At 72.1% G+C, this 115,343-nt stretch carries 95 protein-coding genes, 1 tRNA gene and 1 pseudogene (2 of these 97 only partly in view); 50 read left to right on the plus strand and 47 right to left on the minus strand.

What is annotated here, in order from left to right; genetic code table 11:
* From DEJ49_RS31055 to DEJ49_RS31145, 19 genes are all read left to right on the plus strand, one after another.
* Window positions 1–387 carry the 3' portion of a beta-ketoacyl-ACP synthase III gene (locus DEJ49_RS31055; RefSeq protein WP_150187179.1) on the plus strand. It extends 561 nt beyond the left edge of the window, so only the last 387 of its 948 coding nucleotides appear in the window; its start codon lies off the left edge, out of view; its stop codon occupies window positions 385–387.
* 97 nt (window positions 388–484) lie between these two features.
* Window positions 485–1,072, plus strand: coding sequence for a GNAT family N-acetyltransferase (locus tag DEJ49_RS31060; RefSeq protein WP_150188589.1), 588 nt, complete (start codon window positions 485–487; stop codon window positions 1,070–1,072).
* 139 nt (window positions 1,073–1,211) lie between these two features.
* Window positions 1,212–2,393, plus strand: coding sequence for an ROK family transcriptional regulator (locus DEJ49_RS31065; RefSeq protein WP_150187180.1), 1,182 nt, complete (start codon window positions 1,212–1,214; stop codon window positions 2,391–2,393).
* A 128-nt stretch (window positions 2,394–2,521) separates the two neighbouring features.
* Window positions 2,522–4,039, plus strand: coding sequence for a sugar ABC transporter ATP-binding protein (locus tag DEJ49_RS31070; protein ID WP_150187181.1), 1,518 nt, complete (start codon window positions 2,522–2,524; stop codon window positions 4,037–4,039).
* A complete protein-coding gene (locus tag DEJ49_RS31075; protein ID WP_150187182.1) occupies window positions 4,036–5,055 on the plus strand; it encodes an ABC transporter permease in 1,020 nt (339 codons plus the stop codon). Before DEJ49_RS31070 ends, DEJ49_RS31075 begins: the two co-directional genes overlap by 4 nt.
* Before the next feature lie 38 nt (window positions 5,056–5,093).
* A complete protein-coding gene (locus tag DEJ49_RS31080) occupies window positions 5,094–6,134 on the plus strand; it encodes a substrate-binding domain-containing protein (RefSeq protein ID WP_150187183.1) in 1,041 nt (346 codons plus the stop codon).
* A 141-nt stretch (window positions 6,135–6,275) separates the two neighbouring features.
* The gene (locus tag DEJ49_RS31085) at window positions 6,276–7,424 is read left to right on the plus strand and encodes a Gfo/Idh/MocA family protein (protein ID WP_411757258.1); all 1,149 of its coding nucleotides are present in this window, start codon (window positions 6,276–6,278) and stop codon (window positions 7,422–7,424) included.
* A gap of 12 nt (window positions 7,425–7,436) precedes the next feature.
* A complete protein-coding gene (locus DEJ49_RS31090) occupies window positions 7,437–8,450 on the plus strand; it encodes a sugar phosphate isomerase/epimerase family protein (protein WP_150187185.1) in 1,014 nt (337 codons plus the stop codon).
* Between the two features lie 206 nt (window positions 8,451–8,656).
* Entirely contained in the window at window positions 8,657–11,119 is a 2,463-nt protein-coding gene (locus tag DEJ49_RS31095) for a PQQ-dependent sugar dehydrogenase (protein ID WP_190329501.1), read from the plus strand.
* A 13-nt stretch (window positions 11,120–11,132) separates the two neighbouring features.
* Window positions 11,133–12,572 (plus strand): ThuA domain-containing protein, encoded by a 1,440-nt coding sequence (locus tag DEJ49_RS31100; RefSeq protein WP_150187187.1) that lies wholly within the window; start codon window positions 11,133–11,135, stop codon window positions 12,570–12,572.
* Between the two features lie 327 nt (window positions 12,573–12,899).
* Window positions 12,900–14,225 (plus strand): inositol-3-phosphate synthase, encoded by a 1,326-nt coding sequence (locus DEJ49_RS31105; protein WP_411757259.1) that lies wholly within the window; start codon window positions 12,900–12,902, stop codon window positions 14,223–14,225.
* Window positions 14,222–15,214 (plus strand): SCO3242 family prenyltransferase, encoded by a 993-nt coding sequence (locus DEJ49_RS31110; RefSeq protein WP_150187189.1) that lies wholly within the window; start codon window positions 14,222–14,224, stop codon window positions 15,212–15,214. Before DEJ49_RS31105 ends, DEJ49_RS31110 begins: the two co-directional genes overlap by 4 nt.
* A gap of 23 nt (window positions 15,215–15,237) precedes the next feature.
* Window positions 15,238–16,164 (plus strand): sugar phosphate isomerase/epimerase family protein, encoded by a 927-nt coding sequence (locus DEJ49_RS31115; protein ID WP_150187190.1) that lies wholly within the window; start codon window positions 15,238–15,240, stop codon window positions 16,162–16,164.
* Window positions 16,161–16,835, plus strand: a complete 675-nt coding sequence (locus DEJ49_RS31120; protein ID WP_150187191.1) for an EboA domain-containing protein — start codon at window positions 16,161–16,163, stop codon at window positions 16,833–16,835. The genes DEJ49_RS31115 and DEJ49_RS31120 overlap by 4 nt, the downstream gene beginning before the upstream one ends.
* Window positions 16,835–17,686 carry a TatD family hydrolase gene (locus DEJ49_RS31125; protein WP_150187192.1) on the plus strand — a complete coding sequence of 284 codons (852 nt, stop codon included), beginning with the start codon at window positions 16,835–16,837 and terminating at the stop codon, window positions 17,684–17,686. The genes DEJ49_RS31120 and DEJ49_RS31125 overlap by 1 nt, the downstream gene beginning before the upstream one ends.
* A gap of 3 nt (window positions 17,687–17,689) precedes the next feature.
* Window positions 17,690–18,859, plus strand: a complete 1,170-nt coding sequence (gene eboE / locus DEJ49_RS31130) for a metabolite traffic protein EboE (protein ID WP_150187193.1) — start codon at window positions 17,690–17,692, stop codon at window positions 18,857–18,859.
* Window positions 18,856–20,232: a nucleotide pyrophosphatase/phosphodiesterase family protein gene (locus DEJ49_RS31135; RefSeq protein ID WP_150187194.1), complete on the plus strand. Its 1,377-nt coding sequence runs from the start codon at window positions 18,856–18,858 to the stop codon at window positions 20,230–20,232. Before eboE ends, DEJ49_RS31135 begins: the two co-directional genes overlap by 4 nt.
* Before the next feature lie 163 nt (window positions 20,233–20,395).
* Window positions 20,396–21,472, plus strand: coding sequence for a sugar phosphate isomerase/epimerase family protein (locus DEJ49_RS31140; RefSeq protein WP_150187195.1), 1,077 nt, complete (start codon window positions 20,396–20,398; stop codon window positions 21,470–21,472).
* A gap of 204 nt (window positions 21,473–21,676) precedes the next feature.
* A tRNA-Leu gene (locus tag DEJ49_RS31145) sits at window positions 21,677–21,761 on the plus strand.
* A 96-nt stretch (window positions 21,762–21,857) separates the two neighbouring features.
* On the opposite strand, the gene DEJ49_RS31150 is transcribed toward DEJ49_RS31145, so the two are convergent.
* The 7 genes from DEJ49_RS31150 to DEJ49_RS31180 form a co-directional block, all read right to left on the minus strand.
* The gene (locus DEJ49_RS31150) at window positions 21,858–22,520 is read right to left on the minus strand and encodes a GntR family transcriptional regulator (protein ID WP_150187196.1); all 663 of its coding nucleotides are present in this window, start codon (window positions 22,518–22,520) and stop codon (window positions 21,858–21,860) included.
* 109 nt (window positions 22,521–22,629) lie between these two features.
* Window positions 22,630–23,634 (minus strand): proline racemase family protein, encoded by a 1,005-nt coding sequence (locus DEJ49_RS31155; protein WP_150187197.1) that lies wholly within the window; start codon window positions 23,632–23,634, stop codon window positions 22,630–22,632.
* Between the two features lie 94 nt (window positions 23,635–23,728).
* Window positions 23,729–24,637, minus strand: coding sequence for a dihydrodipicolinate synthase family protein (locus DEJ49_RS31160; RefSeq protein ID WP_150187198.1), 909 nt, complete (start codon window positions 24,635–24,637; stop codon window positions 23,729–23,731).
* Entirely contained in the window at window positions 24,634–26,619 is a 1,986-nt protein-coding gene (locus DEJ49_RS31165; RefSeq protein ID WP_150187199.1) for an FAD-dependent oxidoreductase, read from the minus strand. The genes DEJ49_RS31160 and DEJ49_RS31165 overlap by 4 nt, the downstream gene beginning before the upstream one ends.
* A complete protein-coding gene (locus tag DEJ49_RS31170) occupies window positions 26,600–26,932 on the minus strand; it encodes a (2Fe-2S)-binding protein (protein WP_223833055.1) in 333 nt (110 codons plus the stop codon). The genes DEJ49_RS31165 and DEJ49_RS31170 overlap by 20 nt, the downstream gene beginning before the upstream one ends.
* Complete coding sequence (locus tag DEJ49_RS31175; protein ID WP_150187200.1) at window positions 26,929–28,101, minus strand: NAD(P)/FAD-dependent oxidoreductase; 1,173 nt, start codon at window positions 28,099–28,101, stop codon at window positions 26,929–26,931. Before DEJ49_RS31175 ends, DEJ49_RS31170 begins: the two co-directional genes overlap by 4 nt.
* Before the next feature lie 76 nt (window positions 28,102–28,177).
* Window positions 28,178–28,960, minus strand: a complete 783-nt coding sequence (locus DEJ49_RS31180; protein ID WP_190329502.1) for an AraC family transcriptional regulator — start codon at window positions 28,958–28,960, stop codon at window positions 28,178–28,180.
* A gap of 120 nt (window positions 28,961–29,080) precedes the next feature.
* Here DEJ49_RS31180 and DEJ49_RS31185 point away from each other — a divergent pair, with 120 nt between their 5' ends.
* Both DEJ49_RS31185 and DEJ49_RS31190 read left to right on the plus strand, forming a co-directional pair.
* Window positions 29,081–30,232: an MFS transporter gene (locus tag DEJ49_RS31185; RefSeq protein WP_150188591.1), complete on the plus strand. Its 1,152-nt coding sequence runs from the start codon at window positions 29,081–29,083 to the stop codon at window positions 30,230–30,232.
* A gap of 115 nt (window positions 30,233–30,347) precedes the next feature.
* Complete coding sequence (locus DEJ49_RS31190) at window positions 30,348–32,696, plus strand: collagenase (RefSeq protein WP_223833056.1); 2,349 nt, start codon at window positions 30,348–30,350, stop codon at window positions 32,694–32,696.
* On the opposite strand, the gene DEJ49_RS31195 is transcribed toward DEJ49_RS31190, so the two are convergent.
* Window positions 32,668–34,212: a glycoside hydrolase family 3 protein gene (locus DEJ49_RS31195; protein WP_150187203.1), complete on the minus strand. Its 1,545-nt coding sequence runs from the start codon at window positions 34,210–34,212 to the stop codon at window positions 32,668–32,670. The two genes, DEJ49_RS31190 and DEJ49_RS31195, sit on opposite strands and share 29 nt — an antisense overlap.
* Before the next feature lie 260 nt (window positions 34,213–34,472).
* Between DEJ49_RS31195 and DEJ49_RS31200 the strand changes: the two genes are divergently transcribed.
* Both DEJ49_RS31200 and DEJ49_RS31205 read left to right on the plus strand, forming a co-directional pair.
* Window positions 34,473–35,474, plus strand: a complete 1,002-nt coding sequence (locus DEJ49_RS31200; RefSeq protein WP_150187204.1) for a zinc-dependent alcohol dehydrogenase — start codon at window positions 34,473–34,475, stop codon at window positions 35,472–35,474.
* Between the two features lie 19 nt (window positions 35,475–35,493).
* A complete protein-coding gene (locus DEJ49_RS31205; RefSeq protein WP_150187205.1) occupies window positions 35,494–36,459 on the plus strand; it encodes a Gfo/Idh/MocA family protein in 966 nt (321 codons plus the stop codon).
* Window positions 36,460–36,483: 24 nt separating this feature from the next.
* Here the strand turns inward: DEJ49_RS31205 and DEJ49_RS31210 are convergent, their stop codons facing one another.
* The 6 genes from DEJ49_RS31210 to DEJ49_RS31235 all read right to left on the minus strand — a co-directional run bounded on the left by DEJ49_RS31210 (window position 36,484) and on the right by DEJ49_RS31235 (window position 44,153).
* Window positions 36,484–37,344 carry a phytanoyl-CoA dioxygenase family protein gene (locus tag DEJ49_RS31210; protein ID WP_150187206.1) on the minus strand — a complete coding sequence of 287 codons (861 nt, stop codon included), beginning with the start codon at window positions 37,342–37,344 and terminating at the stop codon, window positions 36,484–36,486.
* Window positions 37,345–37,393: 49 nt separating this feature from the next.
* Complete coding sequence (locus DEJ49_RS31215) at window positions 37,394–38,509, minus strand: hypothetical protein (RefSeq protein ID WP_150187207.1); 1,116 nt, start codon at window positions 38,507–38,509, stop codon at window positions 37,394–37,396.
* Between the two features lie 8 nt (window positions 38,510–38,517).
* Window positions 38,518–39,729, minus strand: coding sequence for a hypothetical protein (locus tag DEJ49_RS31220; protein ID WP_150187208.1), 1,212 nt, complete (start codon window positions 39,727–39,729; stop codon window positions 38,518–38,520).
* Window positions 39,726–41,843, minus strand: a complete 2,118-nt coding sequence (locus DEJ49_RS31225) for a DegT/DnrJ/EryC1/StrS family aminotransferase (protein WP_150187209.1) — start codon at window positions 41,841–41,843, stop codon at window positions 39,726–39,728. The genes DEJ49_RS31220 and DEJ49_RS31225 overlap by 4 nt, the downstream gene beginning before the upstream one ends.
* Window positions 41,844–41,850: 7 nt before the next feature.
* A complete protein-coding gene (locus DEJ49_RS31230; RefSeq protein WP_223833057.1) occupies window positions 41,851–43,056 on the minus strand; it encodes a radical SAM protein in 1,206 nt (401 codons plus the stop codon).
* A gap of 347 nt (window positions 43,057–43,403) precedes the next feature.
* Window positions 43,404–44,153, minus strand: a complete 750-nt coding sequence (locus tag DEJ49_RS31235; protein WP_150187210.1) for a Clp protease N-terminal domain-containing protein — start codon at window positions 44,151–44,153, stop codon at window positions 43,404–43,406.
* 185 nt (window positions 44,154–44,338) lie between these two features.
* Between DEJ49_RS31235 and DEJ49_RS31240 the strand changes: the two genes are divergently transcribed.
* Together DEJ49_RS31240 and DEJ49_RS31245 are read left to right on the plus strand one after the other, a co-directional pair.
* Entirely contained in the window at window positions 44,339–45,091 is a 753-nt protein-coding gene (locus tag DEJ49_RS31240) for a 3-hydroxybutyrate dehydrogenase (protein ID WP_150187211.1), read from the plus strand.
* Between the two features lie 760 nt (window positions 45,092–45,851).
* Window positions 45,852–46,865, plus strand: a complete 1,014-nt coding sequence (locus DEJ49_RS31245; protein WP_150187212.1) for an ornithine carbamoyltransferase — start codon at window positions 45,852–45,854, stop codon at window positions 46,863–46,865.
* Window positions 46,866–46,879: 14 nt separating this feature from the next.
* Here the strand turns inward: DEJ49_RS31245 and DEJ49_RS31250 are convergent, their stop codons facing one another.
* Window positions 46,880–47,977 carry a polyprenyl synthetase family protein gene (locus DEJ49_RS31250; protein ID WP_150187213.1) on the minus strand — a complete coding sequence of 366 codons (1,098 nt, stop codon included), beginning with the start codon at window positions 47,975–47,977 and terminating at the stop codon, window positions 46,880–46,882.
* 85 nt (window positions 47,978–48,062) lie between these two features.
* On the minus strand, window positions 48,063–50,885 hold the full coding sequence (locus tag DEJ49_RS31255) for a helix-turn-helix transcriptional regulator (RefSeq protein ID WP_150187214.1): 2,823 nt from the start codon (window positions 50,883–50,885) through the stop codon (window positions 48,063–48,065).
* 112 nt (window positions 50,886–50,997) lie between these two features.
* On the opposite strand from DEJ49_RS31255, the gene DEJ49_RS31260 reads away from it, so the two are divergent.
* Both DEJ49_RS31260 and DEJ49_RS31265 read left to right on the plus strand, forming a co-directional pair.
* On the plus strand, window positions 50,998–52,074 hold the full coding sequence (locus DEJ49_RS31260; RefSeq protein WP_150187215.1) for a dihydrodipicolinate reductase: 1,077 nt from the start codon (window positions 50,998–51,000) through the stop codon (window positions 52,072–52,074).
* A 3-nt stretch (window positions 52,075–52,077) separates the two neighbouring features.
* The gene (locus DEJ49_RS31265; RefSeq protein WP_409234350.1) at window positions 52,078–52,569 is read left to right on the plus strand and encodes a carboxymuconolactone decarboxylase family protein; all 492 of its coding nucleotides are present in this window, start codon (window positions 52,078–52,080) and stop codon (window positions 52,567–52,569) included.
* Window positions 52,570–52,606: 37 nt separating this feature from the next.
* On the opposite strand, the gene DEJ49_RS31270 is transcribed toward DEJ49_RS31265, so the two are convergent.
* Complete coding sequence (locus DEJ49_RS31270) at window positions 52,607–54,259, minus strand: GMC oxidoreductase (RefSeq protein WP_150187216.1); 1,653 nt, start codon at window positions 54,257–54,259, stop codon at window positions 52,607–52,609.
* Window positions 54,260–54,487: 228 nt separating this feature from the next.
* Between DEJ49_RS31270 and DEJ49_RS31275 the strand changes: the two genes are divergently transcribed.
* From DEJ49_RS31275 to DEJ49_RS31290, 4 genes are all read left to right on the plus strand, one after another.
* Complete coding sequence (locus tag DEJ49_RS31275) at window positions 54,488–55,897, plus strand: MFS transporter (protein ID WP_150187217.1); 1,410 nt, start codon at window positions 54,488–54,490, stop codon at window positions 55,895–55,897.
* Window positions 55,898–55,967: 70 nt separating this feature from the next.
* Window positions 55,968–57,872 (plus strand): helix-turn-helix domain-containing protein, encoded by a 1,905-nt coding sequence (locus DEJ49_RS31280; protein ID WP_150187218.1) that lies wholly within the window; start codon window positions 55,968–55,970, stop codon window positions 57,870–57,872.
* A gap of 71 nt (window positions 57,873–57,943) precedes the next feature.
* The gene (locus DEJ49_RS31285; RefSeq protein WP_150187219.1) at window positions 57,944–59,590 is read left to right on the plus strand and encodes a cytochrome b; all 1,647 of its coding nucleotides are present in this window, start codon (window positions 57,944–57,946) and stop codon (window positions 59,588–59,590) included.
* A gap of 38 nt (window positions 59,591–59,628) precedes the next feature.
* Window positions 59,629–60,483, plus strand: coding sequence for a metallophosphoesterase family protein (locus DEJ49_RS31290; RefSeq protein WP_150188594.1), 855 nt, complete (start codon window positions 59,629–59,631; stop codon window positions 60,481–60,483).
* An 18-nt stretch (window positions 60,484–60,501) separates the two neighbouring features.
* On the opposite strand, the gene DEJ49_RS31295 is transcribed toward DEJ49_RS31290, so the two are convergent.
* The gene (locus tag DEJ49_RS31295) at window positions 60,502–62,403 is read right to left on the minus strand and encodes a potassium channel family protein (RefSeq protein ID WP_150188595.1); all 1,902 of its coding nucleotides are present in this window, start codon (window positions 62,401–62,403) and stop codon (window positions 60,502–60,504) included.
* Window positions 62,404–62,648: 245 nt separating this feature from the next.
* On the opposite strand from DEJ49_RS31295, the gene DEJ49_RS31300 reads away from it, so the two are divergent.
* The 4 genes from DEJ49_RS31300 to DEJ49_RS31315 all read left to right on the plus strand — a co-directional run bounded on the left by DEJ49_RS31300 (window position 62,649) and on the right by DEJ49_RS31315 (window position 65,973).
* Window positions 62,649–63,509 (plus strand): TetR/AcrR family transcriptional regulator, encoded by an 861-nt coding sequence (locus tag DEJ49_RS31300; RefSeq protein ID WP_150187220.1) that lies wholly within the window; start codon window positions 62,649–62,651, stop codon window positions 63,507–63,509.
* Between the two features lie 82 nt (window positions 63,510–63,591).
* The gene (locus DEJ49_RS31305; RefSeq protein WP_150187221.1) at window positions 63,592–64,488 is read left to right on the plus strand and encodes a 3-keto-5-aminohexanoate cleavage protein; all 897 of its coding nucleotides are present in this window, start codon (window positions 63,592–63,594) and stop codon (window positions 64,486–64,488) included.
* 31 nt (window positions 64,489–64,519) lie between these two features.
* A complete protein-coding gene (locus DEJ49_RS31310) occupies window positions 64,520–65,485 on the plus strand; it encodes a 3-hydroxyacyl-CoA dehydrogenase NAD-binding domain-containing protein (protein ID WP_190329503.1) in 966 nt (321 codons plus the stop codon).
* Window positions 65,482–65,973, plus strand: a complete 492-nt coding sequence (locus tag DEJ49_RS31315) for a thioesterase family protein (RefSeq protein WP_150187222.1) — start codon at window positions 65,482–65,484, stop codon at window positions 65,971–65,973. The genes DEJ49_RS31310 and DEJ49_RS31315 overlap by 4 nt, the downstream gene beginning before the upstream one ends.
* An 8-nt stretch (window positions 65,974–65,981) precedes the next feature.
* Here the strand turns inward: DEJ49_RS31315 and DEJ49_RS31320 are convergent, their stop codons facing one another.
* Complete coding sequence (locus DEJ49_RS31320) at window positions 65,982–66,842, minus strand: hypothetical protein (RefSeq protein WP_150187223.1); 861 nt, start codon at window positions 66,840–66,842, stop codon at window positions 65,982–65,984.
* A gap of 117 nt (window positions 66,843–66,959) precedes the next feature.
* Between DEJ49_RS31320 and DEJ49_RS31325 the strand changes: the two genes are divergently transcribed.
* Together DEJ49_RS31325 and DEJ49_RS31330 are read left to right on the plus strand one after the other, a co-directional pair.
* Window positions 66,960–68,300 carry a 6-phospho-beta-glucosidase gene (locus DEJ49_RS31325; RefSeq protein ID WP_150187224.1) on the plus strand — a complete coding sequence of 447 codons (1,341 nt, stop codon included), beginning with the start codon at window positions 66,960–66,962 and terminating at the stop codon, window positions 68,298–68,300.
* Window positions 68,301–68,307: 7 nt separating this feature from the next.
* Window positions 68,308–68,697: a (2Fe-2S) ferredoxin domain-containing protein gene (locus DEJ49_RS31330; RefSeq protein WP_150187225.1), complete on the plus strand. Its 390-nt coding sequence runs from the start codon at window positions 68,308–68,310 to the stop codon at window positions 68,695–68,697.
* A gap of 15 nt (window positions 68,698–68,712) precedes the next feature.
* Here DEJ49_RS31330 and DEJ49_RS31335 read toward each other — a convergent pair whose 3' ends face one another.
* The 3 genes from DEJ49_RS31335 to DEJ49_RS31345 form a co-directional block, all read right to left on the minus strand.
* On the minus strand, window positions 68,713–69,213 hold the full coding sequence (locus DEJ49_RS31335; RefSeq protein ID WP_150187226.1) for an FBP domain-containing protein: 501 nt from the start codon (window positions 69,211–69,213) through the stop codon (window positions 68,713–68,715).
* A gap of 37 nt (window positions 69,214–69,250) precedes the next feature.
* Window positions 69,251–70,024: a GNAT family N-acetyltransferase gene (locus DEJ49_RS31340; RefSeq protein ID WP_150188597.1), complete on the minus strand. Its 774-nt coding sequence runs from the start codon at window positions 70,022–70,024 to the stop codon at window positions 69,251–69,253.
* A gap of 260 nt (window positions 70,025–70,284) precedes the next feature.
* A complete protein-coding gene (locus tag DEJ49_RS31345) occupies window positions 70,285–71,208 on the minus strand; it encodes an NADP-dependent oxidoreductase (protein WP_150187227.1) in 924 nt (307 codons plus the stop codon).
* Window positions 71,209–71,378: 170 nt separating this feature from the next.
* On the opposite strand from DEJ49_RS31345, the gene ppk2 reads away from it, so the two are divergent.
* Window positions 71,379–72,338, plus strand: a complete 960-nt coding sequence (gene ppk2 / locus DEJ49_RS31350; RefSeq protein WP_150187228.1) for a polyphosphate kinase 2 — start codon at window positions 71,379–71,381, stop codon at window positions 72,336–72,338.
* 27 nt (window positions 72,339–72,365) lie between these two features.
* Here ppk2 and DEJ49_RS31355 read toward each other — a convergent pair whose 3' ends face one another.
* The 3 genes from DEJ49_RS31355 to mgtA all read right to left on the minus strand — a co-directional run bounded on the left by DEJ49_RS31355 (window position 72,366) and on the right by mgtA (window position 76,957).
* Window positions 72,366–72,914 carry a DinB family protein gene (locus DEJ49_RS31355; RefSeq protein ID WP_150187229.1) on the minus strand — a complete coding sequence of 183 codons (549 nt, stop codon included), beginning with the start codon at window positions 72,912–72,914 and terminating at the stop codon, window positions 72,366–72,368.
* Between the two features lie 7 nt (window positions 72,915–72,921).
* The gene (locus DEJ49_RS31360; RefSeq protein ID WP_223833058.1) at window positions 72,922–74,160 is read right to left on the minus strand and encodes a serine hydrolase domain-containing protein; all 1,239 of its coding nucleotides are present in this window, start codon (window positions 74,158–74,160) and stop codon (window positions 72,922–72,924) included.
* Window positions 74,161–74,227: 67 nt separating this feature from the next.
* Entirely contained in the window at window positions 74,228–76,957 is a 2,730-nt protein-coding gene (mgtA, locus tag DEJ49_RS31365; RefSeq protein ID WP_150187231.1) for a magnesium-translocating P-type ATPase, read from the minus strand.
* 567 nt (window positions 76,958–77,524) lie between these two features.
* Here mgtA and DEJ49_RS31370 point away from each other — a divergent pair.
* The 3 genes from DEJ49_RS31370 (at window position 77,525) to DEJ49_RS31380 (ending at window position 83,294) form a co-directional block, all read left to right on the plus strand.
* Window positions 77,525–79,582, plus strand: coding sequence for a phosphocholine-specific phospholipase C (locus tag DEJ49_RS31370; RefSeq protein WP_150187232.1), 2,058 nt, complete (start codon window positions 77,525–77,527; stop codon window positions 79,580–79,582).
* Window positions 79,583–79,655: 73 nt separating this feature from the next.
* On the plus strand, window positions 79,656–82,202 hold the full coding sequence (gene valS / locus DEJ49_RS31375) for a valine--tRNA ligase (RefSeq protein WP_150187233.1): 2,547 nt from the start codon (window positions 79,656–79,658) through the stop codon (window positions 82,200–82,202).
* Between the two features lie 132 nt (window positions 82,203–82,334).
* Window positions 82,335–83,294 (plus strand): phospholipid scramblase-related protein, encoded by a 960-nt coding sequence (locus DEJ49_RS31380; RefSeq protein WP_150187234.1) that lies wholly within the window; start codon window positions 82,335–82,337, stop codon window positions 83,292–83,294.
* A gap of 150 nt (window positions 83,295–83,444) precedes the next feature.
* On the opposite strand, the gene DEJ49_RS31385 is transcribed toward DEJ49_RS31380, so the two are convergent.
* Window positions 83,445–84,356: a DMT family transporter gene (locus DEJ49_RS31385; RefSeq protein WP_150187235.1), complete on the minus strand. Its 912-nt coding sequence runs from the start codon at window positions 84,354–84,356 to the stop codon at window positions 83,445–83,447.
* Window positions 84,353–85,150 carry a phosphatase PAP2 family protein gene (locus DEJ49_RS31390; RefSeq protein ID WP_150187236.1) on the minus strand — a complete coding sequence of 266 codons (798 nt, stop codon included), beginning with the start codon at window positions 85,148–85,150 and terminating at the stop codon, window positions 84,353–84,355. The genes DEJ49_RS31385 and DEJ49_RS31390 overlap by 4 nt, the downstream gene beginning before the upstream one ends.
* Before the next feature lie 160 nt (window positions 85,151–85,310).
* Here DEJ49_RS31390 and DEJ49_RS31395 point away from each other — a divergent pair, with 160 nt between their 5' ends.
* Window positions 85,311–85,895: a TetR/AcrR family transcriptional regulator gene (locus tag DEJ49_RS31395; RefSeq protein WP_150187237.1), complete on the plus strand. Its 585-nt coding sequence runs from the start codon at window positions 85,311–85,313 to the stop codon at window positions 85,893–85,895.
* 177 nt (window positions 85,896–86,072) lie between these two features.
* On the opposite strand, the gene DEJ49_RS31400 is transcribed toward DEJ49_RS31395, so the two are convergent.
* From DEJ49_RS31400 to DEJ49_RS31415, 4 genes are all read right to left on the minus strand, one after another.
* The gene (locus DEJ49_RS31400; protein ID WP_150187238.1) at window positions 86,073–87,053 is read right to left on the minus strand and encodes a DUF2510 domain-containing protein; all 981 of its coding nucleotides are present in this window, start codon (window positions 87,051–87,053) and stop codon (window positions 86,073–86,075) included.
* A 95-nt stretch (window positions 87,054–87,148) separates the two neighbouring features.
* Window positions 87,149–88,333: an anhydro-N-acetylmuramic acid kinase gene (locus DEJ49_RS31405; protein ID WP_150187239.1), complete on the minus strand. Its 1,185-nt coding sequence runs from the start codon at window positions 88,331–88,333 to the stop codon at window positions 87,149–87,151.
* Window positions 88,334–88,549: 216 nt separating this feature from the next.
* Window positions 88,550–89,536, minus strand: coding sequence for an acyl-CoA dehydrogenase (locus tag DEJ49_RS31410; RefSeq protein WP_150187240.1), 987 nt, complete (start codon window positions 89,534–89,536; stop codon window positions 88,550–88,552).
* A complete protein-coding gene (locus DEJ49_RS31415; protein ID WP_150188598.1) occupies window positions 89,536–90,723 on the minus strand; it encodes an acyl-CoA dehydrogenase family protein in 1,188 nt (395 codons plus the stop codon). Before DEJ49_RS31415 ends, DEJ49_RS31410 begins: the two co-directional genes overlap by 1 nt.
* A 112-nt stretch (window positions 90,724–90,835) precedes the next feature.
* Between DEJ49_RS31415 and DEJ49_RS31420 the strand changes: the two genes are divergently transcribed.
* The 4 genes from DEJ49_RS31420 to DEJ49_RS31435 all read left to right on the plus strand — a co-directional run bounded on the left by DEJ49_RS31420 (window position 90,836) and on the right by DEJ49_RS31435 (window position 96,319).
* Window positions 90,836–91,642: an SDR family oxidoreductase gene (locus tag DEJ49_RS31420; protein WP_150187241.1), complete on the plus strand. Its 807-nt coding sequence runs from the start codon at window positions 90,836–90,838 to the stop codon at window positions 91,640–91,642.
* A 15-nt stretch (window positions 91,643–91,657) separates the two neighbouring features.
* Window positions 91,658–92,302 (plus strand): TetR/AcrR family transcriptional regulator, encoded by a 645-nt coding sequence (locus DEJ49_RS31425; RefSeq protein WP_150187242.1) that lies wholly within the window; start codon window positions 91,658–91,660, stop codon window positions 92,300–92,302.
* Between the two features lie 49 nt (window positions 92,303–92,351).
* Complete coding sequence (locus DEJ49_RS31430) at window positions 92,352–93,509, plus strand: acetyl-CoA C-acetyltransferase (protein ID WP_150187243.1); 1,158 nt, start codon at window positions 92,352–92,354, stop codon at window positions 93,507–93,509.
* A 149-nt stretch (window positions 93,510–93,658) separates the two neighbouring features.
* Window positions 93,659–96,319, plus strand: a complete 2,661-nt coding sequence (locus DEJ49_RS31435; protein WP_150187244.1) for an ATP-binding protein — start codon at window positions 93,659–93,661, stop codon at window positions 96,317–96,319.
* Between the two features lie 63 nt (window positions 96,320–96,382).
* On the opposite strand, the gene DEJ49_RS31440 is transcribed toward DEJ49_RS31435, so the two are convergent.
* Genes DEJ49_RS31440 through DEJ49_RS31455 form a run of 4 tightly spaced genes read right to left on the minus strand, consistent with a single transcriptional unit; the run spans window position 96,383 to window position 99,904 of the window.
* Window positions 96,383–97,471 carry an NAD(P)H-dependent flavin oxidoreductase gene (locus DEJ49_RS31440; RefSeq protein WP_150188599.1) on the minus strand — a complete coding sequence of 363 codons (1,089 nt, stop codon included), beginning with the start codon at window positions 97,469–97,471 and terminating at the stop codon, window positions 96,383–96,385.
* Window positions 97,472–97,479: 8 nt separating this feature from the next.
* Entirely contained in the window at window positions 97,480–98,268 is a 789-nt protein-coding gene (locus DEJ49_RS31445) for a CoA-transferase subunit beta (RefSeq protein WP_150187245.1), read from the minus strand.
* Entirely contained in the window at window positions 98,265–99,119 is an 855-nt protein-coding gene (locus DEJ49_RS31450) for a CoA transferase subunit A (protein ID WP_150188600.1), read from the minus strand. The genes DEJ49_RS31445 and DEJ49_RS31450 overlap by 4 nt, the downstream gene beginning before the upstream one ends.
* Window positions 99,120–99,130: 11 nt before the next feature.
* On the minus strand, window positions 99,131–99,904 hold the full coding sequence (locus DEJ49_RS31455; protein ID WP_150187246.1) for an enoyl-CoA hydratase family protein: 774 nt from the start codon (window positions 99,902–99,904) through the stop codon (window positions 99,131–99,133).
* 68 nt (window positions 99,905–99,972) lie between these two features.
* Between DEJ49_RS31455 and DEJ49_RS31460 the strand changes: the two genes are divergently transcribed.
* Both DEJ49_RS31460 and DEJ49_RS31465 read left to right on the plus strand, forming a co-directional pair.
* Entirely contained in the window at window positions 99,973–100,737 is a 765-nt protein-coding gene (locus DEJ49_RS31460) for an SDR family oxidoreductase (protein WP_150187247.1), read from the plus strand.
* A 49-nt stretch (window positions 100,738–100,786) separates the two neighbouring features.
* On the plus strand, window positions 100,787–101,737 hold the full coding sequence (locus DEJ49_RS31465; protein ID WP_150187248.1) for an SDR family oxidoreductase: 951 nt from the start codon (window positions 100,787–100,789) through the stop codon (window positions 101,735–101,737).
* 121 nt (window positions 101,738–101,858) lie between these two features.
* On the opposite strand, the pseudogene pcaD reads toward DEJ49_RS31465, so the two are convergent.
* From pcaD to DEJ49_RS31495, 6 genes and pseudogenes are all read right to left on the minus strand, one after another.
* Window positions 101,859–102,593: pseudogene (pcaD, locus tag DEJ49_RS31470) on the minus strand (3-oxoadipate enol-lactonase); the annotation flags it as partial.
* Between the two features lie 130 nt (window positions 102,594–102,723).
* Window positions 102,724–104,046, minus strand: coding sequence for a 3-carboxy-cis,cis-muconate cycloisomerase (gene pcaB, locus DEJ49_RS31475; RefSeq protein WP_150187250.1), 1,323 nt, complete (start codon window positions 104,044–104,046; stop codon window positions 102,724–102,726).
* The gene (pcaG, locus tag DEJ49_RS31480) at window positions 104,043–104,636 is read right to left on the minus strand and encodes a protocatechuate 3,4-dioxygenase subunit alpha (protein ID WP_150187251.1); all 594 of its coding nucleotides are present in this window, start codon (window positions 104,634–104,636) and stop codon (window positions 104,043–104,045) included. The genes pcaB and pcaG overlap by 4 nt, the downstream gene beginning before the upstream one ends.
* Entirely contained in the window at window positions 104,636–105,346 is a 711-nt protein-coding gene (gene pcaH, locus DEJ49_RS31485; RefSeq protein WP_150187252.1) for a protocatechuate 3,4-dioxygenase subunit beta, read from the minus strand. The genes pcaG and pcaH overlap by 1 nt, the downstream gene beginning before the upstream one ends.
* 123 nt (window positions 105,347–105,469) lie before the next feature.
* Window positions 105,470–106,108, minus strand: coding sequence for a CoA transferase subunit B (locus DEJ49_RS31490; RefSeq protein ID WP_150187253.1), 639 nt, complete (start codon window positions 106,106–106,108; stop codon window positions 105,470–105,472).
* Complete coding sequence (locus DEJ49_RS31495) at window positions 106,108–106,863, minus strand: CoA transferase subunit A (RefSeq protein ID WP_150187254.1); 756 nt, start codon at window positions 106,861–106,863, stop codon at window positions 106,108–106,110. Before DEJ49_RS31495 ends, DEJ49_RS31490 begins: the two co-directional genes overlap by 1 nt.
* A 115-nt stretch (window positions 106,864–106,978) precedes the next feature.
* On the opposite strand from DEJ49_RS31495, the gene DEJ49_RS31500 reads away from it, so the two are divergent.
* Entirely contained in the window at window positions 106,979–107,497 is a 519-nt protein-coding gene (locus DEJ49_RS31500; RefSeq protein ID WP_150187255.1) for a MarR family winged helix-turn-helix transcriptional regulator, read from the plus strand.
* Here DEJ49_RS31500 and DEJ49_RS31505 read toward each other — a convergent pair.
* From DEJ49_RS31505 to DEJ49_RS31525, 5 genes are all read right to left on the minus strand, one after another.
* Window positions 107,427–108,374: a DUF3048 domain-containing protein gene (locus DEJ49_RS31505; RefSeq protein WP_150187256.1), complete on the minus strand. Its 948-nt coding sequence runs from the start codon at window positions 108,372–108,374 to the stop codon at window positions 107,427–107,429. The two genes, DEJ49_RS31500 and DEJ49_RS31505, sit on opposite strands and share 71 nt — an antisense overlap.
* Window positions 108,375–108,428: 54 nt before the next feature.
* A complete protein-coding gene (locus DEJ49_RS31510) occupies window positions 108,429–110,228 on the minus strand; it encodes an FAD-dependent oxidoreductase (protein WP_150187257.1) in 1,800 nt (599 codons plus the stop codon).
* Between the two features lie 144 nt (window positions 110,229–110,372).
* On the minus strand, window positions 110,373–111,446 hold the full coding sequence (locus tag DEJ49_RS31515) for an ATP-dependent DNA ligase (RefSeq protein ID WP_150187258.1): 1,074 nt from the start codon (window positions 111,444–111,446) through the stop codon (window positions 110,373–110,375).
* Window positions 111,447–111,589: 143 nt separating this feature from the next.
* The gene (locus tag DEJ49_RS31520) at window positions 111,590–112,123 is read right to left on the minus strand and encodes a GNAT family N-acetyltransferase (RefSeq protein ID WP_150187259.1); all 534 of its coding nucleotides are present in this window, start codon (window positions 112,121–112,123) and stop codon (window positions 111,590–111,592) included.
* A gap of 182 nt (window positions 112,124–112,305) precedes the next feature.
* Complete coding sequence (locus tag DEJ49_RS31525) at window positions 112,306–112,521, minus strand: hypothetical protein (RefSeq protein ID WP_150187260.1); 216 nt, start codon at window positions 112,519–112,521, stop codon at window positions 112,306–112,308.
* 133 nt (window positions 112,522–112,654) lie between these two features.
* Here DEJ49_RS31525 and ligD point away from each other — a divergent pair, with 133 nt between their 5' ends.
* Window positions 112,655–113,686, plus strand: coding sequence for a non-homologous end-joining DNA ligase (gene ligD / locus DEJ49_RS31530; RefSeq protein WP_150187261.1), 1,032 nt, complete (start codon window positions 112,655–112,657; stop codon window positions 113,684–113,686).
* 57 nt (window positions 113,687–113,743) lie between these two features.
* On the opposite strand, the gene DEJ49_RS31535 is transcribed toward ligD, so the two are convergent.
* Window positions 113,744–115,343: the 3' portion of an OmpL47-type beta-barrel domain-containing protein gene (locus DEJ49_RS31535; RefSeq protein WP_223833252.1), read on the minus strand. The gene runs 629 nt beyond the window's last position; the window shows 1,600 of its 2,229 coding nt (coding positions 630–2,229); its start codon lies beyond the right edge, outside the window; its stop codon occupies window positions 113,744–113,746.

Consider the following 115,343-nt stretch of genomic DNA (forward strand, 5'->3'; position numbering starts at 1 on the left):
GAGATGGGCAACGCCGTGCGCATCGAGGGCACGCCGCCCCGCTTCGCGCAGGAGGGCCAGAGCGTCTACCGCTGGGCGACGACCCAGCTGCCCCCGCTCGCCCGCGCGGCCTGCGAGCGCGCCGGGCTCACCCCCGCCGACCTCGCCGGAGTCGTCCTGCACCAGGCCAACCTCCGCATCATCGAGCCGCTCGCCGAGCGCATCGGCGCGGTCAACGCCGTCGTCGCACGCGACGTCGTCGACTCCGGCAACACGTCGGCGGGCAGCATCCCGATGGCCCTGTCCAAGCTCGTCGAGCGAGGGGAGCTCCGCTCCGGAGACCCGGTCCTGCTCTTCGGCTTCGGCGGCAACCTCTCGTACGCGGGACAGGTCGTGCGCTGCCCGTGAACCCGGAGTCGTGACCCGTCCGTCTCGTACGGTCCTTCGTAGGCCGTAACCGTGCGACGCGACGACCGGGAGAACCGACGTGAGTACGCCCCACCGCATGCCCCACCGCATACGTCCCGTGATCGACGAGGACGTTCCGGTGGCGGTGAACACCCTCGCCAGAGCCTTCGCCGACTATCCCTTCACCCGGCACGTCGTCGCCGCCGACGGCCACCACCGGCGGGTGCGCAGGTTCCAGGAGCTCTTCCTGACGCGCATCGGGATGGTCTACGGACGGGTCTGGGTCGCGGGCGCGGGCCGCGCGGTCGCCGTATGGACCACGCCGGACCGCGACCCGGGGCCCGGCTTCGCCGCGATCGGCCCCCTGATCGAGGAGCTCGCGGGCGACCGCGCGCCCTGGTTCGAGGCGGCGGACCACGCGCTGCGGCCCCACCGGCCGCAGTTCCCCGCCTGGTTCCTCGCCACCGTCGGGGTCGACCCCGACGAACAGGGCAAGGGACTCGGCGGCGCGGTGATCCGACCTGGTCTCGAAGCCGCCGACCGCGCCGGGTACCCCTGTTTCCTGGAGACCTCCACGGAGCAGAACGTGGCGTTCTACGAGCGGCTCGGCTTCGCCGTCACGGCGGACGTCCCGCTCCCGGACAACGGGCCGCGCACCTGGTGCATGCTCAGGAAGCCGGCGTAGCCCCCCTTTGTCCTGTGACTGGAGAAAGTCATGGGTAATTCGCGCTCAACTTCTTCCCAGCCCCGGCAGGCACTGCTACGTTCCCCTCGAAAGCTCGAACCGGGAAGCCCGATGAGGCGGGGAGGGGCGCGTGAGACGTATGACGGCTCGACCCGCCAACACGCACCAGGCACGGCTGCTGCGCCTGTTGCGTGACGGAGGACCCAACTCCCGCGCCCAGCTGGGCGATCAGGTCGACCTCTCACGGTCCAAGCTCGCCGTCGAGGTCGACCGGCTCCTGGAGACCGGACTCGTGGTCGCCGACGGACTCGCCGCCTCGCGCGGCGGCCGCCGCTCCCACAACATCCGCCTGGCCCCCGCCCTCCGCTTCCTCGGCGTGGACATCGGCGCGACCTCGGTCGACGTCGCCGTGACCAACGCCGAGCTGGAGGTCCTCGGCCACATCAACCAGCCCATGGACGTGCGCGAGGGCCCGGTCGCGGTCTTCGAACAGGTCCTCGCCATGGCGGCCAAGCTCAAGGCCTCCGGGCTCGCGGAAGGGTTCGACGGCGCCGGTATCGGCGTCCCCGGCCCCGTCCGCTTCCCCGAGGGCGTGCCGGTCGCCCCGCCGATCATGCCGGGGTGGGACGGCTTCCCCGTCAGGGAGGCCCTCAGCCAGGACCTGGGCTGCCCCGTCATGGTCGACAACGACGTGAACCTCATGGCGATGGGGGAGCAGCACGCGGGCGTCGCACGCTCCGTGGCCGACTTCCTCTGCGTCAAGATCGGCACGGGCATCGGCTGCGGCATCGTCGTCGGCGGTGAGGTCTACCGCGGTACGACGGGCAGCGCCGGCGACATCGGCCACATCCAGTCCGAACCGGACGGACGCCCCTGCGCCTGCGGAAACAAGGGCTGCCTGGAGGCCTATTTCAGCGGCGCGGCGCTCGCCCGCGACGCCGAGGAGGCGGCCAGGGAGGGACGTTCGGCGGAGCTCGCCACGCGGCTCGACGAGGCGGGACGGCTCAGCGCCGTCGACGTCGCGGCGGCCGCCGCCGCGGGTGACGCCACCGCACTCGACCTCATCCGCGAGGGCGGCAACCGCACCGGCCAGGTCATCGCGGGCCTCGTCAGCTTCTTCAACCCCGGACTCGTGGTGATCGGCGGCGGCGTCACCGGCCTCGGCCACACGCTGCTCGCCGCGATCCGCACCCAGGTCTACCGTCAGTCGCTGCCCCTGGCGACCGGCAACCTTCCCATCGTCCTCGGCGAGTTGGGCCCCACCGCCGGAGTCATCGGCGGCGCCCGCCTCATCAGCGACCACCTGTTCTCCCCGGCCTGACAGCCACGTACGGCACGTACAGCACGTACGGCACGTAGCGCCACCTCACCTCATCCGGAACAGCGCCCCGCTCCGCCCTGCCCTGAATCCGCCCTGCCCTGCTGCGATCGCCGCCGAGGGGAACCGTCATGGCACAAGAACCACCGCTGCTCACCATGTCCGGCATCACCAAGTCGTTCCCCGGAGTCCGTGCCCTCGACGGCGTCGACCTCCAGGTGCAGGCCGGGGAAGTGCACTGCCTCCTCGGCCAGAACGGCGCCGGGAAGTCCACCCTCATCAAGGTCCTCGCCGGCGCCCACCAGCCCGACGGCGGCGAGATCACCTGGCGGGGCGAGCGCACCACGCTCCGCTCCCCGATCGCCGCCATGCGGCTCGGCATCGCCACCATCTACCAGGAGCTCGACCTGGTGGAAGGTCTTTCCGTGGCCGAGAACGTCCACCTCGGACACGAGCCGACCGCCGCCGGTTTCGTGGTCCGCGGCCGGGAGGCCAGAGCATCGACGGCCGCGTTGCTGAAGCGACTTGGGCACAGTGAGATCGATCCGGGGCGGCTCGTCGGTGACCTCTCCGCCGCCCAGCAGCAGATCGTGTCGATGGCCCGCGCGCTCTCCCACGAGGTGCGCCTCATCGTCATGGACGAGCCGTCCGCGGCCCTCGACCCCGACGAGGTCGACAACCTGTTCCGCATCGTCGGCGACCTCACGGCGGACGGCGTCGCCGTCGTCTACATCTCCCACCGGCTCGAGGAGATCCGCCGCATCGGCGACCGCGTCACCGTCCTCAAGGACGGGCGGGCCGTCGCGGGCGGACTGCCCGCCGATTCCACCCCCACCAAGGACGTCGTGGCGCTGATGACCGGCCGCAACGTCGAGTACGTCTTCCCGGACCGACCCATCGAACCGCCCGTCGGGGAACCGGTGTTGACGGTACGCGGCCTCGCCCGGCACGACGAGTTCGAACCCTTCGACCTCGATCTGCGGCCCGGCGAGATCGTGGGCCTCGCCGGACTCGTCGGCTCCGGACGCTCCGAGATACTCGAGACGATCTACGGCGCCCGCAAGCCCGGCGCCGGCCACGTGGCGGTGAACGGCAAGGCGTTGCGACCCGGCAGCGTCCGCGCCGCCGTCCGTGCCGGGCTCGGACTCGCCCCTGAGGAACGCAAGGCGCAGGCCCTCCTCATGCTGGAGTCCGTCACCCGTAACGTATCCGTCTCCTCCATGTCCCGTTTCTCACGCGGCGGCTGGCTCGACCGGGGCGCCGAACGCGAGGCCACCCGCGCGGCGACCCGCGAGCTCTCCCTGCGGCCCGACGAACCCTCCGTGCCCGTTCGCACCCTCTCCGGCGGCAACCAGCAGAAGGCCGTCCTGGCCCGCTGGCTGCTGCGCGGCTGCCGCGTGCTGCTGCTCGACGAGCCGACCCGCGGCGTCGACGTCGGCGCCCGCGCGGAGCTGTACGCGGTCATCCGCCGCCTCGCCGACGAAGGCCTCGCCGTACTCCTCGTCTCCAGCGAAGTACCCGAGGTGCTCGGCCTCGCCGACCGCGTCCTGGTGCTCCGCGAAGGCCGCGTCGTCCACGCCGCGCCCGCACGTGAACTCGATGAACACCGCGTACTCGACCTCGTCCTCGAAGGGAGCCCGGCGGCATGACCCAGCCAGCCCCGGCGGCCGAGGCCGCCACCCACAAGAGCACCCCCGCAGACGGCGGCAGCCCGTGGCGCACCGCCTTCGCCCGCGCCGACGTGCGGACGCTCTCCCTGCTCGGCGTGCTCGCCGCACTGATCGTGATCGGCGGCATCACCCAGCCCGACTCGTTCCTCGACTCCGACAACGTCCAGCTGATCCTCACCCAGGCCTCCGTCATCGGTGTGGTCACCGTCGGCATGACCTTCGTGATCATCTCCGGCGGCATCGACCTGTCGGTCGGCGCGATCGTCGCGCTCGCCTCCGTGTGGGCGACGACGGTCGCCACCCAGGAGTACGGCTTCGCCGGCATCCTCTTCACCGCGGTCATCGTCGGCATGGGGTGCGGCCTGGTGAACGGCCTGCTCATCGCGTACGGCGCGATCGTGCCGTTCATCGCCACCCTCGCCATGCTGGCGGCGGGCCGCGGCCTCGCCCTGCAGATCACCGACGGCAAGACGCAGATGGTCACCGTCGACGGGGTCCTGAAGCTCGGCGAGCGCGACTCGTACATCCTCGGCATCCCGCCGCTGGTCCTCGTCTTCGCCGCCGTCACCGTCGCCGGCTGGCTGATCCTGAACCGCACCACCTTCGGACGTCGCTCGGTCGCCGTCGGCGGCAACGCGGAAGCGGCCCGCCTGGCCGGCATCGACGTCCGCAGGCAGCGCCTCTACCTGTACCTGCTCTCCGGGCTCTGCTGCGGCATCGCGGCCTTCCTTCTGATCATCCTCTCCGGTTCGGGCCAGAACACCAACGGCAACCTGTACGAACTCGACGCGATCGCGGCGGTGATCATCGGCGGCACCCTGCTCAGCGGCGGCCGTGGCACCATCACCGGCTCCGTGCTCGGCGTGCTGATCTTCACCACGATCCAGAACATCTTCGCCCTCAACAACCTGGAGACCGCGACCCAGCAGATCGCCAAGGGCGCGATCATCGTCGCCGCGGTGCTCGTCCAGCGACGCTCGGCCACCACCACCTGACCCGCACCTGACCCTCACCTGACCCGAGAGGCTCACCCATGCCATCCCACACGAGCCGCAGAGGACTCCTCTTCGGAGCCGCCGCGCTGTCCACCGGAGCCCTCATCACGGGCTGCACCAGCAACGAGTCCAAGGACGACGACTCCGACGACAAATCGCAGCAGGTCGCCGACGACAGGCCGGGCAAGAAGGTCACCATCGGCTTCGCGGGCCCCCAGGCCGACCACGGCTGGCTCAACGCGATCAACGACAACGCCAAGAAGCGCGCCGAGAAGTACGCGGACGTCACGCTGGAGGCCACCGAGGGCTCCAACGACACCGCCGCGCAGATCGGCCAGGTCGAGACGCTGATCAACAAGAAGGTCGACGTCCTCGTCGTCCTTCCCGCCGACGGCAAGGCGCTCACCCAGGTCGGCCTGAAGGCGATGAGGGCGGGCATCCCCGTCGTCAACCTCGACCGCGTCTTCGCGTCCCCGCAGGCCTACCGCTGCTGGATCGGCGGCGACAACTACGGCATGGGCCTGAGCGCCGGGCACTACATCGGCGAGAAGCTCAAGGACAAGAAGAACGCCCGCGTCGTGGAGCTGGCGGGACTCGACAACCTGGAGCTCACCAAGCAGCGCTCCAAGGGCTTCGACGACGCCCTGAAGAACTACCCGAACATCAAGAAGGTCGCCCGGCAGGCAGCCGACTTCACCGTCGAGTCCGGGCAGTCGAAGATGTCGCAACTCCTCCAGGCGCAGAAGAACTTCGACGCCCTGTGGAACCACGACGACGACCAGGGCGTGGGCGCCCTGCGCGCCATCAAGCAGGCGGGCCGCGACGACTTCCTGATGGTCGGCGGCGCGGGCGCGCTCTCCGCCATGCAGGCCATCGAGGCGGACAACAGCGTCCTGAAGGCCACCGTCCTCTACCCGCCGACCATGGCCGCGTCCGCGATCGACCTCGCGCGCGCCCTCGGCCAGGGCAAGGGCATCAACGGCATGGCGGAGTTCGAGATCCCCTCCTTCGTCACCTGCTACTCGGCCGTGGTCGACAAGGAGAACGTCGGCCAGTACATGTCCACCGGTTTCAAGTGATGCGCACGCCCGCACCCCCCACCGAGCGTCGACGAGGAGGATTACCGCATGCGTGAGACGGAAACCGAGGCCGGCGCGGAGACCGGGGCCGGGTCCGGTGCCGACTCCGTGCCCACCGGGAAGCGCCCCCTGGGCGTGGGCATGGTCGGCTACGCCTTCATGGGCGCCGCCCACTCGCAGGGCTGGCGCACCGTGGGACGGGTCTTCGACCTGCCGGTACGACCGGTGCTCTCGGCCGTCTGTGGCCGTGACGGCGGCGCCGTGCGCGCCGCCGCCGACCGGCTCGGCTGGGCCGCCGCCGAGACCGACTGGCGCGCCCTGATCGCCCGGGACGACGTCGACCTCGTCGACATCTGCACACCCGGCGACAGCCATGCGGAGATCGCCCTCGCCGCCCTGGAGGCGGGCAAGCACGTGCTGTGCGAGAAGCCCCTCGCCAACACCGTCGAGGAGGCCGAGGCGATGGCCGAGGCCGCCGAACGGGCCCGCGCCCGCGGCCAGGTGGCCATGGTCGGCTTCAACTACCGCCGGGTGCCCGCCCTCGCGCTCGCCCGTCGGATGGTCGCCGAGGGGCGGCTCGGGGCGCTGCGCCACGTACGTCTGACGTACCTTCAGGACTGGCTGGTCGACGCGTCGTTCCCGCTCACGTGGCGGCTGCGCAAGGACCGGGCGGGCTCCGGGGCGCTGGGTGACCTGGGGGCGCACATCGTCGACCTCGCGCAGTACCTGGTGGGGGAGCCGGTGGCCGGGGTGTCCGCGCTCACCGAGACGTTCGTACGCGAACGGCCGCTGCTTGAGGGCGCGTCCAGCGGGCTCACCGCGGAGGGCGGCGGCCGGCTCGGAACGGTCACCGTCGACGACGCCGCCGTCTTCACGGCCCGGTTCCCGTCCGGCGCCCTCGCCTCCTTCGAGGCGACCCGCTTCGCCGCGGGCCGCAAGAACGCGCTGCGGCTCGAACTGAACGGCACCGATGGCTCGTTGGCCTTCGACCTGGAGCGCCTGAACGAGCTGTCCTTCCACGACCACACCGAGCCCGCCGCGTCGTCCGGGTTCCGCCGCATCCTGGTGACCGAACCCGACCACCCGTACGTGGACGCCTGGTGGCCGCCGGGCCACGGCCTCGGCTATGAGCACACCTTCGTGCACCAGGCCCGCGACCTGCTGCACGCCATCGCGACCGGGGCGCGGCCCGAACCGTCCTTCGCCGACGGCCTGTCCGTGCAGCGGGTGCTCGCCGCGGTGGAGGAGAGCGCGGCGAAGAACTCCGTGTACACGCTGATCCCCGCCTGAGGAGGCCCTGGCATGCCCCGTAGGTTCACGCTCTTCACCGGCCAGTGGGCCGACCTTCCGCTCGAAGAGGTCTGCTCCCTCGCCCGCGACTTCGGCTACGACGGCCTCGAACTCGCCTGCTGGGGCGACCACTTCGAGGTCGACAAGGCGCTCGCCGACCCGACGTACCTGGACGGGCGGCACGCGCTGCTCGACAAGTACGGGCTCAAGTGCTGGGCGATCTCCAACCACCTCGTCGGCCAGGCCGTCTGCGACGCGATCATCGACGAGCGGCACCGGGCGATCCTGCCCGCCCGCATCTGGGGCGACGGCGAGGCGGAGGGGGTGCGGCAGCGGGCGGCCGCCGAGATCAAGGACACCGCGCGGGCGGCCGCCGCCTTCGGCGTGGACACGGTCGTCGGCTTCACGGGCTCCTCGATCTGGCACCTGGTCGCGATGTTCCCGCCGGCCCCCGAGTCGATGATCGAGCGCGGCTACGAGGACTTCGCCGAGCGCTGGAACCCGATCCTCGACGTCTTCGACGCGGAGGGCGTGCGGTTCGCCCACGAGGTGCACCCCTCCGAGATCGCGTACGACTACTGGACCACGCACAAGGCCCTGGAGGCCGTCGGTCACCGCCCCGCTTTCGGGCTGAACTTCGACCCGTCGCATTTCGTGTGGCAGGACCTCGACCCGGTCGGGTTCCTCTACGACTTCCGCGACCGCATCTACCACGTCGACTGCAAGGAGGCCCGGCGCCGCCTGGACGGCCGCAACGGCCGCCTCGGCTCGCACCTCCCGTGGGGCGACCCGCGGCGCGGCTGGGACTTCGTGTCGGCGGGCCACGGAGACGTTCCCTGGGAGGACGTCTTCCGCATGCTGCGCTCCATCGCGTACGACGGGCCCGTCTCCGTCGAGTGGGAGGACGCGGGCATGGACCGGCTGCAGGGCGCGCCGGAGGCGCTGACGCGTCTGAAGGCGTTCGACTTCGAGGCGCCGAGCGCGTCCTTCGACGCGGCGTTCGGCGGCGCCGACCGTACCGACTGACCAGAGCGGATCCAGCTGGTCCCGCGCCATGTTTGTCCATTGACAGGAAAAAGTTCAACTTCCGTCGCGCACAAGGGCTTTCCGCCCGGGACAAACGTGGCTACCGTCCTTGAGGTGTTCAGGACATGATTCGTCCGGGGTGACGGCGCACCCCGGCGCACGGCGCACACACCCCGTACGACCGTCCCCCCATCCGGAGGAACCCCGTGCACAGGAAACGCCCGAGACTCCGCACCACCCTCGCCCTGCTCACCGGCACCGTACTCACCGGCGCCTCCCTGACCCTCGCCGTGCCGAACGCCGGTGCCGTCCCCGCCGACCCGCCCGCGCAGGCCGCCCCCGTCGCCGAGGACTTCCAGCAGGTCACCCTCGCCAAGGGCGCGCCGGAGACGGGCGAGCCGATGACGCTGGCCGTGCTCCCCGACCGCTCGGTCCTGCACACCTCACGCGACGGCACGCTCCGCCTCACGGACGCGGCGGGCAACACCAAGATCGCCGGAAAGATACCGGTCTACACGCACGACGAAGAGGGCCTCCAGGGCGTCGGCATCGACCCGAAGTTCAAGGACAACCGGGCCATCTACCTCTACTACGCGCCGCCGCTCGACACCCCCGCGGGCGACGCCCCGGAGAACGGCACCGCCGAGGACTTCAAGAAGTTCGACGGCGTGAACCGCCTCTCCCGCTTCGTCCTGAAGGCCGACGGCACCCTCGACAACGCCAGCGAGAAGAAGGTCCTCGACGTCCCCGCGAGCCGCGGCATCTGCTGCCACGTCGGCGGCGACATCGACTTCGACAAGGACGGCAACCTCTACCTGTCGACCGGCGACGACTCGAACCCCTTCGCCTCGGACGGCTTCACGCCCATCGACGAGCGCGCGAACCGCAACCCCGCCTTCGACGCGCGGCGCAGCGCGGGCAACACCAATGACCTGCGCGGCAAGATCCTCCGCGTCAAGGTCGCCGACGACGGCTCGTACACGGTCCCGGACGGCAACCTCTTCGCCAAGGGCACCGAGAAGACGCGCCCCGAGATCTACGCGATGGGCTTCCGCAACCCCTTCCGCATGAGCGTCGACAAGCCGACCGGCATCGTCTACGTCGGTGACTACGGGCCCGACGCCGGCGCGGCCGACCCCAAGCGCGGCCCAGCCGGACAGGTCGAGTTCGCCCGGGTCACCAAGCCCGGCAACTTCGGCTGGCCCTTCTGCACCGGCAAGAACGACGCGTACGTCGACTACGACTTCGCGACCGGCACCTCCGGCGCCGCCTTCGACTGCAAGGCCCCGAAGAACGACTCGCCGCACAACACCGGCCTGACCGAGCTGCCGCCCGCGCAGGAAGCGTGGATCCCGTACGACGGCGGCTCCGTGCCCGAGTTCGGCAGCGGCTCCGAGTCCCCGATGGGCGGCCCCGTCTACCGCTACGACGCGGCCAACACCTCCCCGGTGAAGTTCCCCGAGGCGTACGACGGCGACTTCTTCGCCGGTGAGTTCGGCCGCCGCTGGATCAAGCGCATCGAGCAGGGCACGGACGGCACGGTCTCGAAGATCAACCCGTTCCCGTGGACCGGCACCCAGGTCATGGACATGGAGTTCGGCCCCGACGGCGCCCTCTACGTCCTCGACTACGGCACAGCCTGGTTCGGCGGCGACGAGAACTCGGGCCTCTACCGCATCGAGAACGCCACCGACGGACACTCCCCGGTCGCCGAGGCCACCGCGTCCAAGACCAGCGGACAGGCGCCGCTGCGCACCAAGTTCACCGCCAAGGCCACGGACGCCGACGGCGGGACGCTCACCTACGCCTGGGACTTCGGCGACGGCGGCAAGTCGACACAGCAGAACCCCACGTACACGTACAAGAAGAACGGCGTCTACACCGCCACCGTGACCGTGAAGGACTCCACCGGACGCACCGGCTCGGCCAGCGCGCACATCACCGTCGGCAACACCGCGCCCAAGGTGACCCTGGAGCTCCCCGGTGACGGCCAGCTCTTCACCTTCGGCGACAAGGTGCCCTTCAAGGTGAAGGTGACCGACCCGGAGGACGGCCCGATCGACTGCGCCAAGGTCAAGGTCACGCACATTCTCGGCCACGACAGCCACGGTCACCCCGTCACCTCGGCCAACGGCTGCGAGGGCACCATCCAGACCTCCGCCGACGGCGAGCACGACCCGAACGCGAACATCTTCGGGGTGTTCGACGCCGAGTACACCGACAAGGGCGCGAACGGCCAGCCCGCGCTGACCACCCACGACCAGAACGTCGTCCAGCCCAAGCACCGCCAGGGCGAGCACTTCAACGACTCCAAGGGTGTCTCCGTCGTCAACCACACCCCGGCGCACGGCGGCAAGACCGTCGGCGACATCCACAACGGCGACTGGGTCTCCTTCGAGCCGTACATCCTCGGCAACGCAACCAAGCTGACCGCACGCGTCGCGTCGGCCGGATCCGGGGGCACGCTGGAGGTACGCAGCGGATCCGCCGGCGGCAGGCTCCTCGGCACCGCGAAGGTCGCGCCGACCGGTGGCTGGGAGACGTACGCCGACGTCAGCACAGCGATCAGCAAGCCGCCCACGAAGACCACGAAGCTCTTCCTGGTCTTCGAGGGCAACGGCTCCGGAGCGCTCTACGACGTGGACGACTTCACCTTCACGACGAGCTGAGAAGGGTCAGGACATGCGCGCATCCATCCGGCTTGCCACCGCGACCGCCGCGGCCGCCCTGCTCATCGGCTGTGTGTCGGGCCCCGCGGCCTCCAAGCCCGAACCGCCGAAGAAGGCGGGGGAGAAGGTCCTCGTCTTCTCCAAGACCTCCGGCTTCCGCCACGACTCCATCCCCACCGGCATCGCCGCCGTCAAGGAACTCGGCGCCGCGAACGGCTTCACCGTCGACGCGACCGAGGACGCGGGAGCCTTCACGGCCAAGAACCTGGCCCGGTACGACGCCGTGGTGTGGCTCTCGACGACCGGTGACGTCCTGAACGCCGCCCAGCAGACGGCGTTCGAGCGGTACATCCGCGGCGGCGGCGCCTACGTCGGCGTGCACGCCGCGGCCGACACCGAGTACGACTGGCCCTTCTACGGCGGGCTCGCGGGCGCCTACTTCCAGTCGCACCCCGCGATCCAGCCCGCGAAGGTCCACGCCGAGGACCACGCGCACCCGGCCACCGCCCACCTCGGCACGGGCAGCTGGGACCGCACCGACGAGTGGTACAACTACCGCGCCAACCCCCGCGACCGGGCCCGCGTGCTCGCCTCCCTCGACGAGTCGTCGTACACGGGCGGCACGATGTCCGGCGACCACCCCATCGCCTGGTGCCAGAACTACGAGGACGGCCGCTCCTTCTACACCGGCGGCGGCCACACCAAGGAGTCCTGGGCCGAACCCGCCTTCCGGCAGCACCTGTTGGGCGGCATCCGGTGGGCCGTCGGCGCGGCCCAGGCCGACTGCCGACCGGAGAAGGGCTACACCCCGATCTTCGACGGCACCGCCTCCTCGCTGGAGGGCTGGAAGCAGGCGGGCCCCGGCTCCCTGCGGCTCGACGAGGGCGACGGCACGCTCAAGACCGTCGGCGGCATGGGCATGCTCTGGTACGACCGGCGCGAACTCGGCTCCTACTCCCTCAAGCTCGACTGGCGGATGCGGGGCGACGACAACTCGGGGATCTTCGTGGGCTTCCCGCCCTCCGACGACCCCTGGTCGGCCGTGAACAACGGCTACGAGATCCAGATCGACGCCACGGACGTCCCCGAGAAGACGACGGGCTCCGTCTACGGCTTCCGCTCCGCCGACCTGAAGAAGCGCGACCGCGCGCTGAACCCGCCGGGGGAGTGGAACACGTACGAGATCCGCGTCGAAGGCGAACGCCTTCGCGTCTACCTCAACGGGGTCAAGATCAACGACTTCACCAACGCCGACCCCGCCCGCAGCCTGCGCCAAGGCCACATCGGCATCCAGAACCACGGCGACGCCGACGAGGTCACCTTCCGGAACATCCGCCTCAAGGACCTGGCCGCCAAGGGCCGCCCGGGCAGGGCGGACCCGGGGCAGGTCCCTTCAGGACAGGATGCGGGCCTGGGAGAGGCCCGCCCGGGGAAGGCTGTGACGGATGAGTGAGGTGACGACACACGTGACGACACAAGTAACGGCGCGCGCAACGGCACATGCGCCGACACGCGCGTCGGCACAGGCGTTGGCACATGAGTCGGCACACCACTCCGACCCACCCGCCCCGACGACCGGTTCGGACGCGGGTCGCTAGACGGCGGCGGGCGGAGGACGCCGGACCTCCGCCCGCCGTCTTGCACCGCACTCACGTTCCGCGAGCTCCCGCGTCGCGTCCCGAGCTCTTGAGTCATGCAGGAGGCAGCCGTGTCCACATCCGCGACCTCACCATCTACGCCCTCCACTCCCCCCGGGACCCCGCCCGTCGGTCCCGTCGGCGTGTGGCTGATCGGGGCACGCGGCTCGGTCGCGACCACGGCCGTCGCGGGCTGCGCGGCGATCACCGCCGGCCTCCACGCACCCACCGGCATGGTGACCGAGACCGCCCCCTTCCTGGACCGCGGCCTGCCAACGTTGTCGTCGCTCGTCTTCGGCGGCCACGACACGACCAGCTGCCCCCTGCCCAAACGAGCCGAGGAACTCGCCGCGGGCGGCGTCCTGCCCCACGGCCTCCCCTCGGCGGTGCACGCCGAACTCGCCGCCGCCGACGCGGAGATACGGCCCGGCGGCCCGCAACCCGGCGACACCCGCACCGACGAGGAACTGATCGACGCCTTCACCGCCGACATCCGCGCCTTCATACGCCGCCGGGGCCTCGCCCGCGCCGTGGTGGTCAACGTCGCCTCGACCGAACCGCTCCCCACGGACGGCGCCGAACGGCTCCCCTCCAGCTCCCTCTACGCGGCCGCCGCCCTCCGCGCCGGCTGCCCCTACGTGAACTTCACCCCCTCCACGGGCCTGCACCACCCGCGCCTCGCCGACGCGGCACGCACCTCCGGCCTCCCCTACGCGGGCCGCGACGGCAAGACCGGCCAGACCCTGCTGCGCTCCGTACTCGGCCCGATGTTCGCGCAACGCGCCCTCTCCGTACGCGCCTGGTCCGGCACGAACCTCCTCGGCGGCGGTGACGGCGCAGCCCTTGCCGACCCCGCAGCCGCCGCGGCGAAGAACGCCGGCAAGGAACGCGTCCTCGCCGACACGCTGGGCTCCGCCCCCGAGGGCGAGGTCCACATCGACGACGTCCCCTCCCTCGGCGACTGGAAGACGGCCTGGGACCACATCGCCTTCGACGGCTTCCTCGGCACGCGCATGGTCCTCCAGACCACCTGGCAGGGCTGCGACTCGGCCCTCGCCGCCCCCCTCATCCTGGACCTGGCCCGCCTGACCTCTCGCGCCCACGAACGCTCCCTCTCCGGCCCCCTCCCCGCCCTGGCCTTCTACTTCAAGGACCCGGACGACGGCGCCCCGGCTGCCCTGGGGGAGCAGTACGCCGCCCTGGTGGACTTCGCGCAGCAGTTGGGAGGGGACGCGGCCGGGGTCGGCGACCGTGGCCCTGGGCGGGTGGCTGCCGCCGAGGGGGGCGATGGTGGCCCCGGAGGGGGAGGCTCAGCGGGGCGAGAGGGTCGTCCTTCCGGGCGGGCGGACGTCGCCGGGGGAGGCGGTCGTGGCTCGGGGCGGGGAGAACCCGCCGGGGCAGACGGTCCCGTCACAGGACCGGACGGTCGCGGGGCCGTCGGTGGCGCGGCGGGCGGTGAGGCCTCGTGAGCGCGTTGGGCACCCGGCGCGCCTGGGCTGAACTCCTGCGCCTCCCCGCCCTGTTCACCGTTCCCGGCGACGCCCTCGCCGGAGCGGCCGCGACCGGTCTGCGTCCCAACCACCGCACTCTCCTCGCCATCGGTTCCTCCCTCTGCCTGTACGAGGCCGGTATGGCCCTGAACGACTGGGCCGACCGCGCCGAAGACGCCGTCGAACGCCCCGAACGCCCCCTCCCCTCCGGCCGCATCGCCCCACCCGCGGCCCTCACCGCTGCCACCGCCCTCACCGCCGCCGGCCTCGCCCTCGCCTCCCGCGCGGGCCGCCCCGCCCTCGCCGTGGCGGGCACGCTGGCCGGAACCGTGTGGGCGTACGACCTCGTCCTGAAGCACACCCCCGCCGGTCCGGCAGCCATGGCCACCGCGCGCGGCCTCGACCTGCTCCTCGGCGCGACCGCCACGGCAGGCCCCGACCACACCCCGCGCGCCCGGGCCACCGCAGCCGCCCCCTCGGCGGCGGCCCTCGCCGCCCACACCCTGGCCGTCACCGTCGTCTCCCGCCGCGAAGCCCAGGGCGGCTCCTCGACCGCACCCTTGGCCGCACTGGCGACGACAGCGGCCCTGACCACCCGCCTGATCGGCGCAGCACGCCGCTCCTGCCCAGGCGGGGGTGGCACGTGGCGAGGCCGGGGTGCCCCGCCGGCAACGATGCGCCCTGGCGGCGGCGCTCCGGACCTCCGGAACGCTGTCGACACCGCCCGCCGAGCCCTCCCCGGCGCCCTCGCCCTCGCCTACGCCGCAACCGCCGCCAAGCCCCTCTTCCACGCCGCCCTCAACCCGTCACCTCCCCTCACCCAGCGCGCCGTCGGCGGCGGAATCCGCGCCATGATCCCGCTCCAGGCCGCCCTGGCCGCCCGCACCGGCGCCCCCGCCACCGCCCTCCTGACCGCCGCCCTCGCCCCCGCGGCCCGCCGGTTCGCACGGAAGGTGAGCGTCACATGAGCGGAACGGAAGGTACGCGCCGCATGAGTGGAGCGACCCCGCAGAGCCCCCGCACCGGGCTCCGGTACGGCTACGGGACCAACGGGCTCACCGACCTCCGGCTCGACGACGCCCTCGGACTCCTCGCCGACCTCGGCTATTCCGGTGTCGGTCTGACCCTCGACCACATGCACCTCGACCCCCTCGCCCCCGATCTCGCCGCCCGCACCCGCCACGTGGCCCGCCGGCTCGAGCGGCTCGGGCTGGGCGTCACCGTCGAGACCGGTGCCCGATACGTCCTCGACCCGCGGCGCAAGCACGGCCCCTCCCTCCTCGACCCCGACCCGGAACGGCGTACCGAGCGCGGGCGTCTGTTGATTCGTGCCGTTCAGGTCGCCGCCGACCTCGGCGCCCACGCCGTGCACTGCTTCAGCGGCATCACCCCGTCGGGCACCCCGGACGACCTCGCGTGGCTCCGTCTCACCGACGCGCTCGGCCCCGTACTCGACGCCGCCTCCCGCGCCGGTGTTCCGCTCGCCGTCGAGCCCGAACCCGGCCATCTCCTCTCGTCACTCGCCGACTTCCACCACCTGCGTCGAGAACTCGGTGACCCCGACCCCGGACTCCTCGGCCTCACCCTCGACATCGGCCACTGCCAGTGCCTCGAGCCTCTCCCTCCCGCGGACTGCGTGCGTGCCGCCGCCCCCTGGCTGCGGCACGTCCAGATCGAGGACATGCGCCGCGGAGTCCACGAGCACCTGCCCTTCGGGGACGGAGAGATCGACTTCCCGCCCGTGCTCGAAGCGCTGGCCACCGTCGGCTACCGAGGGCTGACCGTCGTCGAACTGCCCCGCCACTCCCACGCGGGCCCCGACCTTGCCGCCCGCTCCATCGACTTCCTGCGCCGAGCGGAAGCCGCAGTCCCCGCCCCCGCCCTGGCCGCCACCCCCGCCGAAGGAGGTACCCCGTGACCGACACCTCCGAGATCGCCGCCCTCCGTACCCAGCTCGAGAACGACCTCGGCGGAGCCGCCCGCGCCTGGCTCGACCAGGCCACCGCCGAAGCCGCCGCGCACGGACAGCGACCCGAACGGGAGGGGCCGGGACCCACCCCCACGTGGGAACTGCGGTTCGCCGAGGCAGGACGCCGCTGCGGCCCCCCGCACGCCGACGCCGCCCGCATCCTGCTCCTGCAAGCCGCCCACGCGACCCCGGTGACCCTCGCCCGCCTCTACGCCCAGGGCACCGCAGCCGAACGCCGGGCCATCCTGCGGGCACTGCCCCATCTGGTACCGGGACCCGACGCGCTGCCCCTCGTCGAGGACGCCCTGCGCACCAACGACACGAGCCTCGTCGCCGCCGCCGTCGGCCCCTACGCCGCCGCGCACCTCCCTCCGCACGACTGGCGGCACGCCGTCCTCAAGTGCCTGTTCACCGGTGTCCCGCTGGACGCCGTCGCCGACCTGCCGAGGCGTGCCCACGGCGACGCGGAACTCGCCCGGATGCTCGGCGACTACGCGACGGAGCGGTCCGCGGCCGGCCGCCCCGTCCCCGGCGACCTGCACCGGGCCATGGAGCTGACCGTCCTCGAGTCCCCCTCGGCCCCCGCGGGCCCCCTCACCGGCGAGGAGCAGGAGTCCTGATGCGCATCTTCGACCCCCACATCCACATGACGTCCCGCACCACCGACGACTACCAGGCGATGTATGCCGCGGGCGTCCGCGCCGTCGTGGAACCCGCCTTCTGGCTCGGCCAGCCCCGCACGTCGCCCGCCTCCTTCTTCGACTACTTCGACTCCCTCCTCGGCTGGGAACCCTTCCGCGCGGCGCAGTATGGCATCGCCCACCACTGCACGATCGCCCTCAACCCGAAGGAGGCGAACGATCCCCGCTGCACCCCTGTCCTCGACGAACTGCCCCGCTATCTCGTCAAGGACAACGTCGTCGCCGTCGGAGAGATCGGCTACGACTCCATGACGCCCGCCGAGGACACCGCGCTCGCCGCCCAGCTGCAGCTCGCCGCCGACCACGAGCTGCCCGCCCTCGTGCACACCCCGCACCGCGACAAGCTCGCCGGCCTGCGCCGCACCATCGATGTGATCGGCGAGTCCGCCCTGCCCCTCGACCGCGTCCTCATCGACCATCTCAACGAGACCACCGTCAAGGAGGCCAAGGACAGCGGCTGCTGGCTGGGCTTCTCCGTCTATCCCGACACCAAGATGGACGAGGAACGCATGGTCGCGATCCTCCGCGACTTCGGACCCGACCGGGTGCTCATCAACTCCGCGGCCGACTGGGGAAAGAGCGACCCCCTCAAGACCCGCAAGGTCGCCGACGCCATGCTGGCCACCGGGTACGACGAGGACGACGTCGACCTCGTGCTGTGGCGCAACCCCGTGGAGTTCTACGGGCTCAGCGGCCGACTCCAGCTCGACGTGCGCGAACCGGACGCCGCCACCCACGAAGGCAACTCCATCCTGCGCGGCGGGGCGTGACCCATGCGCTTCCGGCACCCCGACGGCTCCACCGTCCACCTCGCCTACTGCACCAACGTCCACCCGGCCGAAACCCTCGACGGAGTGCTCGCCCAGCTCCGCGACCACTGCGAGCCCGTGCGCAGGAAACTCGGCAGGGACCGCCTCGGCATCGGCCTGTGGCTCGCCAAGGACGCCGCCCACTCCCTCGTCACCGACCCCGCGGCGCTGCGGGGCCTGCGCACCGAACTCGACCGGCGCGGACTCGAAGTCGTCACCCTCAACGGCTTCCCCTATGAGGGCTTCGGTGCGGAACAAGTCAAATACCGCGTGTACAAGCCGGACTGGACCGACCCCGAACGCCTCAGCCACACCACCGAACTGGCCAGGCTCCTCGCCGCTCTCCTCCCCGACGACGTCACCGAAGGCACCATCTCCACTCTTCCGCTCGCCTGGCGCACCCCCTTCGACACTCCGCGCGCCGAGGCCGCCCGCACCGCCCTCACCGTGCTGGCCCAGCGCCTCGACGCCCTCACCGAGCTGACCGGACGCTCCATCCGCATCGGCCTCGAACCGGAGCCCGGCTGCACCGTCGAGACGACCGCCGACGCCATCGCCCCGCTCACCGCCGTCGGCCACGACCGCATCGGTGTCTGTGTCGACACCTGCCACCTCGCCACCTCCTTCGAAGACCCGCGGACCGCCCTCGACGCCCTCGGCGCCGCAGGCATCCCCGTCGTCAAATCGCAACTGTCCGCCGCACTGCACGCCGAACACCCCCACCTCCCCGACGTACGCGAAGCCCTCGCGGCCTTCGACGAACCCCGCTTCCTCCACCAGACCCGGACCCTGACCGGCGCCGGCCTGCGCGGCACCGACGACCTCGGCGAAGCACTCGCCACCGACGCGCTGCCCGACACGGCACCCTGGCGCGCCCACTTCCACGTCCCCCTCCACGCGGCTCCCGCCGCGCCCCTCACCTCCACGCTCCCCGTCCTCCAGGACGTCCTGACCCGACTCGTCGGCGGGCCCGCCCCCCTCACCCGGCATCTGGAGGTCGAGACCTACACCTGGCAGGCCCTCCCGCCCGCGCTGCGCCCCCGCGGCCGCCCCCAGCTCGCCGAGGGCATCGCCGCGGAGCTCTCCCTCGCCCGCGACCTCCTGACCGACCTCGGCCTCAAGGAACTCCCATGACCCCGACCCCCTTGCTGGTCCTCGACGTCGTCGGCCTCACCCCGCGCCTCCTCGACCACATGCCGCGTCTCAAAGCGCTCGGCCAGTCCGGGTCCAGGGCGCCGCTCGGCACCGTCCTGCCCGCCGTCACCTGCGCCGCCCAGTCCACCTTCCTGACCGGCACCACCCCCGCCGAGCACGGCATCGTCGGCAACGGCTGGTACTTCCGCGAGCTCGGCGACGTACTCCTGTGGCGTCAGCACAACGGACTCGTGGCCGGCGACAAGCTGTGGGACGCCGCCCGCCGCGCGCACCCCGGCTACACCGTCGCCAACATCTGCTGGTGGTACGCCATGGGCGCCGACACCGACTTCACCATCACCCCCCGTCCCGTCTACTACGCCGACGGACGCAAGGAACCCGACTGCTACACCCGGCCCCCGGCCCTCCACGACGAACTCACCGACAGACTCGGCACGTTCCCCCTCTTCCACTTCTGGGGCCCCGGCGCCGACATCGTGTCCAGTCGCTGGATCGTGGACGCCACCCGGCACATCATCGACACCCGCCACCCCGACCTCGCCCTGTGCTATCTCCCTCACCTCGACTACGACCTGCAGCGCTTCGGCCCCGACGACCCGCGCTCCTTCCGCGCCGCCGCCGAACTCGACGCGACCATGGCGCCGCTCCTGGACGACGCGAAGGCGGAGGGCAGGACCCTCGTCGCCCTGTCCGAGTACGGCATCACCCGGGTGAACCGGCCCGTCGACATCAACCGCGTCCTGCGCCGCGCGGGTCTCCTTGAGGTGCACACCCAGGACGGCATGGAGTACCTCGACCCGATGGCCTCCCGGGCCTTCGCCGTCGCCGACCACCAGATCGCCCACGTCTACGTCCGCCGCCCCGAAGACCTCGAAGCCACCCGGGCCGCCCTGGAAGGCGTCCCCGGCATCGAGCAGCTCCTCGACGACGAGGGCAAGAAGGACCACCAGCTGGACCACCCGCGCTCCGGGGAACTCGTCGCCGTCGCGGAGCCGGACGCCTGGTTCACGTACTACTACTGGCTCGACGACGCCCGCGCGCCCGACTTCGCGCAGCTCGTCGAGATCCACCGCAAACCCGGCTACGACCCCGTCGAGCTCTTCATGGACCCCGAGGACCCGTACGTCCGCGTCAAGGCCGCGGGCGCGCTGGCCCGCAAGAAGCTCGGCATGCGCTACCGCATGGCGGTCGTGCCCCTGGACCCGTCACCTATTCGCGGCAGCCATGGCCGCCTCCCCACGAGCGAGGACGAAAGTCCGCTCATTCTGTGCTCCACGCCCCGCGCCGTCAGCGGCCGCGTCGCGGCCACCGATGTGAAATCGCTCCTGCTCGACCTCGCGGGTCTGCGGTGACGCCCGCCGGCCCGATCCGCTGAATCTGCTTGATCTCCACTGAACCAGACAGCTCGGACCCTGCCATCAGGGCCCGGCCCTCAGCGATCCCTGATCCGTCCTTCGAACCCATCCCTGACGCGCCCCTGATGCCACGCGCCCCGATGCCACCGAGGAGAACCGCATGAGCAGCAAGCCCACCACCTCCGACCCCGAACTCGCGCACAGACTCAGCCGACGCGGCATGCTCGGGGTGGCCGCCGGAGCCACCGCCGCGGCGCTCGTCGGAGCGGCCGCCCCGACCGCATCCGCCGCATCGGCGACCCCCGCGGCCGCCGCCGATTCCGCCGCCGCGGGCAAGGGCCGCGGGCGCCCCGTCCTGCCGCCGGGGCGGCTCGGCATCCAGCTCTACAGCCTGCGCGACAAGGTGTCCTCCGTCGGTTTCGCGCCCGTCTTCGCCGAGCTGGAGAAGTACGGATACGACGAGATCGAATTCGCCGGATACACCCAGGGCTCCGCCGGCGCCATCACCCTGGCCCAGCTCAAGCGGCTCGCCCGCGATCACGGCCTGAACCCCATCGGCTCCCACGTCGGCTACTACGACAACAACAACCCCAACGCGTACACCTTCGCGCAGAACCTCACCAAGGTCCTCGACGACGCGGAGGCCCTCGGTCTGAAGCACATAGGCACCGCTTCCGGCCCCTTCCGGTACGGCACCACCGTCGACGCCTGGAAGCGTGCGGCGGAGGACTTCAACACGTACGGCGAAGCGGCCCGCAAGCGCGGCATGAAGTTCTACCAGCACAACCACGCCGAGGAATTCTCCTTCGCCACCGACAAGCCGAAGGTCCGGCTCTACGACGTGCTCCTCGCGGAGACCGACCCCGACTTCGTGTATCTGGAGATGGACATCTACTGGGCGTTCAGCGCCCAGTTCCGCTTCGGCAAGCGCGCCGACGGCACCCCGGCCCCCTTCCACCCGCTCGACTACGTACTGAAGCAGCCCCACCGCTACCCCCTGTTCCACGTCAAGGACGGCATCCGCGACGAGACCACGCGGGACGGCTACCGCATGACGGACGTGGGCGACGGCGACATCGACTACAAGAAGTTCCTCTCGAAGGTGACGGCACGCACCCAGCACGGCAAGCGCTACCACCACTGGCAGACCGAGCACGACAACCCGGTCGAGTCCTACGCCTTCGCCCGCAAGTCGAGCGAGCACCTGCACTCGCTGCGCGGCCGCTGCGGCGACTGACCTCACGCCACTGACCTCACACCATGGAAGGGCCCTCCCGCCGTCGGCCGGAGGGCCCGGCCGGAGGACCCGACACGGGTAATCCCGCTGTCACTCACAGTGAGCGGTCCGGCGGGCGGATACGCAGGTGAAAGGCACTCCGAAACCTTGGTATTGTTGTCCATGTCGCCGCGGGGAACACCCCCGCAAGGCGGCAGACACCTAGTCCGGGTGGCGGAATGGCAGACGCGCTAGCTTGAGGTGCTAGTGCCCTTTATCGGGCGTGGGGGTTCAAGTCCCCCCTCGGACACAGAGTAGTACCAGAGCAGTACAGCAGGACACCGAATGGTGCCGACCGGAATCCGGTCGGCACCATTTTCGTTGTGCCCCGCCTGCCCGTGGGCGCTCAGGTCGTCGCCCACAGTGACCGCACGTGACCCAGGTGTCGCGCCATGCACTTCTCCGCCCCCTTGGCGTCGCCCGCCAGCATCAGGTCCAGGAGCTCGATGTGCTCCTCGGCCGACGGGGTCAGCTGATCGCGCTCGTCCAGGGCCGTCAGGCCGTAGAGGCGGGAGCGCTTGCGGAGGTCGCCGACCGTCTCGACCAGACGGTCGTTGCCCGACAGGGCGAGCAGCGAGAGATGGAAGCGGCGGTCGGCCTCCAGGTAGCCGATGAGGTCGTGGTCGCGGGCGGCGCGCACGATCTCCTCGGCGATCGGACGCAGGACTTCCAGGTCCTCCTTGGCGGCCGTGCGCGTGATCCGACCGATCATGGGGATCTCGATCAGGGCGCGGATCTCCGTGTACTGGTCGAGGTCGCGTTCGTTCACCTCGGTGACCCGGAAGCCCTTGTTGCGGACCGGCTCGACCAGGCCCTCGCGGGCCAGGTCGAGCATCGCCTCGCGCACCGGCGTCGCCGAGATTCCGAAGTCCTCGGCCAGGCCGGGCGCGGAGTAGATCTCGCCGGGGCGCAGCTCGCCCGAGATCAGGGCGGCCCGCAGCGCGTGGCCGACCTGGTCGCGCAGCCGCTCCCTGGTGGTGATGAGGTTCTTCTGCTTCAGGTGCCCCATGGTGTCCCCTCCGGTGGTACCCGCGCCCGCGCGGATCACCAAAGTACAATGTCACGTTGCCAGTTGGAGGGGGCGGGGAGCTCCGGGGGGTTCCGGGGGCACGCGGGGGTCAGAGAGTGAAGCCTGCGGGGAACGGGTCGTCGGGGTCCAGGAAGTACTGGGCCGTGCCCGTGATCCAGGCGCGGCCGGTGATCCGCGGCACGACCGCGGGCAGGCCCGCCACCTCCGTCTCCGCCACGAGGCGTCCCGTGAACTCCGTGCCGATGAACGACTCGTTGACGAAGTCGCGGTCCAGCGGGAGTTCGCCGCGGGCGTGCAGCTGCGCCATGCGCGCGGACGTGCCCGTTCCGCACGGCGAGCGGTCGAACCAGCCCGGGTGGATCGCCATGGCGTGCCGGGAGTGGCGGGCGTCCGAGCCGGGCGCCGCCAGGTAGACGTGTTTGACACCGCTGATCTCCGGCTGTTCGGGGTGCGCCGGGCGGTCCGGCGACGCGTTGATCGCGTCCATGACGGCCAGCCCCGCCGCGAGCAGCTCGTCCTTGCGGGAGCGGTCGAACGGCAGCCCCAGCGCGTCGAGCTGGACGAAGGCGTAGAAGTTTCCGCCGTACGCCATGTCGTACGTCACCGTGCCGTGGCCCGGCACCTCGACCTTGCGGTCCAGGGCGACACAGAACGCGGGCACGTTGGTGAGCGTCGCCGAGGTCGCCGCGCCGTCCGTCACCTGCACGTCGACGGCGACCAGGCCCGCCGGAGTGTCCAGGCGGACCGTCGTGACCGGCTCGGTGACCCGCACCATGCCGGTCTCGACCAGGACGGTCGCCACGCCGATGGTGCCGTGGCCGCACATCGGGAGGAGCCCGGACACCTCGATGTAGAGGACGCCGTAGTCGGCGTCGGGCCGTGTCGGAGGCTGCAGGATGGCACCGCTCATCGCGGAGTGGCCGCGCGGCTCGTACATCAGGAGCGTGCGCAGGTGGTCCATGTGCTCGATGAAGTGCAGCCTGCGGTCGGCCATGGTGGCGCCGGGGACCACCCCGACGCCGCCGGTGATCACGCGGGTGGGCATGCCCTCGGTGTGCGAGTCGACGGCGTGGAACACGTGACGGGTGCGCATGGGCGTCTCTGCCTCCGGTTGTCCGGCCTATGTGTGCGTGGTGTCCGGCGTACGCGTGCGTGGTGTCCGGCGTACGTGCGTGTACCTGCGTCGGTCAGCGGTGGCCCGCCGCCATCGCCTTCTCCGTGGCCGACCGGACCAGCGCCTCCGTGGCGCCGGACAGCGGGGAGCGCGGCGGGCGGGTCGGCCCGCCGCGCCGGCCCACGATGTCCATCGACAACTTGATGGCCTGCACGAACTCCGTCTTGGAGTCCTGCCGCAGAAGCGGGTGCAGCGACCGGTAGAGGGGGAGCGCCGTCGCCAGGTCGTGGGCGCGGGCGGCGTCGTAGAGCTCGGCGCAGGTGGCGGGGAACGCGTTCGGGTAGCCGGCGATCCAGCCGACGGCGCCCGCGAGGGCGAGTTCGAGCAGGACGTCGTCCGCGCCGATCAGCAGGTCCAGCTCCGGGGCGAGCTCGGCGATCTCGTACGCCCTGCGGACGTCGCCCGAGAACTCCTTCACGGCCACGATCGTGCCGTCGCGGTGCAGCCGGGCCAGCAGGTCCGGGGTCAGGTCGACGCGGGTGTCGAGAGGGTTGTTGTACGCGACCACGGGCAGGCCCGCCTTCGCGACCTCGGCGTAGTGGGAACGTACGGCCTCTTCGTCGGCGCGGTAGGTGTTCGGCGGCAGGAGGAGTACGGAGCCGCAGCCCGCCTCGGCGGCGTGCTCGGCCCAGCGGCGGGACTCCGCGCTGCCGTACGCGGCGACGCCGGGCATCACACGGGCGCCGTCGCCCGCGGCCTCGACGGCCGTGCGGACGACGCGGGCGCGCTCGTCGTCGGTGAGGGTCTGGTACTCGCCGAGGGAGCCGTTCGGCACGACGCCGTCGCAGCCGTTGCCGATGAGGTGCCCGACGTGCTCGGCGTAGGCGTCGTAGTCGATGGAGAGGTCCTCGCGCAGGGGGAGCGCGGTGGCGACCATGATGCCGCGCCAGGGGCGGTCGGTGGTCCAGTGTCCGGCGGTCATGACGGCTGCCCTTCGGTCGGGTGAGGCGGGAGGTGGTGAGGCGGGGGGTGTGGAGCGGGGGAGGGGAGGTGTGGGTCAGGGGGGAGGAGTCGTGGTTCGGGGGCGGCCGGGCCGACTGGGTCGAGTGGGCTGGCTGGGCCGAATGGGCCGGCTGGGTTGGCTGAGTCGAGTGGGTCGGCTGGGTCCAGTGGGGCGGCCGGGTCGGCTGGGCCGAGTGGGGCGGCCGGTTCGGTCGGGTCCAGTAAGTCGGCCGGGTCGGCTGGGTTGGCCGGGTCCAGTGGGGCGGCCGGGTTGGCTGGGTCGAGTGGGGCGGCCGGTTCGGTCGGGTCCAGTAAGTCGGCCGGGTCGGCTGGGTTGGCCGGGTCCAGTGGGGAGGCCAGGTCGGCTGGGCCGAGAGGGGCGGCCGGGTCGGTCGGGTCGGCTGGGTTCAGTGGGGCGGCCGGGTCGGCTGGGGCGAGAGGGGCGGCCGGGTCGGGCAGGTCGGCCAGGGCGCCCAAAGGGACCGGTGTGGCCAGGGGGCGTCGGTCGGGGGCGGTGCTCGGCGGTTCCTCGGGCGGGGCGGCCGGCGCGGGTGTCGCCAGGCACGACACGGCCCAGCCGCATACGCGGCCCTGGCACCAGCCCATGCCCGCCCGGGTCAGGAGCTTCGCGGAGCGCGCGTCCCGGGCGCCGTACTCCGTCACGGCCTCGCGGATGCGGCCCGCCGGGACCTCCTCGCAGCGGCAGACGTCGGTCTCGTCGGTGAGCCACCGCGTCCACCCCCGCCTCGGCGCGTGCGTGGCGGTCATGGCGTCGGCGAAGGCGTTCATGCGGTCGCGGCGGCGACGCAGGGAGCGCAGGCGCGAGAGCGGAGCGGGACGCCGGCCGGTGAGCCGGAACGTGACGGCCAGAGCCGCCAACTCGCCCTCCACCATGGCCTGTTGCGCGCCGCCCACGCCCGACGTCTCGCCCGCCGACCACAGGCCGCGCAGCGACGTCTCCTGCAGTGGGCTCAGCGCCAGGGCGTACGCGCCGTCGGCGGTGCGGCGCGTCGCGCAGCCCAGGCCGGTCGCCAGGTCGATCTGCGGGATCAGTCCGTGGCCGACGGCGACGGCGTCGCAGTCGATACGCCGTTCCGTCCCCGGTACCGGACGCCATGCGTCGTCGAGGCGGGCGACCGTCACCGCTTCCACGCGGTCCGTGCCGTGCGCCTCGGTGACCGCGTGGCGTGTGCGCGGTCGGACCCGGTGGCGCAGCAAGGCCTTCGCGTGGTGTGCGCCCTCCGTCAGTTTGTGGGGCTGGGCGGCGACCGCGCGCGGGTGGTGCGCGTAGCCGAAGTACGAGGATGCCTCGACCAGTTCGGGCACCTCGGCCCCCGCCGTGACGAGCGAGGCTGCCACGGCCAGCAGGAGCGGGCCGCTGCCGGCGACGACCACGCGCCTGCCGGGCAGGACGAGGCCCGACTTCAGCATGGCCTGGGCGCCGCCCGCGCCGACGACGCCAGGCAATGTCCAGCCGGGAAAGGGGAGTTGTCGCTCGTACGATCCGGTCGCGAGGAGGACCGCGCGTGCCCGCACCCGCGTCGAACGCTGCCCGTCGCCGGGTTCGCAGACCCCGTCGACGTCGCCCGTCAGGGCGTGCACGGTCCAGTCGTCCTCCGCCTTCCGCGTCACCGTCCACACGTGGTGGTCGAAGAGGCAGGTGACGCCGCCGGTTCGCAGGCGGTCGCGCAGGTCGGTGAACGTGGGCCAGTCGTGGTGCAGGGCCTCGGGGCGGGTGGCGCGCGTGGCCGCTGCGGGGTGACGGTAGAACTGGCCGCCCGGCTGCCGAGCCGCGTCCACCATGACGACGGACAGCCCGAGTTCGGCGGCCGTCACGGCACCCGCGAGACCCGCGGGCCCTGCACCGATCACCGCGAGATCGTGGAACGCGTCCTCGGGCAGCGCCTCGTGCCCCTCGCTCGCGCCATCCGTAGCGCAGGTGTCACTCCTCGAACCCGGCATGACCGTTCCCCTCCTGCGTGGTGACCGTGTCGCCGGGGCTCGCCGTGACCAGGCAGGCACGCCTGTTGGGGCGGCCGTTGACGGTGGCGAGGCAGTCGTAGCACTGGCCGATGCCGCAGAACGCCCCGCGCGGCCGCCCGCCGCCTCGCGTCGTCCGCCAGGAGAGGATGCCCGCCGACCAGAGTACGGCCGCGATGGACTGGCCCGGCAGCGCGTCGAGTCGCCGCCCGTCGAAAGTGATCGTGAAGGGCGGGTCGGGGGCCGCGCCCACGAGTTCGGTCGGTTTCGACGGACTGTTCAACGGACTGTTCAACGGACTGCCTCCTCGCGTGCGAAGCGCTCCGGAGCGAACGGGGTCGGGTCCAGCGGGAGTTCGCCGTCCGTCAGCATCGCGGCGATCAGCGCCCCGGTCGCCGGGGCGAGGCCGATGCCCGCGCCCTCGTGACCGCACGCGTGCAGCAGGCCGGGGAGGCGCGGGTCGGGGCCGATCGCCGGAAGGTGGTCCGGCAGGTACGGGCGGAACCCCGCGTACGCGCGGAGCGCCCGCACCCGCGCCAGGGCGGGGAACAGGCGTACCGCCTGGCCCGCGAGGCGGCGCAGGGCCTCCACCGACAGCGTCCGGTCGAAGCCCACCCGCTCCCGGCTCGCCCCGATCAGCACGGGGCCCGCAGGTGTGCCCTCGACGACGGCGGAGGTCTGGAGCGCCGCCGAGCCGCTCGCGACGTCGGCGACGTACTCGGCGGAGTACACCTTGTGGCGCACCACGCGCGGCAGCGGTTCGGTGACGAGGACGAATCCGCGGCGGGGGAGCACCGGCAGCTCCAGGCCCGCCAGACGGGCGAGTTGACCACCCCACGTACCGGCGGCGTTGAGCACGTGAGGCGCGTGTACCTCGCCGTGCCGCGTCGTCCGGACTCCCCGCACCTCGCCCTGCCTGCCGGTGAGGACGGCGGTGACCTCCTCGCCGAGCCGGAGCGTGAGGCGCCCGGCGTCGGCGGCCGCCCGCAGCAGGTGTGCGGCGGCGAGGGCGGGCTGCACCTGGGCGTCCTGGGGGTAGTGGTAGCCGCCCGCGAGGCCCGGTGCGAGATGGGGTTCGAGTTCGGTGAGGCGGTCGGCCGGTACCTCGTCGGCCTCGACGCCCGCCCGTCGCTGCTCCGCCGCGAACCGGCGCAGGGCCGCGAGCTCGGATTCCGTCGAGGCGACGACCACGCCGCCCTTCGTCTCGTACTCGATGCGGGACGGGAGCTCGGTCGCGAGTTCGCGCCACAACGCGGAGGAAGGCAGGGCGAGTTCGAGCTCCGGGCCCGGTTCCTTGTCGGAGACGAGGAGGTTGCCCTCGCCCGCCCCCGTGGTGCCGCCCGCGACGGGTCCGCGGTCGATGACGGTGACGTGGAGGCCTGCGTGGACGGCGTAATAGGCGCACGCGGCGCCGACCACTCCCGCCCCCACGATGACGAGGTCTGACGCATGTCTCGTGAGCACGGCAGTAATATTTCACATGGCACTGACGGTGCCAAGGGGGCGTGCGCACAAGGGAATTGCGGGACGGGACAGCGTCTCAGGCGCGGCGGTGATGCGTCCCGGGCGTGTACCCGTACGCCCTGCGGAACACGTCGATGAACGCGCTGGTCGACGACCATCCGCAGCGGTGCGCGACCGCCGTGACGGGCGTGCCGTCGGCCAGCATGCGCAGGGCGTGGTAGAGCCGCAGCTGGGTGCGCCACTGCGGGAACGTCATGCCGAGCTCGCGGCGGAAGAGACGGCTCAGGGTGCGTTCGCCCGCTCCCGCCGCGGCGGCGAGTGCGGCGAGGCTCCGCGGATCCGCGGGGTCGTCGTGCAGCTGGTCGCAGACGGCGGCGAGGCGCGGGTCCGAGGGCGTGGGCAGCTGCACGGGCTGCTGGGGCGACGCACGCAGCTGGTCGAGGAGCACGGCGCGCAGCCGTCGGCGTTCCGGGGAGTCGTCCTCCGGGTCCCGGGTGTGGGCGAGGATCAGTTCGCGCAGGAGCGGGCCGACGGAGAGCACGGTCGGGGCGTCGAGGCCGAGCGGGTTCGTGCCCGCGGGCAGACCGACCAGGTGCAGGGCCAGGTGGCCGTGGGCGCGGTGGGCGTGGACGCAGCCGGCGGGGACCCAGATGGCGCGGGTGCCGGGCGCGAACCAGGTGCCCGCGTCGGTGGTCACGGCCACGACGCCGGAGCCCGCGTAGACGATCTGGTGGTCGTCGTGGCGGTGGGGGTCGATGCACTCGCCGGGGGAGAGTTCCCGGATGGCGGTCGGCGCTTCGGGGGTGTGACGGATCGTCCGGCCGACTGCGTGGCGGAAGGTGTGGCGGGTTTTCGGCACAGGTTGGCACTTTATCGGAAGCGGGCCAGGGTGGCGCGTGGCGACGATGAGCCGGTGTCCATCCGAACGAAAGCCCCGTCAGCCGCTGCCGCCGCACCCTCGACCCCCCGCCGACGGCCCATCACCCTCCTCGCGCTGAGTCACGCCTGCGTGGACGTCTATCAGGGCGCCGTCGCAGCCCTCGTGCCGTTCTTCGTCGCCGAGCGCGCCTACAGCTACGCCGCCGCGTCCGGCATCGTGCTCGCCGCCTCCCTGCTCTCCTCCGTCGTCCAGCCCCTGTTCGGGGCGCTCACCGACAAGTGGGCCATGCCGTGGCTGCTGCCGGTGAGCACGCTGGTGGGCGGCGCCGGAGTCGCGCTCGCGGGGGTCGGCGGGAGCTACGCGGTGACGCTGCTGGTCGTCGCCGTGTCCGGCATCGGTGTCGCCGCGTACCATCCGGAGGCCGCGCGCGTGGCCCGGCGGGCGAGCCGGGGGAGCCACACCGCGATGAGCTGGTTCTCGCTCGGCGGCAACGTCGGCTTCGCGACCGCGCCCCTGCTGGTCTCCGCCGTCGTCGCCACGGGCGGCCTGCGCACGTCGCCACTCCTGGTCGTGCCCGCCCTCGCGGGAGCGGTGCTGTGCGTGGCGGCGCTGCGGGTTCTCAGGACAGGAGTCGCAGCGGACCCGAAGTCGGCGTCCCCTGGCGGGAATTCGGTGCCCGCCGCGGACGACTGGCCCTCGTTCCTCAAGCTGTCCGGCGCCATCGTCTGTCGCTCGATCGTCTTCACCGGGCTGAGCACGTTCATCGCGCTGTACGTCCGGGAGCGCATCGGAGGGGGCGAAGTCGCGGGCACCGCCGCCCTGTTCGTGCTGTATGTCGGCGGCGCGGTCGGGACCGTCGCGGGCGGGCGGCTCGCCGCACGCCACGGCCGGCTCCCGGTCGTCCGGTGGTCGTACGCCCTCACGGTCCTCGCGGTGGCCGGGGTCGTCCTCGTCCCGGGCCCGGTGCTCTGTGTCTTCGTCGCCCTCACCTCGGCCGGCCTCTACGTACCGTTCTCCCTGCACATCACCCTCGGGCAGGACTACCTGCCGCGGCGCATGGGCACCGCGAGCGGTGTCACCCTGGGGCTGACCGTGAGCATCGGGGGCCTCGCGAGCCCGGTGATCGGGGCCGTCGCGGACGCAGCCTCCCTGCGGACGGCGCTCACGCCGCTGATCGTGTTGCCCGCGCTCGGCTGGCTCCTTCTGCGCACACTGCGCGAACCGGACCCCGCCGACAGCAACAGGGCCTGAACTCCGAGCAGTTGGTGGCTCCTGAGGGGTTGTCAGTGCAATATCACATTACTACGTTACGCATCACATGACGCAGTGGCAGCACCTCAGCCCCCACCTCCCACAGGAGCCATCGGTGTCCCAGAAGTCCCAGATACGTCTACGCACCCTGCGCAGATCCGTGCTCGCCGGCGCGATAGCGGCGACCCTCTGCGCCTCGGCCGTCCAGGTCGGTCACGCGGCCGAGCCCCCGGTAACCACGGGGAAGACCCGCAGCGCCACCGCTCCGGCCGCCCCGAACCCCCAGGACGTGGTCGACCGCCGGGCGAAGGCCCCGAAGCCGGGCGCCCACGAGATCCCGGCGCCCGGCGGGGGCGGGGGCGGACTCAAGGACGGCCGCATCCCCGGCCCCCGCACGCCCAAGCCGAAAGCGAAGCAGCAGGCGAGCTCCGCGAAGGCCGTGCCCTGCACCCTCGACGGCGTCACCGGACTCTCGCCCGACCGGTTCGCCGACTTCCTCGCCGACCCCGCCGTCACCGCGGACGGCTGTCTCCGCACCCTCGTCTGGACGTGGGACGCGCGGCTCGCCCCCGTCATGTCGGACGCGCACGTCCAGGCCGTCTCCCGCCGCATCGCGGGGCTCGCGGCCGCCCACGACGGCAAGAACGGCAGCAATCTCCTGGAGCTGCTCACGTACCTCCACGCCGTCGCCTACCAGGACTTCTCGCACGACGAGATCGACGTCACCGACGCGCCGACCGTGGACGCCATGCGGCGCGCCGTCGACGCCTTCGGATCCGCCCCCCGCACCTTCGACGTGACCCGCAGCAATGCCGAGTCGCTGCGCGAGGCGCTCTACGCCGCGAGCGCGCCCGGCCTGCGGCAGCACCAACTCCCGCTGGTCAAGCGCGTGCTGACCACCATGGACGCCAAGCACCCCGGCACCGCCAAGGACACCGCGTGGGCCGGCTCCGCGCTCGCCGCGCTCTCCCTGAGCTATCTCGGCGTGTACCCCGGCAACCGGGACGCCGCCTTCCACGCCGCGGTGAAGGCGGACCCCTCCTACCGCGCCGCCTTCAAGGCCTTCGGCGGGTACACCCACCTCAAGGGCACCGCCAACGCCTGGGTGGTGCGCGACGCGCTGAGCGAGTACGGCAGGTTCGGGCAGATCGACGGGCTCACGAGCGAGATCGTCACCGGGCTCGGCGGGCTCGTGGACGTCGTCGTCCGCAACTTCGGTGAGGGCAGCGCCCCCTGGGCGAAGGTCGCCACCTGGCTGAACGAGTTCGGCGCCTGCGCTCCGTACAAGGTGTGCAAGGCCGACATCGAGCGTCGCCTCTTCCCGCAGACCTATACGTACGACAAGGGCGGCATGAAGGTCCGCACGGCGCTCGACCGGTCCACCGTCGACCAGCTCTACTACGCGAGCAAGCAGGTCAAGGCGCAGTTCCACCGGGTCGTCGGCACCGAGGAGCCGCTGAAGGGCGACCCCAACACGACACTGACGACGGTTCTCTACGCGTCGCGCGCCGACTACGAGAACTACCACCCCCTGCTCACCGGCATGGACACGAACAACGGCGGCGTCTACATCGAGCGCGGTGCGACCTTCTACACCTACCAGCGGCGCGTCCCGCAGGACTCCACGCTGACGCTGGAGGAGCTCTTCCGCCACGAGTACACGCACTACCTCAACGGCCGCTGGGCCGTGCCCGGCTTCTTCGGCGAGGGACCCTGGTACCAGGGCGACCGGACGACCGCGATGGACGAGGGCACCGCCGAGTTCTTCGACGGCGCCACCCGCGACGACGGCATCAAGGCCCGCAAGTCACTGGTGCAGGGCATCATCGACGACACGGCCAACGGCGGCCCGCGCATGACGGTCGATCAGCTCCTGCACGCCACGTACGACGGAGACGGCTTCCGCTTCTACGACTACGCGGGCACGTTCTTCGAGTTCCTGTGGACCGAACGCCCCGGGCTGCTCAAGGAGATGTACGGCTATCTGCGGGCCGACGACCCGGCGCGCTTCGACGCCTGGCGCGACCGGCTCGGCAAGGACGGCGGCCTGCAGAGCCGATACGACGCCTTCCTCGACAAGCAGATCGCGCACGTCGACGACCTCTTCGTGCCCGACACGACGTACGTGCCGGTCGCTGAGCTCCGCGACACCACCGCCGACCAGGTCCGCACCTCCATCGCGGCGACGACGGGCATCACGCCCGACTGCCGCTCGAACGGTGCGCCGGAGCGGCCCAGGTACACCTGCACGGGCCGCATCACCGCGAACCTCGGCGCGTCCGGAGACCCCGACGCCGTGTTCAAGGACATGTCGGAGACCGTGGACTACTTCCTCCTCGAACGGTCCACGGCGGGCGACAACAACCTGGCCGACATGAACTGCTCGTTCGGCAAGGTCGACATCTGGTCCGACGGCCGCGCAGGCAGCGCGGACTTCAGCTGCGAGGGGCCGCTGAAGGGGTGAGACCCCCGCCCGCGAGCAGTTCCGCCGCCGCGATGCCCGAGACACGGGTCGCGCCGTGGGTGATCAGGCGGGTGGCGCCGAGCGCGTCGCCCCCCGGAACGCCCATCTCGACGACCAGGGCATCGGGGCGGCACCGCAGGATGCGGTTGAGGGTGTCGGTCATCCAGCGGTGCCGGGCCGCGTCGCGGACCACGACCACCAGGGCGCGGCCCGTCGCCGGGGTCAGCACCTCGCTGTCCAGGAGGTCGCCCGCGTGGGTGAGGTCGGGCTCCGTGAGCCGCACGGACGTGGTGCCCGGGCGCAGGTCCCGCAGCGGTTCGGCGACGCCCCACGGGGTGTGGCCGTCGATGGCCAGGTTCATCGTGGGGGACAGCTCCACGACGTGCGGTACGCCCACGACGGGGAGCGACGCGTTCGCCGTGCCGGAGCGGTGGTGCACCCGCACGGCACGGCGGGCGGCGACCAGGCCGATGTCGGTGGGGCCCGCCGCGCGGTCGACGGCGCGGGACCGCTCGCCTGACCAGGCCGCGAACTCCCGTACGCGCCTGCTCGCCTCGACGAGCCGGGCCTCGGGCAGCGTACCGTCGATGACCGCCTTCACCAGGGCCGTGGAGAGCAGGTCGAACGTGGCCTCGTCGGCACTCTCGCCGCCCACGCACACCGCGTCCACACCGCCGGCCACCGCCTTCACGGTCGCGCCGTCGATGCCGTAGCGGTCGGTGACCGCGCCCATCTCGATGCCGTCGGTGACCAGGAGCCCGTCGAAGTTCAGCTCCCCGCGCAGCAGTTCCACCAGGATGCGGTGGCTGAGCGTCGCGGGCAGGTCCGGGTCGTAGGCGGGGGCGAGGAGGTGCGCGGTCATGACGGCGCGCACGCCCGCCTCCATCGCCGCGATGAACGGCGGCAGCGCGGTCAGCGCGATCTCCTCGGCGGAGCCCTTCACCTGGGGCAGGCCGTAGTGCGAGTCGACGACCGTGTCGCCGTGGCCGGGGAAGTGCTTGGCGCAGGCGGCGACACCCGCCTCCTGGAGGCCGCGGATCCAGGCGGCCGTGTGGCGGGAGACGACATCGGTGCGGGAGCCGAAGGAACGTACGCCGATCACCGGGTTGAGCGGGTTGGAGTTCACGTCGGCGCTCGGCGCGAAGTTGAGGGTGACGCCGGCGGCGTGCAGGTCGCGGCCGATGTCGTGGGCCACCCGCTCGGTCAGGTCGATGTCGTCGACGGCGCCGAGGGCGAGGTTGCCGGGGCGGGACGAGCCGGTCCACGCCTCCAGGCGGGTCACGTCGCCCGCCTCCTCGTCGATGGCGACGATCAGGTCCGGGTTCTCCGCGCGCAGGTCCGCGGTGAGCCGGGCGACCTGGTCGGGCGTCTCGATGTTCCGTGCGAACAGGACGACGGAGCCCAGACCCTCGGCGATCCTGCGGCGCAGCCAGGCGGGGGCCGTGGTGCCTTCGAAGCCGGGCTGCAGCACGGAGTGTGCGAGGTGCTCCAGAGTCGGGTCACTGCTCGGTGCCATGGCGCGACCTCCGAAGTTGCGGGTACATACGGTGGGTCCATATGTGAGATGTGTGGGGCACGAGGTGTGCGTGTGCACAGGGTGTGCGGCGGGGCTCCTGCTGATTGGTCCAGGCCAATCGGATAGTGGATATTGGCTCGTACCAAACCGGGCTGTCAAGGAGTCGGAACCGGTCGAGACGGGCGAATCCACCATGACGGGGCGCGAGTTGGGGAATCCTTGGGACTTCCGCAGGTCGCATCCGCTGAGGGGAGCAAGTCATGCGCAGGTACGAACTCGTCGGCAGGCGCGACATCCGGCTGGTCACCGACGTGGCGGTGCCGGAGCCCGGGCCTTCGGAGGTCCTGGTCCGCGTGCGGGCCTGCACGGTCTGCAACCGCAGCGACCTCGCCTACTTCCACTACTACGGACTGCGGGAGCACTGCTCCCAGGGCTGTTTCGGCCACGAGATCGCCGGGGTGGTCGAGGCGACAGGGGCGGGAGTGCGGCGTGTGGTGCCCGGGCAGCGCGTGTTCGTGCGCACCCCGCTCACCACCGGGTACGCCGAGTTCGCCCTGGCCCGCGAGATCTCCGTGGGCGCCCTGCCCGACGACGTGCCCTTCGAGCAGGGCGCGCTCCTGCAACTCCTGCCGCTCGCGGTGCACGCCACCCGCGGCGTCCGCCTCGGCGACCGCGTCGTGATCATCGGGCAGGGACCCGTCGGACAGATGGCGCTGCGGGTCGCGGTGGCGCGTGGCGCGGCCGAGATCGTCGCCGTCGACCTCGACGACTGGCGGCTCCAACGGTCCACCGCGGCGGGCGCGGACGCGGTGCGGCGCGTGGACGGAAGCGCCGCACAACTCGCCGCGGTGGGCGCGGACTTCGACGTCGCCGTCGACGCGGTCGGCACCCCCACGACCCTCAACGCCTGCGTGGGACTCGTACGGCAGAACGGCCTCGTCGTCCTCCTCGGCACGCACCACGTCGACACGCACGTCACCGTCGACCTGGTCACCTGGGAACGCAAGGGCCTCAGGGTGCACAGCTCCGCGGAACCCCTCGACACCGCGCGCGCCGAAGCACTCGCCGTCGCCGAACGCCTCGCCCACCGCCGCACCGACGCCCTGCGCCTGCCCGACCTCCACACGCACACGTACCCCCTCGACGAACTCCCCAAGGCCATGGAGCAGCTCTCCGCCAGCCGCGCCCTCTACCCCGACGCCGAACAGGCCCCCTACGACGGCCCGCCGCCCGAGACCCTGAAGGTCGCGATCGTGCCCTGAGCGGGGGAACCACCGTGATGTGGGGGACACCGTCGTGAAGTGGGGCATCGCCGGATACGGCGACATCGTGACGCGTCGCGTCCTGCCCGCCCTGCACGCCCTCGGCGAGGAACCCGTGGCCCTCTGGGGCCGCGACCCGCTCCGCGCCGCACGCACCGCGGAGCGCCATGGCGTCGCCAGGTCCGGTGCCGACGTCGACGTGCTCCTCGCCGGCGTCGACGCCGTGTACATCGCCACACCCGTCGTACGCCACGTGCCGCTCGCCCGCGCCGTCCTGGACGCGGACGTGCCCGTCCTGATCGAGAAGCCGCTCGCGGGCGGCCTCGGCACCGGGGGCACGCTCGACACGGCGGGCCGGTGCGCCGGGGTCGCCTACTACCGCAGGCTCGCGCCCGCCGTACGACGGCTGCGCGCGGTGCTCGACGGCTGGACGCCCGACGAGGTCGAGGTGCACTTCCGGTGTGCCTTCGCGCCCGGCCCCGACGACCCGATGCGGTGGCGCACCGACCCCGCCGTGTCCGGCGGCGGGGTCCTCGCGGACGCGGGAAGCCACCGGATCGACCTGCTGCTGCACCTGTTCGGGCGGCCCCACGAGCTGACCGCCCGGCTCGGCGACCGCTTCCCGCGCGGCGCGGAACGACGCGCCGAACTCACCCTGAGCTGGCCCGCCGGGCCGACGGCACACTGCCTCGTGGAGTGGGGCAACGGCCCCTCCGTGGACCGGTTTAGGCTGACGGGCCGCGGCCGCACGCTGACGCTCGCACCCCTCGACACGGGCCGTATCGACGCACCGCCGGACCCTCCGCTGCTGCTTCCCCCGCCCGCCAACCCCCATCAGCCCCTGCTCGCCGACTTCGCGGCCGCCGTGGCGACGGGGCGGGAGCCGGTGTGCCCGGTGGCGGAGGGCCGCCTCGTCGACGACGTGATCGTGGCGGCGGAGCGGTCGGACGCGACAGGCGGGCGCCCGGTGCGGATATGGGGGTGAGCAGGGCGTGCGGGATGTGGCGGTTCACGCCCCGTCGTCCGCCGACCAGGGGCGCAGCCAGCGCGGGTCGGGGCTGTCGTCGGAGCGTACGAAACGGGTGTCCACGGAGAGCCGCATCGTGTCCGTCGTCGTGTCCAGGGACGCGTGGATCACGCGCGGCAGGTGCACCATCACGTCGCCCGCCGCGAAGTCCGCGTACAGCCAGCGGCGGCCGAGCGTGCGGGCGGTCAGCTCCAGGTCGTGGCAGATCTGCCGCCGGTCGCCCGGCCGGTCGGTGGTGTCGCGCAGCGGGGCGTACTCCTCGGGCGCCAGTCGGTGGGAGCCCTCCAGGTAGACCAGGGCGCCGGTCGGCGGCTTGCAGTCGCCGACCGGGATCCAGAAGGTGACGACGCGCGGCGACCCCTTGTCCATGTAGTCGAAGTCGACGTGGGCGCGGGAGGCGCGCCGGGTGCCGCGGTGGAAGTGGCGCAGGATCCGGCGCGGCAGCATCTCCGCCTTGGCGTCGAGGAGTTGACCGGCCAGCTCGGACAGGGCCGGGTTCGCCACGAACTGGTCGAAGGGCTCCGAGCGGACGAACGCGTACGCCGGATGCCCCGCGACGCCGTACTCCGGGACACCTTCGGGCACGCGTCCCGAGAAGACGCCGTCCTCGGGCGAGCTGCCCGGTGCGAGGAGGCCCGGCGGGAAGAGCGAGAAGTACCGGCCGCGGAGCCGCAGCACCTCCGCGCGGTCGAGCAGCCCCGGCAGGTACAGGTAGCCGTCCGCGTGCAGCCGCTCCCGCAGCGCGCCGGCGTCCCTCGTCCCCAGCAGGTCCGCGCTGCGGCGCAGCGGGCCGAAGAGTTCCGGCGTGAAGGGTATCGGTACGCCGTTCGACGACAGGTTCACGATGCGTGTCCCTCGATCCTTCGGGTCGGTGGACCGGCCTGCGGACCGGTCAGTAGACGCCTTCCACCGCCTCTTCGGCGGCCCCGGACTCCACGAAGGGCCGCACGGCGGCCACTCCGTCCCAGGGGAACCACGGATGCGGCCCGGTCCTGACCGCGCTGTCCCGCTCCAGGAGGTTCGGCAGGAACAGGTCTTCCAGGAGCGTCGTGGCGCGCACCCGGCCCCGCTGCCCGACCTCGACCTCGCGCCACGGGTCGGAGTCGTCGACGACCTTCAGGACCGCGAAGGGCGGCGGCAGGTGGTAGGAGTGCCCGGTGCCGCCCGCCACGGCGGGGGCACCCGCCACTGGATCGGCCTGCAGGGCATGGCCGACCAGTGTGTTCCCGTACGTGTCGATCCACTGCACGCCCGCCAGGTGCTCCTCGCGCAGGAACTCGGCCTCGGCGGCGTTGCACGAGGTGCCGCCGGTGCAGACCGCGCGGATGCCGTACGTGTGCAGGGGCCGGGGCAGCCGCATCGCTAGCTCGACGAGCAGCCGGGACGTCGTGAACAGCAGAGACGGGCGCTCGGCGGCGAGCAGCGCGAGGGTCTGGTCGATCAGGTGCCCGGTGTAGGCGCCGGCCTCGCCGCCCGCACGCAGCGCGGCCTTCACCCAGCGCGGGTCGAAGTCGATGGCGTGCACGGCGCCGCGCCAGCTGTCGGCGAGGCCCTCCACGAAGTGCCCGTACGCGTGCGGCCCGCTCGGCGTCATCGCGAGGATGTCGCCGCCCGCGACGCCGCGCGCCTCGAGGACGGTGCGGTAGATCTCCACGTCGTACGCGAGACGCGTGACGTTGACGATCCGGCAGGGCGGGCCCGTGGTGCCGCCGGTCTCGAAGACCCGGAAGGGCCGGTCGCGGTAGCCGCGCGGACGCAGATCGCGGGCGTTCGCCGCGCGCAGCTCGGCCTTGTCGAAGAGACCGAAGCGGTCCAGGTCGGCGAAGCCGTCGATGTCCTCGACCGGGTCGAAGCCGAGCTTCCCGCGCCGCGCGACCCAGAAGGGGCTGCCGGTCTCCGGGTCGAAGTGCCAGCGCATCATGCGCCGCGTCCACGTGTCGAGGCCGATGCCGAGCTCAGGGACGCGCTCGCGCAGCCTGTCGGGCAGCGTGCCGAAGGCGGTGGTCATGCGGGGCCTCACTTCACTGGGCGGTACACGAACAGGGAGTCGGCGGCGATGGCGTCCGCAGCTCGCGGGGAGGCGCTCAGGACGGCGGCGAAGGGGAAGGGGACCTCGTGGCCGATCAGCGGATGGGACTCAGCCGCGTCGTCCGTGCTTCGCGCGTACGACGTCAAGTGGCTGTCCAGCAGGGCGAGGTGAGGCAGCGCGTACACGTCGTCGGCCGCGCTGTGGAGCACGGGCGGCCTACGGGTCAGGACGCGGTCGCCGGGGCGGAGGCGGTCGCGGATGCCGCGCGTCGCTGTTCGGGCCGCGCCCGGCTCGCGGAAGGCGGTCAGCGGCCACACCCCGTCCGGGGACAGCGCGTCGAGGGCGGCGGCGAGGCTCTGCGCCAGGGCCGCGGCGGCGTCGGGCTTCTCGCAGACGACGGTCCGCACGTTGCTGCAGAAGCGCCCGGAATCCGCCGCGATCAGTGGCAGCAGCCATGCCACGGCGTCGTCCGTCGGCATGTCGGGCGGTACAAGCGCGCAGCCGCGCCCGGGGCCCTGCAGGGTGAGCGCGGGGGAGGAGCGGACGGAGGCGGCGAGCCCGGACCCGCCGAAGACGACGTGCCGGTCGGTGAGCCGTAACAGGCCGTACAACGAACGCTGTTCGCCGGGGTAGAAGCCGAGGCGGGCCCGGGGCCAGCCCGCCGCGAGCAGGGCGGCGACGAGGCGGGCCGCGGAGACCGGTTCGCGCCGGCTCGGACGCAACCACACCCCCGCCGAGCGCTCGGCCTGGTCGCAGACCGCGTCCAGGCAGGTGAACGTGTTGCCCGGCAGCGCGACCAGGGCCAGCGCGCCGTCGGGCTCGGGGGCGTCGTCCTTCTTCAGGACGCCGTCCCGCAGCATCGCGCACCACCGGTCCACCAACGGGCCCGGCAGCCCCGCGCTCTCCCACAGTGCCGCGCGGAACGCCGCACCGCTCTGCTCACCGACGCCTCCGACGGTGAGGGTGCCGCTGTCGAACAACTCAAGCGCTGTGAGCAGGAGTTCACGCCGTCCGGTGAGGAGGGGCAGGCCGGGCAGGGCGCTGTCCCACCAGCGCCGGTCCGCGTCGGCGACGATCTCCGGCACCAGCGCGAGTTCCCGCCCCGCGGGGCCGGGCAGCGGCGCCCGGTCGAGGGAGGTGCGCCACTCCCCTCTGCGGAAGGCGGAGATCGTCTCCGCGGCCGGGGTTTCGGGGGTCACGGCAGCTCGCTGCGGAGTGCGGCGACCACCCGGATCTGTTCGGCCTCGGTGAGGGACGGGTACAGCGGCAGGGCGATGTGGTGCCGCGCGAACCAGCGCGCCCGCTCGAACGTGCCTGCATCAGCGTCCGGTTGGCGCTGTGCGGCGAACTGCGGATGGTCGCACAGCAAGTGGTCGTAGACCTCGCCCGCCAGCGCCACACCGTGCCGCTCCCGCAGGAGCTTCTTGAGGAGCGGCCTGTCCAGCGGCCCTTCGGGATCCAGATAGGCGAGGTACTTGTAGTAGTTGCTGTCGGCTGCCGCGGGCACGGCGTGCGGGCGGAGGCCCGGGACGTCCGCGAGCAACACGTCGTACCGGGCGGCGAGTGCCCGGCGCCCGGCGAGCGTGCCGGAGAAGCGTTCCAGGTCCACCGTGCCGACGGCGGCGTGCAGTTCGCTCAGGCGCCAGTTGCCGCCGGGCCGGTCGTGCAGGGTGGAGCCCTGCGCGCTCTTGCCGTGGTCGCGCCAGCGCCGCACCTGCTCCAGATCGTCCGCCGACGCGGCCGACAGCAGACCGCCCTCGCCGCTCACCGCGACCTTCGTGGGGTAGAAGGAGAACGCGCCGAACCGCCCGAAGCTCCCCGCGGGGCGCCCGTCGAGTGTCGCCCCGAAGGCGTGCGCCGCGTCCTCCACGACGGGGATGCCGCGCTGCCTGCAGTGGGCGAGCACCGGGTCGAGGGCGGGCGAGACGATGCCGCCGATGTGGACGGGCAGCACGGCGGCGGTGTCGGGGTGCCGGTCGAGGGAGGCGTGCAGGGCGTCCGGGTCCATGCCGAGGCCGTCGAGCTCGATGTCGACGAAGCGGACGGCCGCCCCGGCGCGTACGGCCGCGGCCGCCGTCGCGAAGAACGTGTTGACCGGTACGAGCACCGTGCGGCCCGCCACGCCGATGATGCGCAGGGCGATCTCCAGCGCCGCCGAGCCGGACGCGACCGCCGCGGTGTCCGTGCCGGTCCACGGGCGGGCCAGCTCCTCGAAGCGGGCCACTTGGGGGCCCTGGGTGAGGATGCCGGAGGAGAGGGCGGCGTCGACGCGGTCGAGCACGGCACGCCGTTCGTCGACCTCGAAGTGGATGCGCTGGGCGGGCACATGGGGGGTGGCGACTTGCTGCGGCCGGGTTCCCGTGAGCGTGCGGGTGAAGAAGTCCGCCGCGTGGCCGACGTGGGTGCCGTGTCCCATGTCGAGTTCGTGGACCTCGGCTTCGGCTCCGGTGCCTGCGTACGTCCCGCGGACCGCGTCGGCCGCGGCCCGTGCGTCGTCGGGGTCCAAGTAGGAGTCGGCCGTGCCGTATTGGAGCTGGAGGGGGGCCGGGGCGAGGGCACCGTACAGGTCGGGCAGGTCGGCGTATTCCAGGATGCCGGGGAGCACCGCGCCCTCGTGGCCGGTCAACAGCCGCTCGAACAGGGCCTGGTAGGTGCCGAGATGGCTGGCCGCGCAGAGCGGGAGGTCGCGGCGTCCGGAGAGCAGCGCCGTGTGCAGGGCGACGGCCGCGCCGAGACTGTGGCCGAAGAGGCCCACACGGAGCGGGTCGACGCGCGGGTGGGCGGTGAGGACGTCGAGGGCGCCCAGGGCGTCGCCGGTGAGGGCGCCGAGCAGGGAGTGGCCGGTGAGCGCGAACGCGTGGGCCAGCAGCGTCCCTTCGTCCCGCCCGGCCCTGCGTCCGGCGTCCAGGCCGCCGCCGATGCCGTGGTCGAAGGAGAGCGTGACGAAACCGGCCCGCGCCAGTTGTTCGGCGACGTTGCGGTCGGGGTGGTCCGGCGGCACGTCGCCGGTGAGCTGGTCCAGGCGGGCGTTCTTGCCGCCGAGGACGAGGACGGCGGGTCCGGGGCCCGCGTTCGTTCCGGGGGCCGGGTCGGGCGGGGCGAGGAGCGTGCCGTCGAAGGAGCCGCGTACGGGGGAGTGGAACACCAGCCGCTCGTGGTGCAGGCCGTCGCGTACCGATGCGGTGCTGTCGGCGACGGCGAGCGGGGCCCGTTCGACACGGGCCAGCCGCTCGACGACGGTACGCACACCGCTCCCGGCGTGCCGCAGGGCCGGCTCGGTGGCGAGGATCCCGCGCAGGTGACGTAGTTGCATGTGCGGCTCAGACGAAGTCGCCGTGCAGCGTGCTGGGGACTTCCAGCGCGTACGCGTCCAGGGCCTCGTCGAGTTTGATCTGACCGCGCTTGAGGAGCTCCAGGAGCTCGTTCTGCGGGCGGTAGAAGCATGACTTGCACAGGTCGGTCCTGCGCGGGTTGGACGCCTCCCATTCGGCGCGCGGCCCGCCTTCGAGAACATCCGCATATCCCTGCTCGACGACATTGCCGATCAGATAGCGGCTGTTGAGGTGGACCTGCGGGCACGGATAGAGATTTCCGTCGGCGCCGACGGCCGTCACGAACCGGCTGTAGTGGCAGTGCTCGAAGTCGCCCTCGACCTCTTCCACCTGGTCCATCGGGCCGCGGTCCAGTTTCGGGACCGACACCTCGAAGGCGTCCGTGGAGAGGGCGGCGGCGCGGGTGAGGGATTCGGAGATCTCCGGCATCACGGATTCGATGGTCTCGTGGCCGAGAGCGCTGTAGAACTCGGGTTCGAAACGCACGTAATGCGCGCCGGACTCACGGGCGATGTGGGCCGCCTCCATGATCTCCCGGTAGTTCTGCAGGGTGATCACATAGTTGAAGCCGATGCGGAAGTCCGGGTCGACGGCGTTCTCGCGGAGCTTGCCGACCGAGCCTATGAACTTCGAGAACGTCTGCTCGCGGTCGCGCGTGATGTCGTCGAAGGTGGCTTCCGTGCCGGCGTTCAGGCCGATGCGGACCCAGGTGTGCGTCTCCGCGACGCAGTCGGCGACCTTGGGGCGGCCGAGGCGGGATCCGTTGGTGATCAGCCCGATCCGCAGCCCCGCCGCGTGGCCCGCGCGGCAGATGTCCGCGTAGCCGGGGTGGATGGTGCACTCGCCGCTGCCGCAGAACGTGACGGCACGGCCGTCGTTCGCGGCGAACTCGCGGAGCAGCGTCACCGCCTTGTCGGTGGCGATCGAGTCCTTGAACGAGAACAGGTCGTAGAACTGCTCCTCGTTGGGCGAGTGGAAGTTGCAGAAATTGCACCGCATATTGCAGGCACCCATGATGCCGATCCGCATGTGCACGGGCTTGATCTCCTGGCCCGCCACGAAACGCCGCAGCAATTCGCCGTGTGCCAGGACCTTCTGCGGTGAGTGCGCCTGATCGAGACTGACGATGGGCAGACCTTCGCGATTCTGGGGGGCTGCCATTTTGATGTCGCCGGAACCGGGTGTGCTGTTCACGAACCCCCCACGCAAGATCGAGGTGCGGTGTCGTTCTTCTGGCGGTTCTCGGGACATTAGGGAGCGCCGCAAAGGCTGTCAATGGGTCTAGACAACCCGCGATTTGTTGGCGGAATCAGGGACGCCGGTCTGTTCGAAGAGCCGTCTGGCGTGGTAGTTGAAGGCCTCCCGCACGTCGGCCAGGGTGCTTCGGCCGCGGTCGACGTCCACGCAAGGGGCGGCGAACGCCGCCGGCGCCGCCGCCCATGGGGGTGTCAAGAGGCAGAATCCCGTCAAGTACGAGGTGGAGTGAAGCACGGGAACCCGTGAGGCCTGCGGGTATGCGCAAGCGTGCGCCGCGCGCGGGATCAGAGTGCGGAGAGCGCCTCGGTGATCGATGTGGTCGCCGCGGTCTTGTCGAGGCCGAGGTCCGTGAGGGTGCCCGAGCGGTCCTCGTGTTCCAGGAGGGCCAGCAGCAGGTGTTCCGTGCCGATGTAGTCGTGCCCGAGGCGCAGGGCCTCGCGGAACGTCAGCTCCAGGACCTTGCGGGAGTCGACGGCGTAGGGCACGAGCGCCGGCACCTCCGCGGCCTTCGCGGGCAGCGCGTCGACGACCGCGTGGCGGACGTCCTCCAAGGAGATGCCCTGCGCGGTGATCGCCCGCGCGGCCGGCGCGTCCGGCTCACTGAGCAGGCCGAGGATCAGATGCCCGGTGTGGACCTCGTCGTGCCCGGCGGTCTTCGCCTCGTTGTGCGCGGCCATCAGCGTGCTCTTCGCCCGCTCCGTGAAGCGGTTGAAGCCCTGGCTCGGGTCCAGGTCCGACGGCTCGCCCTGCTTCTTCGGCACGAACCGCTTCTGGGCGGCCTGCCGGGTCACGCCCATGCTCCGGCCGATGTCGGTCCAGGAGGCGCCGGAGCGGCGCGCCTGGTCCACGAAGTGGCCGATGAGGTGGTCGGCGATGTCCCCGAGGTGGTCGGCGGCGATCACCGCGTCGGAGAGCTGGTCGAGGGCGTCCGTGTGGACCTTCTTGATGGCCTCGATGAGGTCGTCGAGGCGGACGGGGGGAGGAGGCGCGGGGTGCGGTGCGGAGTGCGGCGTGGCGTCCGAGGAAGGCGTCATGTGACAACCGTAGGTTGACAGTTGAGCGGGCGTCAACCCGCGGTTGTCACTTCCATGGGGTGCGTCTCCCGTGGGGCACGGCGGCGGCGTACGGCCCGTACGGCGCCCGCCCACACCCCGCACCCCCGCACTGTGGTGCCCGCGACCATGGGAGGACCCGCCCCCGCTTCCCTAGCGTTCCGGGCATGACGAGCGAAGACTTCACCGGCCGGTCCGTCCTCGTGACCGGCGGCGGGAGCGGCATCGGGCGGGCCTGCGCCGAGGCGTTCGCCGCCGGCGGCGCCCTGGTCCATGTCGTCGACGTGGACGCGGAGTCGGCCAAGGCGGTGGCCGACGCGGTCGGCGGGGTGCCGCACGCGGTGGACCTCACCGACGCGGCCGCGATCCCCGCGCTTCCGACGGCCGTCGACATCCTGGTCAACAGCGCGGGCACCCAACACGTGGCGCCCATCGAGGCGTTCGACCCCGCCCGGTTCGAGCAGCTTCAACGGCTCATGGTCACGGCGCCCTTCCTGCTGCTCAAGCACTGTCTGCCGTACATGTACGGGCGGGGCTGGGGCCGGGTCGTGAACATCTCCAGCGTGCACGGGCTGCGGGCGAGCCCGTTCAAATCCGCGTACGTCGCCGCCAAGCACGGGCTGGAGGGGCTCAGCAAGGTGGCCGCGCTGGAAGGCGCCCCGCACGGGGTGACCAGCAACTGCGTGGACCCCGGCTACGTCCGTACGCCCCTGGTCGAGGGCCAGATCGCGGACCAGGCCGCCGTGCACGGCATCGCGCCGCGGGACGTCGTCGCGGACGTCCTGCTGGACCGCTCCGCGATCAAGCGGCTCATCGAACCGGCGGAGGTGGCGGAGGTCGCGCTCTGGCTGTGCGGGCCGCACACGGGGTACGTCACGGGGGCATCGCTGCCGGTGGACGGGGGGTGGGGGGCGAGCTGACGCGGCTCCCCGAGCCTCCCCGAGGAAAACCCTGGGTTCGCCCGTGGGGCCAAGTGGTTGAACGGCGGAACCACCGGCTCGATGCGGTCGCGGAGTGGCCGGTCGTGCGGGCATACGCCCCATCCGCCCCGCCCGCCCCGTCGGACCCGGTCGCCCACCCCGGCCCCCGTACCCGGACTCCAGGGTTTTCACGGTCGCCCTCGCCCGCGCGCGGGGCCAAGGTGTACCCACGGCCGCGGAACCGAGGCGGACCTGAAAACACCGATGGGGGAAAGAGATCCGGTGACCGGACGTACTACGGGGGTGTACGAACGGTGGTCCGTTCAGGATCGGGGGAGCGACCGTCGCGAGGGCGGGGGACGGGGGTGCCCGACGGCACCCCCGCTCGGGTGCGGAACGTCTCCGTGACCGGGCGCGCTCCACTGCCGCCGTCGAGGTTGTGGGTCCCCGGACGACGGCGTGAAGTGAGCCCGCGAAGCGGGCGGGTCGACCCCGGCGGTTCGGTCACACACCGAACCGCCCACGCCCTTGTCGGCAGCGGCTCGCGTCTGCGGCGCGTACCGGTTCTGCCGCGTGCTTGCCGGCAACGGCGCTGCCCGCGCCGTTGCCGTGAGCGAAGTGGTCCGCGGCCTCCTGGCGCACCGGACCGCCCCACGTCCCCGCCGCGCAACACCAGGCCCGCACACGCGGGTTCACCACCGTCGGCGCGTTCGTCGGCATACCAGAACTCCTCTCCCTCACGGCTCCCGCAGGACACCCCATGACACCCCCCGCCCCCACCCTCGCCCCCGCACGCGGGGCCCCACCCCCCGGCCCCGAGACCGGTCTGTTCTCCCTGCTCGATCTCACCGTTGAGACCGTCGGCCGACTCGTCGAACGAGCGCTGGAGTTGCATCACGACCCGGCCGCCCACACCCGCCCCCTGTCCGGCGCCGCGCTCGGCATGCTGTTCGCCCTGCCGTCCACCCGGACCCGCACCGCCTTCACCGTGGCGGCGGTCCGTCTCGGCGCCGCCACCGTCGCGTACGGCCCCGGCGATCTCCACCTCTCGGCAGGCGAGGCCGTCGAGGACACGGGACGGTCGCTCGGCGGCATGCTGGACGGGCTCGTGGCCCGGCCCGCAGGGGCGCTCGACGACCTGCGCCGCCTCTCCCGCCACGGACACCTGCCCGTCGTCAACGCCATGACGCCGGAGGAACATCCCACCCAGGGGATCAGCGACCTCGCCACGTTGCGGCTCACGCTGGGGAGCCTCGACGGGCTGCGGCTCCTGTACGTGGGGGAGGGCAACGGCACCGCGACGGCGCTCGCGCTCGCCCTGTCCGGCGTCCCCGGCTGCGAGGCCACGTTCGCCTGCCCGCCCGGCCACGGCCTGCCCGACGGGTTTCTGGTGACCGCCAGAGAGCGGGCCGCGCACGTCGGGGCCACCTTCAGCTGCCGCGACTCGGCCCGTTCCCTGCCCGCCGGCGTCGACGTCGTCTACACGTCCCGCCGCAGAACCACCGGCACCGGCGAGTCCGACGCCGCGTGGCGCGAACGGTTCCGGCCGTTCCACGTCGACGAGGAGTTCATGACGCGCCGCCCCGGCGCCCTGCTCCTGCACGACCTGCCCGCGCACCGTGGCGACGAGGTCTCCGGCGCGGTCCTCGACGGCCCGAGGTCGGTGGCCTGGACGCAGGCCGCCATGAAGCTCAGCGGCGCCATGGCCGTCCTCGAATGGGCCGTGGGCACCCAGGACACCCGGGACGGCGAAGAGACGAAAGCCGGGCTTTGAGCCGTCCAGGTCCGTCAGCCGGTCCGTTCCGCGTTGAGCTGAGGTATCTGTTCGAAGACGGCGACGGCATCCTCGCGCCAGTGCGCACGCCAGGACGCGGCCTCCGCCGCGGCGGCCGTCCCGTACCTCTCGATGGTCTCCTGTAGGTGTACGTCGACCTTGTGGTCCAGTGCGATGGTCCGGAGCCGTTCGAAGGTCTGCGGATCGGCGTCGGGGGAGCGGAGCGCGGCCCGCACAGCGGCGTGTGCGCTGCCGCTGGTCGCGGCCAGCAGCGCCCGGGTGACATAGGTGTGGCGGCCGGCCCGCACGTCCACGCCGAGGGGCTTGCCGGTGAACCGCGGGTCCCCGAAGAGGTCGAAATAGTCGTCGCGGATCTGTCCGCCGATGCCGGCGAGGGCGGCGTAACGGCGCAGGCTCGGCTCGTGGGCGGAGGGGTCAGCGCCCGCGGCCAGGAGTCCCAGGCGCAGGGGAGCGAGAACGGTGTAGCGGGCGGTCTTGAAATCGGAGACGCTGTCCAGGAGTTCCTGGCCGGGGTCGGGCAGGAGATCGCGTTCCAGGTCCAGGACCTGGCCGAAGACGGTGTCGGTGGAGGCTTCCAATTGGACCTGGAGCATGGCCTGCTTGAGGGCGGCGGGAAGGTCGGCCTCCAACAGCACCCGCAGGGACAGGAAGCCCGCGAGCTCGCCGACCATCATGGCCATCCCCAGCGCGCTCTGCGGGCGATCGGGCAGATCCTCCCGGCAGGCGTACAACGTCGAGGGACCCCCGCGTTTGACCGGCGCGTCGTCGATGATGTCGTCGAGGATGATCGAGTGGCTCTGCAGCAGTTCCAGACTCAGGGCGGTCTGCGCGAGTCCGGGCACCTCGTCCTCGGTGACCAGGCGGGCCGCCTCGTACAGCAGCGCCACGCGCAGCCGTTTGCCGCCCCGCAGCGACAACTGCGCCAGCAGGTCCAGGCAGCGGGGTGCGAAACGGCTGAGGGGCGGCCGTTCGAGGCTGTCCGACAAGTCGGCGAAGTACTGCGCGAAGGCCGCCTCGAACCGCTGCCGGTGCCCGGCGACACGTGCCAAGGCGGTCGAGAGGCTGGTGGGGTTCGTGCCGTGCAGGGACATTCGGGGCCTTTCCGCTGGGTTCGAGGCCCAGCATGCCAGCGCCGGTGATCTTGCCACCCAGAACCCCGACCCTCCCCCGGAACGGTCAGCCGCCAGACGCCCCCGCAGCCCCGGACACCCCCGCCGTCTCCGGCCCCTCCGACGCCTGGGCGAGCAGGCGGACCAGTTGGGCCCTGCGGTGCACCCCGTCGAGCTTGCGGTAGATGTTGCTCAGGTGGAACTCGACCGTCTTGACGCTCAGGAAGAGGCGTTCGGCCACCTCGTGGTTGGTCAGGCCCCGGCCGACCACCAGCGCGACCTGCAGCTCCTGCGGGGTGAGGCGTTCCAGCGGCGCGCGCTCGGGGCGCACCTCCGTGCCGCCCGCCGCGTGCAGCTCGGCCGCCACCCGTGCCGCCCAGCCCGTCGCCCCGAGCCGCTCGAACGTGGCGAGGGCCCGCTCCAGGAGGCGCCGCGCCTCGCTGCGCCTGCCCTGCCTGCGCAGCTGCTCGCCCCACGCGAACTCGGTCCGCCCCCGCTCGAACGGCACCGGACGCTCGGAGAGCAGCGCGAGGGAGCGCCGCATGTGCCGCGACGCCGCCTCCGGGTCACCCGGTTCGAGCAGGCCCCGGCAGCGCGCCGCCGCTCCCGCTGTCACCGGTCGGTGGCCGCGGCCCGCCTCGTACTCCAGGACGTCCAGGACGTCACGCGCCTCGTCGGTCCTGCGCAGATGGACGTACGCGTCCGCGAGGTCCGCCGCCCAGGTGAGGTAGAGGCCGTCGCCCCGACCGTGGCGCTGCGAGAACGCCCGTACCTCCTCGAGGTGGTGGACCGCCTCCTCGAAACGGCCGAGGCCCAGCTCCAGGAGGCCGAGGCCGCCGAGCGCCCGCGCCGCGTCCATCGGCAGCTCCGTGGAGCCCGCCCACTCCATCGCCTTCGCGGCGTGCCGCCGGCAGTCCTCCTCGCGGTTCAGCGCCGCCTCGGTCTTGACCAGGGCGGCGAGCCCGCGCGACACCTCGATCAGCTGCCCGCTGGCCTCCGCGAGCCGCACCGCCTCGTCGGCGTGGGCGAGCGACGGCGTCCAGCGGCCCCGCCAGAACTCGACGACGGACAACGTGCACAGGAGGTGGGAGAGGAGACCTACCGCGCTGGAGCCGCGTGCCGTGTACGCGGCGCGGTCCAGCATGCCGTGTGCCTCGTCGAGTTCCTCGGCGGCGAGGTGGCACAGGCCGCCCACCCCGGCGAGCGGGTAGGGGAAGGCGGGGTCGGGGGAGGCGAGGGGTTCCGCCAGTTCGCGCAGGAGTGCGCGGCCCGCTTCCGCGTCGCCGCCGAGCAGCAGCACCAGGGTGCGCAGGAGACGTACCGGAAGCAGCGTCTCGTGCGCGGAGTCGGCGAGTTCCATGGCCGCGGCGGAGGTGCCGCGGGCCGCGGTGAGGTCGCCGACCGCGAGCTCGGTGAGCGCGATGCCGCCGAGCATGACCGCGGCGAGCGCCGGGTCGACCTTCTCCGCCTCGTCGACGGCCGATTTGAGCAGTTCGCGCGAGCGCGTCGGACGGCCGCGCTGTACGTCCAGGTAGCAGCGGAGCTGACGGATGTCGAGCTGGGTGCCGAGCTGTTCTGCGTGTTCCAGGGCGCGGTCGAGGATCGCCGCCGCTTCGTTGAGGGAGCCCGCGGCCTGTGAGGCGCGGGCCGCGCACAGCAGCCGCTCCGCCTTGCGCTGCCCCTCCGGGGTGAAGCGCGCGGCCCGCTCGTACAGCCGGGACGCAAGGGGGTAGGCGAGGGTCTCGGGGGCGCCGGACGCGGCGTTCTCAAGGAGGGACGCCACGTGCTCGTCGGGTTCGGCGCCCGAGGCGGCGAGGTGCCATGCGTACTGTTCGAGGGCCGGGGCCGTCGCTCCTTGCAGGGAGCGGGCGATGGCGTGGTGGGCGCGGCGCCTGCGCACGGGGGTCGCGCCGTGGTAGACCGCCGAGCGCACGAGCGGGTGCCGGAAGGCGTATCCGTCGCGTTCCTCGACGACCAGGCCCGCGTCCTCCGCGGCCTCCAGCGACTCGTAACTGAGGCCGTGCGCGCGCAGCGCCGCCTCCGTGCCCGCCAGCGGGCGGGTGCCGAGGACGGCGAGGAGCAGCATCGCGTCCTGCGCCTCGGCGGGCAGCCGGGCCACCGCGCTGCCGAAGGTGTGGGCCAGCATCTCGCCGATGGGCAGGGGCGCCCCGGACCCGTCGCCCGCGTCGTCGCCCGCGCCGCTGCCCGCGAGGAGCGCGGGGAGTTCGATCAGGGCGAGGGGGTTGCCGCGGGCCTCGGCGAGCAGCCGGTCCGCCTCCTGGGCGGTGAGTTCGGCGGTGCCCTTCTCGGCGATCAGCCGGTGCGCGGACTCCGCGTCGAGCCCCGTGAGCGTGAACGTCTCGACGGAGGCGAGCCGCGACATCGCCTCCTCCTGCTCGTCGCGGGCGGTGAACAGGACGACGACGCCCTCGCGGCTGAGCCTGCGGGTGGCGAAGGCGAGCGCGTCCAGGGAGTACGGGTCGAGCCACTGCGCGTCGTCGACGGTGACCAGGACCGGGCCCTCCTCGGCGAGCGCGCCGAGCAGGCTGAGCGTGCCGGCGGCCACCGCGAAGCGGTCCTGGGCGACGGCGGGTCCGAGCGCGAGCGCGCCGGTCAGCGCGGCGCCCTGCCGCTCCGGTATGCGGTCGAGGGCGTGCAGGACGGGGCGGAGCAGATCGGCGAGGCCCACGTACGGCAGGTCGGACTCGACCTCGACGCCGCGCGTGCCGAGCCGCAGCAGGTCGTCGGCCTGCTCGGCGACGTAACCGACGAGGCTGGTCTTGCCGATCCCGGCTTCCCCGCGGATGAGCAGGGCGCCGCTCTCGCCCCCGCGTGCCTTGTCGATGAGGGCGAGAAGACGAGCGCATTCCGCGGAACGCCCCAGGAGCATGCATAAAGCGTACCGGCGGTACGCGACTTCGGAACGGCGCGGAAGGGAACATATCTTTTCTTGTCGGGCCGCGCCTCTGTCAACCGTCGACGCCCCTCGCTACCCTCCGCGCATGATTCCCACGGTGGTCTGGGGCACCGGCAACGTCGGCCGTGCGGCCGTGCGCGCCGTCGAGGCCCATCCGGAGCTGTCCCTCGCGGCCGTACTGGTGCACAGCCCGGAGAAGGTGGGCCGTGACGCCGGTGAACTGGCCGGTCTGGCAAGGGCGTTGGGCGTGCCCGCGACCGACGATGTCGAGGCGGTCCTCGCCGGCCGGCCGCGGGCCGTCGTGTACGCGGCCTCCGGTGATCTGCGCCCCGACGAGGCGCTCGCCGATGTCGTCAGGGCGGTGCGGTCCGGCGCCGTCGTCGTCACGCCCGCGCTGTACCCGCTCTACGACCAGCGCAGCGCGCCCCCGGAGTTCAGGGACCCGGTGCTCGCGGCCGTCGCCGACGGCGGGGGCTCGCTGTTCGTCTCCGGCGTCGACCCCGGCTGGGGCAACGACATCCTTCCGCTGCTGGTCAGCGGCCTCGGCTCCACCGTCGACGCGATCCGCTGCCAGGAGATCTTCGACTACTCGACGTACGACCAGGAGGACTCGGTCCGCCATCTGATCGGCATGGGGCACCCCATGGAGTACGAGCCGCTGATGCTCGCGCCCTCCGTTCCGACCATGGTGTGGGGCGGACAGATCCGGCTGATGGCGCGGGCCCTCGACGTACAACTCGACGAGATACGCGAGACGTTGGACCGGCGGGCGCTCGACACCGCGGTGCGGACACGGACGATGGGGGAGTTCGCCGCGGGCACGCAGGGCGCGGTGCGCTTCGAGGTGCAGGGCATCGTCGGGGGCGAGCCGCGCATCGTCATCGAGCACGTCACCCGCATCCATCCGTCCTGCGCCCCGGACTGGCCGGTCCCGCCCGACGGCGGCGACGGCGCCCACCGCGTGATCGTCGAGGGCCGGCCGCGCATCGAGGTCACCGTCGAGGCCACCGACGAGGACGAGAACCGTTCCGCGGGCGGCAACGCGACGGCCGTGGGCCGCCTGGTGAACGCCGTCGACTGGCTCGTGGCCGCCGACCCCGGGCTCTACGACGCGCTCGACGTCCCGCTGCGACCGGCAGCCGGCCGACTGGGAAGGAAGTGACCCATGAGTGGTTCCCTGCGCATCGACATCCCCGAGGGCGAGGACGCCATCCCCTATGTGTGGGGCGACATGGTCCCCGGGATCGGCGCCGCGGCGTCCAACTTCTCGCTCGCGGTGTACGCCCATACCACCCTCGGCCTGCGTGAGTTCGAGGCCGCGCGGCTGCGGATCGCCCAGATCAACGGCTGTGTCTTCTGCCTGGACTGGCGCACCGAGCGCGACGGGCAGAAGGTCGAGGACGGTTTCGAGGACGCCGTGACCCAGTGGCGCACCACCGACTCCTTCGACGACCGCACGAGGCTGGCCGCGGAGTACGCCGAGCGGTACGCCCTGGACCATCACCACCTGGACGACGCGTTCTGGGCGCGGATGACCGCGCACTACAGCCAGGCCGAGATCGTCGAACTGAGCATGAGCATCGGGTCGTGGCTCGCGTTCGGCCGGCTCAATCACGTGCTCGGCCTCGACACGGTGTGCGTGCTGCCCAAACCCTGACCGCGTGCGGAACGGCGCTCATGAAGTGCGGGAGCGTTCACAGGTCGGTCGCGATGATCTTCTCGATGTTGCGTTCGGCGAGCGCCGTGATCGTGACGAACGGGTTGACGCTGGTGTTGCCGGGGATCAGGGCGCCGTCGATGACGTAGAGCCCCGAATAGCCCTGTAGTCGCCCGTAGTTGTCGGTGGCCTTGCCGAGCACCGCGCCGCCCAGCGGGTGGTACGTGAGGTGGTCGCCCCAGATCTTGTACGTGCCGAAGAGGTCGGTCCGGTAGATCGTGCCCTCCTTCGCGTTGATCTTGTCGAAGATCGTCTTCGCGGCGTCGATCGACGGTTGCTTCCAGGCGGTCTGCCAGTTCAGTTCGGCCCGCTGCGCCGCGGCGTTCCAGGTGAACTCGGCGCGGTGCGGGTTCTTGGTGATCGACAGGTAGAACGAGGCGTACGTCTCGATGCCGGTGGGCAGGGGCGCGACCTCCGCGAAGGCACCGCCCGCGGCCCAGTTGTCGATGCCGGCGGTGGGGATGGACGACTGGAGCTTGCCGGTCGCGTCCCACATGTGGTTCGCGCGGCCGCACATGACGTTCCCGTTGTCGCCCCAGCCCTTCCCGATCTCGCCGTTGAGACGGGAGAGCGCACCGGTGGCCTTCAGCTTGACCAGGAGCTTGCTGGTGCCGACGCTGCCCGCGGCGAAGAACACCTTGTCGGCCGTCACGGACTTGGTGGCGGTGGTGGTGCCCTCGGTGTCGATCTGGTCGATGGTGACCGTGTAGCCGCCACCGCCGGCCGGGGTGACCGAAGTGACCCTGTGCAGCGGCGAGATGGTGACCCGTCCTGTCGCCTTGGCCCGCGCGAGGTAGGTCTGCTGGAGGGACTTCTTGCCGTGGTTGTTGCCGTAGAGGATCTCACCGGCGAGCGCGGACTTGGGGACGGTGCCGGCCTGCTCCTTCTCCATGTAGTCCCAGTCGTAGACGTCGGGCACGAAGACGAACCCGAAGCCGGAGCGCTGGGCGTGCTTGCGGCCGACGCGCGCGTACTGGTAGCACTCGGCGGTCTCGAACCAGTCCGGGTCGATGGTGGCCACGCCCAGGCCCGCGTTGGCGCGCGGGTAGTAGGTGCCGTACATCTCGCCCGCGTCGACCGTGGGCAGCACCGCGCCGAAGTTCTCGCGCCGCGGCGTGACCGCCATGCCGCCATTGACGAGTGAGCCGCCGCCGACGCCCCGGCCCTGGTAGACGATGATGCCGCCGAACTCCTCGGCGTCCAGGATGCCGGTGTGGCGGGGGACGTTCTTGTCGAGCGGGAAGCCCAGGAAGTTGCTGATGGGCTGCTTGGTCTTGGTCCGGAGCCAGTAGGAGCGGATGTCCGGGCTGGTGGTGTTGGCGAAGATCTTGCCGTCGGATCCCGGGGTGTCCCAGGCCTTGCCCATCTCGATCAGGTGGACGTCGACGCCCGCCTCGGCGAGCCGCAGCGCGGCGACGGAGCCGCCGTATCCGGAGCCGATCACGAGGGCGGGGACATGGGCGCCGTCGGCGACGGGGGCGGACGCGGTGGGCGCGGCCGTCCTGGCGTGGGCCTGGGAGGTGACGTGGCCCGCGAGGGCGGCGGCGCCGAGAATAGAACTTGTTCCTGCGACAAATCTTCGACGTGACAGGCCGTCAGAAGCGGGGCTACGCTTGGGTGTAGGGCTCATGTGACCTTCCTCACTCTTGGCTGAATCGAAACGAGTTCTACTGCGGCCCGCGTGGGAAGTCACGCCATACCAAAAAGTAACTTCTGTCCGATCTTGCACCCCGCGTGGTGTCCGGTCACACCACCGGGCGCACAACCATGGTGCTCCGCCATATACGCCACTGATCTGCGGTTTCCTACCTTGTGCCGGTACGGAAGCGTCCCCGCAGAACTCCTGGAAGTGGTGCACATGGCGTCGCAAGGAACCTCGCAAGGAACCCCGCAAGGAACCGCCCCGCCCGCCCGCGCCGGCATCGTCCGCATCGTGGCCGCGAGCCTCGTCGGCACCACCATCGAGTGGTACGACTTCTTCCTCTACGGCTCGGCCGCCGCGCTGGTCTTCAACAGCCTCTTCTTCCCGTCCAGCGACCCCCTGGTCGGCACGCTGCTCTCCTTCCTCACCTACGCGGTGGGCTTCGCGGCACGCCCCCTGGGCGGCGTCGTCTTCGGCCACTACGGCGACCGGATGGGCCGCAAGAAGCTCCTCGTCATCAGCCTGCTGATGATGGGCGGCGCCACCTTCGCGATGGGCCTCCTCCCCACCCACGCGACCATCGGCGTCGGCGCGCCCGTCCTGCTCACCGTGTTGCGCCTGGTCCAGGGCTTCGCCCTCGGCGGCGAGTGGGGCGGCGCCGTCCTCCTCGTCTCCGAGCACGGCGGCGACAAGAGCCGCGGTTTCTGGGCGTCCTGGCCGCAGGCGGGCGCCCCCGGCGGCAACCTCCTCGCCACCGGCGTCCTCGCGCTCCTCGCCGCCGTCCAGTCCGAGGAGGCCTTCCTCGCGTGGGGCTGGCGGGTGCCGTTCCTGCTCTCCGGGGTGCTCGTGATGATCGGCCTGTGGATACGGATCTCCGTGACCGAGTCGCCGGTCTTCCTGGAGGCGCAGCGCAAGGCCGAGGCGGCGGCCGCCGCGGGGGCGCAGGAGAAGCCGCCCGTTGTCGAGGTGTTCCGCAAAAGCTGGCGCGAAGTGCTCACCGCGATCGGCACCCGGTTCGGCGAGAACATCTCGTACTACATCCTCACGGCCTTCGTCCTCGTCTACGTCACCGTCCACCTCGACCTGCCGAAGAGCGACGCGCTCAACGCGGTGCTCATCGGATCCGCGTTCCACTTCGTCACGATCCCGCTGTGGGGCGCGCTCTCCGACCGCGTCGGGCGCCGCCCGGTGACCATCGTCGGCGCGCTCGGCATGGCCGGCTGGGCCTTCGCGTTCTTCACCCTCATCGACTCGCGCTCGTTCCCCGTCATCGCGCTCGCCGTCACCGTCGGGCTGCTCTTCCACGGCGCGATGTACGGACCGCAGGCCGCGTTCATCTCCGAGCTCTTCGACACCAAGGTCCGCTACTCGGGCGCGTCGATGGGCTCCCAGCTCGCCTCGATCATCGGCGGCGCGCTCGCCCCGATCATCGCCGTGGAACTCCTCAAGGACTACGACTCGGCGCTCCCCGTCGCCCTCTACATGAGCGCGGCGGCCGTCGTCACCGCCGTCACCGTGCACTTCGCCAGGGAGACGAGGGGGCGCGACCTCGCGGCGGACGAGACCGCGGACCCCGCACCGGCCCCGGCACCGCAGCGCGAGGGCACCGTCCCCCTCAACAGCTGACCCCACCCGCCTGCGCCGCATCCCGAGCAGGCCATCGACCGCACCCACCCCGCCGGGAGACCATCGCCCCATGCTTCCCACCACCCAGGGCGCGGGCCACGCCGAACCCCAGGCCGGGCTGCGCGGACTGCTCGACCTGCTCGACCGGGGCGCGCCCGCCGAGGAGTTCGCGCGCCCCGCCGCCCGCGCCCGCGAGGCCGGTGCCTCCACCGAGGATCTCGCCGTCCTTGAGGAGGCCACCGACGTCGCGCTGCGCATCCACCACACCCTCGGTACGCACCGCCGCCGCGAGGCCGAGCTCACCGCCCTGTTCGACACCGCGAGCGACCTCGCCGCACTCCGCGACCCCGACGCCGTGCTCCGCGCCATCGTGCGGCGCGCCAAACTGCTCCTCGGCACCGACGTCACGTACCTCTCGCTCAACGACGAGACCGCGGGCGACACCTACATGCGCGTGACCGACGGCAGCGTCGCGGCCGCCTTCCAGCAGCTGCGGCTCGGCATGGGCGAAGGGCTCGGCGGGCTCGTGGCCCAGACCGCCCGCCCCTACGTCACCCACGACTACCAGCAGGACCCCCGCTTCCATCACACCGACGCCATCGACAGCGCCGTCCTCCAGGAAGGGCTGCGGGCCATCCTCGGGGTGCCGCTGCGCCTCGGGTCGCGCGTCATCGGCGTGCTGTACGCCGCCGACCGCGCCGCCCGCGAATTCGCCACGGAGGAGATCGTGCTGCTCTCCTCCCTCGCCGACCACGCCGCCATAGCCATCGACGGCGCCCGCCTCCTGGAGGAGACCCGCGCCGCGCTCGTCGACCTCAACGCCGCCACCGAGACCATCCGCGCGCACAGCAGGGCCATGCGCCGCGCCGAACAGGCCCACGACCAGCTCACCGACCTCGTGCTGCGCGGCGGCGGCGCCGACGAGGTCGCCGACGGCATCGCCGCGCTCCTCGACGGCGGCGCCCTCATCCACGACGCGGACGGCGTCGAACTCGCCCGCACCGGCACCGACCCGCTGCCGCCGCCCGCACCCGCCGTCGCCGCGTCCCGCGCCAGCGGACGCGCCGTACCGCAGGACGGCACCTGGGTGTGCGCCGTCCTCGCCGGACCCGAACTCCTCGGCAGCATCGCCCTCACCGGACGCCCCGAACTCGCCGACACCGACCGGCGCCTCTTCGAGCGGGCGAGCATCGTCACGGCCCTGCTCCTGCTGCTCCGCAGGTCCGTCGCCGAGACCGAGGACCGCGTACGCGGCGAACTCCTCGGCGACCTGCTCGCCCCCTCCGGCGACCCCGCGGGACTGACCGGCCGCGCCCGCCGCCTCGGCGTCCGGCTCGACCGGCCCCACGGCGTGTTCGTCGCCCACAGCGAGAGCGCGCCCCGGCCCCGGCTGCTCGCCGCCGCCCACCGCGCCGCCCGCACCCACAGCGGCCTCGCCGGACTCCACCACGACAACGTGGTCATCGTGACCCCGGCCCTCACCCCGGGCGCCGACGCCGCCGACATCGCCGCGGCGCTCGGCCAGACCGTCGGCGCCCCGGTCACCGTCGGCGCCGCGGGCCCCGCCACCGGACCCGCCGGACTGCCCGCCGCACACGCCGAAGCCCTGCGCTGCCTCTCCGCGCTGCGCGCCCTCGGCCACACCGGACACGGCGCGGCCCTCGCCGACCTCGGCTTCGTCGGACTGCTCATCGGCGAACAGGCCGACCTCGGCGGCTACGTCAGAGCGACACTCGGCCCCCTCCTCGACTACGACGCCGAACGCGGCACGGAGCTCGTGCGCACTCTGGAGGCGTACTTCGGGCAGGACCGCAGCCTCACCAGGGCCAAGACGGCGCTGCACGTCCACGTGAACACCGTGGTGCAGCGCCTCGAACGCGTGGCGCGGCTCCTCGGCGACGACTGGAACACCCCCGCCCGCACCCTGGAGATCCAACTCGCCCTGAGACTGCATCGGTTGACGCCACCCGGGTGAGTTGTCACATTCCCGGCTGTTGGATCCGTCACCCATGCGACCTACCCTGGAACCGCCTGAAAGGGAGTCGCATGAGCGGACGCATCGAGCGCACCGGGACGACTGCACGACCTCCACGGCCCGGCAAAGGGGAGCGGATCGCCGACTGGGCGGACGGAAGACTCGGCATCAACACCCTGGCCAAGAGCCAGATGCGCAAGATCTTCCCCGACCACTGGTCGTTCATGTTCGGGGAGATCTGCCTCTACAGCTTCATCATCCTCATCCTGACCGGCACCTATCTGACCCTCTTCTTCGACCCGAGCATGTCCGAAGTGACGTACGACGGGGTGTACGTACCGCTCAAGGGCATCCAGATGACCCGGGCGTACGAATCCACGGTGGACATCAGCATGGAGGTGCGCGGCGGCCTCCTCATCCGGCAGATCCACCACTGGGCCGCGCTCGTCTTCGTCGCCGGGATGCTCGTGCACATGATGCGGGTGTTCTTCACCGGCGCGTTCCGCAAGCCGCGCGAACTCAACTGGATGTTCGGCTGGACGCTGCTGTTCCTCGGCATCATCACCGGCCTGACCGGCTACTCGCTCCCCGACGACATGCTCTCCGGCACCGGCATCCGCTTCGCGCAGGGCGCCATCCTCGCCACCCCCGTCATCGGGACGTACCTCTCCTTCTTCCTCTTCGGCGGGGAGTTCCCGGGCGAGGACATCATTCCGCGGCTCTACCCGATCCACATCCTGCTGCTCCCGGGCATCATGCTGGGACTCGTCGTCGTCCACCTGATCCTGGTCTTCTACCACAAGCACACCCAGTTCGCCGGGCCCGGCAAGACCGAGAAGAACGTGGTCGGGGCGCCGCTCCTGCCCGTCTACATCGCCAAGGCCGGCGGCTTCTTCTTCCTCGTCTTCGGCGTCCTCGCGATCATGGGCGCGGTCGCCACCATCAACCCGGTCTGGCTGATGGGCCCCTACCGCCCCGACCTGGTCTCCACCGGCGCCCAGCCCGACTGGTACCTGGGGTTCTCCGAGGGGCTGATCCGGGTGATGCCGGGATGGGAGATCAACGCCTGGGGTCACACGCTCAACCTGGGCGTCTTCATCCCCTTCATGCTGTTCCCGGCGATCCTCCTCGCCATCGGCGTCTACCCGTTCATCGAGTCCTGGGTCAAGGGCGACCGGCGGGAACACCACATCGCGGACCGGCCGCGCAACGCGCCCGTGCGCACCGGCCTCGGCGTCGCCTGGCTCGCGCTGTTCGGCGTCCTCATGGTCGGCGGCGGCAACGACCTGTGGGTCACCCACTTCCACCTCTCCATCAACGGCGTCACGTGGTTCGTGCGCATCGGCGCCTTCGTCGTGCCCGCCCTCGCCTTCCTCGTCACGCACCGGATCTGCCTCGGCCTGCAGCGCAAGGACCACGAGAAGGTCGTGCACGGCAGGGAGACCGGCACGATCCGACGCCTCCCGCACGGCGAGTACGTCGAGATCCACGAACGCCTCCCGCAGTCCGAGCTGTACCGCCTCACCGCCCACGAGCAGCCCCGCCCCTACGAGTTGGGTCCCGTCGTCGACGCCAACGGCGTCACCCGCAAGGTCCGCCCCGCCGAACGCCTCCGGGCCCGCCTGGCCCGCGCCATGTACGGCCCCAAGGCACAGGTCCCGAAGGCGACACCGGAAGAGTTCCTGGCGGTCCAGCGAGGGGAGGGCGATCACCACTGAGGGCGCCGCCGCGCCGCCTCGGTTAGCCTCGCAGCGTGATGGCATCCGAGAACACTCCGAAGCTGCTCGCGATCAGCGACCTGCATGTGGCGTACGCGGAGAACAGGACGTACGTCGAGACGATACGGCCGCAGTCGGACGGGGACTGGCTGATCGTGGCGGGCGACGTCGCCGAGCGCATGGCCGACATCGAGTGGGCGCTGCGCACGCTCGCCGGGCGCTTCGCCAAGGTGGTGTGGTCGCCGGGCAACCACGAACTGTGGACGCCGAAGGACGACCCGGTCCAGCTGCGCGGAGAGGAGCGGTACCAGCACATCGTCGCGTTCTGCCGCGGGTTGGGCATCGCGACGCCCGAGGACCCCTACCCCGTGTGGGACGGCCCCGGCGGCCCCGTCGTGGTCGCCCCGCTCTTCCTCCTCTACGACTACACCTTCCGGCCCGAGGGCACGCACACGAAGGAGCAGGCGCTGGAGGTCGCCCACGAGGCGGGCGTCGTCTGCACGGACGAGTACTTCCTGCACCCCGATCCGTACGCGACCCGCGACGACTGGTCCCGCGCCCGCGTCAAGCACACCGAGGAACTCCTCGCCGCGCGCCCCGCGGGTCTGCCGACCGTCCTCATCAACCACTGGCCGCTGCTGCGCGAACCCACCCGCATCCTGCGCTACCCCGAGTTCGCCCTCTGGTGCGGCACCGAACGCTCCGCCGACTGGCACGTGAAGTACGAGGCGGCCGCGGTCGTCTACGGCCACCTGCACATCCCGCGCACCACCGTGCACGACGGCGTGCCGCACATCGAGGCGTCCGTCGGCTATCCCCGCGAGTGGCGCAGGGACTTCCACCCCGACCCGCATCTGCGACAGGTTCTTCCGGTGCCGCCGGCGAAGGACTGAGAGCCCGTCCTTTGATCGTCAGGGCTGTGCGGGCAGTGGTCTGCGGGCGAGGAGTTCGGCCAGGCCCTGGCGGGTGGCCGCCAGGACGACACGGTCCTCGGGGTGCAACACGTAGTCCGGGTCGAGCTCCCACTCCAGGCCCGAGGAGAGGCCCGATTCCTGGTCCGACGCGCGTTCCAGTGCGACGACGCGCCACGCGCCCGGCCGGAACACCTCGGAGATCTTGCGGCCCGTCAGCTGCGGCTGGAGCGAGACGTCGAGCGCCGCGAAGAGCAGCACCGAGCGCTCGACGGGCAGCGCGCCCAGGATCTGGCGGCCCATCATCGCTCCGGCGAAGGCGGGCGCGGCCAGCGCCGACACGCTGCGGCTGCGGGTGAGGGCGCCGGGGTGCGCGGCGCGCAGGGTGCGGTAGACGGCGGTCGCGAACTCGTCGTCGTACAGGCGCAGCGCCACCCGCAGGTCGGGCTTCACCGACCGTGCGTACAGGGCCGCTTCGAGGTTTATCGTGTCCGCGCTGGTCAGCGCGAGGAGCGCGTGTGCGCGGTGCACCTTCGCCGCCTCGAGGACGCCTTCCTCCGTCACGTCACCGATCACGGTGGGCACGCGCAGCCGCCGCGCCAGGGAGATGCCGCGGGCCTCCGGGTCGGCCTCCACGCACACCACGGGGATGTCCAGCTCGCGGAGCCGGGCGAGGACTCGCGTACCGATCTTGCCGAGGCCGAGCAGGACGACGTGGCCCGAGAGGCCGCGCGGCGGGCGGCGCAGCGAGGACGCGGTGCGGAAGGTGCCGAGGGCCTCCAGGACGGCGGCGAAGAGGATGGGCAGGAGCAGCAGTCCGACCAGACCCGCGAGGAGCTGGAGGATCTGGCGGCTCATCGGGCCTTCGGTCGCCGGATCGTTTATCGAGAACAGGTCGAGGAGCGTCAGATACGTGGCGTGCAGCGGCGTGGTGTCCTCGGTGGTGACGATCGACGCGATGGCCATGCCGACGACGGCCGCCGCGAACCCCGCCACCGACCAGCGAAGGCGACGCGAGAACAGCTCGCGCAGCGGCACGCCGCGCCCCGCGAGGAACCCGGGCGGCGGTGCGGACCCCGAGTACGAGACCGTCTCGAGGACCAGCGCGCCCCGGCCGGGAGCGGCGGCGACGGCGTCGTCGTCCGGCAGCAGCCGGGGCCCCGCGCCGGCGCCCGCGTCGTCCGAACCCTCCGCGCCCGCCGGGTCGTTGGCGGTGGACGAGAGCAGCGCGAGGGTGGCGAGGCCGCGCGGCGCCACCTGGCCCGGCGCCGGGGGAGTGCGCTCCACGGCGCGGAGCAGCAGCCCGTCGGCGTGCACGACCTTGCTGGTTCCCGCGACCGCGGTGGCCGCGAGGGCGGGCGCCGCGGTGTCGGCGTCGGACAGGACGGTGACGCTGGCGTCCGTCGTCGCCAGGCCCGCCACCGCCGCGGCCTGGTCGAGCAGCTCCTCCACGTGCTGGCCGAGCTTGCGGTTGTACAGCCGCATCACCAGGCGGAGACGGGGGTTGAGGCGCCGCGCGGCGAGCGCCGCACGGATGTTGGTCTCGTCGTCGTCATGCATGAGGGCGAGCGCGGCGGCCTGCGGGACGCCCGCGTCGACGAGGACGTCATCGGTGAGCTCGGGGGCCTCCACGGTCCGGGGCAGGTCGGCGGCGGCGCCTTCGCCGGCGCCGTGCCCGTTCCCGTGCGGGGAGCCGTTCCCGTTCCCGATTCCGCTTCCGGTGGTGCGTGACACCGCGGCGGTGATACGGCCGATCAGTGCGGTCGTCAGGGCCCGGCCCGTCGGCCGGCTCGGCTCGCCGCCCCCGGACGGCACGACGAGGACGACCTGTTCGCCGTAGACACCGCGGAGTTCGGCGGCGAGCCGGTGGGCCAGGACGTTGTCACCGCCGCACACGACCATGTGGCCGGGGGCGGGCGGCGCAGGACGCTGTGGAGGGAACGAAGATGCGTACGACACAGACAGAAGAGTGCCGCACCGGGCCCGACGGTTCCTGGAGGCGTGGAGGGGGCACGGCACGGCAATACTGACTGATCCATCAGTCAGAAGCACAATTCGTGCCCGGAGGCCTTACGGAGGAGGTGTTTTCATGACGGCTCTCGCCAGTGCGTTGCGGTTGTCGCAACGTGCGGGTAGGGTCGCCGACCATGGAGTACGACCCCGAGGTGGCGGACCGCGTCCGCAAAGTCATCGCCGATGCCGGAGTGACCCAGCGCGAATTCGCCCGCCGCATCGTCATGGACCCCTCCAAGCTGTCCCGGTCGCTCGGCGGCACCCGGCGCTTCACGGCGGCGGAGCTCGCCCGCATCGCGGACACCGGCGGGGTCGACGCGGGCTGGCTGCTCGGCGCCGCCGGTGTGCGTGCCGAGGCCGACCGGTCCGCGGAGCCCGCCGCGCGGCGCGAACGTGCCGTGGCGCCCGAGGGCGGCCGCCCCCTGCAGATCGTCCGCGAGACCGTCCGCCTCATCGCGGAACGCGGCTTCCACGCCGTCCGTGTCCAGGACATCGCCGCGGCCTGCGACACCAGCACCGCCGCCATCCACTACCACTTCCCGGGCCGCGACGACCTCCTCGAAGCCGCGGTGCGCTGGTGCATGGACGAGGACACGGCGCGCCGCGCGGCCCGGGTCGCGGACGCCGCCGACACCGCCGACGAACTGCGTCAGCTCATCGAGCTGCAGATCCCCCGCACCCCGCAGCAGCGCTGGCAGTGGCTCGTCTGGCTCGACCTGTGGGCGGAGGCCGCCCGCTCCACCGCCATGGGCCGGCTGCACGCCGACTACTACCGGCAGTGGCGCACCACCGTCGCCGACGTCATCCGCCGCGGCATCGCCGAAGGCGTCTTCCGGCTCGCCGACCCCGAAGCGGCCGCGCTGCGCCTGACCGCGCTGATCGACGGCCTCGCCACGCAGGTACTCGCCTCGGCACCGGACGCTCCGGGCGCGGGCCCGGACGACATGCACGAGTCCCTCATCGCCTACGTCGACGCGACGCTGACCGCGCACTGACACCTCGTACGCGCACAGCGCGCCCATACGAACCGTGAGAAAACGCCCCCCGTAACACCCGACCTCCGAGGGAGAGTTCCGCATGCCCGTGAACGACAACGTCATCATCACCGCCGCCCTGACCGGCGCGGGCGACACCGTCCGCAAGAGCCCGCACGTGCCCGTCACCCCCGAGCAGATAGCCACCTCGGCGGTCGAGGCCGCCGACGCGGGCGCCGCCGTCGTCCACATCCACGTACGCAACCCCGAGACCGGCGAGCCCTCCCGCGACCCGCGCCTGTACCGCGAGGTCGTCGAGCGCATCAAGGAGACCGGTACCGACGTCGTCATCAACTTGACCGCCGGCATGGGCGGCGACCTCGTCATCGACCCGATCGTGCCGCTGCAGGACCTCGGTGAGCTGCCCGGCACCGACCTCGTCGGCGGTCTGGACCGCCTCCCGCACGTCGAGGACCTGCTGCCGGACATCTGCACCCTGGACTGCGGCTCCCTCAACTTCGGCGACAACCTCTACATCTCCACGCCCGACATGCTCCGCCAGGGCGCCAAGCGCATCCAGGAGCTCGGCGTCCGCCCCGAGCTGGAGATCTTCGACACGGGCCAGCTGTGGTTCGCCAAGCAGCTCCTTGCCGAGGGGCTGCTCGACAACCCCACCGTCTTCCAGCTCTGCATGGGCATCCCGTGGGGTGCGCCCGCCGACCCGGGCGTCCTCCAGTCCATGGTCAACATGCTGCCCGAAGGCGCCCAGTGGGCCAGCTTCGCGCTCGGCCGCATGCAGATGCCGTGGGTCGCCCAGTCCATCCTGCTCGGCGGCCAGGTCCGCGTCGGCCTGGAGGACAACCTCTACCTCGGCAAGGGCAACAAGGCGACCAACGCGCAGCTCGTCGAGCGTGCCGTGCAGATCACGGAGAACCTTGGCTCGCGCGTCGCCACGCCGGACGAGGCCCGCCAGAAGCTTGGTCTCAAGCCCCGCGCCTGACAACGAAGCCCCCCCCACAGAGGACACCACCATGAGCAGCAACGCCATTACACCCCCCGAAGAAGTCCGCCGCGTAGCCTGTGTCGGCGCCGGAGTCATCGGCGGCGGCTGGGTCGCCCACTTCCTGGCCCGCGGCTACGACGTCACCGCCTGGGACCCCGCCTCCGACGCCGAGCGGAAGCTGCGCCGCCTCGTCGAGGCCGCCTGGCCCGCCCTCACCCAGCTCGGGCTCGCCGACGGCGCCTCGCAGGACCGCCTCACCGTCACCGCCACCCTCGAAGAGGCCGTCGCCGACGCCGAGTTCGTGCAGGAGAGCGCGCCCGAGAAGCTGGAGCTCAAGCGCGACCTGCTCGCACGCCTCGACGCCGCCGCCCCCGCCGGTGTCGTCATCGCCTCCTCCACGTCCGGCTACCCGATGACCGACATGCAGACCGAGGCGGCGACCCCGGGCCGCCTAGTCGTCGGGCACCCGTTCAACCCGCCGTACCTGATACCCCTCGTCGAGGTCGTCGGCGGCGAGCGGACCGACGCCGAAGCCGTGGCGTGGGCGTCGCGCTTCTACGAGGTCGCGGGCAAGTCCGTGATCACCATGAAGAGCGAAGTCCCCGGGTTCATCGCCAACCGCCTCCAGGAAGCCCTGTGGCGCGAGGCCCTGCACATGGTCGCCAACGGCGAGGCCACCGTGCGGGAGATCGACGACTCCATCACCGAGGGCCCCGGCCTGCGCTGGGCTTTCATGGGCCCGATGCTCACCTTCGCGCTCGCGGGCGGCGAGGGCGGCATGGCCCACATGCTCGACCACTTCGGCCCGTCCCTGAAGTCCCCGTGGACGCGGCTCGAAGCGCCCGAACTCGACAAGAAGCTGTACGACGCCGTGGTCGTCGGCTGCGACGACGCGGCGGACGGCCGCACCATCGCGGACCTCGTCGCCGAGCGCGACCAGGGCGTCATCGACGTCCTGCGCGCCACGGGCCGCCTGAACGGAGGCACCAAGTGAGCGAGTCGCTGCCCCTGGCCCGGCACCGGGTCCGTCCCGAGTGGATCGACTACAACGGCCACATGAGCGAGGCCTTCTACGTCCTCGTCTTCGGCTACGCCACGGACGCCATGATGATCGAGACGGGCCTGCACGCCGGCTACCGCGAGTCCACCGGCTGCTCCCTCTACACGGTCGAGGCGCACGTGCGGTACCTGAACGACGTCTCCGAGGGCGCCCGCCTCGCCGTCCGGACCCGTCTGCTGGGCACGGACGCGAAGAAGGCACGCTTCACGCACGAGATGTACGTGGTGGAGGACGACGGCGACGAACCGGCCCCGGACGCGTCCCCCGTGGCCACGACGGAACTGCTCGCACTCCACGTCGACCAGAACGCGGGCCGAGCGGTGCCGTTCCCCGCGGAGATCCGCGCACGCCTGGAAGCTCTCACGGAACCGGCCCCGGACTGGGCAGGCCGTTCCATCGCCGAGGTACCCCGGACGACCTAGCTTTGCGGTCAGCCGGTCGTCGGCTTGTACGCGTACACCGCCGTCGTCACCAGGCACGGCGCGGGCGGCACCACCTCGACGCGCAGGGTGCGGCGCGCGGCGTCGTAGTCGATGCCCTCGGTCTCGAACGAGCCCGAGCAGATGCTGCGCTGCGGGACGGCGAAGAGGCTCGCGACGCGGCCGGTCACCGGCTTCCCGTCGAGCTTCCGCTCCAGGTCGACCTGGAGCACCGGCCTGTCCTCGGGCCAGAGTTCCTTGGACGCGTCGTTGGAGGCGCACACCAGACGCGTGTCGGAGACGAAGTCGCAGCCCTGGATGTCGCGCACCGGCTTGTCGAGCGTGATCTGCCCGGCCTGGGGGAGCGCGCCGCCGGCCGGCGGGGTCGAGGGGTTGAGGAGGGGCGCGGGGAACACCTGGAGGCGGTTCTGGTCGCCCCACTCGCCGGACACCAGCCACTGGTCGTCGGGGGAGACGGCCGCGAAGGAGTTGTTGAGCTTCTCGCCCGCGTCGAGCCGGTGCTCGTAGAGGTGCCGCTTGCCGTCCGGCGCGGTGACGGCGAACATCTTCGACCGCGCGTCGTCGCCGCCCTGGTAGGCGTCGAAGGTGTGGCCCTTCGCGATGTCGGGGTCGCCTATGTGCCCCCAGCCCTTGACGCGCAGGTCGAGGGGTATCGAGCCGAGACCTCTGTAGAGGAGGCTGCCGTCCGCGCGGCTCGCCAGTCCCTGACTGCCGGTCAGGGAGTTGACGTGCGAGGTGCCCGACTCCTGCCAGCCACCGGGTGCCGCGGGCGCGGCCGAGGCGCCGCCGCCCGTCATCACCGCCAGTGCGACGGCGCCGAACAGGGCGGTTGATGCCTTCCAGACGGTCATCTGACGCTACCTCCGTGGGGGTCGTACGCGGATACGTACGTGGGGTCGAGTCGCTGCCGCGTCATCGTACGTAACGTGAGCCCCGGTGATAACGGTCCAACGGAAGGCGGTTCGGAGATGCAGCTGACAATCCTGGGAGGGGGCGGGTTCCGCGTGCCGCTCGTGTACGGGGCGCTCCTCGGCGACCGTGCCGAGGGCCGCGTCACCGACGTCGTCCTGCACGACCTGGACGCGGCGCGGCTCGGCGCCGTCACCCGCGTACTCGCCGAACAGGCCGCCGGTATCCGGGACGCGCCCACGGTCACCGCCACCACCGACCTCGACGAAGCCCTGCGCGGCGCCGACTTCGTGTTCTCCGCGATCCGTGTCGGCGGCCTGGAGGGGCGCGCCGCCGACGAGCGCGTCGCCCTCGCCGAGGGAGTCCTCGGCCAGGAGACGGTCGGCGCGGGCGGCATCGCGTACGGCCTGCGCACCGTGCCCGTCGCCGTCGACATCGCCCGCCGCGTCGCCCGGCTCGCCCCCGACGCGTGGGTCATCAACTTCACCAACCCGGCGGGCCTGGTCACCGAGGCCATGTCCCGGCACCTCGGCAACCGCGTCATCGGCATCTGCGACTCGCCCGTGGGCCTCGGCCGCAGGGTGGCCCGCGTGCTCGGCGGCAACCCGGACGAGGCGTTCATCGACTACGTCGGCCTCAACCACCTCGGCTGGCTGCGCGGCCTGCACCTCGGCGGCCGCGACGAACTGCCCCGCCTGCTCGCCGACCCGGCGCTCCTCGGCTCCTTCGAGGAGGGCAGGCTCTTCGGCACGGACTGGCTCCAGTCGCTCGGCGCGATCCCCAACGAATACCTGCACTACTACTACTTCAACCGCGAGACCGTACGCGCCTACCAGGAGGCCGAGCAGACCCGCGGGGCCTTCCTCCGCGACCAACAGGCCCGGTTCTACGCGGAGATGGAACGCGCGGACGCCCCCGCCCTCAAGACCTGGGACTCCACACGCGCCGAGCGAGAGGCGACGTACATGGCGGAGAACAGGGACGCGGCCGGAGCGGGGGAGCGGGCCGAACAGGACCTGGAGTCCGGCGGGTACGAACAGGTCGCCCTCGCCCTCATGCGGGCCGTCGCACGCGACGAACGGGCGACCCTGATCCTCAACGTCCGCAACGGCACGACCCTCGCCGCGCTCGACGCGGACGCCGTCATCGAGGTGCCGTGCTCCGTCGACGCCAACGGCGCCCACCCGATGTCGGTGTCCCCCCTCCCCGGACACGCCACGGGTCTGGTGTGTGCGGTCAAGGCGGTTGAGCGCGAGGTGCTCGCGGCGGCGGACAGCGGTGCGTCGGCCACGGCCGTCAAGGCGTTCGCGCTGCACCCGCTGGTCGACTCGGTGGCGGTGGCCCGCCGTCTGGTCGACGGCTACCGGGCGGTGCATCCCGGCCTCGCGTACCTGAGATGATCACCGTATGAGTCCCGTCGTCTCCATCGGTGCCGCAGCCCGCCGCCCCTGCACGCTCGTCGTGTGCCGGGGCTGCTGCTGCGGCGACGCGCGCAAGAACCCCGGCATCGACCACGCCTGGCAGCTGGAGCGGCTGCGCTCCGCGGCCGCGGCGTCGCGCGGCCGGTTCACGGTGCGCACGAGCGACTGCCTCGGCCCGTGCGGCCAGGCCAACCTGGTCGTGGTCCAGCCGTCGTACGAGGGACGCAGGCGGGGCGGCCGCGCGGCCTGGGTCGGCTTCGTCACGGACGACGAGTCGCTCGACGGGATACTCGCCTGGGCCGAGGCGGGCGGCCCTGGCCTTGCGGAACCGTCGGCGACGCTCGCGCTGCAGATGGTGGACCCGCGCGCGGTCTGAGGCAGGGCCTACCGGCTACTCGCCGACGATCTGGTCCAGGAAACCGTCGAGGTTCCGCAGGGTGCGGGCGTTCTGCTCCTCCAGCGTCAGGCTCTCCTCCATGCGGCGGGCGAGCGCCGTGGTTTTCTTCCCGCGCACGTAGAGGGAGCAGGCCAGGTCCGCGCAGATGTACATGCCGACCGAGTTGCCCTGACGGCCCGCCGCGCCCGCCTTCGGGGCGACGAGCAGCGCGATGCCGGAGCCGGACTGCGGGGTCACGCAGACCGAGCAGATGCTGGACTTCAGCAGGCTCTTGCGCGCCCCCGTGGAGGCGCGCAGGGCGAAGCCCACGGGTTCCCCGTCCCGCCACGTGACCACATAGCCGCGGTCGGGCGCCTTGGGGTCGCGCCACCCCAGGAAGTCCAGGTCGGACCAAGGGGTGTCGGCGAAGCCCGCGGGGAGAGTGAGCCGGCGGGCCTCGCCCTTCGAACAGTTCACCAAGGACGCGCGGATCTCGTTCTCACTCAGGGGCTGCATGATCCGGAAGCTATCAACGACAAGCGGAACAGTCCTCTCATTTTCCGTCGGGCGCCGCCTGTCCGGGCACGAGGGGCCGCGGCGGCACGAGCGCCCGTTCCGGCACGAGCGCCCCACGGAACGCCGTCGTCCGCCGGAGCCGGAAGCCGAGTGACTCGTAGAGGCGGATGGCGTTCGTGTTCTGCGCCGACGTGTGCAGGAACGGCCTGTCGCCGCGCGCCTTGATGCCGTGCGCGACGGCGAGGACCAGGCGGGTGCCGAGGCCCTGGCCGCGGTGTGCGGGGTCGGTGCAGACCGCGCTGATCTCCGTCCAGCCCGGCGGGTGCAGACGCTCCCCGGCCATTGCGACGAGGGCGCCTTCGCGGCGGATCCCGAGGTACGTGCCGAGCTCGACGGTGCGGGGCGCGAAGGGGCCCGGCTGTGTGCGCCCGACCAGGTCCAGCATCTCGGGCACGTCGTCGGGGCCGAGCCGCACGGCTTCCGGTTCCGGCGCGGCGGCGACCCCGTCGTCCACGAGCTGCACACCGGGCACGTCGAAGGTCTTCTCCCATCCGTCCGGTATCCGCACCGTGGTCGCGAGCAGCGGCACCTCGGCGCCGGGCCCGGCGAGGGCGGCCAGATCGGCCCAGTCCGCAGCCGTCACGTCGTCGGGCAGCGCGAGAAACGGCGACACGTCGACCGGATACCGCACGACGCGCCCCCGCCCCTCCGCGAAACACGCGTGCGGCCCGGTGAGGGAGGCGAGGGCGGGGTTGTCGAGGGGGTGGGGAGCGGGCGCTCCCGCGCCCGCGGCGGGACGTCCGGCCTGCACCGGCGTGCAGGGCGTGGCCGTGCGGGCGGTTTGGGCTGGGTCGGTGGGGTGCGCTGGGCGGGCGGTTTGGGCTGGGTCGGTGGTGTGCGCTGGGTGGGCGGTTTGGGTCGGGCCCGTGGCGTGCGCCGTACCGGCGGTTTGGGTCGGGTCGGTGGGGTGCGTCGTGGCCGTGGCTCCGGCGGGGCCCGCCGTCTCCGCCGGGCCCGCCGTCTCCGCCGAGCGCGCCGTCTCCGCCGTACCCCCCTCTTCCACCAGCGTCGTCACGCCGTCACCTCGATCACGGTCTTGCCGCGTGCGTGGCCGTCCTCCACCGCGCGCAGGGCGTCGCCCGCGCGGTCCAGGGGGTACGTCGCCGTCACCTGCGGGCGCAGAACGCCCGCCACCGCGAGGAGGGCGATCTCGTCCAGGACCGCCGACGTGCGGGCCCGCGCCACCGGGGCGCCGCCCAGGTCGGCCACCGTTTCCTTCGCCGCCGCCGTGATCAGCTTCCGGCGGTCGGAGAGGAGGCCCGCCACCTCCGCCAGGTCCGCGCCGCCGACCAGGTCGAAGACCGCGTCGACGCGGCCGCCCGGGGCCGCCTCACGTATCCGCTCCGCGAGGCGGGGGCCCGGCGCCACGTGGACGGCGCCGAAGGACTCGACGTACTCCTTCTTGCCCGCGCTCGCCGTGCCGACCACCCGCAGTCCGAAATGGGCGGCGATCTGGGTCGCGGCGACCCCGACGCCGCCCCCGGCGCCCGTGATCAGCAGGGTCGCGCCCGCGGGCAGGTCCAGCTGGCGAAGGCCGTCGTACGCGGTCGCCGCGGCCACCGGAAGCACGGCCGCCTCGGCGAACGACAGCGCGTCCGGCTTGTGGGCGGCGATGTCGGCGGGGACCAGCGTGAACTCCGCGTACCCGCCGGTGACCGGATTGCCGAAGACCGGGTCGCCGACCGCGAAGCCCTCGACACCGGGCCCGACCGCCCGTACGACACCGGCGACCTCGCTGCCCAGCACCTCGTGCCCGGCGAGCGGCGCCTGCCCCGGGCGCCGCTTGCCCGCCCGCAGTTTCCAGTCGACCGGGTTGACGCCGGCCGCGCGCACCGCGACGAGCAGCTGCCCGGGCCCCGGCTCCGGTACCGGAAGGTCGAGGAAGGTCTCCACCTCCGGCCCCCCGTGCCGGGTGAACGCGTACACCTTGGGCATCTGCTTCCCTCACATCCCGCTCATCGATATGCCACCAGGGATGACCAACAAGATCGCCCGGCTATTCCCGCAGGACGGGGACGACGGGATTGCGAGTGCTGAGAAGCGATCTCGGGGGCAGGCTGTCCGATGAGGGCACGGACGGACAGGGAGAGGGAGAGGGCCGCGCGGTGGAGCCGACCGGTAGGAACGAGGACGATCTGCTCGAGGGTCTGTCCGTGGACGAGGCACGCCCGGAGCGCCCCGTACTCCTCGACGAGCAGGGGCAGCCCCTGCAGACGTGGCGGGAGAACTACCCGTACACGAAGAAGCTGGGGCGGAGCGCGTACGAACGGCGCAAGCGGATCCTGCAGATCGAGCTGCTCAAGCTGCAGAAGACGGTGCGCGAGCAGGGGCTGCGCATCGCGGTGCTGTGCGAGGGGCGGGACGCGGCGGGCAAGGGCGGCACGATCAAACGGTTCACCGAGCGGCTGAACCCGCGCGGTGCCCGCACGGTGGCGCTGGACAAGCCGACCGAGCACGAGGCGGGTCAATGGTACTTCCAGCGGTACGTCGCCCAGCTGCCGTCGGCGGGCGAGATCGTCTTCTTCGACCGGTCCTGGTACAACCGCGCCGGGGTCGAGCCGGTGATGGGTTTCTGCACCCCCAAGGAGCACCAGCACTTCCTGGAGCAGGCTCCGCAGTTCGAGAAGATGATCACCGAGGACGGGATCATCCTCATCAAGTTCTGGTTCTCCGTCTCCCGGGCGGAGCAGCGGACCCGGTTCGCGATCCGGCAGGTCGACCCGGTGCGCCAGTGGAAACTGTCCCCCACCGACATCGCCTCACTGGACCTGTGGGACGCCTACACCTACGCGAAGGTCCAGATGTTCCGGGCCACGGACGCGCCGCACGCCCCGTGGACCGTCGTGAAGACCAACGACAAGCGGCGCGGCCGCCTCGAAGCCATGCGGCACCTCCTGCTCCAGCTCGACTACGAGGCGAAGGACACGGAGGCCGTCGGCAAGGCCGACCCGCTGATCATCGGCCCCGCCAACACGCTCCTCGAACCGGGCGAGGACCCCACGGACCTGTCGCCGAGCAAGCTCGCGGACAAGGACCGGGGGCCCGGCCAGCACCCCGGTACGTGACCTCGCGGCGGGGCTGCCCCCTGGCACCTACAGCCCGACCGCCCCGTCGATCCGCTCCCGCAGCAGATCGGCGTGGCCGTTGTGCCGGGCGTACTCCTGGACCAGGTGCAGCAGCACCCAGCGCAGCGACACCGTGCCGAACAGCGGGCTCTGCCCCTCGACGTCGAGGTCGGGCGCCTCCGCCACGAACTTCTCGGCGAACTCCACCTCGGCCCGCCACGCCTCCCAGGCCGCGGCGATCGCGCCCGGCTCCGCCACCGCTCCGTCGAAGTCCTCGTCGGCGTTGTCGGGCGTGGGATAGAGGGGGGTCACGTCGTGACCGGCGAGGGCCATCCGGAACCAGCGGCGCTCCACGTCGGTGAGGTGCCGGACAAGACCGAGCAGCGACAGCGCGGAGGGCGCGACGGCCCGTTCGGCCAACTCGGCCTCCAGACCGCGGCACTTGAGCTCCAGGGTCTCGCGCTGGGACCGCACGAAGTAGAGGAGCATGGCTCGTTCGTCCCCTGTGGTGATCGAGCCGAAGCGGGAATCCGGCGCTTCGCCCGTGAAGAAGACGGCTCTTCTGCTGGTAGTCATGCGTCCATCATCGGCCTTGTACGGGACCCCGTTCACGCAGCCCCTCGTACAGCGCGCCGACCAGGTGGACGCTGCGCAGATCCTCGCCCGACGTGCCGGCGCCCATACGGTTCATCACGTACGCGTACGACACGCCGTTCTCCGGGTCGGCGAAGGCGTACGACCCGCCCGCGCCGCCGTGCCCGAACGCCCGCGGATTGGGGCCCGCCTGCCCGTACTGGTTGAGCATGTAGCCGAGGCCCCACGGCCACGTCTCGGCGAGCGGGGTGCCCACCCGCAGGACGAGGTCGGGCTCGTCGCCGTCGCTCTGGCAGGTGCGCAGCCGCTCCACGGCGCCGGACGACAGGAGTCGTCCGCACGCCAACTCCGCGTACACGGCGGCGATTCCGCGTGCGGTGGCGTGGCCGTTGGCGGCGGGGATCTCCGCGCAGCGGTAGGCGGCGGCGTTCACGTCGCCGAGCGGCAGGTACTGGAACGCGAGGGTGGCCGGGGCCATCGGGTGGTCCGACAGACCGGCGACGGGAGGCTTCGGCGCGTCGCCCAGCAGGGTGCGCGAGGACGAGGGTTGCCCGTCTCCGGAATCCGCCGGCGCCGCCTCGCGAGGAACCGGCGGCGCCATGTCCGCGCACCGCCCGTGCTCGCTCTCCGGCGTGCCGACGTGCACATCGGCGCCCAGCGGCCCGGTCACCTCCGTGCGCAGGAACGTCCCGAGCGAGACCCCCGTGATCCGCCGTACGACCTCGCCGACCAGGAACCCGAACGTCACCGCGTGATAGCCCTGGGCGGTGCCGGGCCGCCACCACGGCCGCGTCGTCGCCAATGCTTCGGTCACCTTCTCCCAGTCGTACACCGCGCCCTGCGCCATCGGCTCGCCCGGCGCGATGAGCCCGGCGCGGTGGCTGAGCAGCCAGCGCACCGGCATGTCGGCCTTCCCTGCCTCGGCGAACTCGGGCCAGTAGCGCGCGACCGGCGCGTCCAGGTCCAACTCGCCCCGATCGACCAGCAGATGGGCGCAGAGCGCCGTCATGCCCTTGGTCGTGGAGTAGACGTTGACCAGGGTGTCCCGCTCCCAGGGGCGGGTGCCGCCCCGGTCCGCGTCGCCGCCCCACAGGTCGACGACGAGCTCACCGCCGACGGTGGCCGCGACGGCCGCCCCCAGCTCGCCGCGCTCGGTGAAGCTCCGCTCGAACTCCGCCCGCACGCCTTCGAAGCCGGGGGCGCAGGTGCCGTGGACGCGCACAGTCATGCCGTGCATGGTTGCCCACGGCACCTAACTTCGCAAGATGCCCGAGGCCCGCCGTGCGGAAATCCCGCTACAGCCAGTCGTGGTACCGCCGGATGTACCGGCCCTTCACCAGCTGCGTGAGCGCGCAGTACGCGAGCAGCGTCCCGATCAGCCACGGGAAGTAGCCCATCGGCAGCGGCTCCATCGACAGCGCCCCGGCCAGCGGCGAGAACGGCAGCCACAGGCCGAAGAGCATCACCGCGCCGGTCATCACCAGGACCGGCACCGAGGCGCGGGACTGGACGAACGGGATCTTCCGCGTGCGGATCATGTGCACGATGAGGGTCTGGGACAGCAGTCCCTCGACGAACCAGCCCGTCTGGAACAGGGTCTGCCGCGCGGGGGAGTCGGCCCCGATGACGTACCACAGGACCAGGAAGGTCGTGATGTCGAAGACCGAGCTGATCGGGCCGATCCGGACCATGAAGCGGCCGATGCCCCGCGCGTCCCAGGCCCGCGGCTTCTTCAGGTACTCCTCGTCCATGCGGTCCCACGGGATCGCGAGCTGACTGATGTCGTAGCAGAGGTTCTGCACCAGGAGGTGGATGGCCAGCATCGGCTGGAAGGGGATGAAGGCCGAGGCGACCAGGACCGAGAAGACGTTCCCGAAGTTCGACGACGCCGTCATCTTGATGTACTTGACGGTGTTGCCGAACGTCTGACGGCCCATCAACACGCCCTGTTCCAGGACCATCAGGTCCTTCTTCAGGAGAATGATGTCGGCGGATTCCTTAGCGATGTCCACCGCCGTGTCGACGGAGACCCCCACGTCCGCCTCGCGCAGCGCCGCCGCGTCGTTGATGCCGTCCCCGAGGAAACCGACCGTGTGCCCGTCGGCCTTCAGGGCGCGTACGATCCGCGCCTTCTGGACGGGGTTGACCTTCGCGAACACCGTTGTCCTGCGCGCCAGTCCGATCAGCTCGACGTCGTCGACCAGGTCGAGTGCGGCGCCCGTGACCACACTCCCGGCGGCCAGGCCGACGTCGGCGCAGACGCGCGCGGCGACCAGTTCGTTGTCGCCGGTGACGACCTTGACGGCGACGCCGTTCTCGGCGAGCGCCCGCAGCGCGTCCGCCGCGTCCTTCTTCGGCGGGTCGAGGAAGGCGAGGAATCCGACGAGCGTCAGCTCCGTCTCGTCGGCCACCGAGTAGGTCTCCCGCTCGGCGGTGTCGGGGTCGACGGGGAAGGTGCGGGTGGCGACCGCGAGGACCCGCAGGCCCTCCCGGTTGTGGCGGTCGGTGAGGTCCGTGACGTGGGCGCGCAGCTCCGGGGTGAGTGCCACGCGCTCGCCGCCGTCCATCATGTGGCCGCACCGGTCGAGGACCTCCTCGACGGCGCCCTTGGTGATGAGTGTGTGCTCGAAGACGGGCCCGGAGAGTTCGTTGCGGCGCAGGACGACGGACATACGGCGGCGCGCGAAGTCGAAGGGGATCTCGTCGATCATCGTGAAGAGACGGTCGACGACAACCTCCTCGGCCTCGTCGACCCGGTCGATGACCGCCCGGTCCATGAGGTTGCGCAGTCCCGTCTGGAAGTGGGAGTTCAGGTACGCGTACTCGAGCACCTCGCGGTCCTCCTCGCCGCGCGTGCCGAGGTAGCGGTCGAGGACGATACGGTCCTCGGTGAGCGTGCCCGTCTTGTCCGTGCACAGGACGTCCATCGCGCCGAGGTTCTGGATCGCGTTGAGCTGCTTGACGACGACCTGGTGCTTCGACATCGCGACGGCGCCGCGTGCCAGGTTCGCCGAGACGACCATCGGCAGCATCTCGGGGGTGAGGCCGACCGCCACGGAGATCGAGAACAGCAGCGCCTGGTCCCAGTCGCCCTTGGTGAAGCCGTTGATCGCGAAGACGACCGGGACCATCACCAGCATGAAGCGGATCAGCAGGAAGCTGACCCGGCGCACACCGACGTCGAACGCGGTCTGCGGGCGGTCGCCGGTCAGCGCGCTCGCCATGGAACCGAAATAGGTGTGCGCGCCGGTCGCGACGGCCACGCCGGTGGCCGTGCCGGACGTCACCGACGTGCCCATGAGGCAGAGGTTGTCGGCCTCGACGGGGTCCGTGGTGGTCTGCTGGCCCAGGTCGTGGGCGCGCGTGTCGGCCTTGGCGACGGGCAGCGACTCGCCGGACAGCGCGGCCTGGCTCACCATCAGGTCCTTGGCGGTGAGCAGCCGCAGGTCGGCGGGGACCAGGTCGCCTGCGGCGAGCCGCACGAGGTCGCCGGGGACGACCTGCTCCATCGGGATCTCTTCGGTGTCGGCGGTCTCGCTCCAGCGCCGCTGCACCGCACAGGACGTGGTGACCAGCTTCTTCAGAGCCTCGGCCGACCGGGAGGAGCGGAACTCCTGCCAGAACCGGAGGAGCGCGCTGATCAGCACCATCGACGTGAGGATGTAGACGCCGGGGTCGGCAGGGTCCTGCCAGTACATGACGGCCGCGAGGACGACGAGCACCCCGATGAAGGGGTTCCAGAAGGACATGGCGAGCTGCGCGGTCCAGTGCGGTGCGCGCTCGTGGGCGACGGTGTTCTCGCCGTACCGCTCGATGCGCTCCAGGACCTGGTCCTGACGCAGGCCGCGGGGCGTGGTGTTGAGCTCGCGCAGGACGTCGCGGGCGGGGAGCGCGCTGAGTTCGGCGAGCCGGGCGCCGGCGTCCCGGGTGCGGGCGTCGAGTTCGGCGGACTTGCGGGTACGGGGGGCGGGACGGGGGTTCTCGCCTGGCGGGGCCAGGCGTACCTGGGGAATCAGCTTGTTCATGGCAGACCTCCCTCCGTGCGGGGCATGACGAGGCAGACCCGGGCACGAGGACGTGGGTGTGTGAATGCGGGGTGAAGAAATCTCCCGGCCGCCGAGGGTGCGGCGACGGCGGCATCAGGTGTCGCCGTCGTGGGCGCGGCACGGCGGAGCAGGGGAGACGCACGAGAAACGGCGGGCGGTGGCGCCTCGGAGGCGGCGGCACGGAGCGGCCGAAACCTACGTAATACGACCAGCGGCCACAGAAGGGCGGCGGTCAGCTGCGGGACGCAGCCTCAGAGAAGATCACCGCTGACGCAAGGACTTCCTTCGGGACTCATCCCGAACACCTCCTTGCGATCGCGGGACAGAGCGGAACGCACCACGGAACGGTGCACGGCCAAGTGAGTCACGCGCATTCCCGCATGTCAAATATGGGACCTTCGCCCCGAATGCCCGGGACTTGTGTCCTGCCCACCAAGGGTTGGACTTCTCTTCACACGCCCGTCACAGCCCCTTCCGTAGCGCTTGCTCCCCTTGGCACACTTCACCCCGCTCGCGTCCCCCACAAAACACGAGGTCGGAATACTGATGCCTGAACTCAATCGGCGCCGCTTCATGCAGCTGGCCGGCGGCACCGCGACGTTCGCCATGCTCAACCAGAGCATCGCCCGCGCCGCGTCCCTCCCCGCCCGGCGCGCCTCCGGCACCATCAAGGACGTCGAGCACGTCGTGGTGCTCATGCAGGAGAACCGCTCTTTCGACCACTACTTCGGCACGCTGAAGGGCGTCCGCGGCTTCGGCGACCCGCGCCCGGTGACCCTGCCCAACGGCAAGCCGGTCTGGCACCAGCCGAACGGCGGCAAGGAAGTGCTGCCGTTCCACCCGGACGCCGACAACCTCGGCATGCAGTTCATCGCGGGCCTCGACCACGACTGGGCCGGCGGCCACAAGGCGTTCAACAGCGGCGCGTACGACCAGTGGATCCCCGCCAAGTCCGAGCGCACGATGGCGTACCTGGAGCGGAACGACATCCCGTTCCACTACGCGCTCGCCGACGCCTTCACGGTCTGCGACGACTACCACTGTTCGTTCATGGGCGCGACCGACCCCAACCGCTACTACATGCTCACCGGGCACGTCGGCAACGACGGCAAGGGCGGCGGCCCGGTCCTCGGCAACCAGGAGGCGGGGTACGACTGGACGACGTACGCCGAGCGCCTGGAGCAGGCGGGCGTCAGCTGGAAGGTCTACCAGGACATCGGCGACGGCCTGGACGCGGCCGGACACTGGGGCTGGATCAACGACGCCTACCGCGGCAACTACGGCGACAACTCGCTGCTCTACTTCAACAAGTACCGCAACGCCAAGCCCGGCGACCCGCTCTACGACAAGGCCCGCACCGGCACCAACGCCAAGGCGGGCGACGGCTACTTCGACCTCCTCAAGGCAGACGTGAAGGCCGACAGGCTGCCGCAGGTCTCCTACATCGCCGCACCCGAGGCGTTCTGCGAGCACCCCAACTGGCCCGTGAACTACGGCGCCTGGTACATAGCGCAGGTCCTGGACGCGCTCACCTCCAACCCCGAGGTGTGGGCGAAGACGGCCCTGTTCATCACCTACGACGAGAACGACGGCTACTTCGACCACATCGTCCCGCCGTACGTCCCCAAGGACGCCAACCAGGGCAAGTCCACGGTCGACACGACCCTCGACCACTTCCCCGGCAACGCCTCCTACGCGGCCGGGCACTACGGCCTCGGTCAGCGCGTCCCGATGATCGTCGTCTCGCCGTGGAGCACCGGCGGCTTCGTGAACTCCGAGGTCTTCGACCACACGTCGATCATCCGGTTCATGGAGCGGCGCTTCGGCGTCAAGGAGCCCAACATCTCGCCGTGGCGCCGCGCGATCTGCGGCGACCTCACGTCCGCCTTCGACTTCAGCGGCAAGGACCTCGACCCGGCGAAGCTCCCCGACACGGCCGCCTACGAGCCGCCGGACAAGCAGCGCCACGACGACTACGTGCCGAAGGCGCCCGCGAACCCGGCGCTGCCCAAGCAGGAGCCCGGCTCCCGGCCCACCCGTGCGCTGCCGTACGCCCCGCTGGTGGACGGCGCCGCGGACCCGGCCGCCGGAAAGTTCACGCTCACGTTCAGCGGCGGCGCCAAGGCCGGTGTCTGCTTCCACGTGCGCTCCGCCAACCGCACCGACGGGCCCTGGACGTACACCACGGAGGCGGGCAAGTCCCTCTCCGACACCTGGAACTCGAAGTACTCCAAGGACGCCTACGACCTCTCCGTCTTCGGCCCCAACGGCTTCCTGCGCACCTTCAAGGGCCCCGGCAAGAAGGCCGGCCCCGAGGTGATCGCCCGCCACGACGGCACCACGGGCAACATCAAGCTGACCCTCAAGAACGCGGGCAGCACGGACGTGAACCTCACGGTGACCAACGCCTACGGCGGCGCGGGCCAGACCTTCAAGGTCAAGGCCGGGTCCTCCGTGCAGCACACCGTCGACCTGCGGGCGACGAAGCGCTGGTACGACCTGACGGTGAAGTCCGACGCGGACGCCGGGTTCCTGCGGCGGCTCGCCGGTCACGTGGAGACCGGCGCGGCGGGCGTCAGCGACCCGGCGATCCGTACGGTCTGAGGTCGGAAACACCGTCTGACGCCGCAAAAAAGGGGGCGCCTGCACTCGGCGCGCGTGGATAGCATCCAGAGGCATGGCGGACACCCATCGCCGTGCAGGCGTCCCCGAGAAGCCCGTCCTCGACGGGCTCGAAGAGAAATGGTCTCGGCGATGGGACGAGTCGGGCGTATTCGCCTTCGACCGCTCGAAGACCCGGGACGAGATCTTCTCCATCGACACACCGCCGCCCACCGTCAGCGGCTCGCTCCACGTCGGCCACGTCTTCTCGTACACGCACACCGACACGATCGCCCGCTACCAGCGCATGCGCGGCAAGGAAGTCTTCTATCCCATGGGATGGGACGACAACGGGCTGCCGACGGAGCGCCGCGTCCAGAACCACTTCGGCGTCCGCTGCGATCCCGCCCTGCCGTACGACCCGGACTTCACCCCGCCCGAGAAGCCGGGCAAACGCCAACTACCCGTCTCCCGGCGCAACTTCATCGAGCTGTGCGAGCGGCTCACCGCCGAGGACGAGAAGGTCTTCGAGGGGTTGTGGCGGCACCTCGGCCTCTCCGTCGACTGGTCGCACGGCTACCAGACCATCGACGCGGACGCGCGCGCCGCCTCGCAGTACGCGTTCCTGGACAGCCTGGAGCGCGGTGACGCCTACCTCGCGCAGGCGCCGACCCTGTGGGACGTCACCTTCCGCACCGCGGTCGCGCAGGCCGAACTGGAGGACAGGGAGCGGATCTCCGCGTACCACGAGCTCCGCTTCCGGGCCGCGGGCGGCCGCACCGTCCTCGTCGACACCACCCGCCCCGAACTCCTGCCCGCCTGCGTCGCGTTGGTCGCCCACCCGGAGGACGAGCGCTATCAGGACCTGTTCGGCGAGACCGTCCGGACCCCGCTCTTCGGTGTCGAGGTCCCCGTCCTCCCGCACCCTCTCGCGATGCCGGGCAAAGGCACGGGCCTCGCGATGGTCTGCACGTTCGGCGACACGACCGACGTGACCTGGTGGCGCGAACTGCGGCTCGACACACGGCCGGTCATCGGCTGGGACGGCCGCTTCCTCGCCGACCCGCCGGCCGGTGTCGATTCGCAGGCCGCCGTCGCCGCGTACGCGCGGCTCGCGGGCGCCACCGCGCACACCGCACGGGAGCGCGTCGTCGCCCTGCTGCGCGAGAGCGGTGACCTGCTCGGCGAACCGCGCCCCGTCACGCACGCGGTCAAGTTCTTCGAGAAGGGCGACAAGCCCCTGGAGATCGTCACGACCCGCCAGTGGTACGTCCGCAACGGCGGCCGTGACGCCGCCCTGCGCGACCGGCTCCTGGCCCGCGGCGCCGAACTGGCCTGGCATCCGCCGCACATGCGGGTCCGGTACGAGAACTGGGTCGGCGGCCTCAACGGCGACTGGCTGATCAGCCGCCAGCGGTTCTTCGGCGTCCCGATCCCCGTCTGGTACCCGCTGGACGCGTCCGGGCGGCCCGACCACACCCGCCCCCTCGTCCCCGACCGGTCCGCCCTGCCCGTCGACCCGAGCACCGACACGCCGCCCGGCCACGCGGCGGCACAGCGCGACGTCCCGCACGGCTTCACCGGCGACCCGGACGTCATGGACACCTGGGCCACGTCGTCGCTCACGCCGCAGATCGCCGGGAAGTGGCGCTCCGACCCCGACCTGTTCGCGCGGGTCTTCCCGATGGACCTGCGTCCCCAGTCCCACGAGATCATCCGCACCTGGCTGTTCGCCACGGTCCTGCGCGCCCACACCGGGCACGACGCGCTGCCCTGGAAGCACGCGGCGATCTCCGGCTGGATCCTGGACCCCGACCGCAAGAAGATGTCCAAGACCAAGGGCAACGTGGTCACTCCGGGCCACCTCCTTGAGCAGTACGGCTCGGACGCGGTCCGCTACTGGGCGGCGAGCGGGCGGCCCGGCACGGACACGGCGTTCGACACCGGCCAGATGAAGATCGGCCGCAGGCTCGCGATGAAGCTCCTGAACGTCGGCAGGTTCGTCCTGAGCCTCGACGCGGGTGACGGGTCCGCCGTCACGGAGCCGCTCGACCGGGCGCTCCTCGCCGCGCTGGCGTCGACCGTCGACGAGGCCACCGCGGCCTTCGACACCTTCGACTACGCCCGCGCCCTGGAGCGCACGGAGCAGCTCTTCTGGCACTTCTGCGACGACTACGTCGAACTGGTCAAGGCGCGCGCGTACGGCGACCACGGCGACGCGGCCGCCGCGGACTCCGCGCGGGCCGCGCTCCGTACGGCGCTCGACGTCCTCCTCCGCCTCTTCGCGCCCGTCCTGCCGTTCGTCACGGAGGAGGTCTGGTCGTGGTGGCGGGAGGGCTCCGTCCATCGCGCGCCGTGGCCGAGCGGTGCGGAGCTGCGGGAGTACGCCGGTGACGCGACGGTCCTCGCGGCGGCGTCGGAGGCCATCGCCGCGGTCCGCAGGGCGAAGTCGCAGGCACGCCTCTCGATGCGCACGGAGGTCGCGGGGGCGACGGTGACGGCCTCGCGCGCCACCCTGGACCACTTCGCGTCGGCGGAGGGCGATGTGCGGGCGGCGGGGCGGATCGGTGCGATGGAGCTGCGGGAAGGGGAGGGCGATCTGGGGGTGGAGATCACGTGGTGACGGTGGGCCGCGCCCCTTCAGGACGCGGAGAGCGCTCCGGCTGGGGCGAGGGGATCACTCCGGTTGAGTCGGACATAACAACTCGGCAAGGGGCTGGCGGGACGCCCGTGCCCGGAGGGTAGGGTCACCCGAGTGACAACGCATTCGAACACACCTGCAGGCTGGTACCCGGACCCGCACGGCGCGCCCCAGCTGCTGCGCTGGTGGGACGGCTCCCAGTGGACGGACCACACCAATCCGGCCCCACAGGGCGGCCAGCAGCAGGCTCCGGCCCAGCAGGTCCCGCAGCAGGCCCAGCCCGCCCAGCCCGCGCAGACCCAGCCCGCGCAGGCGCCGCAGGGTCAGTTCGGCCAGCCGCAGACCGCCGCGCTGCAGGGCCAGTTCAGCGGCCCGCCGCAGGCGGCTCCCCAGGCCGCGCCCATGGCCGACCCGGCCAAGGTGCAGCGCCAGGTGCAGCAGCAGGCCGGCGTCGCGCCGTCCGCGCAGGGCGGCGGCACGCTGTTCACGGAGCCGGTCCTGGTCGTGAACCAGAAGGCCAAGCTCATCGAGCTGACGAACGAGTACAGCGTGATGGACCAGTCGGGCAACACGCTCGGCTCGGTCGTCCAGGTCGGCCAGAGCGCGCTGAAGAAGGTCGCGCGGTTCGTCGCCAGCGTCGACCAGTTCATGACGCACAAGCTGGAGATCCGCGACGCGTACGGGCAGCCGCAGATGATGCTGACCCGCCCCCGCAAGTTCATGAAGTCGCGGGTCATCGTCGAGCGCGCGGACGGTCAGCCGGTCGGCGAGATCGTCCAGCAGAACGTGATCGGCAAGATCAACTTCGGCATGATGGTGAACGGCCAGCAGGTCGGCGCGATCAAGGCGGAGAACTGGCGCGCCTGGAACTTCTCGATCGTCGACCACGCGGACAACGAGGTCGCCCGGATCACGAAGACGTGGGAGGGCCTCGCCAAGACGATGTTCACCACCGCGGACAACTACGTCCTCCAGATCCACTACCAGCTCCCCGAGCCGCTCCTGAGCCTCGTCGTGGCGACGGCGCTCACCGTCGACACGGCCCTGAAGCAGGACGCGCGCGGGTTCGGCTGACCGAACGACGGAGCCCCGGCGTCCCAGGGGCGCGGGGAACCGCGCGACCAGCCACATCCGGCCCGCAGACCCGAACGGCGTCGGCCGCACCCCCCCCGGAGGGACGGGGTGCGGCCGACGCCGTTGTCGTACCAGGAGCGGAAACAGGGCTCAGAACCGCGAGAGCCGAAGCCCCGCGGGCTCCACCGGCTGAGCCGGGATCGAGGGCAGAGGCTCCGGCACGGGCTCGCCGGCAGCGCCGTGCGGGGACCGCGTGAGCACGACCACGCCGTACGCCGCCACCGCCGCGCCCGCCACGGCGATGAGGATGCCGCCGATGCCGCCCTGCAGGCGCTCGCCGAGCAGCGCGACGCCGATCACGGAGGCCGCCAGGGGGTTGGCGAGCGTCACCACGGCGAGCGGCGCGCCGAGGCCGCCGCGGTAGGCGGTCTGCGAGAGCAGCAGGCCGCCCGCGGCGAACGCCGCGACCAGCACCGCCACGATCAACACCTGCGGGCTGAGCAGCGGTCCCGACCGGTCCGTGACGGCGACCGTCACGGTCTGCGTGAGCGCCGACGCGACCCCGGAGGCGAAGCCGGACGCCGTGGCATGCCGCAGGCCGGGCCGCGTGCCGGGCCGGGAGAGGACCCCGATGGCCGCCATCGTCGCGGCGGCCACGACCAGGGCCTCCGGCACCGTCAGCGTGTCGTCGGGGGCCGGTCCCGACGCGGTCAGGAGGAGCGCGCCGAGGCCGATGAGCGTGAGCCCCGTGCCCCGCCACTCCAGGCGCGTGACCCGGCGCCCCGCGAGCCGCGCGCCGAGCGGCACCGCGGCGACCAGGGTGAGGGCTCCGAGCGGCTGGACCAGGGTGAGCGGACCGTACTTGAGCGCCGCCACGTGCAGCAGCGCCGCGGAGGCGTTGAGTCCGACGGAGGACCACCAGACGCCGCTGCCGAGCATCCGCAGGACCCCGCTCTCGCCGTCGTGGACGCGCGAGGCGAGCCGCTCCTGTGCCACTGCCGCCGCGGCGTACGCGGCCGCGGAGACGAGCGAGAGGGCGACGGCGAGCAGTGTGGCGCTCATCGGCCGGCCCCCGAGGAGACGAGGTGGTGCGCCGGCGCGGGCGCGGAACGGCGCACGACCAGCGAGCGGCCGGGGCGCGGCAGCCGGATCACCGCGAGCGCGATGCCGAGGAGTGCGGTCGCCGCGATCGCATCGAGCCAGTAGTGGTTGGCGGTGCCCACCACCACCAGCAGGGTCAGCAGGGGGTGCAGCAGCCACAGCCACCGCCACCGCGACGACGTGGCGACGATCATGCCGACGGCGAGCATCAGCGCCCAGCCGAAGTGCAGGGACGGCATGGCGGCGAACTGGTTGGCCATCGTGTCGGTCGCGGGCTTCGCGGCGTACACCGAGGGCCCGTACACCTGCGCCGTGTCCACGAGGTGCGCGGCGTCCAGCATGCGCGGGGGCGCGAGCGGGAAGCCGAGGTGCAGGACGAGCGCGGCCGCGGTGAGCGCGGCGAGCACGCGGCGCGTCCATACGTAATGCCGCGGCCTGCGCAGGTACAGCCAGACCAGGAACAGCAGGGTCGCGGGGAAGTGCACGGTCGCGTAGTACGTGTTCGCGACGTGGATCAGCGTGTCGCTGCTGAGCAGGGCGTCCTGCACGGCGCCCTCGCCGGGCAGCCGCAGCGTGCGTTCGGCGTCCCACACGCGGTGCGCGTTGTGGAAGGCCTCGCCGGTGTGCCCGTTGGCGAGCTGCCTGCCGAATTTGTAGACGAGGAAGAGTCCTACGACGAGGAGGAGCTCGCGGACGAGGGGCGGTCGGACGTTTATGTCCGGCTCCCGTTCGGCAGGCTCGGTTCGGGATTCCATCCCCCGGCCCCTTTGCGTGACGACTGGGTAGTGCGGTGCTGAGCGGAGGATCGCCCCACTCATCGATACGCCAGTGTACCGATACGGAGGCGTACCGGTACACTGGCGTATCGAAAGGTGCCGGTCGCGCAGACCGGCCGCCATAGCCAGGAAGTGAGTCATGACGTCGACGTCGAACCGCTCGAAGATCACGCCGGAGCGTGAGCAGGAGTTCTACGACGCCGTCCTCGACCAGCTCCGCCAGTGCGGGTACGAGGCGCTGACCATGGAAGGCGTCGCCGCCCGCACGAAGTGCAGCAAGTCCACGCTCTACCGGCAGTGGAAGACCAAGCCCCAGTTCGTGGCCGCCGCGCTGCGCGCCAACCGCTGTGTGCGGTTCGCGGGCATCGACACCGGCAGCCTCGCCGGGGACCTGCGGGAGGCGGCACGCGCGGCCGGCGAGCAGTCGGGCCGCGACACGATGCTGGTCCAGGCGCTCAGCCACGCGGTCCTGCAGGACGAGGACCTGCAGCGGGTGCTGCGCGAGACGCTGGTCGAGCCCGAGCTGCAGGCCATCGCCGCGATCATCCGGCGCGGGGTCGAGCGCGGCGAGATCGCCGAGGGGCACCCGGCGGTGGAGTTCCTCTCGGTGCAGCTGTTCGGCGTGCTGCGCGCCCGCCCCATTCTGGAGGGGGCGTACGCCGACGAGGAGTACGTGACCCGTTTCGTGGAGGCCTGTGTGCTCCCCGCACTGGGCCTCACCTGATCGTGGGCCCGGATCCGTTGGATGACGGGATCCGGGCCCGCCCGCGCCGCACCGTGGGGACGGGGGCGGCGCGCACCCCCGGGCCGGGCGGTGTTCCTCCTGAGCGGCGAGGAACCCCGCCCGGCCCTGCTGTGTCTCTGCCTGGGTGGCCCGGGCCCATGCCTGGGCGACCCGGGCCTATACGTCCTGGCCGTTGCCGCCGCTCGCGCCGACCGGCCCCGCCTTGATGCCCTTCGCGATCTCGTCCATGACGGACTGGGACGGCGCCTTGTCGTTGACGTCGATGCCCATGCGGACGATGACGATCTTCGACTTGTCGGCGGGGGAGGGGAAGGCGAGCGACTCGACGTAGCCGTCGTCGCTCTTCTGCGTGACGGCCTTCCAGCGGACGTAGTAGCCCTTCTGGCCCGCCACGGTGATGGACTCGGAGGCCAGCACCTTGTGCGAGGTGATCTTGCCATAGGTCTTGCCGCCGTAGCCCTGCGCGGCGTTCTTCTTGATGTCCGCCTTGGCCGCCGCCTCCGGGGTGTCCGCGTCGATCTTCAGCTGCTCGGCCGACTGCGAGAAGGCACTGCCGCGGGTGCACTGCTCACTGGCGTTGCCCGGACAGGGGATGGGGTCCGTCTGCACCCCGGCGCCGTACTCGGTGCTGCCGCCCTTCCAGCCGTCCGGCACGGGGATCTTGATGCCGTTCACGACGTCGCCGGCGAAGCCGGGGTCCTGCTCCGGGCCCTGTTCCGGGCCCCGCGGGTCGGGTGCGCCCGGGGAACGGGGGGTTTCCGAGGAATCCGGGTCCTGCGGGTCCTGCGGGGCGCCGGCCGACGGCTCCTTCACCGCGGAGCCGCCGCCGTCGCTGTCGTCGTCGGAGGTGAGGGCGTACACGCCCCCGCCTATCCCGGCGAGGACGACGAGCACGACGCCCGCGGCTATCGCCACGCGCAGTTTGCGGCGCGGGGCGGGGGCGGGGGCCTGGCCGGGGTACGCAGGGGCTTGTTCCGGATACGCCGGGAAGGCCGGTTGTGTCGGATGGGCCGCGGTGCCCGCGGCGGCGCGCACCTGGTCCGTCCACACGGTCCCGTCCCACCAGCGCTCGGTGGGAGGACCGTCGGCGGTCCGGCCGGGGTCGGGGTACCAGCCCGGGGGAGTCATCTGGGTCATGTCGGTCAGCGTATGAGCCCCGCGTGAAAGCCGGATGAGAGGGGCGGCCTCAATTCGGCCCACTCCACGATCCGGCTCACACCGCGGGTGGCTGCCTACCGGCCCGCGTCTTCATGCCCGTTGACGACGAGCCGCACCGGTCCCTGCGCTCCCTCCGTCACTCGCGGCCACCGCGTCCCGCCCCTACCCGGAGTGATCGAACCCAGCACGCTCGCGTGCCGGGCGCCCGTGCTCGCCGGGACGGTGCCCGGCAGGCCGTGCAGGGTCAGGAAACCGAGGACGGCGAAGGCGTACGCCTCCTTCGCGGCGGACGGCAGGCCGAGCTCGCCGGACGTGCGCAACGGCAGCCCCTCGCCCAACTCCGCCCGCAGGAACCTCATCAGCACCGGATTCGCGGTCCCGCCCCCGGAGGCGATGACTTCGGATGCCCCCACCGAGCGGACGGCGTCGGCGACCGTGCGGGCGGTGAGGCGGGTGAGGGTGGCGACGACGTCCTCGGTGGGCAGCGCCTCGTACCCCTTCAACGCCGTACGCAGGTATGGCAGGTGGAAGAGCTCCTTGCCCGTCGTCTTCGGCGCGGGCAGGGAGTAGTAGGGCTCGTCCAGGAGCCGGGCGAGGAGGCCCTCGTCGACCGTGCCCTGCTCGGCGAGTTCGCCGTCCAGGTCGTACGAGAGGCGGCCGCCCGTCGCCTCGTGCACGGCCGCGTCCACCAGGGCGTTGGCGGGGCCGGTGTCGAACGCGGTGCCGTCGGCGGCGGTGATGTTGGCGATGCCGCCGAGGTTCAGCGCGGCGGGGGTGCCGGGCCTGCCGCGCAGCCACATGCGGTCCACGAGGCTGACCAGGGGCGCGCCCTGACCGCCCGCCGCGATGTCGCGCGGGCGGAAGTCGGCGACCACCGGCAGCCCGGTCGCCTCGGCGATCCACGCGGGCTGGCCGATCTGCAGCGTGCCGTGCACCCGGCCGCCCTCCACCCAGTGGAAGACGGTCTGCCCGTGCGAGGCGACCAGTTCGGCCCGCCCGTCGCACAGTTCACGGTCGGCCTCGACCGCGGCGGCGGCGAAGGCGCGCCCGATGTCCGTGTCCAGTCGGCAGACCTCGGCGAGGGTGGTCGCGGCGGGCGGCAGCGCGGCGCCGAGCGCGGCACGCAGCCCTTCGTCGTAGCCCCGGGTGATCAGCCCGAGGGGGGTGAGGACCAGGCGGTCGCCGTCCAGCGTCAGATCGGCGGCTGCCGCGTCGATCGCGTCGTACGAGGTCCCTGACATGAGCCCGATCACGCGCACGTGGGGCCTCCTTCTCGGTCGGCTCCCCAATGCGCTTGATCATCGCATCCCGCGGCCCGCGCCCGACCCGGGTTCCCGGAAACGAGGCCCGACGGGCGGGGGTGCGCGACGCCCCGTTCCCAGCGCGCGCCGAGCACCCGCCCCTTCCGCACCTCCGAATCCCCTCCGGGCGCCCCTCCCGCAGGAACCCGCCACGCACCCCGGGTGAGGGACGGGTCACTCGCGCGCCGCGAGCACCCGCCCCCGCCACACCCCCGGGTCCCCCCACGCGCCCCGCAGCGCCCGTGCCTTCGTGAGCCACAGGGACAGGTCGAGCTCCGCCGTGTAGCCGATCGCGCCGTGCAGTTGGAGCGCGGCGCGGGCCGCGCCGTACGCGGACTCCGCCGTCGTCACCTTGGCCGCGGCGATGTCGCCCGGTGTCATCGTCGTCGCGGCACCGAACACCAGGGGACGCGCGAACTCCAGGCGTACCAGCACGTCCGCGAGCCGGTGCTTGACGGCCTGGAACGCGCCGATCGGGGCGCCGAACTGGGCCCGCTGCTTCGCGTACGCGACGGTCCTGTCGAGCAGGGCGAGGCCGACGCCCAGCGACTGGGCGGCCGTGGCGAGCGCCGCCCAGGCCGTCGCGTGCCGCGCCGCCGCGGTGACGGCGGGCCCCGAGGCGAGCAGTTCGCCGCCCGGCAGCGGCGCGGCGAGACGCCGCGCGGGGTCCAGGGAGCGCCGCACGCGCGCGTGCCCGGGGGCGAGCCGCAGTTCGCCGTCGGCCGCGGTCAGGATGAGGTCGGCCGCGTCCGCGTCCAGGGCGAGCGGCCCGCCCCGCGGCAGCGTCAGCGTCGCGGTCGCCGCGCCCGAGGCCAGGGAGGGCAGGAAGCGCTTGGCCGGCTCCCGTTCGCCCTCCTCGGCGAGGCGGGCGAGGAGGGCGGCCGCCGCCACCGTCTCGACGACCGGCCCCGGCACGGCGTGCCGCCCCACCTCCACGAACGCGACGGCCGTCTCCACGGAGAGCGGCCCCACCCCCTCGTACTCCCCGGGAACGGGCAGTGCGAAGACGCCCGCGGCCGCGAGCCGCCCCCACACGGCCCGCCCCGGCCCGTGCTCGCCGACGCTCCACGCGCGCGTGGCCGCCACCGTGTCGGCCGCCGTCAGCATCGCGTCCAGGGAGCGTGCGAACTCCCGCTGCTCGTCGTCGAGGAGGAACCTCATCAGCGGCGTCCCTTCGGCAGGCCGAGCAGCCGCTCGGCGATGATGTCCCGCTGGATCTCGTTCGTGCCGGCGTAGATGGGGCCGGCGAGCGAGAACACATACCCCTCCGCCCAGTCGGGGCCCTCCGCGGGTGAGCCGTCGAGCAACTCGCCGTCGGGACCGAGCAGATCGAGCGCCGTCTCGTGCAGCGCGATGTCGTACTCCGACCAGAAGATCTTGTTGAGGCTGGACTCGGCGCCGATCGTCTCGCCCGCCGCGAACCGCGAGGCGTTCGCCCAGGTGAACAACTCGTACGCACGCGCCCCTATGACGGCGTCGGCGACCCGGTCGCGCAGCGCCGTGTCGCCCGGGTCGGCCCGCGTGTGCCACTGCCGGGCCAGCCGGTCCGCGGCGGCGAGGAAGCGGCCCGGGGAGCGCAGCGTCAGCCCCCGTTCGTTGCCCGTCGTCGACATGGCGATCCGCCACCCCTGCCCCGGCTCGCCGATCACGTCCTCGTCGGGCACGAAGACGTCGTCGAGGAAGAGCTCGGCGAACGCGGGCTTTCCGTCGAGGCGGCCGACGGGCCGGACCGTCACACCGTCCGCGTCGAGCGGGAACATCAGGTAGGTCAGGCCCCGGTGCGGCTTGGCGGGGTGTGCCGCGTCCCGTTGCGTGTCGGGTTGCTCGCCGCGGAACAGGCCGAACGCGCGGTCGGCGAACGCGGCCCGCGACGACCACGTCTTCTGGCCGCTGATCAGCCAGCCCCCGTCCGTGCGCCGCGCGGTGGAGCGCAGCGACGCGAGGTCGGAGCCCGACTCCGGCTCCGACCAGGCCTGCGCCCAGATCACCTCACCCGTCGCCATGGCGGGCAGCACCCGCGCGCGCTGCTCCTCGGTGCCGAAGTCGAAGAGGGTGGGCGCGAGGAGGTTGATGCCGTTCTGGGAGACCCGGCCCGGCGCGCCCGCCGCGTAGTACTCCTCCTCGAACACCAGCCACTTGACGATGTCGACGCCCTGTCCGCCGTACTCCTCCGGCCACGACACCACCGACCATCGGTCGGCCGCGAGCGTGCGCTCCCACTCCCGGTGGGCCGCGAAACCCTCCCCGGTCTCCAGCGAGGGCAGCGGCGCGGCCGGTACATGCGCGGCGAGCCATGCGCGTGCCCGCTGTCTGAACTCCCTCTCCCCGGCGGTGAAGTCCAGGTCCATCGGCGGCCACCCCTTCGGCTCCTCGGTCTTCCCCGACAAGTCTTCCCTAACAAGTGTTTGGTAGATTACCGTGAAGGGTGTCGAGGAGTCGAGAGCCGGAATCGGGGAGCCCATGGACGCGTCCGCCCACGCACCCGCTCACGCGCCCGCCTACGTGGCCGCGCATGACCTGCTGGCCGACCGCACCGCCGTGATCACCGCGGCCGCTGGAGCGGGCATAGGGGGCGCCACCGCACGCCGCTTCCTGGAGGAGGGCGCGCGCGTCGTCATCGGCGACGCCCACGCGGTCCGGACGAAGCAGTCGGTGGCGGCGCTCGCCGAGGAGTTCGGCGCCGACCGGATCGACGGCATCCCGTGCGACGTCACCGACGCGGCCCAGATCGAGGCTCTGTTCGACCTCGCCGAGCGGCGCCACGGACACCTGGACATCGTGGTGAACAACGCGGGGCTCGGCGGAACCGCCGAGCTCACCGAGATGACCGACGACCAGTGGGACAAGGTCGTCGACGTCACGCTGAACGGCACCTTCCGCTCCACCCGCGAGGCCCTGCGCCGCCTGCGAACCGCAGGCCGAGCAGGCGTCATCGTGAACAACGCCTCCGTGCTCGGCTGGCGCGCCCAGGCGGGCCAGGCGCACTACGCCGCGGCGAAGGCCGGCGTCATGGCCCTCACCCGCTGCGCCGCCCTCGAAGCGGCCCCCCACGGCATCCGGGTCAACGCGGTCTCCCCGAGCCTCGCCCTGCACCCCCACCTCGCGAAGGTCACCTCCCCGGAACTCCTCGAAGAGCTCACCGCGCGGGAGGCGTTCGGGCGGCACGCCGAGCCCTGGGAGATAGCCAACGTCATCGTCTTCCTGGCCAGTGGCTACTCCTCGTACATGACGGGGGAGACGGTCTCGGTCAGCAGCCAGCACGCCTAGGCGGAGAATGTCCGTGTGCCGAACCCGAAACAGAGCGCCGGTGAAAAACCCGCCACCAAGAAGAAGCCCCAGGTGAGCCCCTCGCCCGAGCGGCGCCGCGAACTGCTCGCCATCGCCGCCGACGTATTCGCCGAGCAGGGCTACAACGCGACCACGGTCCGCAAGATCGCCGACGCCGCCGGCATGCTCGCCGGCAGCCTCTACTACCACTTCGACTCCAAGGAGTCGATGCTCGAAGAGATCCTCCGCACCTTCCTCACCGAGCTGTGGGACGGGTACGACACCGTGCTCCAGGCCCAGCTCGACCCCCGCGCCACGCTCGAAGCCCTCGTCACCGAGTCCTTCCGCGAGATCGACCGGCACCGCGCCGCCGTCGCGATCTACCAGAAGGAGTCCCGGCACCTCGTCGCACAGCAGCGCTTCCAGTACCTGTCGGACTCGCAGCAGCGCTTCGAGAAGGCTTGGCTCACGACGCTGGAGCGCGGTGTCGCGGAAGGCGTCTTCCGTGACGACCTGGACGTCCGCCTCGCCTACCGCTTCGTGCGCGACACCGTCTGGGTCGCCGCGTCCTGGTACCGCCCCGGCGGAGGCCACAGCCCCGAGGAGATCGCCCGCCAGTACCTGTCGATGGTCCTGGACGGCATCTCCGTACGTACGTAGCAGGCGCGTCGTCGCTCGCACGGCGCCCACGACCGAGGAGTACGCAGTCATGGCCGAGGCCTACATCGTCGAAGCGGTCCGCACCCCCGTCGGCAGGCGCAAGGGCGGGCTCTCCGAGGTCCACCCCGCCGACCTGGGGGCACATGTTCTGCGCGCGGTCGTCGAGCGCGGCGGCGTCGATCCCGCCGCCGTCGAGGACGTCGTCTTCGGCTGCCTCGACACGGTAGGACCGCAGGCCGGCGACATCGCCCGCACCAGCTGGCTGGCGGCCGGACTCCCCGAAGAGGTGCCCGGCGTGACCATCGACCGGCAGTGCGGTTCGTCCCAGCAGGCCGTGCACTTCGCCGCGCAGGGCGTCCTGTCCGGCACCCAGGACCTCGTCGTCGCGGGCGGCACCCAGAACATGTCGATGATCCCCATCGCCTTCGCCTCCCGGCAGGCCGCCGAGCCCCTCGGCCTCACCGAGGGCCCCTACGCGGGCAGCGAAGGCTGGCGCGCACGCTACGGCGACCGGCCCGTGAACCAGTTCCACGGCGCCCAGTTGATCGCCGAGAAGTGGGGGATATCCCGCCGCGACATGGAGGAGTTCGCGCTCCGCTCGCACCGGCGGGCCGTCCGCGCCATCGACGAGGGTCGCTTCGACCGCGAAATCGTCCCCTACGGAACCGTCACCACCGACGAGGGCCCGCGGCGCGACACCACCCTGGAGAAGATGGCCGGCCTCAAGCCCGTCCTCGACGGCGGCACAATCACCGCGGCCTGCTCCTCGCAGGTCTCCGACGGCGCCGCCGCGATGCTCATCGCGAGCGAACGGGCCGTGAGAGAACACGGGTTGACGCCCCGCGCCCGCGTCCACCACCTCTCCGTGCGCGGCGAGGACCCCATCCGCATGCTCTCCGCGCCCATCCCCGCCACCGCGCACGCCCTGAAGAAGACCGGCATGACCATCGCCGACATCGACCTCGTCGAGATCAACGAAGCGTTCGCGCCCGTCGCCCTCGCCTGGCTCCGGGAGACCGGCGCCGACCCGGAGAAGGTCAACGTCAACGGCGGCGCCATCGCCCTCGGCCACCCCCTCGGCGCGACCGGCGTCAAGCTGATGACGACCCTCCTGCACGAACTGGAGCGCACCGGCGGCCGGTTCGGCCTCCAGACCATGTGCGAAGGCGGCGGCCAGGCCAACGTGACCATCATCGAACGCCTGTGAAGAGCGTGTCGGCACCCGTGGGCCGTCCCCGGAGCGACATCTTCCTCACTCCTTGCGGGAGTACCTGCCCGGACCGCTCTCCATCACGGCTCCGACCCGGCTAGTCTCGACTTCTGTACGTCGATTGAGCGACCCCGGGAGGTAGCGCGATGACGCAGGGACGGCCCGGAGGAGCCGCCTGGGCCCCGCTGTGGGAGCGCGAGGTCGAACTCGCCGCCGTGGCCCGCGCCGTCGACGAGCTCTGTGCCGAATCCACCGCCGCCGGTGGCCTGCTGGCCTTCAGCGGCGAAGCCGGCATCGGCAAGACGGCGCTCCTCGCCGAAGTGCGCCGCATGGTCGAGGGCCGTGCCACGGTCTGGTCGGCGCGCGGCGGCGCGACGGTCACCTCCGTCCCGTTCAACGTCGTACGACAACTGCTGCAGCCCGCACTCGTCCAGCTCGGCCCCGACGAGGCCCGCGAGTACTTCGGCGACTGCTACGACATCGCGGGCCCCGCACTCGGCATAGCCGAGCCCGGCGGGCGCCAGGCCGACCCGCAGGGCGTCTGCGACGGCCTCGTCGAAGCGGTCTCGCGGCTCGCCCGGCTGCACTGGCCCCTCGTCCTCCTCATCGACGACGCGCACTGGGCCGACCAGGAAACGCTGCACTGGCTGGCCACGTTCGCCCAGCGCCTCCACGAACTGCCCGTGCTCGTCGTGGTCGCCCGCAGGCCCGGCGAGGCCGAGGGCGACAGCGCACGCCACCTCGCGACCGTCGCCGCCGAGGCCCGCTCGTTCACCACCCTGCGCGCCCTCACCCCTGAGGCCGCCGCCGGCCTGACCCGCGCGACGCTCGGCGAGCACGCCGACGCACCCTTCTGCCGCGAGGTCTGGGCCGTCACCGGCGGCAATCCGTACGAATCCGTCGAGCTCCTCGCCAAGGTTCAGGACAGCGAACTCGAACCCGTCGAGGGCTCCGCCGACGAACTGCGCGCCCTCAACCGCACGGCCCGCGGCCGCGGCCTCGTCGCCCGCCTCGAAGGACTCGGTACCGACGCCACCCGCTTCGCCTGGGCCGCCGCCATCCTCGGCAGCGCCATCTCGCTCGACCTGGCCGCCTCCCTCGCCGGCATGACACACGACAGCGCCGAACGCTGCGCCGAGCGCCTGTGCACGGCACGCATCCTGGTCAGCGGCGACGAAGGCCTGGAGTTCGTCCACCCGCTGATCGCCGGCACCGTCTACCGCTCCATCCCGGCAGCCACCCGCACCGCGATGCACGGCGTGGCCGCCGCGGTCATCACCCACGACGGCAGGGGCGCCGCGGCCGCCTCCCCGCACCTCCTCGAAGTCCACCCGGACGACGACCCCGAGCTCGTCGAGCAGCTGCGCGAGGCCGCCGCCGAACACCTCGCCGTCGGCGCGCCCGACGCGGCACGCCGCTGCCTTGAGCGGGCCCTGCGCGAGCCGCCGCTGCCCGACATCCACGCGCGCGTGCTCTACGAACTCGGCTGCGCCACCATGCTGACGTCGCCCGCCACCACCATCCGGCATCTGCGCGAGGCGCTCTCCATGCCCGGCCTCGACCAGGACCTGCGCGTCGACGCGGTCTGCCGCCTGTCCCAGGCGTTCGTCCACAACGACCAGCTGGAAGAGGGCCTGCGGGCCATCGCCGACGAGGCGAGCGGGCTCGAACAGGGGCCCGCGCGGCTGCGCCTGCAAGCCGTGCACTACATGTGGGAGGGCATCCACGCGGGCGAGGAGGACTCGCCCGCGCGCTCCAAGCGGCTCGCCGAACTCGCGGGACCTCTCGCGGGCCGCGACAACTCCGAGCGCGCCCTGCTGATCCTGCGCGCCTTCGACGCCATGACCCGCGGCGAGAGCGCGGAACTGGTCGTCGAGCTCTGCGACCGCGCCCTCGTCAACGGCCGCCTCGCGCCGGGCCTCGGCTGGACCGACCCCGAGTGGAGCTTCGAGCTCCGCCTGATGCTCGGCGGGTCGTACGCCTTCTCGGACCGCCTCGACCGCGCGGAGAGCCTCTTCACCGAGGCCGTCAGGGCCTACGAGACCGCCGGATGGAGCGGCGGACACCTCGCCCTCTCGCACGCCTTCCTGGGCTACGTGTACCGCAGGCGCGGCCGCCTGACGGACGCCGAACGGTCCCTGCGCGAGAGCCTGCGCCTCGCCGACCGCGTCGGTCGGGGCCTGCCCATGCACTGGGAGGCGGCCAGCATGCTCATCGACACGCTGCTGGCGCGCGGCCACGTCACGGAGGCGGGCGCCGTCGCCGACCGGTACGGCTTCGCGCCGCCCTCCGCCTCCACGATCTACGTACCCGACGCGCCGTCCGTACGCGGTCGCCTCCTGCTCGCCCTCGGGCGGACGAAGGACGGCCTCAACGAACTCGAGGCGACGGCGAAGGCGCTGACCGCACGCGGCCAGTACAACACCGTGCTCGCCCCGTGGGCGTACGACCTCGCCCGCGCGCTGGCCCACGAGGACCCCAACCGTGCGGCGCACCTCGTCGCGGACGCCCGCAGGCAGGCCGAGCGGTTCGGTACGGACACCGCGATCGGGGAGGCGCTGAGGTGTGCGGCGGCGCTCGAGACGGGGCAGCGGTCGGTCGCCCTGTACCGCCAGGCCGCGTCCTACCTGGAAGCGTCGCCCTGCGCGTACGAACACGCGGTCGCCCGCGTCGAGTACGGCATCGCGGCGGATTCCGTGCCGGAGCTGGAGCGTGGCCTCGCCCTGGCACGGGCGTGCGGGGCGGACGGCCTCACGGACCGGGCGCTGGATCACTTGGGGCCGGTCCGTTCGGCCACCGGCGGTTGAGCGGTCGTCTCGGCGCCCGGCGCCGGGGTTGCCGCCACGGGGCTCTGCCCCGGACCCCGGTCCTCAATCGCCGGACGGGCTGAAACACGCCGCCCGGCCGCTTGGAGACGGGCACGGCAGACGGTCCAGTACATCGTCCGCCTCTCTCATCACACGGTCGATCAGTTCCGCGCACGACGGCAGGTCGTCTATCAGGCCCGTCACCTGGCCGGAGGCCATCACGCCTGCCTCGGGGTGGCCGTCCACCATCGCCGACCTGAGCATCATGGGCGTGTTCGCCGCCAGGAGTACCTGGCTCCAGGTCAGGTCCTTGCTGCGCCGCATCGCGAGGCCGTCGCGCGCCATCCGGCGGCGGCTCATGCCCGAGAGCTTCCGGAACGCCGCCGCGTGCCGCACCGCACGCGTCAGCGACGCGACCCTGCCCGACTTCTCCAGACCCGCGACCAGTTCCGTGCGGAGCATCCGGTGCGGGAGGCCGTCCACGCGCGTGGTGACCGTGACGTCCTTGACGGAGGCCGCGAGGTAGCGGGCCTTGACGGTGTCCGGGACCGTCGAGTCCGACGTGAGCAGGAAGCGCGTGCCCATGGCCACGCCCGCCGCGCCGTAGGCGAGGGCGGCGACCAGACCGCGGCCGTCGTAGAAGCCGCCCGCCGCGATCACGGGGATGTCCACCGCGTCGACGACCTGCGGGAGCAGCACCGTGGTGGCGACCTCGCCCGTGTGGCCGCCGCCCTCGCCGCCCTGCACGAGCACCGCGTCCGCGCCCCACGCGGCGACCTTCTCGGCGTGCCGTCGCGCGCCGATCGAGGGGACGACCACCACGCCCGCGTCCTTGAGCTCGGCGATCAGCTCCTTGGAGGGCGCCAAGGCGAACGAGGCGACCTTCACTCCTTCGTCGACGATGACCCGGACACGGTCCCGCGCGTCACCCGCGTCGGCCCGCAGGTTGACCCCGAAGGGCGCTGTCGTACGGGACTTGACCTCGCGGACGGCCGCTCGCAGCTGGTCGACCGTCATGGTCGCGGAGGCCAGGATGCCGAGCGCCCCCGCGTTCGCGGTCGCCGAGACCAGGCGGGGGCCCGCCACCCAGCCCATGCCGGTCTGGACGATCGGGTGCCGGACACCGACCAGGTCCGTGAGGGGGGTCCGCAGCGTGGGTGTCATGGGTGGCGCACCTCGCGGTCGCGCAGACCCTGGGGGTCGACGACGTCACGGATCAGCCGCAGCTCCTCCGGGGTCGGCTCGCGGGTGTACGGGATGTCAATGTCCGGCACGGACAGGGGGAAGCCGGTGGCCTCACGTATGTGGTCGAGGGTCACGCCCGGGTGCAGGGACACCAGGCGCATGGCGTGGTCGGGTGTCTCGAAGTCGAAGACGCCCAGGTCGGAGACGACGCGGCGAAGGTCGTGGAAGCGGGTCGCGGAGGGCCCGGCGGCGGCCGCGCTGTCGTACCCGACGCCGCTGATCATGTCGACCTTCTCGACGAACACGCGCGGGGAGTGCCTGGGGACCCAGTAACTCACCGGGTTGTTCAGCGTGTTGACCGGGGCGCCGCGCACGCCGAGCAGCTGGCGCCTGGGCCGGGACCAGTCGCCGATGCACGAGATGTTCTGGTTGCCGAAGCGGTCGAGCTGGCTCGCGCCCATCATCACGTGCCGCTTACCGCCCATGACCATCGTCAGGTGCTTGCGGTACGGCAGCCACCCCTCGGTCACCGCCGACGCCGCGCCGACCGCGGGGACGTCGCCGATGAGCAGGGCCTCGCCGTCCGTGAGCAGCAGTTCGGGGGAGAAGGTCAGCTTGGCGAGACGGGCCGCGATCGACGGGACCGTGCCCATGGGGGAGGCGAGGATCTCGCCGTCGTCCCGCCAGGCCTCGGCGCAGGCGATCACGCAGTACTCGGCACGGGTGGCCGTGGTGGTGGCGGTGGCAGGGGTGGGCCGTGTCATCGCTGCTCCTTGTGCCAGGTGCGGACGGCCAGTTGGTAGTCCTGTTCGGTTCCGGCCGCGGGGAGGAAGCGGGTCCGGAAGGCGGCCCAGGCGTCCGGGTCGGCCGCCGCCGTCGCGTACGCCTTCTGGAACGGCTCGTCGCGGCCGTAGTCCGGCACGCAGGACGTGAAGTGCGCGCCGCCCGGCGTCTCGGTCACGCCCGTCACCGAGTGCCGGGACACCAGCATCGTCTGGGGTGCCGCGTGTGCGGTGAGCTCGGCGGAGTCGACGAGGCGCTCGCAGGAGACGTACGCCGTGTCGGCGGCCTCGCAGAACAGGTCGTCGAAGTAGGGGTCGGGGCCCAGGTACTGGCCGTTGCCGAAGCGGTCCGCGCGGTTGAGGTGGACCAGGGCCGCGTCCATGCGCAGGGCGGGCACGGCGACGAGCTCCTCCCCGTCCTCGTACGGCGAAGTGACCGTGCGCAGGTTCGGGTTGACCCGCAGGACGTCGGAGCCGAGCCCCGCGCGGATCGGCAGGAACGGCAGCCGTTGGGCGCCCGCGGTGAGGCCCTGCATGAACATCGCCTCGTCCAGCTCGACGAGTTCGAAGGCGCCACGCTCGCGTGCCGCCCGGAAGTGCGGCTCCAGGGGGATCGAGTCGAGGGTCGTGAAGGCGGTGACCAGCGTGCGGATCCGGCCGGCCGCGGCGAGCAGGCCGACGTCCGGCCCGCCGTACGAGACGACGGTCAGGTCCGTGACGTCGGACCGCAGCAGTGCGCGCACCAGCGCCATCGGCTTGCGGCGTGACCCCCAGCCCCCGATGCCGAGCGTCATCCCGCTCTCCAGGCGCCCCACGATGTCGTCGGGAGTCATCCTCTTGTCGCTCACGCCCCACCCTCCCCTTGCTGTGTGAAGCCGTCTCGCTGTCCGAAGTCGTCGCGGATGCGGTCGGCGAGGCCGCTGAGGTTCGCCTCGAAGGTGAAGCCCTGCTCGAAGCGGTAGCTGCGGTGCACGTCGACGGGGTCGATGCCGTTGATCGCGGCCTTCGCGAAGCGCAGCAGCGTGCCGTCCTTGCGGGCGATCTCACGCGCCAGTTCCAGCGCCGCTTCCCGCAGTTCGGCGCGGGGGACGACCTGCCACACGGAGCCGTGCGCGTGCAGGTCGGCGGCGGTGGCGGTCCGCGAGGTGTAGTACAGGGCGCGCATCAGGTGCTGCGGGACGAGGCGGGACAGGTGCGTGGCGGCGCCGAGCGCGCCCCGGTCCAGCTCGGGCAGGCCGAAGGTGGCGTCCTCGCTGGCCACGATCGCGTCCGCGTTGCCCACGAGGCCTATTCCGCCGCCCAGACAGAAGCCGTGCACGGCGGCGACGACGGGCACCTCGCACTCGTACACCGCCGAAAACGCGGCGTAACACCCCCGGTTGGCGCCGATCAGCGCGGTGTGGCCGGTGTCGCGCTGCATCTCCTTGATGTCCACGCCCGCGTTGAACCCCCGGCCCTCGGCGGCGATCACGACGCAGCGTGTCCCGGGGTCGCGGCCGACGGCGCGGACCGCGTCCGCCAGGTCGTACCAGCCCCGCACCGGCAGGGCGTTGACGGGCGGATAGTCGACGGTGACGACGGCGACGCCCTTGTCCGGGGCGGAGGTGGAGACAGACATCAGACGATCCGCTACCTTTCAATCGCACGCCTTCAACCAAACATTTGTTAGTTGGAAAGGTAGCAGCGATGACTGACACTCGACAGGTGGTCGTCGTGACCGGCGGCACCCGCGGCGTCGGTGCCGGAATCGCCCGGAGCTTCCTCGCAGCCGGAGCGCGCGTCGTGATCTGCGCCCGCAGGCAGCCCGACAAGCCCGTCGAAGAGGCGGGCGGGACGGCCGAGTTCAGGCCGCTGGACCTCCGCGACGCGGCGGCGACCGGTGCCTTCTTCGCCGAAGTGGCGGCGGCGTACGGGAGGGTGGACTGCCTGGTGAACAACGCGGGCGGCACGCCGTTCGGGCTGCTCGCCGAGTCCTCCCCGGCCCGCCAGGCGAAGATCATCGAACTGAACCTGCTCGCTCCGCTCCACGCCTCGCTTGCCGCTTACGAGGTGATGCGCCATCAGGAGAGCGGGGGCAGCATCACCATGATCGGCAGCGTCAGCGGAACCCGCCCCTCGCCCGGCAGCGCGGCGTACGGCGCGGCCAAGGCGGGCCTGGAGAACCTCGCGGGGACGATGGCCGTCGAATGGGCGCCGGCGGTGCGCGTCAACACGGTGGTCCTCGGCCTGGCCCGCACGGAGAGCGCGGCGCTGCACTACGGCGACGAGGACGGCATCGCCGAGGTCGCCCGCACCGTTCCACTGGGCCGGCTCGCCGACCCCTCCGACGTCGGCGACGCCTGCGTCTTCCTCGCCTCCGACCGGGCCCGCTACATCAGCGGCGCGGCGCTGAGCCTGCACGGCGGAGGCGAACGTCCCGCGTTCCTGGCGGCGGCGTCGGTGAACCGCTGAGGGCACGTGTCCTACGTATGCACACACCATGAGCCGAGGGAGTCACGTCATGACATCAGCCGCCGCATCCGCCTCCGCGTCCGGGCTCTGTGAAGGCCGCGTCGTCGTCATCACGGGTGCCGGGCGCGGGCTTGGGCGGGCGCACGCGCGCGCGTACGCGGCCGAGGGCGCCCGGGTCGTCGTCAACGACCTCGGCGTGGCGCCGGACGGCTCGGCGGCCCCCACCGGGGATGCGGGCGGCCCCGCCCACGAGGTCGTCGAGGAGATACGGGCGGCGGGCGGCGACGCCGTCGCGCACGGCGGCGACATCGCGACGTCCGAGGGAGCCGCGTCGCTGATCCGGACCGCGCTGGACACGTACGGCCGCCTCGACACCCTCGTCAACAACGCGGGGTTCCTGCGCGACCGGATGCTCGTCAACCTCGACGAGGACGCCTGGGACGCCGTGCTGCGCGTCCACCTCAAGGGGCACTTCCTTCCCCTCAAGTACGCGGGGGCGCACTGGCGCGCCGAGGCGAAGGCGGGACGCACCCCGCACGCGTGCGTGGTCAACACCAGCTCCGGGGCGGGCCTCCTGGGCAGCGTCGGACAGGGCAACTACAGCGCGGCGAAGGCGGGAATCCTGGGCCTGACCCTGGTGGCCGCCGCGGAACTCGCTCCCTACGGAGTGCGCGTCAACGCCATCGCACCCGCCGCGCGCACCCGTATGACGGAGCAGACCTTCGCCGACACGATGGCCGCTCCCGAGGGCGACACCTTCGACGCGATGGCCCCGGAAAACGTGTCCCCCCTCGTCGTCTGGCTCGGCTCCACCGCCTCCGCGGGGGTCACCGGCCGCGTCTTCGAGGCGGAGGCCGGCCGCATCACCGTCATGGAGGGCTGGCGCCCGGGCCCGACCGCGGACAAGGGAGCCCGCTGGACTCCGGCGCAGGCGGGGGAGGCGGCCCTGAAACTGCTCGCCGAGGCGGAGACGCCGGGGGCGGTGTACGGGGCGCGGTGAGGGGGCCGTCAGGAGGGGCTTGCTGGCAAACCCGGAGCCCGCTCGCGGACCACGGCCCGGCAAACCCGAGAAGCCTCTTCCTGGCCCGCGCCAACCTCTAGGCGGCGCCACCCTCATCCGCGAAGTGCGCGACCAGCGCCTCCGTGACCGCCTCGGGGCGTTCCGCGGGTGCCAGGTGCGAGGCGCCCGCGAGCTCCACCATCGTGGCGTTCGGCACCCCGTCGGCGATCTCCCGCGCGTGCGCGGGCGGCGTCGCCGGGTCCTCGCTTCCGGCGACGACCAGCGTGGGCGCGCGGACGGCCGCCAGCGACCCCCGCATGTCGTACGCCGCCAGGGCGTCGCAGCACGCCGCGTACGCGCCGGGGTCGGCCGAGCGGAGGTCCGCGACGAGGCGGGGCACGGTGAACCCGGGCGTGAACCAGCGCTGAGGCGCGGAATCCGCGAGCCCGGCCAGCCCCTCGCGGCGTGCCAGCGCGGCCCGGTCCCGCCACGGCGCCTCCCCGCCGAAGTGCGCCGAGGAACAGATCACCGCGAGCCGTACGACCCGCTCGGGGTGGTGCGCCGCGAGGTGCAGTCCGACGGCGCCGCCGAGCGAGACACCGGCGTACGCGAAGCGGTCGACGCCGAGGGAGTCGGCAAGCGTGAGGACGAGTTCGGCGAGGTCGCCGACCGTCGCGCCGGGTCCGATCAGGTCCGCGGGGGACCGGCCGTGGCCGGGCAGATCCCAGCGCACGACCCGGTGGGCGGTGGCGAGGCCGGGGACGACGGCGTCCCACAGGGCGGTGGAGGTGCCGAGGGAGGGCCCCAGGAGGAGTGGGGCGGCGGCTTCGACGCCTTCCACGGTGTGGTGCGGCAGGTTATAGCTGGCTTCGGTGGTCAACTTCGCTCCGGAGCGGGGTCGGTGTGGTCGTCGGCGCAGTCGGTGGGGCAGAGAGGCTGCCCGCTGCCATCGGTCCTGATCAGCGGTCTGCCATTCGGTGTCGGCGTCATCGCCGCTCCAATGCCCGGTCCGTGAGTTCCCCCGCGAAGCCCGTGCAGCGCGTCGGGTCCGTGAGCGCGGTGACGTCGACGTCCCGCAGGGCGGGCTCCTCGGCGAGGGCGGACGCCAGGGTGCGGCCCTCCGCGCGGGCGCGGCTCGCCGCGTCGGCCAGCAGCGCCTTCGCGGCGGCGCCGCCGACGACGTGCGCCAGTTCCGTCGCCACCCGCTCCGAGGTGATCGCCCCGCCCGTGCGGTCCAGGTTCTCGCGCATCGCGTCCGTGTGCACCCGCAGCCCTTCGGCCAGCTCCGCGCCGTTCCTCGCCGCGCCGCCCGTCAGCCGCAGCAGGTCCCGCAGCGGCTCCCACTCGGCGTGCCAGGCGCCCGCGGGGCGTTCGTCCTCCGCGACGAGCGAGGCGTGGAGCGTGGCCGCGAGGCCGGGCGCGCGGCGCGCGGCGGCCGCGATCAGCGTGGAACGCACGGGGTTGGCCTTGTGCGGCATCGCCGACGAGCCCCCGCCCTCGCCCTCGGAGAGTTCGCCGATCTCCGTGCGGGAGAGCGTGAGCACGTCGGCCGCCATCTTGCCGTACGCTCCCGCGGTGAGCGCGAGGGCGGAGGCGAGATCGGCGACCGGGGTGCGGAGGGCGTGCCACGGGAGTGCCGGCGCACAGAGCCCGAGTTCACTCGCGAAGGCCGAGGTGAGTGCCTCGCCCCCGCGCCCGTACGCCCCCTCCGTCCGGAACGACGCCAACGTGCCCGCCGCGCCCCCCAACTGCGCCGGCAGACCCGCGCGTACGTCGATCAGCCGGTCCCGCGCGTCCAGGACAAGCGAGCGCCAGCCCGCCGCCTTCAGACCGAACGTCGTCGGGACCGCGTGCTGCGTGAGCGTGCGGCCGGGCATGACCGTGTCCCGGTGGGCGGCGGCGAGGCGGGCCAGGGCGCGTTCCGTGCGGGCCAGCTCCGTCAGGATCAGGTCCAGCGCCCGCGCGGACAGCAGCATCAGCGCCGAGTCCAGGATGTCCTGGCTCGTCGCCCCCCGGTGCACGTGGTCCGCCGCCTCGCGGGGCACCGCCGATGCCAACGCAGCGACCAGGGGAATCACGGGATTCCCGCCCTCCCGCGCGCGTGAGGCGATGTCCTCCGCGTCGAACCGGCCGACGTCCGCCGCCACTTCCGTCACGGCCGACGCCACGTCCGGCGGCGCCATCCCCACCGCGGCCCGCGCACACACCAACGCGGACTCGACGGCCAGCAGCGCCCCGAGGAAGGCCTGGTCGGAGGTCGCCTCGGCGACCGGCGAGCCGACGGAACCGGGAGCGAACAGGCCACTCATGCGGAACCCGGCCCGGGCCCCGACGGGAACTCCAGGAAGACCGTCTCGCCGTCCCCCTGGAGACGGATGTCGAACCGGTACGTCCTGGGCGCCTCGCTCCGGGCGACCAGCGTGGCCCGCCGCTCCGCGTCGAGCGAGCCCAGCAGCGCGTCGCCGGGCTCGTCCACCACGTACGCGCGCGTGTACAGGTGGTGCAGCAGACCGCGCGCGAAGACGGCGAGCGAGATGTACGAGACGCCGCCGGGCGGCAGCGTCCGCACGGCCCAGTGCCCGTCCGCGTCGGTCGGAACCCGGCCGAAGCCGGTGAACGCGACCCCGTCGCGCCCGAAGGACCGGCCCGTCACCGGGTCGTGCCGCAGCGACCCGGGGACGCCCACGCGTGAGCCGTCGGGGCCGGGTTGCCAGGTCTCGATCAGGGCGTCGGGCACGGGCCGCCCCTCGCCGTCGAGCACGTATCCGTGCAGGGTGATCGTCTCCGGGTCCCCGTCGGGCGCCACGTCGCCGCCGCGCGGGAAGGGCAGCGCGTAGCCGTAGAAGGGACCGACGGTCTGGGAGGGCGTGGGAGCGTACGACGGCTCAGGAGGTGACATCAGTGGTCGCCCCCTTCCTCGAACAGCGTCGCGGACGGGCCGTCGAGGACGATGTCCCAACGGTGGCCGAGCGACCACTCGGGGACGGAGAGATCGTGGTCGTACGCGCAGACGAGCCGCTGCCGCGCCGACTCGTCGCTCACCGAGCGCAGTATCGGGTCGTACGGGAAGAGCGGGTCGCCGGGGAAGTACATCTGCGTCACCAGGCGCTGCGCGAACGCCGTGCCGAAAAGGGAGAAGTGGATGTGGGCCGGGCGCCATGCGTTGGTGTGGTTGCGCCACGGGTACGCACCCGGCTTGATCGTCGTGAAGGAGTACGCGCCGTCGTCGTCGGTCAGACAGCGGCCGAAGCCCGTGAAGTTCGGGTCGAGGGGCGCCGGATGCCGGTCCAGCTGGTGCGCGTACCGGCCCGAGGCGTTGGCCTGCCACACTTCGACGAGCTGGCCGCGCACGGGCCGCCCCCGGCGGTCCAGGACCCGGCCGCTCACGGTGATGCGCTCGCCCAGCGGCTCGCCCGGGTGCTGCCGCGTCAGGTCGTGGTCGAGGGCGGCGACATCGGTGACTCCGAAGGCGGGACCGCTCAGCTCCACGGCCTCCGGGTCGCGCACCGGGATCAGTGGCTGCTTCGGGTGGCGGAGCCGGCTGCTGCGGTACGGCGGGTGGTCGCGGGGCGGATGGTATCCGGACGCGGTGTCGGTGAGGGTGGTCATCTTTTGTGACTCCGTACGACGAAGTGACGTTCTCCGGAAGTGACGTTCTCCGGAAGTGACGTTCTCCGGCGGTGACGTTCTCCGGAAGGTGGCGTTTCCCGGTAAGTGACGGTCTCCGGCCTGTCAGCGCAGCGCCACGCGCACCTCCGCCGCCGTCTTCGACGCGATCTCCGCTGCGGTGACTCCGGGCGCCGTCTCGACCAGCTCCAGACCGCGCCCCGTCACCTCCAGGACGCCGAGGTCGGTGACGATCCGGTCGACGCAGGCCTTGCCGGTGAGCGGCAGCGTGCACTCCGCGAGGAGCTTCGGGGAGCCGTCCTTGGCCGTGTGCGTCATGACGACGATGACCGTACGGGCGCCGTGCACGAGGTCCATCGCCCCGCCGATCCCGGTGATCATCTTGCCGGGGACCGCCCAGTTGGCGAGGTCCCCGCGCGCGGAGACCTGCATCGCGCCGAGGACGGCGACGTCGATGTGCCCGCCGCGGATCATCCCGAAGGAGAGCGCCGAGTCGAAGAAGGAGGCGCCGGGCAGCACGGTCACCGTCTCCTTGCCCGCGTTGACCAGATCCGGGTCGACCTCGGTCTCGGTGGGATAGGGGCCCACACCAAGGATGCCGTTCTCCGACTCCAGGACGACTTCCACGCCCGGAGGGAGATGGCCGGGGATCAGCGTGGGCAGACCGATGCCGAGGTTCACGTACTGACCGTCGCGGAGTTCGCGTGCCGCGCGGGCGGCCATCTCGTCCCGGGTCCACGCCATCAGCCGCGCACCGTCCGCTTCTCGATCCGCTTGTCCGCCGCCTGCCCGGGGGTGAGCGGCACCACCCGGTGCACGAAGACACCGGGCAGGTGGACCGCGTCCGGGTCGATGCCGCCCGGCTCCACCAGCTCCTCGACCTCGGCGACCGTCACGCGTCCGGCCATCGCGGCGAGCGGATTGAAGTTACGGGCGGACCTGCGGAAGACGAGGTTGCCGTGCCGGTCGCCCCGCGCCGCGCGGACCAGCGCGAAGTCGGTGCGGATCGCGCGCTCCAGGACGTACGGCGTGCCGTCGAACTCCCGCACCTCCTTGGCCGGGGAGGCGAGCGCGACCCCGCCGTGCCCGTCGTGGCGCAGCGGAAGCCCGCCGTCGGCGACCTGGGTGCCCACCCCGGCCGGCGTGTAGAACGCGGGGATGCCCGCACCGCCCGCACGCAGCCGCTCGGCGAGTGTGCCCTGCGGAATCATCTCGACCTCCAGCTCGCCGGCGAGGTACTGGCGCGCGAACTCCTTGTTGGCGCCGATGTACGAGCCGGTCACGCGGGCGATCCGGCCCGCCGCGAGGAGCACCGCGAGGCCCGAGTCCAGGGCGCCGCAGTTGTTGGACACGACGTGCAGACCGGCGGCGCCGGAGGCGTGCAGCGCGCGGATCAGCTCGTTCGGCACACCGCTCAACCCGAAGCCGCCGACCGCGACCGATGCCCCGTCCCGCACGTCGGCCACTGCCTCGGCAGCCGTGGCCACCACCTTGTCCATCCGCAGCCTCCGCGGCATCCGCGTCCACAATGCTCAGGGCACTGACTATTCCGGCGAGGATAGGGTGGCCCCAACTGCCGTGCAAGAGGCCGTGAGTCGAGCAGAGGGAGTCGGAGTGGAGGCCGTGGACCTCGCCACCCACCCCGGGCATCTGGCCCGGCGGCTGCAGCAGGCGCACCACCTCATGTGGAACGCGATGGTGTCCGAGGAGACCACGTCGCCGCAGTACGCCGTCCTCAACGCCCTCGTCGCCGAACCCGGCCTGGATCAGCGGACGGTGGGGGAGCGGGTGGGCCTCGACCGGTCCACCATCGCCGAGGTCGTCGCCCGGCTGATCCGCCGGGAACTGCTCGCCAAGGTGCGCGACCCACGGGACGGCCGACGCTGCCTGCTGCGCGTCACCGAAGAGGGCCGGCGCACGCACCGCGCGCTGACCGTGCGGACCGCCCGGATGAACCAGATCCTCCTCGCCCCGCTCTCGGCGGAGGAGCAGGGCGTCTTCCTCGACCTGATCCAGCGGGTCGCGGACGCGGCGGAGAGCCTGCGCGACCCCGCGGGGCCGGTCACGCCTGCGCGTACACCACCCACACCTGCCCCTTCGCGAACGGCAGTCGACTCCCGTCGGCCGTCGTGAACTCCGTGCCCTCCCCGGCCGTCGGGCGCTTCCACCGCGCCTTGTAGGCGCGCCCGTCCCGCAGCACGCTCGCGGTCCCCTCGCCGACCGTCTCGGTGAACGGTGAGACGTTGCCCGCGCGGTCGTGGAAGTGCGACGGCCGCACCTTCACGTACTGCACGACGACTGTCGAGGGGCCGAGCTCCTTCCCGCCGGACGTCCGCGCCCGTCTGCCGTCCATCGCGACGCGCCACCGCCCCTCGTACTCCACCCAGTCGAAGGTGAAGCGCGCCGCGGGGAAGCGGACCGTCCGCCGCGTCTGCGGGGTGCCGCCCTTCGGGCGCGGTCCGAACCGGAAGCCCGCGTCGGCCAGGGCACCCTCGCGCGGGGCCACTTTCAGGGCGTCCGGGCGCACGAAGAGGTTGTGCGGCGCGGGCTTCCCGCCGCCCCGGTAGTAGGCATTGCCGGGTGCCTTGCCCGGCGGCAGGGCGCGTACGGGCGCGCCGGCGATCAGGGGCTGAAGCTTGGACTGGGCGCCGGAGAACGCGAGCGCGGGGCGGCCGTACTGCCGCAGCAGTTCGAGGTCCGTCTCGCGCGCGCTGCGCACGGGGCCGACGACGGGCGGCAGATGGGACGCGTAGACCGCCATGAGGCGGCTGAGTCCCGCCTCGACCTGTTCCACGTAGACGACGTCCGCGGAGTCCAGGCCGGTCTGCGGTCGGGCCGCCGTGACGTTGTCGATCTTCACGGCGAGCACGTCGCCGCCCTTGCCCGCCGACGGATGCTTTCCGTCGGCGGGCTCGATCGTGCAGCCGGACGCCAGCGCGGCGAGCACGAGCGCCACCGCCGCCCCGGTTCCGGTCCCGACCCGTGTACGCGTCCGCGTCCGCCGCCTCATGCGCAAGTCCTACCCCGAACGCGGCCGGAATCGCAGCCCCTCGGAGAGGGTCTGTCAGCCCAGATCGAGGGCGTTGCGCAGCCCGAGCCGGTATCGGGTGCGGTCGACGCGCTTGAGGGCCTCGATCGCGGGGACGCGGTACAGCGGCGTCACCGTGCACGGTTCGTGCCCCGAACCCGCCTGCTTCAGGAGGGCGTTGACGGCCTGGCGGGCCGACGCGTTGGCGCCCTCCATCGTCGCGAGGTCGATGTCCACGGAGACGTAGTCACCCGAGAGGAAGAGGTTCGGGATCTTCGTGGCGGCCGACGGGCGGTTGTGGAAGGTGCCCACGGGGTGGATGAGCAGCTGGTCCTCGTTGGTGGGGTTCGGCGTGCCGAGGCCGTCCACCCCCGGGTCGAGGAACCACGAGTGCAGCTTGCTGTCGCTCAGGACCGTCCTGCCGGTGTCGTTGAGTGCGGCCTTGAGCTGCGCCCACACCTCCTTCGCGACCTCCTCGCGGGTGCACTGCTTGGCCGTCTTGCCGTACAGGATGCCCGGCTTGTCCCACTCGGAGATGTCGACCGACAGGCACTCGACCGCGACACCGTCGCCGTAGTCGGCCGGGAAGTCCCGCTCGGGCCAGTGCCCCGCCTGCGCGATGCCGGTCAGGGACCATGGCGAGTCGATGAGGTTGAAGTGGCCCTTCACGACGGCCGGGCGCTCCGTCAGATAGAACTGGATGCCCGTCATCCAGTCCGTCTCCAGCTTGTCGCAGCGCGCCAGTTGCGGGTCGGCGGCCTTGAGCGCGGCGCTCCACGTGCGGCGCGCGTGCTCGACGGGCATGGCCTGGACGTAGTGGTCGGCGGTGATGTCGCGCCGTACGCCGTCGGGGTCCTCGACCACGGTCTTCGTGATGCGTCCCGCGCCGAAGCCGAGCTCACGCACGGTCCAGCCGACGCGGAACTCCACGCCGAGGGACTTGAGGTGCGTCACCCACGGGTCGATCCACGCCTCGTTGGTCGGCGCGTTCAGGATGCGGTCGGGCGGGCCGTCCGCGCCCTGCCCGAGCGCGTTGAGGACGAACGCCTCACCGAGCGTGCCGACCGTGCGGGTGCTGGCCTCCTCGGCCTTGGTCGCCACGATGTTGCGGGTCACGCCGATGACGAGGATGCGCTGGTAGTCCTTCGACATCCGCTCGGCGCGCGTGAACTCCCACCAGGGTGTCGACTCCCAGTCGTCGTCCCTGCGCTCGTCACAGCTGGTGAAGAAGACGAGCGCGCGGTTCACGAAGTACGCGGCCTCGTGGGCCGGCAGGTTGAACGCGGTGTCGAGCAGCGCGGTCAGCGCCCGCCGGATGTCGTCCAGGGTGAGCTTCTCCGGCTCGTGGCCCGGCCACGGGATCGGCATCCTGATGTCCTCGCGGCCCGTGCGCGCGAAGGACATCTCGCGGGGCGCGATCAGGTTGTCCCACACGCCGTTCGCGTTCCCGGGGAACGGGATGCGGCGCATCGTGTCCGGCAGGTTGTGGTAGATGCCCGGGATGAAGCGGAAGCCGTGCTCGCCGGGCAGCGGCTTGCGGTTACCCTTCGCGCTGTCCGGTACGTCCATGCTGCGGGCCTTGCCGCCGAGCGCCCTGCGTTCGTAGACGGTGACCGCGAAGCCGCGCTCCGCCAGTTCGTGGGCGGCGGTGAGCCCGGCGACGCCACCGCCGAGGACCGCCACGGTCTGCTTCGCCCGCGACGCATCCACGGCGCCCGGCGCGGCCACCGCGGGCAGCGCGCCCGCGCCCACACCCAGCGTGGCCGCTCCACCGACCGCAGCCGCCCCCGCGACGAACCCCCGCCGCGTGGTTCCCTCGGCACGACTGTGCCCCATGCCCCGCCCCCCTTACCGTCGGTAACTGACGTGTCAGGCGCAGGAGCATACGGTCACGGTCAGAGGGGCGGAAGATACGGGGGAGCGCAAGAGAACATTGGCGTGATCGGGGCCTTGGCGTGATCGGAGTGGTTCGGGGGCGGGCTATCGGTCCGTCGCGCCCAGCACGTCGTCGAGCGCGTGCCGCACCGGCTGCTCCAGCTGGGCGTACGTGCAGCTCTCCGGGGTGCGGTCCGGGCGCCATCTGCGGAAGGCGGCCGTGTGGCGGAAGCGCTGCCCGTTCTCCATGTGGTCGTACGCCACCTCGCAGACCCGGTCCGGCCGCAGCGGCACCCAGGACAGGTCCTTCTTGCCCGTCCAGCGGCTCGGGGCGCCGGGCATACGGGCCGTCTCATGCGCCGTCTCGTCCGTCCAGGAGGACCACGGGTGACCGGCCGCGGACGTCATGCGCAGCGGCTCCAGCTCCTCGATGAGCTCGGCGCGGCGCTTCATCGAGAACGCCGCGCACACGCCCACGTGCTGCAGGGCGCCCCCGTCGTCGTACAGACCGAGCAGCAGTGAGCCGACGATGGGGCCGCTCTTGTGGAAGCGGTAGCCCGCGACCACGCAGTCCGCCGTGCGCTCGTGCTTGATCTTGAACATGAGGCGTTCGTTCTGGCGGTAGCGCAGGTCGAGGGGTTTGGCGATGACGCCGTCGAGGCCCGCGCCCTCGAACTGCTCGAACCAGACGTGCGCCACGTCGGGGTCCGTGGTCGCGGGCGCCACATGCACGGGGGCCGTGACACCGGACAGCGCCTTCACGAGCAGGACGCGCCGGTCGGCCATGGGCGCGTCGAGCAGCGCCTCGTCGGCCAGGGCGAGGAGGTCGAACGCCACGAAGGAGGCGGGGGTGCGCTCGGCGAGCGTGGCCACGCGGGACGCGGCGGGGTGGATGCGCTCCGTCAGCGCGTCGAAGTCGAGGCGCCCCTCCTTGGCGATCACGATCTCGCCGTCCAGCACGCACCGATCCGGCAGCCGCTCGCGCAGGGCGGCCACCAGCTCGGGGAAGTAGCGCGTCAGGGACTTGCCGGTGCGGCTGCCGAGCTCGAGCTCGTCGCCGTCACGGAAGACGATCGCGCGGAACCCGTCCCACTTGGCCTCGTACTGCATGCCCGGCGGGATCTTCTTCACGGGCTTGGCGAGCATGGGCTTCACGGGCGGCATGACCGGCAGATCCATGATTCAAATCTAGGCGCCACCCCGGCGGACCGCCTGCGGGCCCAGGCCGGGCGACCACGCCGCTCCCACACCGGAGGCGTCCCCATGACCCGAAAGCGTGTTCTCGACCGGACCCTCGCCGTGCGCGCCTGACCCCGCGACTCTCAGGCCTCGTACTCCGTGAGGTCGATGGAGTGGATGTGCAGGGGGTGGCCGGAGACCGGGTGGACGGTTTCGCGGTCCAGGGTCATGCCGAGCTTGCGTACGACGTTCGCGGAGGCCTGGTTGCCGACCCGGTCGATGCTGATCACGCGGTCGAGGCCACGGTCCTGCAGCGCGAATTCGAGCGTGGCCTGCGCCGCCTCGGAGGCGTAGCCCTGGCCCCAGAACTGGGCGCCGAGCCGCCAGCTGATCGCGACCTCGGACTCGGCCTCGGGCAGGGACTCGGGGACGGAGAGGCCCGTGAAGCCGGCGAGCTCGCCGGAGGCGAGGAGTTCGACGGCGAAGAGCCCGAAGCCCTCGTCGTCCCACTCCTCCTCCCAGCGCTCGATGGCCTCGGCGGTGTGGTCCAGGTCGTGCACGGGACCGCCGTCGACCCACTGCATGACCCTCGGGTCCGCGTTGATGTCCGCCATCGGTGCGAGGTCGTCGTCGTGCCAGCGGCGGAGGAGGAGGCGGGGGGTGCGGATCTCGGTCATGCCCCCCATCCTGCCGAAGGCGCGGGCACCGGCGAAATCGGCCCGCTCCTCCCCGTCAGCCACTGCACCACGTCCACCGCCCGGTAGGGGCCGCCGCACGGGCTCAGATCCGCCAGGAAGCCCAGGTCCCGGCCGAGGGTGACCGCCGGGGGCTCGTCGCGTCCGGCCGGGGTGGCGCTGGCCTAGTCCGACCGTGGACAGGAGCCCGTTGCACAGGCAGAGACGGCCCTCCGTGTCGACGTCAACTCCGGTACGGGGAAGGCCGCGAGGGCGCGGCGCACGTCGCCGTCCGGGTCGCCGAGCTGGAGCCGGCGGGTCAGGACGGCGTCGAGCGCCGTGCCCGACACGACGAGGTCATCCAGGGCGGGATGGGCGTCCGGGGCTTCAGTCTTCGGCACGCGGGTCCGCGGACGTGCCGCCGGAGGGCCCGACTGGAGGTGACCAAGGACCTCTGGTCCGCGGTCCTTGTGCCCGTGGCGAGCCATATCGTCCGATGTGCGGTGAATGTCCGGGACGCTTAGCGTGGCTCGCATGGGTGCAGCCAAGGGCAAGAGCGCGGCCGTGGACATCGACACGGGTGAGCGGACGGTACGTCTCTCCAGCCCGGACCGGGTGGTGTTCCCCGAGCGCGGCTTCACCAAGCTCGACGTCGCCCAGTACTTCGTGGCCGTCGGCCCCGGCATCCTCCGCGCCCTCCGCGACCGCCCCACCACCCTGCAGCGCTACCCCGAAGGGGCGGCCGGCGAGTTCTTCTACCAGAAGCGCGCCCCGAAGAACCACCCCGACTGGATCCCCACCGCCACCATCGCCTTCCCCAGCGGCCGGACCGCCGACGAGATGTGCCCCACGGAGGTGGCCGCCGTCATCTGGGCGGCCCAGTACAACACCCTCACCTTCCACCCCTGGCCCGTGCGCGGCGACGACCTCGACCACCCCGACGAACTCCGCATCGACCTCGACCCGCAGCCCGGCACCGACTACGCGGACGCGGTCCGCGCCGCCCATGAACTGCGGTCGCTGCTGGACGAGTTCGGAGGTCTCGAAGGCTGGCCCAAGACATCCGGCGGGCGCGGCCTGCACGTCTTCGTGCCCATCGAGCCGCGCTGGACCTTCACGCAGGTGCGCAGGGCGGCCATCGCCGTCGGGCGGGAGCTGGAACGGCGAATGCCGGACGCCGTCACGACCGCGTGGTGGAAGGAGGAGCGCGGGGAACGGATCTTCGTCGACTACAACCAGACGGCGAGGGACCGCACGATCGCCTCCGCCTACTCCCTCCGCGCCCGCCCGCACGCCCCGGTCTCCGCGCCCCTGCGCTGGGACGAGGTCGAGGACGCCCGCCCCGAGGACTTCGACCTCGCCACCATGCCGGGACGCTTCGCCGACGTCGGCGACGTCCACGCCGGCATGGACGAGCACCGGCACTCCCTGGAGGCGCTGCTCGCCCTCGCCGACCAGGACGAGCGGGACCACGGCCTCGGCGACCTGCCGTATCCGCCGGAGTACCCGAAGATGCCGGGCGAGCCGAAGCGGGTGCAGCCGAGCCGGGCGAAGCACGAGGAGTAGCGGCGCCCCCGTCCCGGGCGGGGCGGGGGCGCCGACACGGCAGGGTTCGACCCGGGGCTACAGCTCCTTGATCCGGATGTCGCGGTACGAGATCACGTCCGTGACCCCGTGCACCTGCACCCCGACGTAGCCGGACGAGTAGCGCCGCCCGTCCGTGCCCGGGTCGTCGCCGCGCGGAGGCGTGAACTCCTGGCCGCCCGTGTTGTCGAACTCGTTGATCAGGACGCCGTTGCGGTAGACGGAGTAGTGCTGGTCCACCACCTTGATCTCGTAGTCGTTCCACGTGCCCTTGGGCGTGACGCCCGCGCCGGCCAGGCCCACCCGGTCGAAGCCGTAGATCGAGCCGGTCTTGTACATGTCGCCGTCAGGCCGGTCCAGGGCCTGGATCTCGTGGCCGTACTTGATGGCGACCCACTCCGGGCGTGACTCCTCCGGATGGTCGTGGACCTGCGGGAAGCGGACGAAGACGCCGCCGTTGGCGTTGCCGTTGCCCGGCGCGTCGTCCCGCCACTGGAGCTTCAGCGAGAAGTCACCGTACTTGCGCTGCGGGAACCACAGCATGCCCATGCCCTGGACGGTGGTGCTGCTGGTGATCGAACCGTCCGCGTTCAGGCCGAACTTGCCGCCCCCGACCTGCTCCCACTTGTCGAGGGACGCCTGCGTGCCGTCGAAGAGCTTGCGGTAGCCCTCCGTCTGGCCGGGCTTGCCGATGCCGGACTGCTTGGCGGCGCGGTTGATCTTGTTGTACTCGCGCTTGTCGATCTCGCCCGCCTTCAGGAGCTTGTCCGTCACGCTCTTCACGTGCTTCAGGAAGAGCGCGTGCGACGTCCACTCCTTCTCGTCCTCGATCAGCTCGCCCACGCGGCAGCGGTTGTTCGTGACCCGGTTCGGGATGCCCGTGTCGACCGTGCCCACGAAGACCGTCAACCGCTCGTCGTACTCCGGGCAGTTGGGAGCAGGCACGCCGCCGCCCTCGGCCACCGTGAAGGAGGCGGTCTTCGCCTCCGACGCGTTGCCCGCCTTGTCGCTCGCCCGGTACGCCACGGTGTGGCGCCCCACGCGGTCGACGACGACCGGCGCCTCGTACGCGAGGTAGGGGCCGCCGTCCAGGGAGTACTCGACCGTGGCGACGCCCGACCCGGCGTCCGTGGCGGTGACCGTCACCTTCGCCTTACCGAGGTAGGCGCCGTCCGAGTCCTTGCTGCCCTCGACCTTCGCCGACGTCTCCGGCGGGGTCCTGTCCTCGACGGGCGGCGCGACGACGGTGAACTCGGCGGCCTTCTCGCCCGCCTGGTTGCCCGCCTTGTCGGAGGCGCGGTAGCGGACCTTGTGGGCGCCCGCCTCGTGCACCATGACCGGCGCGGTGTACGCGGTCCACGCACCGTCGCCGATCGCGTACTCGATCTTGTTGACGCCGGAGCCGGTGTCGGACGCGGTCACCGTGACCGTCGCCATCCCCACGTACTGTCCCTGGTCGTTCTTCTCGCCGCTCACCGTGGCCGACGTCTCCGGAGGCGTCCTGTCGTCCGTCGGCGGGGCGACGACCTTGAAGTCGGCCGCCCTCTCCGCGGACACGTTGCCCGCCTTGTCGGTGGCCCGGTAGCGGATTTTGTGGGTGCCGACCTGGTCGACGACCACGGGCGCGGTGTACGGCTGC

Origin of the sequence: Streptomyces venezuelae (assembly GCF_008642335.1) — a bacterium.
GTDB lineage: Bacteria > Actinomycetota > Actinomycetes > Streptomycetales > Streptomycetaceae > Streptomyces > Streptomyces venezuelae_F.

Bases quoted from the DNA above. Each gene is read 5' to 3' on its own strand.
- DEJ49_RS31060 (WP_150188589.1), top strand. From the start codon at position 485: ATGCCCCACCGCATACGTCCCGTGATCGACGAGGACGTTCCGGTGGCG.
- DEJ49_RS31065 (WP_150187180.1), top strand. From the start codon at position 1,212: ATGACGGCTCGACCCGCCAACACGCACCAGGCACGGCTGCTGCGCCTG.
- DEJ49_RS31070 (WP_150187181.1), top strand. From the start codon at position 2,522: ATGGCACAAGAACCACCGCTGCTCACCATGTCCGGCATCACCAAGTCG.
- DEJ49_RS31075 (WP_150187182.1), top strand. From the start codon at position 4,036: ATGACCCAGCCAGCCCCGGCGGCCGAGGCCGCCACCCACAAGAGCACC.
- DEJ49_RS31080 (WP_150187183.1), top strand. From the start codon at position 5,094: ATGCCATCCCACACGAGCCGCAGAGGACTCCTCTTCGGAGCCGCCGCG.
- DEJ49_RS31085 (WP_411757258.1), top strand. From the start codon at position 6,276: ATGGTCGGCTACGCCTTCATGGGCGCCGCCCACTCGCAGGGCTGGCGC.
- DEJ49_RS31090 (WP_150187185.1), top strand. From the start codon at position 7,437: ATGCCCCGTAGGTTCACGCTCTTCACCGGCCAGTGGGCCGACCTTCCG.
- DEJ49_RS31100 (WP_150187187.1), top strand. From the start codon at position 11,133: ATGCGCGCATCCATCCGGCTTGCCACCGCGACCGCCGCGGCCGCCCTG.
- DEJ49_RS31115 (WP_150187190.1), top strand. From the start codon at position 15,238: ATGAGTGGAGCGACCCCGCAGAGCCCCCGCACCGGGCTCCGGTACGGC.
- DEJ49_RS31125 (WP_150187192.1), top strand. From the start codon at position 16,835: ATGCGCATCTTCGACCCCCACATCCACATGACGTCCCGCACCACCGAC.
- eboE (WP_150187193.1), top strand. From the start codon at position 17,690: ATGCGCTTCCGGCACCCCGACGGCTCCACCGTCCACCTCGCCTACTGC.
- DEJ49_RS31135 (WP_150187194.1), top strand. From the start codon at position 18,856: ATGACCCCGACCCCCTTGCTGGTCCTCGACGTCGTCGGCCTCACCCCG.
- DEJ49_RS31140 (WP_150187195.1), top strand. From the start codon at position 20,396: ATGAGCAGCAAGCCCACCACCTCCGACCCCGAACTCGCGCACAGACTC.
- DEJ49_RS31150 (WP_150187196.1), bottom strand. From the start codon at position 22,520: ATGGGGCACCTGAAGCAGAAGAACCTCATCACCACCAGGGAGCGGCTG.
- DEJ49_RS31155 (WP_150187197.1), bottom strand. From the start codon at position 23,634: ATGCGCACCCGTCACGTGTTCCACGCCGTCGACTCGCACACCGAGGGC.
- DEJ49_RS31160 (WP_150187198.1), bottom strand. From the start codon at position 24,637: ATGACCGCCGGACACTGGACCACCGACCGCCCCTGGCGCGGCATCATG.
- DEJ49_RS31165 (WP_150187199.1), bottom strand. From the start codon at position 26,619: ATGCCGGGTTCGAGGAGTGACACCTGCGCTACGGATGGCGCGAGCGAG.
- DEJ49_RS31195 (WP_150187203.1), bottom strand. From the start codon at position 34,212: ATGGCACCGAGCAGTGACCCGACTCTGGAGCACCTCGCACACTCCGTG.
- DEJ49_RS31200 (WP_150187204.1), top strand. From the start codon at position 34,473: ATGCGCAGGTACGAACTCGTCGGCAGGCGCGACATCCGGCTGGTCACC.
- DEJ49_RS31215 (WP_150187207.1), bottom strand. From the start codon at position 38,509: ATGACCACCGCCTTCGGCACGCTGCCCGACAGGCTGCGCGAGCGCGTC.
- DEJ49_RS31225 (WP_150187209.1), bottom strand. From the start codon at position 41,843: ATGCAACTACGTCACCTGCGCGGGATCCTCGCCACCGAGCCGGCCCTG.
- DEJ49_RS31235 (WP_150187210.1), bottom strand. From the start codon at position 44,153: ATGACGCCTTCCTCGGACGCCACGCCGCACTCCGCACCGCACCCCGCG.
- DEJ49_RS31240 (WP_150187211.1), top strand. From the start codon at position 44,339: ATGACGAGCGAAGACTTCACCGGCCGGTCCGTCCTCGTGACCGGCGGC.
- DEJ49_RS31245 (WP_150187212.1), top strand. From the start codon at position 45,852: ATGACACCCCCCGCCCCCACCCTCGCCCCCGCACGCGGGGCCCCACCC.
- DEJ49_RS31250 (WP_150187213.1), bottom strand. From the start codon at position 47,977: ATGTCCCTGCACGGCACGAACCCCACCAGCCTCTCGACCGCCTTGGCA.
- DEJ49_RS31255 (WP_150187214.1), bottom strand. From the start codon at position 50,885: ATGCTCCTGGGGCGTTCCGCGGAATGCGCTCGTCTTCTCGCCCTCATC.
- DEJ49_RS31260 (WP_150187215.1), top strand. From the start codon at position 50,998: ATGATTCCCACGGTGGTCTGGGGCACCGGCAACGTCGGCCGTGCGGCC.
- DEJ49_RS31265 (WP_409234350.1), top strand. From the start codon at position 52,078: ATGAGTGGTTCCCTGCGCATCGACATCCCCGAGGGCGAGGACGCCATC.
- DEJ49_RS31270 (WP_150187216.1), bottom strand. From the start codon at position 54,259: ATGAGCCCTACACCCAAGCGTAGCCCCGCTTCTGACGGCCTGTCACGT.
- DEJ49_RS31275 (WP_150187217.1), top strand. From the start codon at position 54,488: ATGGCGTCGCAAGGAACCTCGCAAGGAACCCCGCAAGGAACCGCCCCG.
- DEJ49_RS31280 (WP_150187218.1), top strand. From the start codon at position 55,968: ATGCTTCCCACCACCCAGGGCGCGGGCCACGCCGAACCCCAGGCCGGG.
- DEJ49_RS31285 (WP_150187219.1), top strand. From the start codon at position 57,944: ATGAGCGGACGCATCGAGCGCACCGGGACGACTGCACGACCTCCACGG.
- DEJ49_RS31290 (WP_150188594.1), top strand. From the start codon at position 59,629: ATGGCATCCGAGAACACTCCGAAGCTGCTCGCGATCAGCGACCTGCAT.
- DEJ49_RS31295 (WP_150188595.1), bottom strand. From the start codon at position 62,403: ATGGTCGTGTGCGGCGGTGACAACGTCCTGGCCCACCGGCTCGCCGCC.
- DEJ49_RS31300 (WP_150187220.1), top strand. From the start codon at position 62,649: ATGGAGTACGACCCCGAGGTGGCGGACCGCGTCCGCAAAGTCATCGCC.
- DEJ49_RS31305 (WP_150187221.1), top strand. From the start codon at position 63,592: ATGCCCGTGAACGACAACGTCATCATCACCGCCGCCCTGACCGGCGCG.
- DEJ49_RS31310 (WP_190329503.1), top strand. From the start codon at position 64,520: ATGAGCAGCAACGCCATTACACCCCCCGAAGAAGTCCGCCGCGTAGCC.
- DEJ49_RS31320 (WP_150187223.1), bottom strand. From the start codon at position 66,842: ATGACCGTCTGGAAGGCATCAACCGCCCTGTTCGGCGCCGTCGCACTG.
- DEJ49_RS31325 (WP_150187224.1), top strand. From the start codon at position 66,960: ATGCAGCTGACAATCCTGGGAGGGGGCGGGTTCCGCGTGCCGCTCGTG.
- DEJ49_RS31330 (WP_150187225.1), top strand. From the start codon at position 68,308: ATGAGTCCCGTCGTCTCCATCGGTGCCGCAGCCCGCCGCCCCTGCACG.
- DEJ49_RS31335 (WP_150187226.1), bottom strand. From the start codon at position 69,213: ATGCAGCCCCTGAGTGAGAACGAGATCCGCGCGTCCTTGGTGAACTGT.
- DEJ49_RS31345 (WP_150187227.1), bottom strand. From the start codon at position 71,208: ATGCCCAAGGTGTACGCGTTCACCCGGCACGGGGGGCCGGAGGTGGAG.
- DEJ49_RS31355 (WP_150187229.1), bottom strand. From the start codon at position 72,914: ATGACTACCAGCAGAAGAGCCGTCTTCTTCACGGGCGAAGCGCCGGAT.
- DEJ49_RS31360 (WP_223833058.1), bottom strand. From the start codon at position 74,160: ATGACTGTGCGCGTCCACGGCACCTGCGCCCCCGGCTTCGAAGGCGTG.
- mgtA (WP_150187231.1), bottom strand. From the start codon at position 76,957: ATGAACAAGCTGATTCCCCAGGTACGCCTGGCCCCGCCAGGCGAGAAC.
- DEJ49_RS31370 (WP_150187232.1), top strand. From the start codon at position 77,525: ATGCCTGAACTCAATCGGCGCCGCTTCATGCAGCTGGCCGGCGGCACC.
- valS (WP_150187233.1), top strand. From the start codon at position 79,656: ATGGCGGACACCCATCGCCGTGCAGGCGTCCCCGAGAAGCCCGTCCTC.
- DEJ49_RS31385 (WP_150187235.1), bottom strand. From the start codon at position 84,356: ATGAGCGCCACACTGCTCGCCGTCGCCCTCTCGCTCGTCTCCGCGGCC.
- DEJ49_RS31390 (WP_150187236.1), bottom strand. From the start codon at position 85,150: ATGGAATCCCGAACCGAGCCTGCCGAACGGGAGCCGGACATAAACGTC.
- DEJ49_RS31395 (WP_150187237.1), top strand. From the start codon at position 85,311: ATGACGTCGACGTCGAACCGCTCGAAGATCACGCCGGAGCGTGAGCAG.
- DEJ49_RS31400 (WP_150187238.1), bottom strand. From the start codon at position 87,053: ATGACCCAGATGACTCCCCCGGGCTGGTACCCCGACCCCGGCCGGACC.
- DEJ49_RS31410 (WP_150187240.1), bottom strand. From the start codon at position 89,536: ATGAGGTTCCTCCTCGACGACGAGCAGCGGGAGTTCGCACGCTCCCTG.
- DEJ49_RS31415 (WP_150188598.1), bottom strand. From the start codon at position 90,723: ATGGACCTGGACTTCACCGCCGGGGAGAGGGAGTTCAGACAGCGGGCA.
- DEJ49_RS31420 (WP_150187241.1), top strand. From the start codon at position 90,836: ATGGACGCGTCCGCCCACGCACCCGCTCACGCGCCCGCCTACGTGGCC.
- DEJ49_RS31430 (WP_150187243.1), top strand. From the start codon at position 92,352: ATGGCCGAGGCCTACATCGTCGAAGCGGTCCGCACCCCCGTCGGCAGG.
- DEJ49_RS31435 (WP_150187244.1), top strand. From the start codon at position 93,659: ATGACGCAGGGACGGCCCGGAGGAGCCGCCTGGGCCCCGCTGTGGGAG.
- DEJ49_RS31445 (WP_150187245.1), bottom strand. From the start codon at position 98,268: ATGACACGGCCCACCCCTGCCACCGCCACCACCACGGCCACCCGTGCC.
- DEJ49_RS31450 (WP_150188600.1), bottom strand. From the start codon at position 99,119: ATGACTCCCGACGACATCGTGGGGCGCCTGGAGAGCGGGATGACGCTC.
- DEJ49_RS31455 (WP_150187246.1), bottom strand. From the start codon at position 99,904: ATGTCTGTCTCCACCTCCGCCCCGGACAAGGGCGTCGCCGTCGTCACC.
- DEJ49_RS31460 (WP_150187247.1), top strand. From the start codon at position 99,973: ATGACTGACACTCGACAGGTGGTCGTCGTGACCGGCGGCACCCGCGGC.
- DEJ49_RS31465 (WP_150187248.1), top strand. From the start codon at position 100,787: ATGACATCAGCCGCCGCATCCGCCTCCGCGTCCGGGCTCTGTGAAGGC.
- pcaB (WP_150187250.1), bottom strand. From the start codon at position 104,046: ATGAGTGGCCTGTTCGCTCCCGGTTCCGTCGGCTCGCCGGTCGCCGAG.
- pcaG (WP_150187251.1), bottom strand. From the start codon at position 104,636: ATGTCACCTCCTGAGCCGTCGTACGCTCCCACGCCCTCCCAGACCGTC.
- pcaH (WP_150187252.1), bottom strand. From the start codon at position 105,346: ATGACCACCCTCACCGACACCGCGTCCGGATACCATCCGCCCCGCGAC.
- DEJ49_RS31490 (WP_150187253.1), bottom strand. From the start codon at position 106,108: ATGGCGTGGACCCGGGACGAGATGGCCGCCCGCGCGGCACGCGAACTC.
- DEJ49_RS31495 (WP_150187254.1), bottom strand. From the start codon at position 106,863: ATGGACAAGGTGGTGGCCACGGCTGCCGAGGCAGTGGCCGACGTGCGG.
- DEJ49_RS31505 (WP_150187256.1), bottom strand. From the start codon at position 108,374: ATGAGGCGGCGGACGCGGACGCGTACACGGGTCGGGACCGGAACCGGG.
- DEJ49_RS31510 (WP_150187257.1), bottom strand. From the start codon at position 110,228: ATGGGGCACAGTCGTGCCGAGGGAACCACGCGGCGGGGGTTCGTCGCG.
- DEJ49_RS31515 (WP_150187258.1), bottom strand. From the start codon at position 111,446: ATGGATCTGCCGGTCATGCCGCCCGTGAAGCCCATGCTCGCCAAGCCC.
- DEJ49_RS31520 (WP_150187259.1), bottom strand. From the start codon at position 112,123: ATGACCGAGATCCGCACCCCCCGCCTCCTCCTCCGCCGCTGGCACGAC.
- ligD (WP_150187261.1), top strand. From the start codon at position 112,655: ATGGGTGCAGCCAAGGGCAAGAGCGCGGCCGTGGACATCGACACGGGT.